Source organism: Paraburkholderia piptadeniae, assembly GCF_900007165.1.
GTDB lineage: Bacteria > Pseudomonadota > Gammaproteobacteria > Burkholderiales > Burkholderiaceae > Paraburkholderia > Paraburkholderia piptadeniae.
Window position 1 is genome coordinate 1 of sequence record NZ_CYGY02000013.1, and the last position, 96,250, is coordinate 96,250.

General features: G+C 63.4%; 91 protein-coding genes and 1 tRNA gene. 27 read left to right on the forward strand and 65 right to left on the reverse strand.

The features are described from left to right. Positions 1-220 precede the first annotated feature (220 nt). Positions 221-1,354, reverse strand: a complete 1,134-nt coding sequence (locus BN2476_RS06025) for an AI-2E family transporter (RefSeq protein ID WP_087733258.1) — start codon at positions 1,352-1,354, stop codon at positions 221-223. Between the two features lie 260 nt (positions 1,355-1,614). Between BN2476_RS06025 and BN2476_RS06030 the strand changes: the two genes are divergently transcribed. The 4 genes from BN2476_RS06030 to BN2476_RS06045 all read left to right on the forward strand — a co-directional run bounded on the left by BN2476_RS06030 (position 1,615) and on the right by BN2476_RS06045 (position 5,576). Beyond that, positions 1,615-2,829 (forward strand): DUF2863 family protein, encoded by a 1,215-nt coding sequence (locus tag BN2476_RS06030; protein WP_087733259.1) that lies wholly within the window; start codon positions 1,615-1,617, stop codon positions 2,827-2,829. A 198-nt stretch (positions 2,830-3,027) separates the two neighbouring features. Continuing rightward, the gene (locus tag BN2476_RS06035) at positions 3,028-3,912 is read left to right on the forward strand and encodes a response regulator transcription factor (RefSeq protein ID WP_087733334.1); all 885 of its coding nucleotides are present in this window, start codon (positions 3,028-3,030) and stop codon (positions 3,910-3,912) included. 92 nt (positions 3,913-4,004) lie between these two features. Continuing rightward, complete coding sequence (locus BN2476_RS06040) at positions 4,005-4,679, forward strand: energy-coupling factor ABC transporter permease (RefSeq protein ID WP_087733260.1); 675 nt, start codon at positions 4,005-4,007, stop codon at positions 4,677-4,679. A gap of 204 nt (positions 4,680-4,883) precedes the next feature. Continuing rightward, positions 4,884-5,576 (forward strand): BspC domain-containing protein, encoded by a 693-nt coding sequence (locus BN2476_RS06045; RefSeq protein ID WP_087733261.1) that lies wholly within the window; start codon positions 4,884-4,886, stop codon positions 5,574-5,576. Positions 5,577-5,711: 135 nt separating this feature from the next. Here BN2476_RS06045 and BN2476_RS06050 read toward each other — a convergent pair whose 3' ends face one another. Together BN2476_RS06050 and yaaA are read right to left on the reverse strand one after the other, a co-directional pair. After that, positions 5,712-6,878, reverse strand: coding sequence for a M14 family metallopeptidase (locus BN2476_RS06050; protein WP_087733262.1), 1,167 nt, complete (start codon positions 6,876-6,878; stop codon positions 5,712-5,714). Between the two features lie 29 nt (positions 6,879-6,907). Then, on the reverse strand, positions 6,908-7,690 hold the full coding sequence (yaaA, locus tag BN2476_RS06055) for a peroxide stress protein YaaA (protein ID WP_087733263.1): 783 nt from the start codon (positions 7,688-7,690) through the stop codon (positions 6,908-6,910). 57 nt (positions 7,691-7,747) lie between these two features. Between yaaA and BN2476_RS06060 the strand changes: the two genes are divergently transcribed. Together BN2476_RS06060 and BN2476_RS06065 are read left to right on the forward strand one after the other, a co-directional pair. Further along, on the forward strand, positions 7,748-8,263 hold the full coding sequence (locus BN2476_RS06060; RefSeq protein WP_087733264.1) for a putative toxin-antitoxin system toxin component, PIN family: 516 nt from the start codon (positions 7,748-7,750) through the stop codon (positions 8,261-8,263). 159 nt (positions 8,264-8,422) lie between these two features. Then, positions 8,423-9,613 carry a pyridoxal phosphate-dependent aminotransferase gene (locus BN2476_RS06065; protein WP_087733265.1) on the forward strand — a complete coding sequence of 397 codons (1,191 nt, stop codon included), beginning with the start codon at positions 8,423-8,425 and terminating at the stop codon, positions 9,611-9,613. Between the two features lie 76 nt (positions 9,614-9,689). Here the strand turns inward: BN2476_RS06065 and BN2476_RS06070 are convergent, their stop codons facing one another. After that, positions 9,690-10,337 (reverse strand): glutathione S-transferase family protein, encoded by a 648-nt coding sequence (locus tag BN2476_RS06070; protein WP_087733266.1) that lies wholly within the window; start codon positions 10,335-10,337, stop codon positions 9,690-9,692. A 172-nt stretch (positions 10,338-10,509) separates the two neighbouring features. Here BN2476_RS06070 and BN2476_RS06075 point away from each other — a divergent pair, with 172 nt between their 5' ends. The 6 genes from BN2476_RS06075 (at position 10,510) to BN2476_RS06100 (ending at position 17,260) form a co-directional block, all read left to right on the forward strand. Next, entirely contained in the window at positions 10,510-12,078 is a 1,569-nt protein-coding gene (locus BN2476_RS06075; RefSeq protein WP_087733267.1) for a 3-hydroxyacyl-CoA dehydrogenase, read from the forward strand. Further along, positions 12,078-12,866 carry an oxepin-CoA hydrolase, alternative type gene (locus BN2476_RS06080; RefSeq protein ID WP_087733268.1) on the forward strand — a complete coding sequence of 263 codons (789 nt, stop codon included), beginning with the start codon at positions 12,078-12,080 and terminating at the stop codon, positions 12,864-12,866. Before BN2476_RS06075 ends, BN2476_RS06080 begins: the two co-directional genes overlap by 1 nt. Continuing rightward, positions 12,863-13,597, forward strand: a complete 735-nt coding sequence (locus BN2476_RS06085; protein ID WP_087733269.1) for a histidine phosphatase family protein — start codon at positions 12,863-12,865, stop codon at positions 13,595-13,597. The genes BN2476_RS06080 and BN2476_RS06085 overlap by 4 nt, the downstream gene beginning before the upstream one ends. Positions 13,598-13,627: 30 nt before the next feature. Beyond that, positions 13,628-14,734 carry a phosphotransferase gene (locus tag BN2476_RS06090; RefSeq protein ID WP_087733270.1) on the forward strand — a complete coding sequence of 369 codons (1,107 nt, stop codon included), beginning with the start codon at positions 13,628-13,630 and terminating at the stop codon, positions 14,732-14,734. Positions 14,735-14,799: 65 nt separating this feature from the next. After that, positions 14,800-16,050: an acyl-CoA dehydrogenase family protein gene (locus BN2476_RS06095; RefSeq protein WP_087733271.1), complete on the forward strand. Its 1,251-nt coding sequence runs from the start codon at positions 14,800-14,802 to the stop codon at positions 16,048-16,050. A gap of 508 nt (positions 16,051-16,558) precedes the next feature. Next, positions 16,559-17,260, forward strand: coding sequence for a glutathione binding-like protein (locus BN2476_RS06100; RefSeq protein ID WP_087733272.1), 702 nt, complete (start codon positions 16,559-16,561; stop codon positions 17,258-17,260). Between the two features lie 70 nt (positions 17,261-17,330). Here the strand turns inward: BN2476_RS06100 and BN2476_RS06105 are convergent, their stop codons facing one another. The 28 genes from BN2476_RS06105 to BN2476_RS06240 form a co-directional block, all read right to left on the reverse strand. Then, positions 17,331-17,795: a MaoC family dehydratase gene (locus tag BN2476_RS06105; RefSeq protein WP_087733273.1), complete on the reverse strand. Its 465-nt coding sequence runs from the start codon at positions 17,793-17,795 to the stop codon at positions 17,331-17,333. After that, complete coding sequence (locus BN2476_RS06110) at positions 17,792-18,250, reverse strand: MaoC family dehydratase (protein ID WP_087733274.1); 459 nt, start codon at positions 18,248-18,250, stop codon at positions 17,792-17,794. Before BN2476_RS06110 ends, BN2476_RS06105 begins: the two co-directional genes overlap by 4 nt. A gap of 33 nt (positions 18,251-18,283) precedes the next feature. Further along, positions 18,284-19,423, reverse strand: coding sequence for an acyl-CoA dehydrogenase family protein (locus tag BN2476_RS06115; RefSeq protein WP_087733275.1), 1,140 nt, complete (start codon positions 19,421-19,423; stop codon positions 18,284-18,286). 10 nt (positions 19,424-19,433) lie between these two features. Further along, positions 19,434-20,630, reverse strand: a complete 1,197-nt coding sequence (locus BN2476_RS06120; RefSeq protein WP_087733335.1) for an acyl-CoA dehydrogenase family protein — start codon at positions 20,628-20,630, stop codon at positions 19,434-19,436. A 54-nt stretch (positions 20,631-20,684) separates the two neighbouring features. After that, positions 20,685-21,119, reverse strand: coding sequence for a DUF1178 family protein (locus BN2476_RS06125; protein ID WP_087733276.1), 435 nt, complete (start codon positions 21,117-21,119; stop codon positions 20,685-20,687). 279 nt (positions 21,120-21,398) lie between these two features. Next, positions 21,399-21,989, reverse strand: coding sequence for an NUDIX domain-containing protein (locus BN2476_RS06130; RefSeq protein WP_087733277.1), 591 nt, complete (start codon positions 21,987-21,989; stop codon positions 21,399-21,401). Between the two features lie 40 nt (positions 21,990-22,029). Further along, positions 22,030-22,326 carry a DUF2818 family protein gene (locus BN2476_RS06135; RefSeq protein ID WP_087733278.1) on the reverse strand — a complete coding sequence of 99 codons (297 nt, stop codon included), beginning with the start codon at positions 22,324-22,326 and terminating at the stop codon, positions 22,030-22,032. Beyond that, positions 22,326-23,804: an NADH-quinone oxidoreductase subunit NuoN gene (gene nuoN / locus BN2476_RS06140; RefSeq protein ID WP_087733279.1), complete on the reverse strand. Its 1,479-nt coding sequence runs from the start codon at positions 23,802-23,804 to the stop codon at positions 22,326-22,328. Before nuoN ends, BN2476_RS06135 begins: the two co-directional genes overlap by 1 nt. A 26-nt stretch (positions 23,805-23,830) precedes the next feature. Beyond that, a complete protein-coding gene (locus tag BN2476_RS06145) occupies positions 23,831-25,324 on the reverse strand; it encodes an NADH-quinone oxidoreductase subunit M (RefSeq protein WP_087733280.1) in 1,494 nt (497 codons plus the stop codon). 22 nt (positions 25,325-25,346) lie between these two features. Continuing rightward, complete coding sequence (gene nuoL / locus BN2476_RS06150; protein ID WP_087733281.1) at positions 25,347-27,401, reverse strand: NADH-quinone oxidoreductase subunit L; 2,055 nt, start codon at positions 27,399-27,401, stop codon at positions 25,347-25,349. A gap of 18 nt (positions 27,402-27,419) precedes the next feature. Next, the gene (gene nuoK / locus BN2476_RS06155; RefSeq protein WP_087733282.1) at positions 27,420-27,725 is read right to left on the reverse strand and encodes an NADH-quinone oxidoreductase subunit NuoK; all 306 of its coding nucleotides are present in this window, start codon (positions 27,723-27,725) and stop codon (positions 27,420-27,422) included. Between the two features lie 16 nt (positions 27,726-27,741). After that, positions 27,742-28,410 (reverse strand): NADH-quinone oxidoreductase subunit J, encoded by a 669-nt coding sequence (locus BN2476_RS06160; RefSeq protein WP_087733283.1) that lies wholly within the window; start codon positions 28,408-28,410, stop codon positions 27,742-27,744. Positions 28,411-28,569: 159 nt separating this feature from the next. After that, on the reverse strand, positions 28,570-29,058 hold the full coding sequence (gene nuoI, locus BN2476_RS06165) for an NADH-quinone oxidoreductase subunit NuoI (RefSeq protein WP_063495298.1): 489 nt from the start codon (positions 29,056-29,058) through the stop codon (positions 28,570-28,572). 15 nt (positions 29,059-29,073) lie between these two features. Beyond that, positions 29,074-30,138, reverse strand: coding sequence for an NADH-quinone oxidoreductase subunit NuoH (gene nuoH / locus BN2476_RS06170; RefSeq protein WP_087733284.1), 1,065 nt, complete (start codon positions 30,136-30,138; stop codon positions 29,074-29,076). Further along, on the reverse strand, positions 30,139-32,472 hold the full coding sequence (gene nuoG / locus BN2476_RS06175) for an NADH-quinone oxidoreductase subunit NuoG (RefSeq protein WP_087733285.1): 2,334 nt from the start codon (positions 32,470-32,472) through the stop codon (positions 30,139-30,141). A gap of 102 nt (positions 32,473-32,574) precedes the next feature. Continuing rightward, positions 32,575-33,903, reverse strand: coding sequence for an NADH-quinone oxidoreductase subunit NuoF (gene nuoF / locus BN2476_RS06180; RefSeq protein WP_087733286.1), 1,329 nt, complete (start codon positions 33,901-33,903; stop codon positions 32,575-32,577). Beyond that, complete coding sequence (gene nuoE, locus BN2476_RS06185; RefSeq protein ID WP_087733287.1) at positions 33,900-34,385, reverse strand: NADH-quinone oxidoreductase subunit NuoE; 486 nt, start codon at positions 34,383-34,385, stop codon at positions 33,900-33,902. Before nuoE ends, nuoF begins: the two co-directional genes overlap by 4 nt. Before the next feature lie 158 nt (positions 34,386-34,543). Next, on the reverse strand, positions 34,544-35,797 hold the full coding sequence (locus BN2476_RS06190) for an NADH-quinone oxidoreductase subunit D (protein WP_087733288.1): 1,254 nt from the start codon (positions 35,795-35,797) through the stop codon (positions 34,544-34,546). Between the two features lie 9 nt (positions 35,798-35,806). Beyond that, positions 35,807-36,409 (reverse strand): NADH-quinone oxidoreductase subunit C, encoded by a 603-nt coding sequence (locus BN2476_RS06195; RefSeq protein WP_087733289.1) that lies wholly within the window; start codon positions 36,407-36,409, stop codon positions 35,807-35,809. A 20-nt stretch (positions 36,410-36,429) separates the two neighbouring features. After that, on the reverse strand, positions 36,430-36,909 hold the full coding sequence (locus BN2476_RS06200) for a NuoB/complex I 20 kDa subunit family protein (RefSeq protein WP_006052903.1): 480 nt from the start codon (positions 36,907-36,909) through the stop codon (positions 36,430-36,432). A 62-nt stretch (positions 36,910-36,971) separates the two neighbouring features. After that, the gene (locus BN2476_RS06205) at positions 36,972-37,331 is read right to left on the reverse strand and encodes an NADH-quinone oxidoreductase subunit A (protein WP_007588164.1); all 360 of its coding nucleotides are present in this window, start codon (positions 37,329-37,331) and stop codon (positions 36,972-36,974) included. 172 nt (positions 37,332-37,503) lie between these two features. Next, a tRNA-Leu gene (locus tag BN2476_RS06210) sits at positions 37,504-37,588 on the reverse strand. Between the two features lie 112 nt (positions 37,589-37,700). Beyond that, positions 37,701-38,075, reverse strand: a complete 375-nt coding sequence (gene secG / locus BN2476_RS06215) for a preprotein translocase subunit SecG (RefSeq protein ID WP_087733290.1) — start codon at positions 38,073-38,075, stop codon at positions 37,701-37,703. A gap of 88 nt (positions 38,076-38,163) precedes the next feature. Next, on the reverse strand, positions 38,164-38,943 hold the full coding sequence (gene tpiA / locus BN2476_RS06220) for a triose-phosphate isomerase (protein WP_087733291.1): 780 nt from the start codon (positions 38,941-38,943) through the stop codon (positions 38,164-38,166). A gap of 167 nt (positions 38,944-39,110) precedes the next feature. Then, on the reverse strand, positions 39,111-40,127 hold the full coding sequence (locus BN2476_RS06225; protein ID WP_087733336.1) for an NAD(P)H-quinone oxidoreductase: 1,017 nt from the start codon (positions 40,125-40,127) through the stop codon (positions 39,111-39,113). A gap of 129 nt (positions 40,128-40,256) precedes the next feature. Continuing rightward, entirely contained in the window at positions 40,257-42,395 is a 2,139-nt protein-coding gene (pnp, locus tag BN2476_RS06230; RefSeq protein WP_087733292.1) for a polyribonucleotide nucleotidyltransferase, read from the reverse strand. A gap of 328 nt (positions 42,396-42,723) precedes the next feature. Further along, a complete protein-coding gene (gene rpsO, locus BN2476_RS06235) occupies positions 42,724-42,993 on the reverse strand; it encodes a 30S ribosomal protein S15 (protein WP_087733293.1) in 270 nt (89 codons plus the stop codon). A 195-nt stretch (positions 42,994-43,188) separates the two neighbouring features. Next, positions 43,189-44,481, reverse strand: a complete 1,293-nt coding sequence (locus BN2476_RS06240; protein ID WP_087733294.1) for a branched-chain amino acid ABC transporter substrate-binding protein — start codon at positions 44,479-44,481, stop codon at positions 43,189-43,191. Between the two features lie 225 nt (positions 44,482-44,706). On the opposite strand from BN2476_RS06240, the gene BN2476_RS06245 reads away from it, so the two are divergent. Then, positions 44,707-45,258, forward strand: coding sequence for a hypothetical protein (locus tag BN2476_RS06245; protein WP_087733295.1), 552 nt, complete (start codon positions 44,707-44,709; stop codon positions 45,256-45,258). Between the two features lie 127 nt (positions 45,259-45,385). Here BN2476_RS06245 and BN2476_RS06250 read toward each other — a convergent pair whose 3' ends face one another. The 6 genes from BN2476_RS06250 to BN2476_RS06275 all read right to left on the reverse strand — a co-directional run bounded on the left by BN2476_RS06250 (position 45,386) and on the right by BN2476_RS06275 (position 52,519). Then, entirely contained in the window at positions 45,386-46,936 is a 1,551-nt protein-coding gene (locus tag BN2476_RS06250; RefSeq protein WP_087733296.1) for a 2-isopropylmalate synthase, read from the reverse strand. Positions 46,937-47,358: 422 nt separating this feature from the next. Next, positions 47,359-48,234, reverse strand: coding sequence for a CDP-diacylglycerol--serine O-phosphatidyltransferase (gene pssA / locus BN2476_RS06255; RefSeq protein WP_087733297.1), 876 nt, complete (start codon positions 48,232-48,234; stop codon positions 47,359-47,361). A 19-nt stretch (positions 48,235-48,253) separates the two neighbouring features. Next, on the reverse strand, positions 48,254-48,892 hold the full coding sequence (locus BN2476_RS06260) for a phosphatidylserine decarboxylase (RefSeq protein ID WP_087733298.1): 639 nt from the start codon (positions 48,890-48,892) through the stop codon (positions 48,254-48,256). A 122-nt stretch (positions 48,893-49,014) separates the two neighbouring features. Continuing rightward, positions 49,015-50,031, reverse strand: coding sequence for a ketol-acid reductoisomerase (gene ilvC / locus BN2476_RS06265; protein ID WP_087733299.1), 1,017 nt, complete (start codon positions 50,029-50,031; stop codon positions 49,015-49,017). A 112-nt stretch (positions 50,032-50,143) separates the two neighbouring features. Beyond that, positions 50,144-50,635: an acetolactate synthase small subunit gene (ilvN, locus tag BN2476_RS06270; RefSeq protein ID WP_007588180.1), complete on the reverse strand. Its 492-nt coding sequence runs from the start codon at positions 50,633-50,635 to the stop codon at positions 50,144-50,146. Between the two features lie 120 nt (positions 50,636-50,755). After that, positions 50,756-52,519 carry an acetolactate synthase 3 catalytic subunit gene (locus tag BN2476_RS06275; RefSeq protein WP_087733300.1) on the reverse strand — a complete coding sequence of 588 codons (1,764 nt, stop codon included), beginning with the start codon at positions 52,517-52,519 and terminating at the stop codon, positions 50,756-50,758. A 397-nt stretch (positions 52,520-52,916) separates the two neighbouring features. Between BN2476_RS06275 and BN2476_RS06280 the strand changes: the two genes are divergently transcribed. Genes BN2476_RS06280 through BN2476_RS06295 form a run of 4 tightly spaced genes read left to right on the forward strand, consistent with a single transcriptional unit; the run spans position 52,917 to position 55,282 of the window. Then, positions 52,917-53,480 carry an RNA polymerase sigma factor gene (locus BN2476_RS06280; protein ID WP_087733301.1) on the forward strand — a complete coding sequence of 188 codons (564 nt, stop codon included), beginning with the start codon at positions 52,917-52,919 and terminating at the stop codon, positions 53,478-53,480. Then, complete coding sequence (locus tag BN2476_RS06285) at positions 53,477-53,905, forward strand: DUF3619 family protein (protein WP_087733302.1); 429 nt, start codon at positions 53,477-53,479, stop codon at positions 53,903-53,905. Before BN2476_RS06280 ends, BN2476_RS06285 begins: the two co-directional genes overlap by 4 nt. A gap of 17 nt (positions 53,906-53,922) precedes the next feature. Beyond that, entirely contained in the window at positions 53,923-54,696 is a 774-nt protein-coding gene (locus tag BN2476_RS06290; protein WP_087733303.1) for a DUF3106 domain-containing protein, read from the forward strand. A 52-nt stretch (positions 54,697-54,748) separates the two neighbouring features. Next, positions 54,749-55,282: an RDD family protein gene (locus tag BN2476_RS06295; RefSeq protein WP_087733304.1), complete on the forward strand. Its 534-nt coding sequence runs from the start codon at positions 54,749-54,751 to the stop codon at positions 55,280-55,282. A 156-nt stretch (positions 55,283-55,438) separates the two neighbouring features. Here the strand turns inward: BN2476_RS06295 and BN2476_RS06300 are convergent, their stop codons facing one another. From BN2476_RS06300 to BN2476_RS06315, 4 genes are all read right to left on the reverse strand, one after another. After that, positions 55,439-56,791 (reverse strand): ABC transporter permease, encoded by a 1,353-nt coding sequence (locus tag BN2476_RS06300; protein ID WP_087733305.1) that lies wholly within the window; start codon positions 56,789-56,791, stop codon positions 55,439-55,441. Positions 56,792-56,810: 19 nt separating this feature from the next. Then, a complete protein-coding gene (locus tag BN2476_RS06305) occupies positions 56,811-58,385 on the reverse strand; it encodes a sugar ABC transporter ATP-binding protein (RefSeq protein ID WP_235850731.1) in 1,575 nt (524 codons plus the stop codon). Between the two features lie 97 nt (positions 58,386-58,482). Beyond that, on the reverse strand, positions 58,483-59,439 hold the full coding sequence (locus BN2476_RS06310) for a substrate-binding domain-containing protein (RefSeq protein WP_087733306.1): 957 nt from the start codon (positions 59,437-59,439) through the stop codon (positions 58,483-58,485). A 180-nt stretch (positions 59,440-59,619) separates the two neighbouring features. Further along, positions 59,620-60,675 carry a LacI family DNA-binding transcriptional regulator gene (locus BN2476_RS06315; protein WP_087733307.1) on the reverse strand — a complete coding sequence of 352 codons (1,056 nt, stop codon included), beginning with the start codon at positions 60,673-60,675 and terminating at the stop codon, positions 59,620-59,622. A 290-nt stretch (positions 60,676-60,965) separates the two neighbouring features. Here BN2476_RS06315 and BN2476_RS06320 point away from each other — a divergent pair, with 290 nt between their 5' ends. From BN2476_RS06320 to BN2476_RS06345, 6 genes are all read left to right on the forward strand, one after another. Further along, a complete protein-coding gene (locus BN2476_RS06320) occupies positions 60,966-61,907 on the forward strand; it encodes a UDP-2,3-diacylglucosamine diphosphatase (RefSeq protein WP_087733308.1) in 942 nt (313 codons plus the stop codon). 35 nt (positions 61,908-61,942) lie between these two features. Continuing rightward, positions 61,943-62,974: a glycosyltransferase family 4 protein gene (locus BN2476_RS06325; RefSeq protein WP_087733309.1), complete on the forward strand. Its 1,032-nt coding sequence runs from the start codon at positions 61,943-61,945 to the stop codon at positions 62,972-62,974. A gap of 271 nt (positions 62,975-63,245) precedes the next feature. Beyond that, positions 63,246-63,827, forward strand: a complete 582-nt coding sequence (locus BN2476_RS06330) for a diacylglycerol kinase (RefSeq protein ID WP_087733338.1) — start codon at positions 63,246-63,248, stop codon at positions 63,825-63,827. Positions 63,828-64,066: 239 nt separating this feature from the next. Continuing rightward, a complete protein-coding gene (locus BN2476_RS06335) occupies positions 64,067-64,783 on the forward strand; it encodes a TetR/AcrR family transcriptional regulator (RefSeq protein WP_087733310.1) in 717 nt (238 codons plus the stop codon). Positions 64,784-64,785: 2 nt separating this feature from the next. Continuing rightward, a complete protein-coding gene (locus BN2476_RS06340) occupies positions 64,786-65,370 on the forward strand; it encodes an LOG family protein (protein WP_087733311.1) in 585 nt (194 codons plus the stop codon). Between the two features lie 76 nt (positions 65,371-65,446). Continuing rightward, positions 65,447-66,190 carry an SDR family oxidoreductase gene (locus BN2476_RS06345; RefSeq protein ID WP_087733312.1) on the forward strand — a complete coding sequence of 248 codons (744 nt, stop codon included), beginning with the start codon at positions 65,447-65,449 and terminating at the stop codon, positions 66,188-66,190. A gap of 70 nt (positions 66,191-66,260) precedes the next feature. Here BN2476_RS06345 and BN2476_RS06350 read toward each other — a convergent pair whose 3' ends face one another. From BN2476_RS06350 to BN2476_RS06380, 7 genes are all read right to left on the reverse strand, one after another. Then, complete coding sequence (locus BN2476_RS06350) at positions 66,261-67,343, reverse strand: zinc-dependent alcohol dehydrogenase family protein (protein ID WP_160111679.1); 1,083 nt, start codon at positions 67,341-67,343, stop codon at positions 66,261-66,263. Then, a complete protein-coding gene (locus BN2476_RS06355) occupies positions 67,340-68,686 on the reverse strand; it encodes an aminotransferase class I/II-fold pyridoxal phosphate-dependent enzyme (RefSeq protein ID WP_160111680.1) in 1,347 nt (448 codons plus the stop codon). Before BN2476_RS06355 ends, BN2476_RS06350 begins: the two co-directional genes overlap by 4 nt. 55 nt (positions 68,687-68,741) lie before the next feature. Then, positions 68,742-75,110: a type I polyketide synthase gene (locus BN2476_RS06360; protein ID WP_087733315.1), complete on the reverse strand. Its 6,369-nt coding sequence runs from the start codon at positions 75,108-75,110 to the stop codon at positions 68,742-68,744. 74 nt (positions 75,111-75,184) lie between these two features. After that, complete coding sequence (locus BN2476_RS06365; RefSeq protein WP_235850732.1) at positions 75,185-76,600, reverse strand: hypothetical protein; 1,416 nt, start codon at positions 76,598-76,600, stop codon at positions 75,185-75,187. After that, positions 76,597-77,373, reverse strand: coding sequence for an outer membrane lipoprotein-sorting protein (locus BN2476_RS06370; protein WP_087733316.1), 777 nt, complete (start codon positions 77,371-77,373; stop codon positions 76,597-76,599). The genes BN2476_RS06365 and BN2476_RS06370 overlap by 4 nt, the downstream gene beginning before the upstream one ends. Positions 77,374-77,407: 34 nt before the next feature. After that, positions 77,408-78,814, reverse strand: coding sequence for an ABC transporter permease (locus tag BN2476_RS06375; protein WP_087733317.1), 1,407 nt, complete (start codon positions 78,812-78,814; stop codon positions 77,408-77,410). Continuing rightward, the gene (locus tag BN2476_RS06380; protein WP_087733318.1) at positions 78,811-79,524 is read right to left on the reverse strand and encodes an ABC transporter ATP-binding protein; all 714 of its coding nucleotides are present in this window, start codon (positions 79,522-79,524) and stop codon (positions 78,811-78,813) included. Before BN2476_RS06380 ends, BN2476_RS06375 begins: the two co-directional genes overlap by 4 nt. Positions 79,525-79,758: 234 nt before the next feature. Here BN2476_RS06380 and BN2476_RS06385 point away from each other — a divergent pair, with 234 nt between their 5' ends. Then, positions 79,759-80,667 carry a DUF1571 domain-containing protein gene (locus tag BN2476_RS06385; protein WP_438942862.1) on the forward strand — a complete coding sequence of 303 codons (909 nt, stop codon included), beginning with the start codon at positions 79,759-79,761 and terminating at the stop codon, positions 80,665-80,667. 41 nt (positions 80,668-80,708) lie between these two features. Here BN2476_RS06385 and BN2476_RS06390 read toward each other — a convergent pair whose 3' ends face one another. After that, entirely contained in the window at positions 80,709-81,344 is a 636-nt protein-coding gene (locus BN2476_RS06390; RefSeq protein ID WP_087733320.1) for a DUF924 family protein, read from the reverse strand. Continuing rightward, on the reverse strand, positions 81,341-82,072 hold the full coding sequence (locus BN2476_RS06395) for an alanyl-tRNA editing protein (RefSeq protein ID WP_087733321.1): 732 nt from the start codon (positions 82,070-82,072) through the stop codon (positions 81,341-81,343). The genes BN2476_RS06390 and BN2476_RS06395 overlap by 4 nt, the downstream gene beginning before the upstream one ends. A 581-nt stretch (positions 82,073-82,653) precedes the next feature. On the opposite strand from BN2476_RS06395, the gene BN2476_RS06400 reads away from it, so the two are divergent. The 3 genes from BN2476_RS06400 (at position 82,654) to BN2476_RS06410 (ending at position 84,423) form a co-directional block, all read left to right on the forward strand. Then, the gene (locus BN2476_RS06400; protein WP_087733322.1) at positions 82,654-83,277 is read left to right on the forward strand and encodes a cation diffusion facilitator family transporter; all 624 of its coding nucleotides are present in this window, start codon (positions 82,654-82,656) and stop codon (positions 83,275-83,277) included. 120 nt (positions 83,278-83,397) lie between these two features. Further along, entirely contained in the window at positions 83,398-83,919 is a 522-nt protein-coding gene (locus BN2476_RS06405; protein WP_087733340.1) for a hypothetical protein, read from the forward strand. A gap of 39 nt (positions 83,920-83,958) precedes the next feature. Further along, positions 83,959-84,423 (forward strand): c-type cytochrome, encoded by a 465-nt coding sequence (locus tag BN2476_RS06410; protein WP_160111681.1) that lies wholly within the window; start codon positions 83,959-83,961, stop codon positions 84,421-84,423. A 37-nt stretch (positions 84,424-84,460) separates the two neighbouring features. On the opposite strand, the gene BN2476_RS06415 is transcribed toward BN2476_RS06410, so the two are convergent. From BN2476_RS06415 to BN2476_RS47660, 14 genes are all read right to left on the reverse strand, one after another. Further along, positions 84,461-84,778: a P-II family nitrogen regulator gene (locus BN2476_RS06415; RefSeq protein ID WP_087733324.1), complete on the reverse strand. Its 318-nt coding sequence runs from the start codon at positions 84,776-84,778 to the stop codon at positions 84,461-84,463. 40 nt (positions 84,779-84,818) lie between these two features. After that, entirely contained in the window at positions 84,819-85,370 is a 552-nt protein-coding gene (locus BN2476_RS48020; protein WP_235850733.1) for a PCYCGC motif-containing (lipo)protein, read from the reverse strand. Continuing rightward, positions 85,367-85,555 carry a hypothetical protein gene (locus BN2476_RS06425; protein ID WP_143810912.1) on the reverse strand — a complete coding sequence of 63 codons (189 nt, stop codon included), beginning with the start codon at positions 85,553-85,555 and terminating at the stop codon, positions 85,367-85,369. The genes BN2476_RS48020 and BN2476_RS06425 overlap by 4 nt, the downstream gene beginning before the upstream one ends. Positions 85,556-85,628: 73 nt before the next feature. Then, positions 85,629-85,910 carry a DUF2933 domain-containing protein gene (locus BN2476_RS06430; protein WP_235850734.1) on the reverse strand — a complete coding sequence of 94 codons (282 nt, stop codon included), beginning with the start codon at positions 85,908-85,910 and terminating at the stop codon, positions 85,629-85,631. Positions 85,911-85,922: 12 nt separating this feature from the next. Further along, on the reverse strand, positions 85,923-86,228 hold the full coding sequence (locus BN2476_RS06435) for a hypothetical protein (RefSeq protein ID WP_087733326.1): 306 nt from the start codon (positions 86,226-86,228) through the stop codon (positions 85,923-85,925). A 127-nt stretch (positions 86,229-86,355) separates the two neighbouring features. Next, positions 86,356-86,727 (reverse strand): hypothetical protein, encoded by a 372-nt coding sequence (locus tag BN2476_RS06440; protein ID WP_087733327.1) that lies wholly within the window; start codon positions 86,725-86,727, stop codon positions 86,356-86,358. A gap of 69 nt (positions 86,728-86,796) precedes the next feature. Continuing rightward, a complete protein-coding gene (gene dsbD, locus BN2476_RS06445; RefSeq protein WP_235850735.1) occupies positions 86,797-88,623 on the reverse strand; it encodes a protein-disulfide reductase DsbD in 1,827 nt (608 codons plus the stop codon). 119 nt (positions 88,624-88,742) lie between these two features. Then, positions 88,743-89,093 carry a copper-binding protein gene (locus BN2476_RS06450; RefSeq protein ID WP_087733329.1) on the reverse strand — a complete coding sequence of 117 codons (351 nt, stop codon included), beginning with the start codon at positions 89,091-89,093 and terminating at the stop codon, positions 88,743-88,745. Then, positions 89,090-92,299, reverse strand: a complete 3,210-nt coding sequence (locus tag BN2476_RS06455; RefSeq protein ID WP_087733330.1) for an efflux RND transporter permease subunit — start codon at positions 92,297-92,299, stop codon at positions 89,090-89,092. The genes BN2476_RS06450 and BN2476_RS06455 overlap by 4 nt, the downstream gene beginning before the upstream one ends. Next, positions 92,296-93,855, reverse strand: coding sequence for an efflux RND transporter periplasmic adaptor subunit (locus tag BN2476_RS06460; protein ID WP_087733331.1), 1,560 nt, complete (start codon positions 93,853-93,855; stop codon positions 92,296-92,298). Before BN2476_RS06460 ends, BN2476_RS06455 begins: the two co-directional genes overlap by 4 nt. 11 nt (positions 93,856-93,866) lie before the next feature. After that, the gene (locus tag BN2476_RS06465) at positions 93,867-95,162 is read right to left on the reverse strand and encodes a TolC family protein (protein ID WP_087733332.1); all 1,296 of its coding nucleotides are present in this window, start codon (positions 95,160-95,162) and stop codon (positions 93,867-93,869) included. A gap of 92 nt (positions 95,163-95,254) precedes the next feature. Continuing rightward, positions 95,255-95,611: a hypothetical protein gene (locus BN2476_RS06470; protein WP_087733333.1), complete on the reverse strand. Its 357-nt coding sequence runs from the start codon at positions 95,609-95,611 to the stop codon at positions 95,255-95,257. 24 nt (positions 95,612-95,635) lie between these two features. Continuing rightward, positions 95,636-95,875, reverse strand: a complete 240-nt coding sequence (locus BN2476_RS47570) for a cupredoxin domain-containing protein (RefSeq protein WP_175607932.1) — start codon at positions 95,873-95,875, stop codon at positions 95,636-95,638. A 142-nt stretch (positions 95,876-96,017) separates the two neighbouring features. After that, the coding region (locus BN2476_RS47660) for a hypothetical protein (RefSeq protein WP_218274502.1) at positions 96,018-96,250 on the reverse strand (233 nt) is incomplete at its 5' end.

The window sequence follows — 96,250 nt, forward strand, 5'->3', positions numbered from 1 at the left end:
TGCATCAGCAGCAGAGAAATGAGATTATGAAGAACCTTCCGGCTTCCGTCAACAGGTTTTTTGCATCATCGCTTAAAACCCTGCCGGTCCCACCACCGCGCCGTTTCTGTCGCGGCCTCCGCTGCGTTGCGCCGCAAACGGCGCGCCCCAACGAAGGACGCGAATCTTAGGCCATCCACGGCCCAATGACAAGAGCGTGGCGGAAGTTTTTTATCCGCAGCTATTTGCTCGACGCACCTGGCGCCTTCTCCACTTGCGTCACTGCGTCGACAGGTTGGCTGCCTGTTCTCGCCGCCAGCTCGCGAGCATCGGGTGAACCGATCGTCCAGTCGTGTAGCACCGTATAAGCCACGGCAAGAAGCGTCGGTCCGATAAACACGCCGAGGAAACCAAACGCAAACGCGCCGCCCAGAATTCCGAGCATCACGAGGATCAGCGGCATGTCACTGCTCTTGCCGATCAGGATAGGCTTGATGACGTTATCGGACATGCCGACGACCAGCACGCCCCAAACCACGAGAAAGATCGCCCAGCCCGTTTCGCCGCCGTGATAAAGCCAGATCGCGGCGGGCAGCCATACCACGACGGGGCCGCCGGGAATCACCGACAGGAAGAAAGTCGCGAGCCCAAGCAGCGCCGGCGCCGGAACGCCCGCGATCCAGCAGCCGAAACCGGCCAGCACCCCCTGCACCAGAGCCGTCCCGAGGATGCCGTACACCACGCCCTTTACCGTGCTGCCCGCCAAAGTCAGCAGATAGTCGGCGCGCTCGCCCGCGATGCGCCGCATGCCCGCGTTGAGCCACGCGGCAGCGCCCTCGCCGCCCGTATAGAAGAAGAAAGTGAGGATGATGCTGAGCGCCAGCATTCCGAGACCATGCGTGACGGCGAGCGCCGCAGCGAGTATCCACTTGCCGGCCGGCGCGGCCAGCACGCGCAACTGCGCGACCATTTCCGAATTGCTGCTCGTCACGCGCTCCCAGAACGACTCGATGTTCGAGCCGACAAGCGGAATGCGCGCGACCCAATCCGGCAGATCCGGCAGACCCGAATTCATCAGACGCTCGACGAACGCGGTGATGTCCTTCGCGTGCGCGCCCAGCGCAAAGCCCGCATAGACGAATGGCCCCAGCACGACGACCAGAATGATGAGCACAATGAGCGTCGCCGCCCATTTACGCCGCCCGCCGAGAGTCGCGGACAATTTGCGAAAGAACCCCCACGAGCTGTAGCTGAGAATCGCGCCCCACAGCAGCGCCGTCGTGAACGGCGCCAGCACCAGCAGCGAGCCGCCGACCAACAGCAGCAGCGCGAACACGGCTGCGAGCCGCTCGATCAGTTGGTCCGATTTCACCATGCGCCCCTCCCGATTGCCATTCCGGCCAGACCGCGGCGACCGACCTGCAGACGCCCAAACGTCTGCAAAAAAGTATAGGAAAGCACTAACGAAAGCACTGATCGGCGGCAACGACGCTTACAGAACGCGCCGTCACCCGCCTTCTCTCGGCCGCGGGACGCCCGCACGACAGGCCAACGACTGCCAGCAATGCGTGTCGATAATATGTCGACGCAGAAAGGACTAGAATATATGGTTCTCTGCACACAACCTCCGGATTTATGCGCTCGCGAATCGCCAAACGTCTCCCTCCCGATGCCGACAAGCTGGTCGGTCTTTCGCTCGCGCTTTTCGCGTCGGGCAGCCGCACCGAGGATCGCTTCTGGGAAGCCAAGCTGGACGCGCTGCTCGCAAAAATAGTCCGCAACGGCAACCAGACGACCCTCGACGCCGCGCTCGACCATCTTCAGCAGAATCATCCGGACGCCTATGGCGCCCTCGCTGACATGGCCGAAACGCATAGCGAATCGCTGACCGTCGAGCACGACGGCGTCGAGTACGAAGCGTTGCTGATCGCCGCGCCCGTGCTGGCGTGGACGCGCTATGTGATTCCGTCGGGCTCGCTCAAAGGCGATGCCGCCGACGCGCTGCGCGCGCATCTGCAGGCGCATGTGCTGGCCGATGGCACCCGCGTCGCAATGGCGCCGTTCATGTATAGCATCGACCAGTTGCCGCGTCACCACGTCGAAACGTGGCGTCTCGCGCAGCAACTCGCGCAGGCGGCCGTCGGCGGCGGCAACGCGAAGATCAACTTCGGCGAGTTGCCGGAAACATCGCCCATTCTTGCCGATCCACGCTTCCTGCTAGCCGTGGTGGCAGCGCCCGTCGGCGCACCCGTGTTCCGCTGGCAGGAAGAAGAGCACGGCTCGCGCATCGAGCGCGGCCAGTGTCTCGAGCAATGGGCCACACAAGGCGGCGCCAACCTGGCCGTCGTGTTGCCGGGCTGCGAATTCGAATGCCTGTTGCCCGACGCGTACTATTCGGCCTGCCGCGACGCCGACGAACGCGTGCGCCCGCACACCGTGCGCACGGCGGTGCGCTATCTGTTCGACACGATCGGCGCGACGCCCGACGAATTGCGCGCGGTCGTCGCGGGCTTCGGCGAGCGGCGCATCGACGAATACCGCATCGGCTTCACGCGCCGCGGCAGCAATGATGTCATCTACGGCGTCGTATGGCCGCTGTACGGCCGCGAGAACGGCGACCCGGGCATCGACGAAGAACCGCAAGAAACAATGGCGAGCGACGGCCCGCTCGAAGACATCGTCGCGCTGCTGAAAGAAACGGGCATCACTGAAATTCGCCGTCACGCGGGCCGCTTCGAGCCGGAATATTGTGACGACTGCGGCGTGCCGCTGTATGCAGATCCGCTCGGCGAGATCGTTCACGCCGAAATGCCCGAAGATGCCGAGCCCGCGCAACCGCATTTCCACTGATCACTTCAGAATTTTCTCTGCATCGAATCAAGCCCCGCTGAATGCGGGGCTTTTTTCATGGCACTCGTCCTATGCCACCTGGACAGGCCGCCACGAGACAGGGAATTTGTCATCATCGTTGCGATGGTGCATCGCTGCACGACGACAATTTCGTTGCGTGCAGCGCGCCGCCACGACCGATCGATCAGGAGGCAATGCATGCGATTTTCAGTTCTCAATTCGGACGCCGAACGCAGGGAAGGACTCAAGGCGCTTCTGCGACAAATCGACCGACAGGCACGCTTCGGCGAAGCGCAGGACTGGCCACAGGCCGAGCGCACGTTGCGGCGCCTCGAGCCGGACCTGCTACTAATCGACTGGGAAGACTGGATGTCGCCCACCGACGCACGCGCGCTGCTCGCCAACCATCCGGGCCTGCCCGTCGCAGTGCTGGTCGACGATATATCGCCGGCTCACGTGCGCGCGCTCGTCGAAAAAGGCGTGCTCGGTGTCATTCCGCGTACGACCGATCCACGCGTGATCGTGCGCGCGCTCGAAATGGTCCTGCTCGGCTGTCACTACATCCCGGCCGGCGCGCTTTCACTCGACGCGCCGACGCACGGCGGCAAGCTCACGCGTCCGCGGACGGAAGCGCGCTCGCTCGAACTGATCCCGACACCGCCGAAGCGGCCGCGCTTCGCGGGCGGCCTTTCGCCGCGACAGGAACAGATCATGCGCTGCGTCCATATGGGAAGCACGAATAAAATGATCGCACGCGCATTAGGCATCAGCGAGGGCACTGTGAAAATCCATCTGGCGACGATCTTCCAGCAGCTCGGCGCACCGAACCGCGCAGCCGCCGTCGCCATCTACAACGGCTGGCTCACCGCGCAGTTGGAAGTGCTGCGCAGCGGACACAATCGCATCCCGCGGCCCGCGCGCGTGACGTCGAACGTCGCGCCGCTTCGTCAGCGCAAGCCGCGCACGTTCCGTTATCCGTTGCCGGCCAACGACAACCCGAATGCGCTGCCGATGGCGGCCGAAGCGACGACGCCTTACGGTGCGCGCCGCAAGAGCCGCGCATCCGACGAAGGCGCGATGTAAAGGTCGAAAGGAAGCAACCGTGAATCGACATAAAACGTTGCTGGCACGGAATCCGCTCACACCTTTGGGCCTCCAACGAGTAATATGAAGACATGGGTTTCCTCTATACGCCGCTTCCGTTGTGGGTCGCTGTCGGTGGCTGGATTGCCGCTGTGGCTTTGCTCGCGCTAACGTTCTGGAAGAACCCGTTCAAGCGGTTGCAGGAACCCGTGCTTCAGCACGTGTGGCTTGCGATCATCGTCGCCGTATCGGTGCTGTGGGCGACGAACGCATGGCTCGAAGACGGCACCGTGATTCACCTGCTCGGCGCAACACTCGTCGTCACGCTGTTCGACTGGGGTCTTGCGCTGATCGCGATGGCAGTCGTCACCGGCCTCGCTGCCGTCGTCTTCGATGCACCGTGGCAAGGCATTGCGCTTACGTTCCTCGTATTCGGCGCAGTGCCCGTCGGCGTGTCGACGCTTCTGCAGCGCGCAAGCATCGCGTGGCTGCCGCGCAATCTGTTCATGTTCATCTTCGGGCAGGGCTTCGTCTCGCCTGCCATTGCCGTATCAGTTGCGTCGGCGGTTGCACTGGCAACGCACATCGCGCTTGCCGACGGTTCGATGTCCGTTATCCCGGCCGGCTATGCGTTTAGTGTGTTCCTGCTTGCCTCGGGCGAATCGTGGTTCACGGGCATGTCGACTGCCTTGATCGCCGTCTATCGTCCCGCCTGGGTCACGACTTATGATGTGCGGCGCTATCGTCTTGGTGGCCCACGTACCTGAGCGCTTAGGGAATTAACCGTCGATGTCTGAAACGCATGCGCCTACGTGTCTGCGAGGTTGACACGCGAGCAGCACAGGCTCACCCATCTCTGCTTGAGTTGCCTCACAACGACGCCGCAAAATATTTCTGCCAGGATTGAACTCAACGCCTTCGACGGGCATCTTATGTGCCTGAAGTCTCCACAGCATTTTTTACCCAGATAGATGGAACGCACCAACGCACCGCGCCGATTGCTGCGGTTGGTCGGCCGGTTAGCGGTGTGGGCTGCGAGCACGTCGCTCGTATGCGCTCTGCCCGCCTTCGCCGATCAGCTCGGGCAGCACAACGACCTCGTCAACAAATTCATCAACGAAATGCACGCCGATCCCCTTGTCGCGGATTGCGCCGCGCATGGCAATTTCGTCGCGAGCACATCGACGGCTTTCGATCACGTGGAGTTTCCGCCCAGCTCGTTCGATAGCGCGCACGCGGCCATCACCCCCTGGAACGATTCGTTCGACGAAGGCAAGCAGAAGGTCAAGGTCGACAACATCGTGACCGTCGAAGGTCTCGGCATTCCGCAAGGCGGCGGCGATCCGTCGCAACTCAAGTTTCGCTGCGGCTATGTCGGCCCGCAGATGCTCGCGTTCAGCTGGAACGATCCCGTGCCGCCGTTGCGCGCACGTAGCGCAGCGTCGTCAGGCTCGCACGGCGCGACAGGCAAGCACGCGGCCGGCGGCAAGGGCTCGAAGAAAAAGTCAGGCGGAAAATCGACGAAGGGCGGCGCGGCCGGCATACCGGCTACCAAGAAGTCCAGCAAATCGTCGGGCAAGGCGGTCACGACCAAAAGCAGCGCGACGAAGAGCAGTACCTCAAAGGCAAGCACGAAGAAGTCGGCGGCGAAGAAAAAACAATGACGCTCGCTTGACGGCAGCGTCGAACGTCCGATCAAACGACAAGCAAAAAGCGAGGCCACACATCATGCGTGGCCTCGCTTTTTTGCATACCTTTACTACGCGTCAATTCGATGCACAAAAGCAGCGAAGCGACGCTCAGGCAAACGCCTCCATATGCCAGAGGATCGCCTGCAGCATCGCCGCGCCGAGCGATGCGCTGCGCTCGCCGTTCCAGCCCACGCGCTCGTCGGGCAGATTCGCATTGTCCTTGAACGGCATTTCCAGCGTCAGCGACAGGCAGCCGAACTCGTTGCCGATGTACTTCGACGCAAGCTTCAGCGCATCCTGCCGATACTTGCTCGCTTCGTAACCGTACTTGTCCTGGAAGTCGGGACTCGCGCGCTTGAAGCCTTCGACGAACGCTGTCTGCTCCTGCCGTTGCCGCTCGGTAAATCCCGGCAGCATTTCGGAGCCCGCAACGAACACATACGGCAGCGCTTCGTCACCGTGAATATCGAAGAACAGATCGCAGCCGGTCGCGCGAATCGCGTCGCGCACGAGCAGCACCTCGGGACTGCGCGCGGCGTCCGGCTCCATCCATTCGCGATTCAGGTTCGCGCCCGCCGCATTCGTGCGCAGATTGCCATGCACGCTGCCGTCGGGATTCATGTTCGGCACGATAAAGAAGTCGGCGTAATCGTAGAGCTTGCGCGCAACCGGATCGCCTGACCAGTCACCCCACCCCGCGAGCCGCTTCACCAGCCCTTCGACGAACCATTCGGCCATCGTCTCGCCCGGATGCTGGCGAGCGATGATCCAGATTTTTTTCTTGGGCTTCAGCGTTCCGTCGTCGAGCAGCGTCGGCGTGCCGAGCGTCAGCAGCGACATCGGCCGGCCTTCGACCGTCTTGCCGAGTTCCGTCAGCGCGGCATGCGGCATCTGTTGGACGGCACCGAGAAATTCCGAGTGGCGCTCTTCGCTATACGGCTCGAAGTACGCGTAATAGATGCTGTCGAAATCGGGCGTGTGATCGATGGTGAGCACGCGCCCGTCATACGAGGTCGGCACGCGGAACCAGTTCACGCGGTCGTAGCTCGCGCACGCCTGATAGTTGCGCCAGCCTTCGGCGAACGCGCAGTCGGCGGCATTCTCGAACGTCATCACGCAGCGCTCGCCGCGCGCGCCCGTCAGACGGAAATAGAACCACTGCGCAAAGTCGGCGTGACTGTCGGGACGCACGCGCAAACGGATGTTGTCGGCTTGCTCGCACGACAGGACTTCGATCGCGCCGGCGTCGAAGTTGCTCGTAATGGATAACGTCATGATCTCTTTCCTGCTCTTGTGGCGCGGCGTCAGTCCGCGATGCGCCGGCGAAATACGTAAGTGGAATCGTTCGATGCGTCGGCGTCGAACGCATAGCCTTCGGCATCGAAGCGCTTGAGCTGCTCCGGCGCATCGAGGCGATGCTCCACCGCGAAGCGCGCCATCAGCCCGCGCGCGCGCTTCGCGTGAAAGCTGATGATCTTGTAGCGACCGCCCTTCCAGTCCTCGAACACGGGCGTGACGACGGGCGCGGCGAGCAGCTTCGGCTTGACGGACTTGAAGTATTCCGTCGACGCGCAATTGATCAGCACGCGCGAATCGCCTGCCTTCTTCTCCAGCTGCCGGTTGAGCGCCTGCGTGATGCGCTCGCCCCAGAACGCGTACAGATCCTTGCCGCGTTGGTTCGCAAAGCGAGTGCCCATTTCGAGCCGGTAAGGCTGCAACAGATCGAGCGGACGCAAGAGCCCATACAGGCCTGACAGCACGCGCACATGCTGCTGCGCGTAGTCGAGATCGGATGCGGAGAGCGATTTCGCGTCGAAGCCTTCATACACGTCGCCGTTGAACGCGAGCACGGCTTGCTTCGAATTGGACGCGTCGAATTTCGGCGACCAGTCGGCGTAACGCTGAAAGTTCAGATGCGCAAGCTGATCGGAAATGTCCATCAACGACGCAATGTCTTGCGGCGACAGACGGCGCAGATCGCCGATCAGTTCGGCGGCGTCATCGACAAAATCGGGGATCGTGTGCTTCTTGACGTGCGGCGGGGTGTCGTAGTCGAGCGATTTGGCCGGCGACAGAACGATTATCATAGAGGCTTTCAGGCACGCCGTGCCTGGCGGTCAAAGACGAAAGCCAGATTGTAACGAATGCCCGAAACCCCTGCCTTGCCTCGACAGAACGCCTCCGCAGCCACGCCCGCCGTCGTGCTCGATTCGAACGTGTGGATCGATATTCTCGTGTTCGACGATCCGCACACGCGCCCCATTCTCGCCGCGCTCGAACGCGGCGCGTTGCGCGCGCTGATCGACGCGCGGTGCCTCGCCGAACTGACGCACGTGCTCGACTATCCGCAGTTCGAAAAGCGCGCCGTCGACAAAACCGCCGCGCTCGCGAGGCTCGCGCGGCTGTCGACGCTCGTCGAGCCGCCCGTTCCCGCCGATAACGCCGGCGACGCGCGCCCGCTGCCCAAATGCAAGGACCGCGACGATCAGAAGTTTCTCGAGCTTGCGCACGCGATGCAGGCCGACTGGCTGATTTCGAAGGATCGCGCGGTGCTGAAGCTCGCGAAGCGGATTGCACGCGATTTCGGTTTCCGGATCGCGCAGCCCGCGCCGTTCGTCGCCGAGTGCGCGCTCGCCAGCGACGAGTGCGTCGCGGCCTGAAGCCGTCCTGAAGCCGTCCCGCAGCCGAAGGGCCATGCGCTCCGAGCCCGGCTCGCAGATGCGCTGCGCAGATTTTCCCTACAATCGAGCATCACACCCGACTCCAACCGCATCGACGACCACGGCCCCGGCAACCGGGCGCCGCATTCGGAACGCGAGATGAACGCACCGCACGACATGACGACCACGCCTATGACGACCACGTCCCCTTCGTTCCCCTCCCGCCTGCCGAACGTCGGCACGACGATCTTCACCGTGATGAGCGCGCTTGCCGTCGAAAAGGACGCGGTCAATCTCGGCCAGGGCTTTCCGGATTTCGATTGCGATCCGCGCATTGTCGAGGCGGTGTCGAACGCGATGCGCGACGGTCACAACCAGTATCCGCCGATGGCGGGCGTCGCACCGCTGCGCCAGGCCATCTCCGACAAGATCTCAAGCCTGTACGGCCGCCGCTACGACGCGACGACGGAAATCACCGTGACGGCCGGCGCAACGCAGGCGCTTCTGACGGCCATCCTGTGCGCCGTGCATCCGGGCGATGAAGTGATCGTCGTCGAGCCGACTTACGACAGCTATCTGCCGTCGATCGAGCTCGCGGGCGGCAAGCCCGTATTCGTGACGCTCGAAGCACCCGACTACGCGATTCCGTTCGACAGGCTCGCCGCCGCGATCACGCCGAAAACGCGCATGATCCTGATCAACACGCCGCACAATCCGACGGGCACGGTATGGCGCGCGGACGACATGAAGAAGCTCGAGGAGATCGTGCGCGGCACCAACGTGCTGATTCTGTCCGACGAGGTCTACGAGCACATGGTCTACGACGGCGCGCCGCACGAAAGCGTCGCGCGCTATCCGGAGCTTGCGCAGCGCAGCTTCGTCGTGTCGAGCTTCGGCAAGACGTATCACGTGACGGGCTGGAAGGTCGGCTATGTGGCCGCGCCCGCGCCGTTGACGGCGGAATTCCGCAAGGTGCATCAGTTCAACGTGTTCACCGTCAACACGCCGATGCAACTGGGCCTCGCGCATTACATGCAGGACCCGGGGCCGTATCTGGATCTGCCCGCGTTCTATCAGAAGAAGCGCGACTTCTTCCGCGCCGGTCTGGAAGGCACGCGCTTCAAGCTGCTGCCGTGCACGGGCACGTATTTCCAGTGCGTCGACTATTCGGCCATCAGCGACATGCCCGAAGCCGGGTTCGCGCAATGGCTGACGAGCGAGATCGGCGTCGCGGCGATTCCCGTGTCGGCGTTCTATCGCGAGCCGCACGAATCGGGCGTCGTGCGCTTCTGCTTCGCGAAGAAAGAAGAGACGCTCGCGACCGCGCTCGAACGGCTGGCGCGTCTCTGACATGGCGCGCGCGATGTCGCGAACGAACCGTGGTTCTTCGCCATCGCGCGCGAAGCGGTTCAGCACGCCCGCGTCGTCACTTCTTCCTTTGCACTTCGATGTACGCCTTGCGGTCGTCCGTCACGCGCTGCGCAGCCGGCCGTGCATTGATCGCCTTCACGTACGGCTTCCAGTCGATGCCGACATCGAGCAGAAAATCGCGTCCGTAAATCGCCTGCGTCGCCATGCCGACGAGCGGCAAGCTCGCAAACCCGGCGACGTCCGCGATGCTGAACCGGTCGCCGCGCAGATACGGCGTGAACTTCGCAAGCCGTCTGAAGCCGCTTATGTGATGGATCAGCAGTTTCTCGGTGCGCCCCTTGGTGGCATCGGTGATCGTGCCGCCGAAGAACGCCTGCTTGTACAGATTGCGCGCCGTCAGTTCGAGATGCACGTCGACGAACGTGATCAGTTCGCGCTCTTTCGCGGCTTCCCAAGGATCGGGCGAGAACATCGCCTTTTCGGGGTAGGCGGCGGCCAGATATTCGATGATCGCCTGCGACTCGCACAGGCTGCCATGCTCCGTTTCGATGAACGGCACCTTGCCGAGCGGCGAATGCGCGAGAAACGCCTCGTCCTGGCTCGGCATCACGAGCACTTCTTCGAACGGAATGCCGAATTCGAGCAGCGCAAACTTCACTTTGTTGTAATAGTTGGACAGCGCAAAACCGTGCAGCTTGATCATCCAATGTCTCCCTGCGGATGGTTGTCGAAAGTCGTTTGTCGTTCGTCGCGCCTTGCGCCTCCGCACATTGCGCAGCGCGCCGCTGGAACCGATGCGCACCGCGTCAGGCGACGAATGCGATCGATCTGAAACGAACGTACCATTTTAAAATAACCATGGAGTGAGTCACATCATGTCATCCGTCACCTCTCGCCAGTACAGCATAGACACCGTTGGCATCGTCGGCACGGGCGCGATGGGCCGCGGCATCGCGCAGATCGCCGCGCTCGCCGGTCTCAAGGTCTGCCTCTACGATACCAATTCCACCGCGGTCGGCGCCGCGCGCGATTACCTGTCGGACACATTCGCGAAGCTCGTCGCCAAAGGGAAGCTCGACAACTCGCGCTCGCTCGCCGCCCTCGCCTGCGTGACGGGCGCGGATGCGCTCGAAGAACTCAAGGACTGCGATCTCGTCGTCGAAGCGATCGTCGAAAAGCTCGACGTGAAGCGCGGGCTCTTCAAGGAACTCGAAGGCATTGTCAGCGAGCGCTGCATCCTGGCGTCGAACACGTCGTCGCTGTCGATCACGGCGATTGCGGCCGCATGCGCGGACCCGTCGCGCGTGCTTGGCTATCACTTCTTCAATCCGGTGCCGCTGATGAAGGTCGTCGAAGTGATCGACGGCCTGCGCAGCGATCCCGCTGCCGGCGACGCGCTGATGGATCTGTCGCGCCGCATGGGTCACACGCCCGTGCGCGCTAAGGACATGCCCGGCTTCATCGTCAACCACGCGGGCCGCGGCATGAACACGGAAGGCCTGCGGATCGCGGACGAAGGCATCGCGAGCTTCGTCGACGTCGACCGCATCATGCGCGAGCAGGCGGGCTTCCGGCTCGGGCCGTTCGAGCTGCTCGACCTGACGGCGCTCGATGTATCGCATCCCGTGATGGAATCGATCTATCACCAGTTCTACGAAGAGCCGCGCTTCACGCCGTCGCCGATCACGGGCACGCGGCTCGCGGGCGGCCTGATCGGACGCAAGGCGGGCGAAGGCTTCTACAAGTATGTCGACGGCAAGCAGCAGGTAGCCGCCGAAGCGCCCGCGCCGACGGAATTGCCCAAGCGTGTATGGGTCAGCAGCCGCGTGCCCGCCGCGCGCGATGCGGTGCTCGAACTCGTCGCGAAGGCCGGTGTCGCCGTGGACGACGCCGCGACGCCCACCGCCGATTCGCTGATCGTCGTGACGCCGCTCGGCCTCGATGCGACGACGGCCGCCGTCGATGAAAATCTGGACGCAAGCCGCGTCGTCGCGATCGATACGTTGTTTCCGCTCGTCGGCGCGCAACGCCGCACGCTGATGACGACGCCCGCGACCACGCGCGCCGCGCGCGATGCCGCGCACGCCCTCTTCGCGCACGACGGCGTGCCCGTCACCGTGATCCGCGATTCGACGGGCTTCGTCGCGCAACGCGTGGTCGCGACCATCGTCAACATCGGCTGCGATATCGCGCAACGCAGAATCGCCTCGACGCAGGACATCGATCTCGCCGTGACGCTCGGCCTAGGCTATCCGAGGGGACCGCTTGCGCTCGGCGACACGCTCGGCGCGCAAACCATCCTGACGATCCTGCGCAACATCTTCAGCGTGCTCGGCGATCCGCGCTATCGTCCGTCGCCGTGGCTCGCGCGCCGCGCGCAGCTCGGCATGTCGCTGACGCAGGCCGATGCAGCAGACAACAGCGACGCAAAGGAGCAAGCATAATGGCCGCCGAACTGCTCGCCAGCCGCCCCGCCGAAAGCGAATCGACGCTCGTGCTGACGCTTTCGAATCCGGGCGCGCGCAACGCAATGCACCCGGACATGTACGCAGCCGGCATCGAAGCAATGGATACGGCCGAGCGCGATCCGTCGATCGGCGCGGTGGTCATCACGGGCGCCGACCAGTTCTTCTGCGCGGGCGGCAACCTGAACCGCCTGCTGGAAAATCGCGCGAAAGACCCGTCCGTGCAGGCGCAAAGCATCGATCTGCTCGGCGAATGGATCGCCGCGCTGCAGGCCTCGTCGAAGCCCGTGATCGCGGCCGTCGAAGGCGCGGCGGCGGGCGCGGGCTTTTCGCTCGCGCTCGCATGCGACCTGATCGTCGCCGCCGACGACGCGAAGTTCGTGATGTCGTATGCGCGCGTCGGCCTCACGCCCGACGGCGGCGGCTCGTGGTTCCTCGCGCGCGCGTTGCCGCGCCAGATCGCGACGGAAGTGCTGATCGAAGGCAAGCCGATCGGCGCGGCGCGTCTTCATGAGCTTGGCGTCGTGAACCGGCTCGCGAAGCCGGGCGCCGTGCGCGACGCAGCCATCGCATGGGCCGACGATCTCGGCAAGGTGTCGCCGAACGCGAAGGCGCGCATCAAAGGCCTGCTCGCGGCGGCGGGCATGCAGTCGCTGCCCGATCACCTCGTCGCGGAGCGCGACAGCTTCGTCGCGTCGCTGCATCATCGCGACGGGCTCGAAGGCATCACGGCGTTCATCGAAAAACGCGCGCCCCGCTACAAATGAGCACGCCGACGCAATCGGGCTATCAGCTGCCGAAGCGCCGCCGCATCTATCTGATGCGGCACGGCGACGTCACGTACTTCGACGCGTCGGGCCAAACGATCGACCCGGAACGCGTGCCGCTCAACGAGAACGGCCGCGCTCAGGCCGACGCCGCGGGCCGCGCGTTCGCCGGGCAGAACGTGCGCTTCGATCGCGTGATCGTCAGCGGCTTGCCGCGCACGGTCGAGACGGCGCAGCGCGTGCTCGCGCAAATGAATCGACAAGATCAGCAAATGGAGATCGAGCCCGCGTGGGAAGAGATACGCAGCGGCAAGCCCGGCTCGATTCCCGCTGCCGATCTCGAAGCGGCGTTTCTCGGCGTGTTCGACGGCATCGTGGCGGAAGACACGCGCTTTCTCGGCGGCGAGACGATCGGCGAACTGTTCGACCGCGTGCTGCCCGCCGTGGCCGCGCTGCGTGACGACACATCGTGGGATGTCGCGCTGCTCGTGCTGCATGGCGGCGTCAATCGCGCGATCCTGTCGCACGCGTTGACGGCGGGCGGCCGCATGTTCTTCGGCCATATCTCGCAGGCCACGGGCTGCATCAACGCGCTCGACGTGGGCGACGCGCCGCGCGACTGGGTGGTGCGGCTCATCAATCACTCGCCGCCATCGCCGCTGCATCGAGACGTGCGCAACACGACGATGGAAATGCTTTACGCGCAATTCATTCAAACGAAACGTAGCTAGTCGTCCCAATCGTTCATCAACGGAGGAGACATGCCGCAAGACGCGACACCAGCCGGATCGACGACTCAAACCGACTACTCCGCGTTCGAAGGCACGCGGCCTGTCAGCGAACGGCAGCGCATCGACATCGATGCGCTTTCCGCGTGGCTCGCGCAGCACATCGAAGACTTTGCGGGGCCGCTGACGCTCGAACAGTTCGCGGGCGGCCAGTCGAATCCCACCTTCAAGCTGATCACGCCGGGGCGCTCGTATGTGATGCGCGCGAAGCCCGGCCCTTCCGCGAAACTGCTGCCGTCGGCGCATGCGATCGAACGCGAATACCGCGTGATGGATGCGCTGCGCGACACCGATGTGCCCGTCGCGAAGATGCTCGCGCTGTGCGACGACGAAAGTGTGATCGGCCGCGCGTTCTACGTGATGGAGTTCGTGCAGGGCCGCGTGCTGTGGGATCAGTCGCTGCCCGGCATGACGCCAGCGCAGCGCGGCGCGATCTACGACGAGATGAATCGCGTGATCGCCGCGCTGCACAGCGTCGATGTCGAGGCGGCGGGGCTTGCCGGCTATGGCAAGCCGGGCAACTATTTCGCGCGGCAGATCGGCCGGTGGAGCAAGCAGTATCAGGCATCGGAGACCGAGCCGATCGACGCGATGAATCGCCTGATCGAATGGCTGCCGCAGCACATGCCCGCAGAAACGGGCGAGCGTGCGTCCGTCGTGCATGGCGATTACCGGCTCGACAATCTGATCTTTCATCCGCACGAGCCGCGCGTGCTCGCCGTGCTCGACTGGGAGCTGTCGACATTGGGCGATCCCCTCGCCGACTTCGCGTATCACTGCATGGCGTGGCACGTCGACCCCGCGCAGTTTCGCGGCATCGCGGGACTCGACTGGGCCGCGCTCGGCATTCCCGACGAGGCACAGTACGTGCAACGCTATTGCGAGCGCACGGGCTTCACGATTCACGGCGACTGGAACTTCTATCTCGCGTACAACATGTTCCGCATCGCGGCGATCCTGCAAGGGATCATGAAGCGCGTGGTCGACGGCACGGCAGCCAGCGAACAGGCGCTCGACGCGGGACGCCGCGCGCGCCCGATAGCCGAACTCGCATGGCGCTACGCGCAGAAAGTGCGCTGATTGAACGTCGTCGCCGCCGTTCAGTCAGTCTGTAGAGCGGATTCAACGTCATCCACGAGGGCAAGATGAATTTCGACTACACCCCGAAGGTCCAGGCATTGCGCGAGAAGCTGCTCGCTTTCTTCGACGAATACATTTACCCGAACGAGCAGGCCTATGCTGCCGAGGTCGCGCGCAATCGCGAAGCAGGCAACGCGTGGCTGCCGACCGAGCTGATCGAAGGCCTCAAGCAAAGCGCTCGCGATGCGGGCCTGTGGAATCTCTTCCTGCCCGACTCCGAGCGCGGCGCGGGTCTCACGAATCTCGAGTACGCGCCGCTGTGCGAGATCATGGGCCGCGTGCCGTGGGCGCCCGAAGTCTTCAATTGCAGCGCGCCCGACACGGGCAACATGGAGACCGTCGAACGCTACGGCAGCGACGAGAACAAACGCGAATGGCTGGAACCGTTGCTGCAAGGGCAAATTCGCTCGGCGTTCCTGATGACGGAGCCGGAAGTGGCGTCGTCGGATGCGACCAACATTCAGACGAGCATCGTGCGCGACGGCGATACGTATGTGATCAATGGGCACAAGTGGTGGTCGTCGGGCGCGGGTGATCCGCGCTGCAAACTCTTCATCGTGATGGGCAAGACCGACCCCGAAGCGCCGCGTCATCAGCAACAGTCGATGATTCTCGTGCCCGCCGACGCGACGGGCATCACCGTGCATCGTCCGCTGACGGTGTTCGGCTACGACGACGCGCCGCACGGCCACATGGAGATCACGCTCGACAACGTCCGCGTGCCTGCCGCCAACATGCTGCTGGGCGAAGGACGCGGCTTCGAAATCGCGCAGGGGCGTCTCGGGCCGGGGCGTATCCATCATTGCATGCGCCTGATCGGACTCGCAGAACGCGCGCTCGAGCTGATGTGCAAGCGCACGCTGCAACGCGTCGCGTTCGGCAAGCCGATCGCCGCGCAGACGGTCACGCAGGAGCGCATCGCCGAAGCACGCTGCCTGATCGAGCAGGCGCGCCTGCTGACGCTGAAGACGGCGTACATGATGGACACCGTCGGCAACAAGGGCGCGCGCGGTGAGATCGCGATGATCAAGGTCGTCGCGCCGAACATGGCGTGCCAGGTGATCGACTGGGCGATGCAGGCACACGGCGCGGCGGGCATGTGCGACGACTTTCCGCTCGCGTATGCGTACACGACGGCACGCTGGCTGCGCTTCGCCGATGGTCCCGATGAGGTGCATCGGAATGCGATTGCGAAGATTGAACTGGCGAAGTATGCGGACGCGGGTGCTGGGTCCGCTTCTCACGCTGGAAGTTAGTTCGTAGAAACGCTGCTGTAGTGCCCGGCTGTCTGTCTTTAACACTTGCGGCGCCCTTGTCACGGCGTCAGCGGCCTCAGGCGAACTGTGGTCTAATTTTTTTATCTCTGCGACGGTTTTTGCTGTGGTTTCGCTTGACGTGCCGCGGGCATCCGCGTGTGCTTGGCGGCACTTAATTTCTTTGCCGCCAATGAGTGACATACCGTGACGAGATGCGGTCGAAGTGGACCGTAATAGATCAACCGCCGCTCCAGTTCGTGTACGTACTTTCTTGCGGGCGCTTGCCGGTCGTTACTGAAACCGCGATTAGGACCCTGGAACGTTGAGAGCCCGTGGGTAAAGGTCAAGCACTGGCGGTGTGAGCGGCTTTCTTTTGCCTACTTTTCTTTGCCGCCGCAAAGAAAAGTAGGTGCCGCCCCGCACAGGGGCAACCTTCGCGCCGGTAGGCGCATCGCGGATGCCAGCGCGAAGGCAAAAACCCAAAGACAACCAGACACAAGGAGCCACGATGATCGACGTCTACAGCTGGGCAACCCCGAACGGCCAGAAGATTCACATCATGCTCGAGGAGACGGGCCTCGAATACAACGCGCATCCCATCAACATCGGCGCTGGCGATCAGTTCACGCACGAGTTTCTGGAGATCAGCCCGAACAACAAGATTCCCGCCATCATCGACAGCGACGGACCGAAACGCGCGGACGGCAAGCCGTTTTCGCTGTTCGAGTCCGGCGCGATCCTGATCTACCTCGCCGAGAAGACGGGCAAGTTTCTCCCCATCGATCCCGCCGCGCGTTACGAAACGCTGCAATGGCTGATGTTCCAGATGGGCGGCATCGGCCCGATGCTCGGCCAGACGCACCACTTCCGCGTGTATGCGCCGCAGCCCATCGAATACGCGATCAACCGCTACACGAACGAAGCGAAGCGCCTGTACGGCGTGATGGACACGAAGCTCGGCAAGACGCGTTATCTGGCAGGCAACGACTACACGATCGCGGATATCGCCACGTATCCGTGGACGCGCTCGTGGCAAAACCAGGGCTTGCAGATCGACGAGTTCCCGAACGTGAAGCGCTGGCAGGAAGCGATCGCCGCGCGCCCGGCCGTGCAACGCGGCGTCGAAGTGTTGGCGTCGGAGCGCGTGCCTTTGATGGACGAAAAGGCGAAGGAAGTGCTGTTCGGCGCGACCCAGTACGCGAAGCACTGAGTGTTCTGCGTCGGTGATGCCTGCCGTTGCGATGCGTTGAAGTCCGTCGCAACGGCGCTTGAGGGCATCGCTAGAAATAGTGTCGCGTGATGAACTCCGCGATGCACACGGGGCGCTCGCTGCCCAGCCGTTCGAGCGTCACGTTCCACACGATCTGCACGCCGCCCTCTTCGACATCCGTCACGCCCGACACAGCAAAGCGCGCGCGCAACTGCGAGCCCACGGGCACAGGCGCAGTGAAGCGCACGCGATTGAGCCCGTAATTGACGCCCATGCGCTGCTCGAAGCCGAACGTGCTGACGAGCAGCGCCGGAATCAGCGACAGCGTCAGAAAGCCATGCGCGATCGGACCGCCAAACGGCGACTCGCGCGTGGCGCGCTCGGGGTCGACATGAATCCATTGGTGATCGCCCGTCGCGACAGCAAAGCGGTCGACGCTCGCCTGATCGACTTCGACCCAATGGCTCACGCGCGGCGGCTGCCCGACGAGCGCACGCACGTCGTCGGCATGGCCCAGGGTCAGCTCGGGCGTCATGCGGCCGCCCCGGGATTGCGCAGCCCGAAGATCGCCTTCGAACGCACCGTGATCACGAGTTCGCCGTTCTGATTGATACCCTGCCATTCCGTCGACACAATGCCGCGATCCGGCTTGCTCGCCGATACGCGCCTGTCGAGGATGCTGTTGGTCATGCGGATCGTGTCGCCGACGCGCACGGGCTTGAGCCAGCGCAAGTCATCGATGCCGGGCGAACCCATCGACGTCGAGCCTTGCAGCATGTTGCGCACGAGCATGCCCATCATCACCGAGCACGTGTGCCAGCCGCTCGCGATCAGCGTGCCATACGGCGACGCGGCGGCCCCGGCATCATCGACATGGAACGGCTGCGGATCGTACTGCTCCGCGAAGCGGATGATCTCATCGCGGGTGAACGTGTGCGTGCCGACTTCATACGTCTTGCCGACTTCCATGTCCTCGTAGCTCAAACCCATCTTTCACCTCATTGCATGTGTTGGAGGCAGCGCTCACGCGTCGGCCGTCGCGAATCCCGGCAGCGCGGCAAAGCGCGCAAGATGATGATCGACATCGCCGAGTGTGGTCTCGATGATCGCAAGACGCTTGAACAGATGCGCGGCCGCGACTTCGTTCGTCACGCCCATGCCGCCGTGCAGTTGCACCGCCTGCTGGCCGACGAAGCGCGCGGCCTGGCCCACGCGTACTTTCGCTGCGGACACCGCCCGGCGGCGCTCTTCAGCGTCGTCGCTGCTGTAGCGCACGGCGGCGAGATACGTCGCGGAACGCGCCTGCTCGGTGTGGATCAGCATCTCGACCATCCGATGCTGCAACGCCTGGAATCGCGCGATGGGCACGCCGAATTGCTGACGCGTCTTCGTGTATTCGACGGTCGCGTGATTCAGCGCATCGAGCGCGCCGATCGCCTCCGAGCACAACAGCACGATGCCGTAGTCGGCGACGTGCTCGAACGCGGCGGCGCCCGCATGCCTGCCGTTCAGCTTGCGCGCCGGCGTCGCGTCGAGCGCGAGCGTCGCGGCGCGCTGGCCGTCGATCGTCCGATAGTCGGTGACTTGCGCAGTGGTCTGCGTACTCGCGGCATCGCGTGCGACGACGAACAGGGCCACTTCGCCGTCGAGCCGCGCAGGCACGATCCAATGATCGGCCTGCGCGCCGTGCTGCACGACCGACTTCGTACCGCTCAGCACATAGCCGTCGCCTTGACGCGTCGCCTTCGTTTCGATCGCGAACAGATCGTAGCGCGCGCCGGGCTCATGAAACGCGACGGCGAGCTTGATCTCCCCTTGTGCCGCGCGTTCGAGCAGCGCGGCGTCGTCGCCTTCTCCCGTGCCGGACAGCTTCAGCGCCTCGATGCCGACAGCCGTCGACCAGTACGGCTCGACGACGAGCGCGCGTCCCAGCTCCTGCATCACGACCAGCATGTCGACCGTGCCGCCATTGAAGCCGCCCTGCGCCTCGGGCACGGGCAGCGCGGTCAAGCCGAGCTCGGTGAACGCGGACCAGTGCTCGTCCGATACGCCCGCTTCCGAGCGCACGATCGCCTGACGCGCTTCGAAGCCGTAGTGCCTGTCGAGGTAGCGGCGCAGCGCGTCCGCGAATTGCTGTTGTTCGTCGGTGAAATTGAAGTCCATGCGCCGCTCCTCACAGTCCGAGAATCATCTGCGCGATGATGTTCTTTTGAATTTCGTTCGAGCCGCCGTAGATCGATGTCTTGCGATAGTTGAAGTAGTACGCGGCGAGCGGCGCGGCATCGTCGTCGCCCGCGATGCTGTGCGCGCGTTCGCCTTCGAGGAACGGCACATCGAACGGCGCGGCGAGCGGGCCGACGGCTTCGAACATCAGCTCCGTCAGTCCCTGCTGCACTTCCGTGCCCTTGATCTTCAGCATCGACGCCTCCGGCCCCGGACCGCGCCCGCCCGCTTCGTTCGCCACGACGCGCTGCACCGTGACTTCGAGCGCCATCAGTTCGATTTCGAGGCTCGCGACTTTCGCGGCAAAGAGCGGATCGTGCAGCAGCGGCTTGCCGTTCTTTCTCTGCGTCAGCGCGAGCCGTTTGAGAAACACGAGTTCGCGCTTCGACTGCCCGACGCGCGCGATGCCCGTGCGCTCATGACCGAGCAGATACTTCGCATAGGTCCAGCCGCGATTCTCATCGCCGACGAGATTCTCGACAGGAACCTTCACGTCCTCGAAGAACACTTCGTTGACTTCGTGATCCTCGTCGAGCGTGATGATGGGGCGCACGGTGATGCCCGGCGTCTTCATGTCGATCAGCAGGAACGAGATGCCCTCCTGCTTCTTCGCGGCGCTGTCGGTGCGCACGAGGCAGAACATCATGTCGGCGTGCTGGCCGAGCGTCGTCCAGGTCTTCTGGCCGTTGACGACGTAATGGTCGCCGACGCGCTCGGCACGCGTGCGCAGCGACGCCAGATCGGAGCCCGAGCCCGGCTCCGAATAACCCTGGCACCACCAGTCGATGCCATCCAGAATGCGCGGCAGATAGCGACGCTTTTGCGCTTCGCTGCCGTACTTCATCAGCACGGGCGCGACCATCGACACGCCAAACGGCAACACCGCCGGCGCGCCGATGCGAGCGCACTCTTCGTCCCAGATATGGCGCTGCGTCGCGTTCCAGTTCGGGCCGCCATATTCGACGGGCCACGCGGGCGCCGACCAGCCACGCTTGCCGAGCAGCTTGTGCCAGTTCGCGAAGTCGTCGCGATTCAGACGTTTGTGGTTGAGGACTTTGTCGCGCAGCTCGTCGGGCAGATTCGCTTCGAGCCAAGCGCGGACGTCGGCGCGGAACGCGTCGTCGGCGGGGGAATAGTTCAGATCCATGCGCAGTGTCTCCCGGCCGCGGCCTGTCGCCGCCAGGAGCACTGCAAGCGATGGCTATTGCAGCGGCTCTTTTAGCGCGGCGGGTACGGGCAGCGGCATCACATCGATGCCTTCTTCGACAAGGGCGCGCGCATCTTCGGGCGTCGTGATGCCCCGGATGCTGCGGGCGGGCGCTTCGTTGTAATGAATGCGCCGCGCTTCCTCGGCAAAGCGGTCGCCCACGTTCTCGGTCTTTTCCAGCACCTCGCGCAGCGCGCGCATCACGTGCGCCTGCAATTCGCTAGCGTTCGCGGGAGCCTTGTCGGTCGGGGCGCTCGTCGCCTTCGACAGATTCAGGCGCGGCGCCGACGGCAAACGGCTCACTTCGGTCGCACCGCAAATCGGACATTCGACCAGCTTGCGGGACAACTGCGATTCGAAGTCATCGGCGGAAGCGAACCAGCCTTCGAACCGATGATCGTGCGGACACTGTAGATCGAGGACCTTCATGTGGAATCAGGGCTTGCGTACGAGTTTAGCGCAAAATCAAATTTGTGAACGGTCGTTCGTTAAGATCGCTTCTGCTTGCGCTCTTGCGGGCCGCCCCGCGGTAGCGCAGTGACATACCGCTCGACGTGCAGGCAGAAAGCGGTAGTCAGTCATTCTAGCGCGTTGGTGCACGATGCGCGGAAGCGTCGATGGCCGCGCCACAGCGAACGTCTGAAAAGGAAAACGACAGCGCAAGGGCTGCCGCTTCGCAGATCGTCGCTGAGTCGATGCGGGCGCGTGTCAGCCTGGCTCTGCTGCGTTCGTTGGCCATTCGCCCGACAACAGTTTTTCGAGCCAGAACGTGCCGATGATCGTCTTCACGTCGCTCAGCTGGCCCGTGCGTATCCATTCCGACACGTCCGTCACCTTCGCGATGAATGTTTCCAGGAACTCGCCGTCGTCGAGCTTGCGTTCGCCTGCCGTCAGGCCGCGCGCGACATAGATGTCGATGAACTCCGTCGAGTACGAAATGATCGGGTGAATGCGCGTCAGATAGACGTACTCGCGCGCCGTATAGCCCGTTTCTTCGAGCAGCTCGCGCTTCGCGCAGGTCAGCGAGTCTTCGTCCGGGTCCAGTTTGCCGGCCGGATACTCGTACATCACCTTGCCCATCGCGTAGCGATACTGACTCTCCATCAGCACGCGGCCGTCGTCGAAGAGAGGGATCACCATCACGGCGCCGGGATGCTTGACGTATTCGCGCGTCGCCGTTTTGCCATCGGGCAGGTGCACGGTGTCGCACTTGACCGTCATGAAGGGCCCTTGATAAGCCACTTCGCTTTTGATGCAGGTCTCGATGAGCGCAACGTCGTGATCGGGAAGTTCTGCCATGTGCGGCCTCTTGCGGCGAGAGGCGCGACGGCTGGAACCGTCAGCGCCGTTTGACGAGATATTGAAACGTGAAGCCCGGGAAGGCGAACACGATGAACAGGCTGAATGTGATCGCGTAGAACTGCCAGCCCTGTTCGAAGCGGTTGCCGGCGCGCGCTTCGAGCAGGAAGCCGAGCGCGCCGACAATGAAATACAGCACGATCAGTTCGCCGATCCTGATCCACGCGCTTTTCTTCGCGGCCCTCAAGGGCACGACACCGAAAAGGCGTTGGTTCAGAAACGGCAAGTTGGCGCCCGCGAGCGCCAACAACACGATGAACCACCCCGCTGCCGACATTACAGCGGCAGCGTGTGCGAAATCGCGTTCAGGCAGATCGACATCAGCGGACCGGGAACGATGCCGAGCACCAGCACGGCCACGCCGTTCAGTGCCAGCAGCGTGCGCTTGCAGGCGTCGCCCGCGAGCGGCGTCGTGTCGACGGGGTCGTCGAAGTACATCAGCTTGACGATGCGCAGGTAGTAGAACGCGCCGAACAGCGACGTGATCACGGCGAGCACGGCGAGCCACGTGAGACCCGCGTTCATCGTCGCTTCGAGAACCGCGAGCTTCGCGTAGAAGCCGACCGTCGGCGGAATGCCGGCGAGCGAGAACATCATCACCATCATCACGAACGCGAAGACGGGGCTACGCTGGTTGAGGCCCTTGAAGTCCTCGAGCGTTTCGGCTTCGAACTCGCGGCGCGCGAGCAGCATCACGACACCGAACGAGCCGAGCGTCGTCAGCAGATAGATGATGCTGTAGAACATCGCCGAGCCGTATGCGCTCGCTGCCGAGCCCGTTTTGCCGTCGACCACGCCCGCCAGCAGACCGAGCAGCACGAAGCCCATGTTCGAGATCGCCGAGTAAGCCAGCATCCGCTTGACGTTGCGCTGGACGATACCCGTGATGTTGCCGACGATCAGCGACAGCGCGGCGAGGATGACCAGCATCTCCTGCCAGTCGACGGCGAGCGGCAGCAAGCCCATCACCAGGAAGCGCAGGCCCCACGCGAACGCCGCGACCTTCGGGCCGCCGCCGACGATCAGCGTCATCGCGGTCGGCGCGCCCTGATAGACGTCGGGCACCCACATGTGGAACGGCACGGCGCCCATCTTGAACGCGACACCCGCGACGATGAAGATCACGCCGAACAGCAGCACGACATCGTTGATGCGGCCCGACGCAACAGCCTTCAGCACTTCGTTCAGTTCGAGCGAGCCCGTTGCGCCATAGAGCATCGAAATGCCGTACAGAAGGAAGCCCGAAGCCAGCGCGCCCAGCACGTAGTACTTCATCGCGGCTTCGTTCGACGGGGCGGCATCGCGGCGCAGCGCGATCACCGCGTACAGCGACAGCGACATCAGCTCCAGACCGAGGTACAGCGTCAGGAAGTTGTTGCCCGAGATCATGATCAGCTGGCCCAGCAGCGAGAACATGCCGAGCAGGAAGAAGTTGCCCTCGTACAGGCCGCGGTCTTCCAAGTACTTGCGCGAGTAGATGATCGTCAGCGCGAAGCCAAGCGACACGACCGCCTTCATCACGCTGGCGAACGGATCGACCACGTACATGCGCGAGAAGAAGTACTGCGGCCCGGCGCCCGGCGCGAAGGCTTCGATGGCAAACCAGATGCCGGCCACCACCGACGAAACGAGCGCGATGAAATACGTCGTCTTTCGGCTGTTGGGCCCGGCAAAGGTGTCGTTGAGCCACGCGACGACGATGGCGGCCATCACCAGCGCGTCAGGCAACAAGGCGGTCATAGGAGCGTTTTGCATGATCTTTTAAATTCCTCCGCTCTGCATTACTGCGGTAGCGGCAGCTTCGACTGCGCGACGTGGGAGAGGAGGTTTTCCACCGACACGTGCATCACTTCGGTAAAGGGCTTCGGATAGATGCCCATATACAGCGTCAACGCGGCGAGCACCGCCAGCATGACGAACTCGCGACGGTTGATGTCGACGAGGCTCTTCACGTGGTCGTTCACAACCGCGCCGAAGTACACGCGCTTGTACATCCACAACGTATAGGCCGCGCCGAGAATCAGCGTCACGGCCGCGCCGAACGCGATCCAGAAGTTGTACTGGACAGCGGCCAGAATCACCATGAACTCGCCGACGAAACCGGACGTGCCCGGCAGGCCGCAGTTCGCCATCGAGAACAGCATCACGAGCGCGGCGAACTTCGGCATCGTGTTGACGACACCGCCGTAGTCGGCGATCTGACGCGAGTGCATGCGGTCGTACAGCACGCCGATGCAAAGGAACATCGCGCCCGACACGAAGCCGTGTGAGATCATCTGCACGATCGCGCCTTCCGTACCGAGCTGGTTGAAGATGAAGAAGCCGAGCGTGACGAAGCCCATGTGAGCGATCGACGAATATGCGACCAGCTTCTTCATGTCCGCCTGCACCATCGCGACGAAGCCGATGTAGATCACGGCGATCAGCGACAGCGTGATCACGACGGGTGCGAGGAAATGGCTTGCGTCCGGCGCGATCGGCAGTGAGAAGCGCAGGAAACCGTACGCGCCCAGCTTCAGCATGATCGCGGCCAGCACGACCGAGCCGCCCGTCGGCGCTTCCACGTGCGCGTCAGGCAGCCACGTGTGGACGGGCCACATCGGCACCTTGACGGCGAACGCGAGGAAGAACGCGATGAAGAGCAGCACCTGCGGCGTCATCGACAGCTTCGCGGCTTGCCACGTCGCCAGATCGAACGTGCCCGTCTGCGTGTACAGGTACAGCAGGCCGACCAGCATCAGCAGCGAGCCCATCAGCGTATAGAGGAAGAACTTGAACGCCGCGTACACGCGGTTCGCCCCGCCCCACACGCCGATGATGATGTACATCGGGATCAGCGTCGCTTCGAAGAACACGTAGAACAGTAGGCCGTCCGCCGCGCAGAACACGCCGACCATGATGCCCGACAGGATCAGGAACGCCGCCATGTACTGCGCGACGTTCTTCGTGATCACTTCCCACGCGCTGATCACGACGATCACCGTGATCAGCGCCGTCAGCACGACGAACCACATCGCGATACCGTCGATGCCGAGGTGGTACGTGATGTTGAAGCGCTCGATCCAGTTGGCCTTCTCTTCGAACTGCAATGCTGCCGTGCTCGCGTCGAAGTCCGTGATCAGCGGAATCGTCACGATGAAACTCAGGACAGACCCGATCAGCGAAATCCAGCGCGCAGGACCGGGATTACGATCTGAACCGATGGCCAGAACCACCAGGCCGAAAATAATCGGCATCCAGATCGCGATACTTAGAATCGGAAACGTCGTGTGCATGTGAAGTGTCTCCAGCCTGTTCTTATTTGCCGCCGAGCGTTACAAACAGGGTCAAGAGCCCCAGCATGCCGATGATCATGGCAAACGCGTAATGGTAGATGTAACCCGATTGCAGGAAACGGATCACGCTCGCGAACCAGCCGATAAAGCGCGCGCTTCCGTTGACAATGCCGTCAATGACCACGACGTCGCCTTCCTTCCACAGGCCACGGCCGATTGCCACGGCGCCGCGCGCGAACACGACTTCGTTGATCTTGTCCATGTAGTACTTGTTATCCAGCAGCGTATAGATCGGACCGAACGCGCGGCGCAGCGAAGCAGGCAGATCCGGTCGCTGCAGGTACAGGAACCACGCCACCACGACACCCGCGAGCGCCAGCCACACGGGCAGGCCCGATGCGGCGTGCAGGCCCATCGAGGCCCAGCCCTGGAATTCTTCCGCCATCTCGTGCAGCGCCGGATGGTTTTCGCCGATGAAGATGACCTTCTCGAACGCCACACCGTGCTGGAAGAAATCGCCGTACAGCATCGGACCGACGCCGATTGCACCGATCACGATCGACGGAATCGCGAGCAGGACCAGCGGCACCCACACCACCCACGGCGTTTCGTGCGGCTCGTGAGCGTGGTCGTCGTGACCGTGACCGTGATCGCCATGTCCGTGCGCAGCGGCTTCGGCGCCCATCGGCGAGTCGGGATGCTTCGGACCGCGGAAGCGCTCTTCGCCGTGGAACACCATGAAGTACATGCGGAACGAGTACAGCGCCGTCACGAACACGCTCGCGACAACAGCGAAGTATGCGAAGCCCGAACCCGGCAGATGCGACAGCTTCACCGCATCGATGATCGAGTCCTTCGAATAGAAGCCCGAGAAGAACGGCGTGCCGATCAGCGCGAGCGAGCCGACAAGTGATGTGATCCACGTGATCGGCATGTACTTGCGCAGGCCGCCCATGTTGCGCATGTCCTGGTCGTGGTGCATGCCGATGATGACCGAGCCCGCGCCGAGGAACAGCAGCGCCTTGAAGAACGCGTGCGTCATCAGGTGGAACACGGCGACGGGATACGCCGACACGCCGAGTGCGACCGTCATGTAACCGAGTTGCGACAGCGTCGAGTAAGCGACGACACGCTTGATGTCGTTCTGCACGATGCCGAGGAAGCCCATGAACAGCGCCGTGATCGCGCCGATCACCGTGATGAACGACAGCGCCGAATCCGACAGTTCGAACAGCGGCGACATGCGCGTCACCATGAAGATACCCGCCGTCACCATGGTTGCCGCGTGAATCAGCGCGGAGATCGGCGTCGGGCCTTCCATCGAGTCCGGCAGCCACACGTGCAGCGGGAACTGCGCCGACTTACCCATCGCGCCGATGAAGAGGCAAATGCACGCGACCGTCAGCAGGCCCCAGTCGGTGCCCGGGAACGTCAACGAGGCCAGTTCGTGGCTCTTCGCGAACACTTCGCCGTAGTTCATCGAGCCGCCGTACGCGAGGATCAGACCGATGCCCAGGATGAAGCCAAAGTCGCCCACGCGGTTGACGAGGAACGCCTTCATGTTCGCGTAGATCGCGCTTTCACGCTTGAAGTAGAAGCCGATCAGCAGGTACGACACGAGACCCACTGCTTCCCAGCCGAAGAACAGCTGCAGGAAGTTGTTGCTCATCACGAGCATCAGCATCGAGAACGTGAACAGCGAGATGTACGAGAAGAAACGCTCGTAGCCCGTCTCTTCGTCGGCCATGTAGCCGATCGTGTAGATGTGCACCATCAGCGACACGAAGGTCACGACGCACATCATCATGGCCGTCAGCGTGTCGACGAGGAAGCCGATTTCGAACTTCACCTTGCCGGCCGTCATCCATTCGTACACGGTCGCGTTGAAGCTCGCGCCGTTGAGCACGTCGAGAAAAACGATGCACGAAAGAACGAACGAAATCGCGACGCCGAGGATCGTGACCGAGTGCGCCCCCGCACGCCCGACCGTCTTGCCGAACAGCCCTGCGATCAGCGAGCCGGCCAGCGGTGCGAGCGCCACCGCCAGCAACAGGTTTTCATTGAGTGTCGTTGACATAAGAGCCTGTGCCTGAAATTAACCTTTGAGCTGATCGAGATCCTCGACGTTGATCGTGTCGAGGCTACGGAACAGGGTCACCAGAATCGCGAGGCCGATCGCGGCTTCGGCTGCCGCGACGGTCAGCACGAAGAAGACGAAAATCTGGCCATGCACGTCGCCGAGGTAATGCGAGAACGCGACGAAATTCGTGTTGACCGCCAGCAGCATCAGTTCGATCGCCATCAGGATGATGATGACGTTGCGACGGTTCAGGAATATGCCGACGACGCTGATCGCGAACAGGATCGCGCCGAGCACGAGGTAATGGGCAAGTGACAACATTTTTCTCTCCTCTGCGTCAGCTGTTCTTGCCGGCGCCAGCGTCGCCGGTAATGGCTTCAGGTTCAGCCAGACGTTCCTTCTCTGCTGCCATCTTGACCACGCGTACGCGGTCTTCGCGGCGCACCTTCACCTGCTCCGATACGCGCTGGCGCTTGCTGTCCTTGCCGTGACGCGCGGTCAGCGCCATCGCCGCGATGATCGCAACCAGCAGCACGAGGCCGGCCACTTCGAACGCGAAGATGTAATCCGTGTAGATGACCTTGCCGATCAGGCGCGTGTTCGACCAGTCGGCGGCGCCCGCGACGGAGGCCGTCGTGTCGCGCACGGGTTGAACCGTCGCGCCGTAGCCGTGCCACAGGATCAGCGCCGTTTCGACCACGATGATGGCGCCCACCACCGTCGCCATCGGCACGAAGCGTTTGAAGTCGCGCCGCAGCACGTCGAGATTGATGTCCAGCATCATCACGACGAACAGGAACAGCACCATCACCGCGCCGACGTACACCAGCACCAGCAGGATCGCGAGGAATTCCGCCTGCAGCAGCATCCAGATCGCGGCCGCGTTGAAGAACGCGAGCACGAGGAACAACGCGGACGCCACCGGGTTGCGCGAAGTGATCACCTTCAGCCCTGACACCGTCAGGAGTAGCGCGAAGATGTAGAACAGTACGGTCGTGAATTCCATGATTACCGATTCATCGTTAGGCCATCGTCAGGCTTGGTGCTTCGGCGCGCGTCTTCTGATACATCGCTTTGTCTGACGCGACACCCAAGCGGTCTGGCAGCGCCACACGGTTTTGCGCCTGGTAAGCCGTGCGGCGTCGAAGTGCTATATCAACCCAAATCAACGATAGGGTGCGTCGGCCGCCTTGTTCGCAGCGATTTCCGCTTCGTAACGGTCGCCGACTGCCAGCAGCATGTCCTTCGTGAAGTACAGGTCGCCGCGCTTTTCGCCGTGATATTCGAGGATGTGCGTTTCGACGATCGAATCGACCGGGCAGCTCTCCTCGCAGAAACCGCAGAAGATGCACTTGGTCAGGTCGATGTCGTAGCGCGTCGTGCGGCGTGTGTTGTCCGCGCGCGTTTCCGATTCGATCGTGATGGCGAGCGCCGGGCACACCGCTTCGCACAGCTTGCATGCGATGCAGCGCTCTTCGCCGTTTTCATAGCGGCGCAGCGCGTGCAGCCCGCGGAAACGCGGCGAAATCGGAGTCTTCTCTTCGGGGAACTGCACCGTGATCTTGCGCTGGAACGCATAGCGTCCCGTCAGCGCGAGGCCTTTCAGCAGTTCGGTCAGAAAGAAGGTCTTGAAGAAGTTTTGGATTGCGGTCATGGTTCGTCCGCCTCCTTAATTCCAGATATTCAACGGCGACATGATCCAGAGGCCAACCACGATCACCCAGATCACGGTAACCGGCAGGAACACCTTCCAGCCCAGACGCATGATCTGGTCATAGCGGTAGCGCGGGAACGTCGCACGCGCCCAGATGAATACCGACAACAGGAAGAATACTTTCAGCAGCAGCCAGAAAATGCCGGGGATGAACGACAGGAACTCGAACGGTGCGCTCCAGCCGCCCAGGAACAGGACGGAAGCCAGCGCCGAGATCACGATCATGTTGATGTACTCGGCGAGGAAGAACAGCGCGAACGCCATACCCGAGTAATCAATCATGTGGCCCGCGACGATTTCCGACTCGCCTTCCACTACGTCGAACGGGTGGCGGTTCGTTTCCGCGATGCCCGAAATGAAGTACACGACGAAGGCCGGCAGCAGCGGCAGCCAGTTCCACGACAGGAACGTCACGCCGTGGCTCGCGAAGATGCCGCGCATCTGCGATCCGACGATGTCCGACAGGTTCATTGTGCCTGCCGTCATCATCACGACGACGAGCGCGAAGCCCATCGAGATTTCGTACGACACCATCTGCGCCGCCGCGCGCATCGCGCCGAGGAACGCGTACTTCGAGTTCGACGCCCAGCCCGCGAGAATCACGCCATACACGCCCATCGACGAAATCGAGATCGCGTACAGCAGGCCCGCGTTGATGTCGCCGAGCACGGCACCCGCCTGGAACGGGATCACCGCCCACACCGCGAACGCGGGGACCACCACCATGATCGGCGCGATCAGGTAGATCCAGCGGCTGGCTTGCGTCGGCTGAATGACTTCCTTCAGGAGCAGCTTCAGCACGTCGGCGATCGGCTGCAGGAGACCCGCCGGGCCGACGCGGTTCGGGCCGAGACGCACGTGCATCCAGCCGATCAGCTTACGCTCCCACAGGATCAGGTAAGCCACGCACAGGAGGATCGCGACGGACACCACGAGGATGCGCACGAGTGCCCACACCGTAGGCCAGGCCACGCCGAGAAGCTGGCTGCCGCCCGCGTTGATCGTATCGAACAAGGTCATTTACGCCTTCTCCACCACCAGTTCACCGAACAGGCTGCCCAGCGCTGCACCGGCAGGCGTAGCCGCCGATACGCGGACGACCGTCTCCGCAAGATTCGCATCACGCGCGGCCGGAACCTGCACCGAGCGATCGCCCTGACGAACGCGCACCGCGTCGCCTTCCTTCAATCCCAGCTTGTCGAACAGCGTCGCCGGCAAACCGACCGTGTGAGCGGCACGCGCGGCCGCCGTCAGCTGCAACGACTCGGCGCGGCGCACGAGCGGATCGGCGTGATAGATCGGCACATCGGCGATGCGCTCGAACGTGCCATCCGCCCCCTTCGCCGCGCTGCTGCGCGCGATGGCCGTCGCCGTCCTGTTCGACAGGCGCGGCGTCAGATCGCCATCGCCCAACGCGGCGACGCGCACTTCTTCAGCCGTGTCGTATTCGAAGCCCGGCACGCCGAGCAGGCTGCCCAGCACGCGCAGAACCTTCCATGCGGGACGCGTATCGCCCAGCGGACGCACCACGCCGTTGAACATCTGCACCGTGCCTTCCGCGTTGATGAACGTGCCGGCCGTTTCCGTGAACGGCGCGATCGGCAGCAGAACGTCCGCGTATTCGGCTCCCGTCTGAAACGGCGACATCACGACGACCATTTCCGCCTGGTTCAGCGCGGCAAGCGCCTGCGCCGGGTTGGCGGTATCGAATTCCGGCTCGAGGTTCAGCAGAAGATAACCCTTGCGCGGCTGCTCGAAGACTTCGCGAGCGTTCAGACCGCCCTCGCCCGGCAATGCGCCGACGAGATGCGCGCCGACCGTGTTCGCCGCTTCCGTCAGGAAGCCGAGCGATGCGCCCGTTGCATCAGCGATCCATTGAGCCGCTGCGTGAATGCGCGCGAACTCCGGATGCTGGACAGCGCCATTGCCGAGCAGCACGACACGCAGCTCACCCGTGGCGAGCGATGCCGCCGTCTGCTTCGCGACATCCGACGCCTTCGTACCTGCGAACGCCTCCGGCAACGCGACGCCCTTCGCTTCCGACACGGCGGCAGCGATGCCAGCCAGCTCATTAAGCCATGCCGACGGTGCGGCGGCGATGCGTGTCGCTTGCGGGATCAGCGCGTCGTCGCGCGTGGCTTGCAGCAGTGTGATCTTCGCGCCGCCCTTGGCAGCCTGACGCAGACGCGCTGCGAACAGCGGATGGTCGCGACGCAGCGACGAGCCGATCACCAATGCCGAGTCGAGCGTCGACAGATTCGCGATAGCCGTACCCAGCCACGGCGTGCCGTTTGCGCCTACCGGGAAGTCCGTCTGACGCAGACGGAAATCGACGTTCGGCGTGCCGATCGCTTCCGCGATCTTCTTCAGCAGGAACAGTTCTTCGACCGTGCTGTGCGCGCTGCCGAGCGCGGCAAACGCGTCCGCGCCGTGATCCGCCTTGATGCCCTTCAGACCCTTGACGACGTATTCAAGCGCCGTCTGCCAGTCCGTCTCGATCCACTGACCGCCCTGCTTGAGCATCGGGCGCGTCAGACGTTCGGGGCTGTTCAGGCCTTCGTACGAGAAACGGTCCTTGTCCGAAATCCAGCACTCGTTGATCGCTTCGTTTTCGAACGGTAGCACGCGCATCACGCGGTTGTTCTTCACCTGCACGACGAGGTTCGCACCGACGGAATCGTGCGGGCTCACCGACTTGCGGCGCGACAGTTCCCACGTACGGGCGCTGTAGCGGAACGGCTTGCTCGTCAGCGCGCCGACGGGGCACAGGTCGATCATGTTGCCCGACAGTTCGGAGTCGACCGTCTTGCCGACGAACGACGTGATTTCCGAGTGCTCCCCGCGGCCCAGCATGCCGAGCTCCATCACGCCGGCGATTTCTTCACCGAAGCGGACGCAGCGCGTGCAGTGAATGCAGCGCGTCATTTCTTCCATCGAGATCAACGGGCCGACGTTCTTGTGGAACACGACGCGTTTCTCTTCGCTATAACGCGACGACGATTTGCCGTAGCCGACAGCCAGATCCTGCAGCTGGCATTCGCCGCCCTGATCGCAGATCGGGCAATCGAGCGGGTGATTGATCAGCAGGAACTCCATCACGGATTGCTGTCCCTTCACCGCCTTTTCCGACTTCGTGCGCACGATCATGCCCGCCGACACCGGCGTCGCGCATGCAGGCACGGCCTTCGGCATCTTCTCGACATCGACGAGACACATCCGGCAGTTGGCCGCAATCGACAGCTTTTTGTGATAGCAGAAGTGAGGAATGTAGGTATCGACCTTATGCGCAGCCTGAATGATCATGCTGCCTTCGGCCACCTCTACTTTCTTGCCGTCTATTTCAAGTTCAACCATGATGGTCAATCTTCCTTAACCTGTTACCGCTCAATCGTTCGCCCGCTCGCCGCTGCGCTTTTGCGCGAAGCGGCGGCTCCCGCGCTTGCCTTTGCTCCGGCTTTATGCGGCGACCGTTTCCGATGCCGCCGGTGCGCCAGCATGACCGCCGACGAGGCAACGCTTGTTGGCGACGTGATACTCGAATTCGTCCCAGTAGTGCTTGAGCATGCCGCGCACGGGCATGGCAGCCGCATCGCCGAGCGCGCAGATCGTACGGCCCATGATGTTCTCGGCAACCGAGTTCAGCAGGTCGAGATCTTCCTGGCGGCCGAGGCCGTGTTCGATGCGATGCACGACGCGATACAGCCAGCCCGTGCCTTCGCGGCACGGCGTGCACTGTCCGCACGACTCTTCGTAATAGAAGTACGACAGGCGCAACAGCGAGCGGACCATGCAGCGCGTCTCGTCCATCACGATGACGGCGCCCGAACCCAGCATCGAACCCGCCTTCGCGATCGAATCGTAATCCATGTCGGTTTGCATCATGATGTCGCCCGGAACCACGGGTGCCGACGAACCGCCGGGAATCACGGCCTTGAGCTTCTTGCCGCCGCGCATGCCGCCCGCGAGTTCCATCAGCGTCGAGAACGGCGTGCCGAGCGGGATTTCATAGTTGCCCGGACGCTCGACGTCACCCGACACCGAGAAGATCTTCGTGCCGCCGTTGTTCGGCTTGCCCATTTCGAGGTAGGCCTGCGGACCGACTTCCAGCAGAAACGGCACGGCTGCGAACGTTTCCGTGTTGTTGATTGTGGTCGGCTTGCCGTACACGCCGAAGCTCGCCGGGAACGGCGGCTTGAAGCGCGGCTGGCCCTTCTTGCCTTCCAGCGATTCGAGCAGCGCGGTTTCTTCGCCGCAGATGTAGGCGCCGTAACCGTGGTGCGCATGCAGCTGGAACGAGAAGCCCGAGCCCATGATGTTGTCGCCGAGGAAACCGGCTGCGCGCGCTTCCTCCAGCGCCTCTTCGAAGCGCTTGTAGACTTCGAAGATTTCGCCGTGGATGTAGTTGTAGCCGACCGTAATGCCCATCGCGTACGCGCCGATGGCCATGCCTTCGATCAGCGAATGCGGATTCCAGCGCAGGATGTCGCGGTCCTTGAACGTGCCCGGCTCGCCCTCGTCAGAGTTGCAGACGAGATACTTCTGCCCCGGAAACTGGCGCGGCATGAAGCTCCACTTCAGGCCTGTCGGGAAGCCTGCACCGCCGCGGCCGCGCAGACCTGAAGCCTTCACGTCGGCGATCACCTGCTCCGGCGGAATCTTCTCTTCGAGGATACGGCGCAACTGCTTGTAGCCGCCGCGCGCCACGTAGTCTTGAAGATGCCAGTTGTCGCCATTCAGGCCGGCGAGAATCAGCGGTTTGATGTGACGATCGTGCAAAGACGTCATTTCGAAAGTTCCTCGAGCAGCTGGTCGATCTTCTCGCGGCTCATGAAGCTGCACATGCGATGGTTGTTCACGAGCAGCACGGGAGCGTCACCGCACGAACCCATGCACTCACCCTCTTTCAGGGTGAACTTGCCGTCCGGGGTGGTTTCGCCGAAGTCGATGCCGAGCTTCTGCTTCAGATATTCGGCGGCGCTGTCCGAACCGCCATCAGGACCGAGCTGGCACGGCAGGTTCGTGCAGAGCGTGATCTTGTGTTTGCCGACGGGCGACGTCTCGAACATCGTGTAGAAGGTCGCGACCTCCTGCACGGCGACGGCCGGCATGCCGAGATAGTCCGCGACGAACTGCATCAGTTCGGGCGACAGCCAGCCATGCTCCTGCTGACCGACGGCCAGCGCCGCCATCACGGCGGACTGTTTCTGATCGGCGGGGTACTTCGTGATCGCACGATCGATTTCTTTCAGGCCTTCAGCTGAGATCATTTTCAGACACGACTCTTTCAATTCCTACCGAACGAAAACCTGTCGCGCACTGCGTGTTGCGACAGACCCGGCGTTCCTTTGCTTGACGCGCGCCCCGCTTCTCATGCGTTATCGGCTACGTGAGCGCGCGCCTTGATGAATACTGCTAGTGAATTCGCCTAGCGATCGACTTCACCGAACACGATGTCTTGCGTGCCGATGATCGTCACGGCGTCGGCGATCATGTGACCCCGCGCCATTTCGTCGAGCGCGGACAGGTGTGCATAACCCGGCGCGCGAATCTTCAGGCGATACGGCTTGTTCGCGCCATCCGACACGAGATAGATGCCGAACTCGCCCTTCGGATGCTCGACGGCCGCGTACGCTTCGCCTTCCGGCACGTGGAAGCCTTCCGTGAAGAGCTTGAAGTGGTGAATCAGCTCTTCCATGTTCGACTTCATGCCGACGCGCGACGGCGGCGCGACCTTGTGATTGTCCGTCATCACAGGGCCGGGATTCTTGCGCAGCCATTCAATGCACTGTTTCGCGATACGCGTGGATTGACGCATTTCTTCGACGCGCACCAGATAGCGGTCGTAGCAATCGCCGTTCACGCCCACGGGGATGTCGAAGTCCAGCTGGTCATACACTTCGTACGGCTGCTTCTTGCGCAGATCCCACTCGATGCCCGAGCCGCGCAGCATCGCGCCCGTCAGGCCCAGTTGCAGCGCGCGCTCCGGGCTCACGACACCGATGCCGACCAGACGCTGCTTCCAGATGCGGTTGTCGGTGAGCAGCGTTTCATACTCGTCGACGTACTTCGGGAAGCGGTTGAAGAAGTCTTCGATGAAATCGAGCAACGAGCCCTGGCGGTTCTCGTTCAGCTTCGACAATGCCTTCGCATTTCGAATCTTCGATGCCTTGTATTGCGGCATCGCGTCCGGCAGATCGCGATAGACACCGCCCGGACGATAGTACGCTGCGTGCAGCCGTGCGCCGGACACCGCCTCATACACGTCCATCAGGTCTTCGCGCTCGCGGAACGCGTAGAGGAACACCGCCATCGCGCCGACGTCGAGCGCATGCGCACCGATCCACATCAGGTGGTTCAGCACGCGCGTGACTTCGTCGAACAGCACGCGGATGTACTTTGCGCGAATCGGCACGTCGATGCCGAGCAGCTTTTCGATCGCGAGCACATAGCCGTGCTCGTTGACCATCATCGACACGTAGTCGAGACGATCCATGTACGGCACCGACTGGATGAACGTCTTGCTCTCCGCGAGCTTTTCCGTCGCGCGGTGCAGGAGGCCGATGTGCGGATCCGCGCGCTGGATCACTTCGCCGTCGAGTTCGAGCACGAGGCGCAGCACGCCGTGCGCTGCGGGGTGCTGAGGGCCGAAGTTGAGCGTGTAGTTCTTGATCTCTGCCATGACGTTCTCTTAGTGTTTCAGTCCGCCATAGTGATCCTCGCGGATCACGCGCGGCGTGATTTCCCGAGGCTCGATCGTCACCGGCTGATAGACGACGCGCTTCTCTTCCGGGTCGTAGCGCATTTCGACGTAGCCGGAAACCGGGAAATCCTTGCGGAACGGATGACCGATGAAACCGTAATCGGTCAGGATGCGGCGCAGGTCCGGATGACCTTCGAAGACGATGCCGTACAGGTCGAACGCTTCGCGCTCGTACCAGTTGGCGGAATTCCAGATCTCGACGACCGACGGAACCAGAGGCACATCGTCGTCCGGCGCGAACACGCGCACGCGCAGGCGCCAGTTGTTCGAGATGGAAAGCAGATGCAGGACAGCGGCAAAACGCGGGCCTTCGTAAGCGCCTTCACCGTAAGTTTGATAGTCGACACCACACAGGTCGATCAGTTGCTCGAAGTGCAGCGTCGCGTCATCGCGCAGACGCTTTGCTACTTCGAGGTAATCGCCCGCTTTCACGACGATGGTCAGCTCACCGACAGATTCGGTGATGCTCGTCAGGCGGCCGCCAAAGGCCGCCTCGAGGTTCGCTTTGAGGGTCTCGAGTTTGCTTGCCATATTGTGGGGAGGCTCTGGCCTTATTGACGGGCGATGGTATTGGTGCGGCGGATCTTCGCCTGCAGCTGGATCACGCCGTACACCAGCGCTTCGGCCGTGGGCGGGCAGCCCGGCACATACACATCGACGGGGACGATACGGTCGCAGCCACGCACCACCGAATACGAGTAGTGATAGTAGCCACCGCCATTCGCGCACGAACCCATCGAGATCACCCAGCGCGGCTCGGCCATCTGGTCGTAGACCTTGCGCAGCGCGGGCGCCATCTTGTTGCACAGCGTGCCGGCGACGATCATCACATCCGACTGTCGCGGACTTGGACGGAACACCACACCGAAACGGTCGAGGTCATAACGGGCGGCGCCCGCATGCATCATCTCGACAGCACAACACGCGAGACCGAACGTCATCGGCCACAGTGAACCGGTACGCGTCCAGTTGATCAGCTTGTCAGCCGTGGTGGTGACAAACCCTTCCTTCAAGACCCCTTCGATACTCATTTGCTTTCCACTCCAGACGGGCGGCGAGCCATCGCCACCCCTACATACCGGCGATTAACCCGTCATTCCCAATCAAGGCCACCTTTCTTCCAGATATAGGCAAAGCCCAACAGGAATTCGAGCAGAAAAATCATCATCGAGATGAAGCCCGGCCAGCCGATGTCGCGCAGGGCCACACCCCACGGGAACAGGAACGCCGTTTCAAGGTCGAAAATGATGAAGAGAATGGCAACCAGGTAGTAGCGCACATCGAATTTCATGCGCGCATCTTCGAACGCTTCGAAGCCGCACTCGTACGGTGCGTTTTTTTCGGTATCCGGCCGATTCGGACCGAGGATCTTGCCGATACTGACCAGTGCTACGCCTAAACCGGTGCCCACGAGGAGGAACAACAAAACGGGGAAATAGGCTGCGAGGTTCAAAGCTATCCTCAATCGGTTGGTTCTGAGTGACGTCAGGAGACGTGGACTACCTTGAACAACCCCTGACGCGAAACACTTCGGGATGCTTGATGCCGAAAGCCCACAGCAAACACAACCCCAGAAGTGAAAATGCCAGCCGAAGCTGAAGCAAGCGGCTGGCATTAGATAACATTGGTGCCGACGGCGAGACTCGAACTCGCACAGCTTTCGCCACTACCCCCTCAAGATAGCGTGTCTACCAATTTCACCACGTCGGCACTGTCTGCAATCCGGGAAAACAACTTGTAAAACCCGCGAATCGCTTCAAGACTTGAATTGTAACCCGTTTAAGCAGTTTGTTCAACGCACAAACTTTTTTTCTTCGAAAATTTATTTCGGCACATCCTGGCCTGGCGCAGAAGCTGCAGATGCAGCAACTGCAGCCGATGCATTGCCCGGTACAGACGCAGCAGGCGCAGGAGCCGATACGGGAGCGCTACCCAGCACGCCTGCCGAAGGTTTCGAATGATACGCGCCGATGTATGTCAGTGCCAACGTGGTGGCGAAGAACACTGCTGCCAGTATCGCAGTCGTACGTGACAGAAAATTAGCAGAGCCCGTCGCGCCGAAGAGACTGCCCGATGCGCCGCTACCGAAGGCCGCGCCCATGTCGGCGCCCTTGCCGTGTTGCAACAGCACGAGGCCGATGACGCCAAGCGCCGACAGCAATTGCACGACAATGATCAACGTTTTCAAATACAGCATCACACTCACCTGAGTCTTTATTTAACCGCGCAACAACACATGCTGCGCGCAATGGGTCATCCTCGCCCGGGCACTCTGTCTTGTCGTGTCAGCGCGCGGCGGTCGCCGCAACGGCTGCACTGCAGATTGCCAGGAAATCCTTGTCTTTCAGCGACGCGCCGCCGATCAAACCGCCGTCGATATCCGGCTGACTGAACAACTCTTCCGCGTTCTCCGGCTTCACGCTGCCACCGTACAACAGCGGCACGCTTTCCACGTCGTCGCCCTTCGTTGCGAGACGCGCGCGCAAGAACGCATGAACGTCCTGCGCCTGCTGCGCAGTCGCGCTCTTGCCGGTGCCGATGGCCCACACGGGCTCATATGCAACGACGATGCGAGCCGAATCTTCCACCGACAGCTTCGCGAGCACCGCGTCGAGTTGCGCGCCCACGATCTGCTCTGTCTTACCCGACTCGCGCTCGTCGAGCGTTTCGCCGACGCAGACAATCGGCGTCAAGCCTGCTTCGAGCGCGCGCTGCGCTTTCACGGCGACCGTCTCGCCGCTTTCACGGTGATACGCACGACGCTCAGAGTGTCCGACGATCGCAAACGACGCGCCAAATTCCGCGGCCATTTCGGCAGCGACTTCGCCGGTATAGGCGCCCTGCGTATGCGCGGAGACATCCTGCACGCCCCACGCGACGCAGCCGCCTTCCAGCAGCGACTGCGCTTGCGGCAGATAAGGACACGGCACGCATACGCCGACTCGCACATCGTCCGGAAGATCGTTCGCGCCATGTGATACGGCTTGCAGCAGCACGCGGTTGTCGGCAAGCCGACCGTGCATCTTCCAGTTACCGACTACCAGTTTTGCTCGTTGTTTCGCCATCGTCTCGCTCGTTTTATCGTGGTGCGGGTCCTGGACGCCTCCGCTTCGTCAGCGCCCCCAGCTCTCTGGTGCCCGCGGTCCGCCTGCAAAATTCATGCAGAACGCGCAAAACACACGATTTTACTGTGTGCTGACAGACCGGGTCAAACTCAATTAAATGGGCGCTGTCAAGCACCCGCGCCCCAATTCAGCACGATCTTGCCGACGTGCAGGCTGCTTTCCATCAGCTCGTGCGCCTGCGCCGCCTGCGCAGCCGGGAACACCTTGTAGATCACCGGCTTGATCGTGCCGTCTTCGAGATGCGGCCACACGCGCTCCTTCAGTTGCGCCGCGATCTTTGCCTTGAATTCGACTGGACGGGGACGCAGCGTCGAACCCGTCACCGTCAGTCGACGGCGCAGAATGTCGTTCAGATTCACTTCGGCCTTCGCGCCACCGAGCAGCGCGATGATCACGAGACGGCCGCCGTCGGCGAGCGCCTTCAGTTCGCGCGGCACGTAGCTGCCCGCCACCATGTCGAGGATCACGTCGACGCCGCGGTCATTCGTGAGCGACTTGATCACTTCGACGAAATCTTCCGTCTTGTAGTTGATCGCACGTTCCGCGCCAAGCGCCTCGCACGCACGGCATTTTTCGTCCGTGCCGGCCGTTGCGAACACGCGATAGCCGAGTGCATGCGCGATCTGGATTGCCGTCACGCCGATACCGCTCGAACCGCCCTGCACGAGGAACGTCTCGTTCTCGCCGCCCTCGCCTTTGCCGAGCAACGCACGGTCAAAAACATTGCTCCAGACAGTGAAGAAGGTCTCGGGCAAAGCCGCCGCTTCGACATCGGAAAACCCCTTCGGCACGGGCAGGCACTGCAACAGCGGCACGGTCGCGTATTCCGCGTAGCCGCCGCCCGCCATCAGCGCGCACACGCGATCGCCGATCTTCAGACCGAACGGATTGCGCTTCTCGTCGATATTTCCGCCGACGATTTCGCCCGCCACTTCCAGCCCCGGCAGATCCGACGCGCCAGGCGGCGGCGCATAGCCGCCCTTGCGCTGAAACACGTCCGGACGATTCACGCCGGACGCGGACACTTTGATCAGCACTTCGCCCGCTTTCGGCTCAGGCATCGGCCGCTCGGCGAGCTTCAAGACTTCCGGCGCACCGAATTCGGTGATTTCGATTGCGTTCATCGTCGTCTCTCCCAAGGTCTGGATAGCGCTGCAAATCGGCCACGAAAAACCGGTTCGCACTGCAATCCACCCTACATGAAAAACGGCCGGCGCGCTTTTGCGCTACCGGCCGTCCTGCTTTTCACTGCATTACTGCTGCGGCGTCGGTTCCGTCTGTGCCGCTTCGTTCAGGAGTGCCTTCGCCGACAGACGCACACGACCCTTCTCGTCCGTCTGGATGACCTTGACCTTCACTTGCTGGCCTTCCTTCAGGTAGTCGTTGATGTCCTTGATGCGCTCGTTGGCGATTTCGGAGATGTGCAGCAGACCGTCCTTGCCCGGCAGCAGGTTCACAATCGCGCCGAAGTCCAGCAGCTTGAGCACCGTGCCTTCGTAGATCTGGCCCACTTCGACTTCAGCCGTGATGTTCTCGATGCGCTTCTTCGCTTCGGCCATGCCTTCGCTGCTCGTGCTCGCGATCGTGACGACGCCGTCGTCCGAAATATCGATCGTCGTGCCCGTTTCTTCCGTCAGGGCACGGATCACCGAACCGCCCTTGCCGATCACGTCGCGGATCTTTTCCGGATTGATCTTGATGGTGATCATGCGCGGCGCGAATTCGGACAGTTGCGTGTTCGCACCCGAGACGGCCGCCGTCATCTTGCCGAGGATATGCATGCGGCCTTCCTTCGCCTGCGCGAGCGCGACCTGCATGATTTCCTTCGTGATGCCCTGGATCTTGATGTCCATCTGCAGTGCCGTCACGCCGTCAGCCGTGCCCGCCACCTTGAAGTCCATGTCGCCGAGGTGATCTTCGTCGCCGAGAATGTCCGTCAGCACAGCAAACTTGTTGCCTTCGAGGATCAGGCCCATCGCGATGCCCGCGACGTGTGCCTTCATCGGCACGCCGGCGTCCATCAGCGCGAGGCAGCCGCCGCACACCGATGCCATCGACGACGATCCGTTCGACTCGGTAATCTCCGACACGACGCGGATCGAGTAGCCGAACTCGTCCGCGGTCGGCAGGCATGCGACCAGCGCGCGCTTCGCGAGACGGCCGTGGCCGATTTCACGGCGCTTCGGCGAGCCGACGCGGCCCGTTTCGCCAGTCGCGAACGGCGGCATGTTGTAGTGGAGCATGAAGCGATCGCGGTACTCCCCTTCGAGCGCGTCAATGATCTGCTCATCGCCCTTCGTGCCGAGCGTCGCGACGACAAGCGCCTGCGTCTCGCCACGCGTGAAGAGCGCCGAACCGTGCGTACGCGGCAGAACACCCGTGCGGATTTCGATCGGGCGAACGGTGCGGGTATCGCGGCCGTCGATACGCGGCTCGCCGTTCAGGATCTGCGAACGGACGATCTTCGCTTCGATGTCGAACAGCACGTTGCCGACGGCTGCCTTGTCGGCTGCCACGGTGCCCGCCGCTGCCGCTTCTTCTTCCAGCTTTGCCTGCGTCGCTGCGTAGATTTCCTTCAGGCGAGTCGAGCGAGCCTGCTTGTCGCGCGTCTGGTAAGCCGCAGCCAGATCGGCATAGGCGATTTCGTTGACGCGCGAGATCAGCACTTCGTTCTTCGGCGCCGGCTGCCAGTCCCACTCAGGTTTGCCGCCTTCACGAACGAGTTCGTGGATCGCGTCGATGGCCGTTTGCATCTGCTCGTGACCGAACACGACCGCGCCCAGCATCACGTCTTCCGGCAGTTGATCCGCTTCCGATTCGACCATCAACACCGCGCGCTCCGTACCGGCGACGACGAGGTCGAGGCGCGATTCCTTGCTTTGCGTGCGGGTCGGGTTCAGCACGTACTCGTTGTTGACGTACGCGACGCGCGCAGCACCGACGGGACCGTTGAACGGCAGGCCCGACACGGCGAGCGCAGCCGACGCGCCGATCAGCGCGGGGATGTCGGCCGGGACTTCCGGGTTGATCGACATCACGTGCACGACGACCTGCACTTCGTTGTAGAAGCCTTCCGGGAACAGCGGGCGCAGCGGCCGGTCGATCAGGCGCGAAATCAGCGTTTCGCCTTCCGACGGACGGCCTTCGCGGCGGAAGAAGCCGCCCGGAATCTTGCCTGCCGAGTAGGTCTTTTCGATGTAGTCGACGGTCAGCGGGAAGAAGTCCTGGCCCGGCTTCGCCGTCTTCGCGCCGACGACGGTCGCCAGCACGACGGTATCTTCGATGTCGACGAGCACGGCACCGCCCGCCTGGCGGGCAATCTCACCCGTTTCCATGCGAACCGTGTGCTGGCCCCACTTGAACTCTTTGACGACCTTGTTAAACATAGACATTTGTCCTCCTTGATCTTTTAGTCATGCCGCGCAACCCCGTTGAACTGTGGCCGCGCGGCACCGTCAGGACCGAAGCCTTTCGGGTAGAGGAGTGTTATGCCATTCCAGAGAATCGCGTGGACGCCTCCACTTGCACGCGAACCGCTGGAATGACACAGCGCCCTACCCTGAAGCCCGGTTTTGTTTCGTTTTGCCCGCGACGCAACCAGCGCGCCAGACGGGTGATTCGATGGTAAACCTCACACGAAGCGTACCGTCGAAAAACAAAATGCCTGTATCAGCGGAACTGACACAGGCATCTTGCTGACAGAAAGTCCGATGCGTCCGATTACTTACGCAGGCCCAGCTTCTCGATCAGAGCGCGGTAACGGTCAGCGTCCTTGCCCTTCAGGTAGTCGAGCAGCTTGCGACGACGGCTCACCATGCGCAGCAGACCGCGGCGGCTGTGGTGATCCTTCGTATGGGCCTTGAAGTGAACCGTCAGTTCGTTGATGCGCGTCGTGAGCAGCGCGACTTGAACTTCGGGGGAGCCGGTGTCGTTTGTGCCACGTGCGAATTGCGCGACGACGTCGGATTTCTTGATTTCAGCTACGGACATGTTGATTTCCTTTGAATCAAACAGGCGGTCACGGAAGAAAGGCCGTGCCGTGGGGTTACATCAAAACGAGTCGCGTATTGTATCACAGCCGGATCATCCGGCGAAGCCCGCCGTTTAGGGCTGTGCTTCCGGCGGGTCCGAGCGCCGTTTTGCGGTCGGTTTTGGGCTCATCCACACGGGCTCACGCGGACTCGTTCAGGGCCGCTTCATCCGGCACGTCGTAACCGGAACGGTGCGCTCGGGCGGCAGCGCCAGCACGGTCCGGAAGCCGTAATGCGAGCCCTCGTTGTCGAAATGGACGCCCGGCGTGCCGGCCTTGTCCATCTCCATCACGTAAAGGGGCTGGATCAGCTGATGATCGTCGGCGCGCATCCACGACGCGTGAAAGCCGTTGTCGTACTTCATGCCTTCCAGCATCTTCGCGACCTTGTCGGGCTGAGCGCTGCCGGCGCGGCTCATCGCCGCGGCCAACATTTCGATCATCAGCGGCATGCGCAGCACCGGGTAGTCGTCCTGCGCAGCCGGGAAACGCTGGCGAAACGACGCGTACCACGCATCCGATGCCGCGCCGCCCGCGTTCGGGTGCCAGTCGGCGACGGCGATGACGCGCTTCACGCCCGCATCGCCGAGCGCGGCCGGCGCGCCGAGGCTGTTGCCATAGAACGTGTAGAACTTCGTGTCGACGCCCTGCTCGCGCGCCGCCTTGACGAGCAGCGTCAGATCGTTGCCCCAGTTGCCCGTGATCACGGCGTCGGCGCCGCTCCCGCGGATTTTCGCGATGTACGGCGCGAAATCCTTCACGCGGCCGATGGGATGAAACTCGTCGCCGACCACGGCGACATCCGGCCGCTTCGATGCAAGCGCCGCGCGCGCCAGCGTGCTCACGTCATGGCCGAAGCTGTAATCCTGATTCAGCAGATAGACCTTCTTCACCGACTTGTCGCGCTGGATCACATCGGCGAGCGCGTCCATCCGCATGCCTGCGTGCGCGTCGAAGCGAAAGTGCCAGAAGCTGCAGTTCGCGTTGGTGAGCGCCGGATCATCGGCCGAATAGTTGAGGAACAGTTCGCGATTGTCCGGCTCGCGCGTGTTCTGCTTGTCGATCGCGGACAGAAGCGCGGCGGCCACGGCCGAGCTGTTGCCTTGCGCGATGAAGCCGATGTGCCTGTCGGCGGCCGCGCGCAATTGCACGAGCGCCTCTTCCGCGCTGCCCTTGCTGTCGAGCACGACGAGTTCGAGAGGATGCGCGCCGTCCGCGAGCTTCACGCCGCCGCGCGCGTTGACCGTCTCGACTCCAAAACGCAAATTGCGCTCGACGGCCGCGCCCGCGTTCGCAAACGGACCGGACATGCCTTCGATCATCGCGATGCGGATCGGCGCTCCCGGCGGCACGTTCTGCGCATGCACGTTTGCCGCCGGCAACGCTGTGATCGCGGCCACGGCAAGCGTCATCGCTGCCACTGCCGCCCTGGTCGATTTTGTTTTCATCGGCGCGTCTCATCTGTCGATCGAAGCGCGGATCATAGGACGGCGCGTCGCCCACGAGCAAGCGAATACGCGTCTCGCCGAACGCAAGGCCCGAAAATCTTTTGGCCCGACGCGTGTCAAAATATCTGTTCGCAATGAACTTGCATGGGACGGGAGAACCGCGAGAGCGTCAACTCCTGTCGACAGCACAATAACAATCAACCATCGAACGCCATCGGAGGTGTCATGTTCAACCGCCTTTCATCCGTCGCGCCGACGATGCCAGGCTTGCGTACGGCGCGCGGCGCGCTGACCGTTCTCGTTTGCGCGGGTGTCGTCACGCTTGCCGGGTGCGCGCAGCCCTGGCAGAACTATCAGGAAGGCGCGGACGCGTCGACGATCGTCGCGCGCCTCGGACCGCCGCGCGAAGTCTACGATCTGCCGAACGGCGGCAAGCGCCTGATGTGGCCGACACAGCCGATGGGCGAAACGACGACGGCCGCCGACGTCGACGCGTCCGGCAAGATCGTGAACGTGCGGCAGGTGCTGCAGCCGAACGAGTTCTATCGCGCGGAAATCGGCAAATGGACGCGCGACGACGTGCTGGTCAACTTCGGGCGCCCCGTCGAAACGAACTATTTCCCGCTGATGAAGCGCGAGGTGTGGACGTATCGCTATCAGGAAGACAACGTCTGGTACATGATGTACAGCTTCTATTTCGACAACCAGGGCATCCTGCGCCTGACGCAGAAGACACCCGATCCGCTGCACGATCCGGATCGGCGCAACTTCTTCTGAAGCCACCTCCTCTCCGAGCCAACAACGAAAAGCCGCCCTTCGAGGCGGCTTTTTCATGGAACGGAGCCAATAAAAAACCCCGCCGCAGCGGGGTTTTTCGATGCGATCTATCGCAACGAACGCGCGGTCAGATTTCCGCGCGCTGCGGATTCAGCTTGTCCTGGCCCGCGTACAAACGGTTGAGCGCCGAGATATACGCCTTCGCCGATGCAGCGACGATATCCGGGTCCGTACCCACGCCGTTCACGATGCGCCCCGCCTTCGACAGACGCACGGTCACTTCGCCTTGCGCCTGCGTGCCCGTCGTGATCGCGTTGACGGAGTACAGCAGCAGTTCCGAGCCGCTGCCCACTTCGGTTTCGATCGCGTTCAGCGTCGCGTCGACGGGACCGTTGCCGTTCGCCTCGCCGACCACTTCCTTGCCTGCAACCGAGAACACGATGCGCGCATGCGGCCGCTCGCCCGTTTCCGAATGCTGCGACAGCGACACGAACTTGTAATGCTCCTTCTCCTGCGCTTCCGCCGACTCTTCCGCGACGATCGCGATGATGTCCTCGTCGAAGATTTCTGCCTTGCGGTCCGCCAGTTCCTTGAAGCGCTGGAACGCGAGGTTCAGTTCGCTTTCGCTGTCGAGCGTGATGCCGAGTTCCTGCAGACGCTGCTTGAACGCGTTGCGCCCCGACAGCTTGCCAAGCACGATCTTGTTCGCCGTCCAGCCCACGTCTTCGGCGCGCATGATTTCGTAGGTGTCGCGCGCCTTCAGCACGCCGTCCTGATGGATGCCCGACGCGTGCGCAAATGCGTTCGCGCCGACCACGGCCTTGTTCGGCTGCACCACGAAACCCGTGATCTGCGACACGAGCTTCGACGCCGGCACGATCTGCGTCGTGTCGATGCCGAGATCGAGGCCGAAGTAGTCCTTGCGGGTCTTCACAGCCATCACGATTTCTTCGAGCGACGTGTTGCCCGCGCGCTCGCCGAGACCGTTGACCGTGCACTCCACCTGACGCGCGCCGCCGATCTGCACGCCCGCGAGCGAGTTCGCCACGGCCATGCCGAGGTCGTTGTGACAGTGCACCGAAAAGATCGCCTTATCCGAATTCGGAATGCGCTCGCGCAGCGTCTTCACGAGATTGCCGTACAGCTCCGGCACGCCATAGCCAACGGTATCCGCGATGTTGATCGTCGTTGCGCCTTCCGCGATCACGGCTTCGAGCACGCGGCACAGGAAGTCCATGTCCGAGCGGCTGCCGTCTTCCGGCGAGAACTCGACGTCGTTCGTGAACTTGCGCGCGAAGCGCACGGCCAGCTTCGCCTGTTCGAGCACCTGCTCGGGCGACATGCGCAGCTTCTTCTCCATGTGCAGCGCGGACGTCGCGATGAACGTGTGGATGCGGAAGTGATCGGCGGGCTTGAGCGCGTCGGCGGCACGCTGGATGTCCTTGTCGTTCGCGCGCGCGAGCGAGCAGACCGTGCTGTCCTTGATCATGCCGGCGATCGTGTGGATCGCGTCGAAATCGCCGTTCGAGCTGGCGGCGAAGCCCGCTTCGATGACGTCGACTTTCATCCGTTCCAGTTGCTTCGCGATGCGGATTTTTTCTTCCTTCGTCATCGACGCACCGGGCGATTGCTCGCCGTCGCGCAACGTCGTGTCGAAAATGATGAGCTTGTCTGCCATCTCAGGTCTCCAGGGGGATTCGGTTGGTTTGAATCAGGAAAACGGAATTCGAGTGTTTGCGCCACCACCGCAGGCGACGCTAAACAACGAACGAGGCAAACGGAGGGCGAAAACGATCAGCGCGGCAGGCGCGCTAGAGCTAGCGAGCTTAGTAGCTTGCCGGCTTGAAGAGACAGGAAGGGGAACTTGAAAAGTGCCATGCCAGCGACTATAGCGGCAATCCCGAAAACGCGCAATTGAGGCTAACCAGGGCGGCCATAGGATTTGCCATGCCCGGCGATCGCCACAATCCCGTTCACGTCGCGAGGTGAACCGGCGATACAAACGGGCAGACGAATCAGCGGCCACGAACCGACAAGAAAAAACGGCAGCCCGAAGGCTGCCGTTCCGTTTCCATTTCACTGCGCCGCGCGTGAGCGCCGTCAGTTCGGACGCTGCGACGAGCGTGCCGGATTGCCCATTCCGCGCATCGCGCGGTACGCCCAGAACACGTACCCGGAAAAACCGTACAGCACGAAGAGGCCGAACAGCATCAACGGCGGGTCCGACGATACCAGCACGAACGCGACCACCACCAGCAGGATCGCCGCGAAAGGCACGCGATGGCGCACGTCGAGCGCCTTGCCGCTGTAGAACGGCGCGTTCGACACCATCGTGACGCCCGCGTAGATGGTCAGCGCGAACGCGACCCACGGCAGCCACACGAGCTTGAGCGGCACGCGGTTGTCGGTGGCTAGCCACACGAAGCCCGCGATCAGCGCGGCTGCTGCCGGGCTCGGCATGCCCTGGAAGAAGCGCTTGTCGACGACGCCGATGTTCGTGTTGAAGCGCGCGAGACGCAGCGCCGCGCCCGAGCAGTAGACGAACGCCGCAAGCCAGCCCCAGCGGCCGAGATCCTTGAGAATCCACTCGTACATCACGAGCGCCGGCGCGACGCCGAACGACACCATGTCCGACAGGCTGTCGAACTGCTCGCCAAATGCGCTCTGGGTATGCGTCATGCGCGCGACGCGGCCGTCCATGCCGTCGAGCACCATCGCGACGAAAATCGCGATCGCCGCGACTTCGAAGCGTACGTTCATTGCCTGCACGACAGCGAAGAAGCCGCAAAAGAGCGCGGCCGTCGTGAACGCGTTCGGCAGCAGATAGATGCCGCGCTTGCGCAGGAATTGCTGGCGCGCGGCGCGCCGGCTGTCGATCACGGCTGATTCCGCGACGACAGGCGGCTTGTTGCGCCGGAACGGACGCGGCTGCGGCGTACCGCTGCTGCGAGGACGACGCGATTTGAATGCGGCCATCGAACCCTCCCTGTGCCGCTTATAGCTCAGCCAGAATCGTGGACGACGCCGACACCTTCTCGCCGATCGACACACGCGGACGGCTGCCCATGGGCAAATACACGTCGACGCGCGAACCGAAGCGGATGAAGCCATAGCGCTGACCGCGCGTCAGCGGCTCGCCCGCTCTCACGTAGCAAAGAATGCGCCGCGCGATCAGACCGGCGATCTGCACGGAGGTCACGGTCGCGCCGCTCGCGGTTTCGATGACAATCGCGTTACGTTCGTTTTCCGTCGACGCCTTGTCGACAGCCGCATTCAGATACGCGCCCGGAAAGTACTCGACCTTCGAGATCGCGCCATCGACGGGCGAGCGCTGCGAGTGCACGTTGAACACGTTCATGAACACGCTGATCTTCAGCGCTTCGCGGTTTGCATACGGATCATGCGCGGTTTCGACGGCGACGATGCGGCCATCGGCCGGGCACAGCACCGCGTTCGCCTGGGTCGGAATGGGACGGGCAGGATCGCGGAAAAACTGCACGATGAAGATGACCAACAGCCAGAAAATCCAGGCAATGCCGAACCCTGCGACGAAGTGGATCAACAACGCAACGACGACCGCGACGGCGATGAACGGCCAGCCTTCGCGCGCGATGATCGGATGGGGGTAATTCATAAGTGGGTTCAGTCTTTTGGAAAACCGTAGGATAGCAAAAGCCGTCCAGGGTTCAGCACACCTGGACGGCTTTTTGATGCTTCCGGCGCATTTCGTGCGCCGGAGTGCGAAAAACAGGCAGATTAGTTCTTCGACTGATCGACCAGCTTGTTCTTCGCGATCCACGGCATCATCGCGCGCAGCTTCGAACCGACCTGCTCGATCTGGTGCTCGGCCGTGATGCGGCGACGCGACTGCAGCGTCGGCGCGCCGGCGCGGTTTTCGATGATGAAGCTCTTCGCGTACTCGCCCGTCTGGATATCCTTCAGGACTTCCTTCATCACCTTCTTCGTTTCAGCCGTGATGATGCGCGGACCCGTCACGTACTCACCGTACTCGGCGTTGTTCGAGATCGAGTAGTTCATGTTCGCGATGCCGCCTTCGTAGATCAGGTCGACGATCAGCTTCAGTTCGTGCAGGCACTCGAAGTACGCCATTTCCGGCGCATAGCCCGCTTCGACCAGCGTTTCGAAGCCGGCCTTGATCAGGTCGACAGTACCGCCGCACAGCACGGCCTGCTCGCCGAACAGGTCGGTTTCCGTCTCTTCGCGGAAGTTCGTTTCGATGATGCCGGCACGGCCGCCGCCGTTCGCCGCTGCGTACGACAGCGCGATGTCGCGCGCCGCGCCCGACTTGTCCTGCGCGACCGCGATCAGGTGCGGCACGCCGCCGCCGTTCTGGTACGTGTTGCGCACCGTGTGACCCGGCGCCTTCGGCGCGATCATGATGACGTCGAGATCCGCGCGCGGGATCACCTGGCCGTAGTGCACGTTGAAACCGTGCGCGAACGCGAGCGCCGCGCCCTGCTTGATGTTCGCGGCGACTTCCTTCGCGTACACCTCGGCGATCTGCTCGTCGGGCAGCAGCATCATCACGACGTCCGCGCCCTTCACGGCTTCCGCCACTTCCTTCACCGCGAGGCCAGCGTTCTCAGCCTTGCTCCACGATGCGCCGCCCTTGCGCAGACCCACCGTGACGTTCACGCCGCTTTCCTTCAGGTTCAGCGCGTGAGCATGGCCTTGCGAGCCATAGCCGATGATGGTGACCTGCTTGCCTTTGATGAGGGAGAGGTCGGCGTCCTTGTCGTAGAAAACTTTCATGTCTGTTCCTTGGCGAAATTCAGAAAAATTCAAAGCTGCGTGTGTGTGCTGCCTGGGCCCGGCGGATGACGCGACGCCAGGCCCGGATCGAACCGGCTTTTGTGGCTCGTCATCAAACCTTCAGGATACGCTCGCCGCGTCCGATGCCCGAACCGCCCGTGCGGACCGTTTCGAGAATCGCGGTGGCGTCGAGCCCTTCGATGAACGCGTCGAGCTTCTCGCTCGCGCCCGTCAGCTCGATCGTGTAGGTCTTCTCGGTGACGTCGATGATGCGGCCGCGGAAAATATCCGACATACGCTTCATCTCCTCACGTTCCTTGCCGACCGCCCTTACCTTGATCAGCATCAGCTCGCGCTCGATGTGGGCGCCCTCGGTCAGGTCGACCACTTTCACCACCTCGATCAGGCGGTTCAGATGCTTCGTGATCTGTTCGATCACGTCGTCCGAGCCAATGGAGACGATGGTCATGCGCGACAGCGAGCGGTCTTCCGTCGGTGCCACCGTCAAGGTTTCGATGTTGTAGCCGCGTGCGGAGAACAGGCCGACAACGCGCGACAGCGCGCCCGGTTCGTTTTCCAGCAGGACGGAAATGATGTGTCTCATGTTCGCTTCTTCCAGATGTCGATGCAGGCGATGCGCGCCCTTATGCGATTTGCCGCCGCTCCATCCGCTCCCGCCTTTTGTGAAGACGCGCATGACGAAGCCGGCGCACAAACGCGCTCGTTATAGATCTTCCGACCCGAGGAGCATCTCCGTGATGCCCTTGCCGGCCTGAACCATCGGCCAGACGTTTTCGGTCGGATCGGTCTGGAAGTCGAGAAACACCGTGCGATCTTTCAGGCGCAGCGCTTCCTTCAGCGCCGGCTCGACATCCGCGGTCTTTTCGATGCGCATGCCGACGTGCCCGTACGCTTCGGCGAGCTTCACGAAATCGGGCAGCGCATCCATGTACGAATGCGAATAGCGCTTGCTGTATTCGATCTGCTGCCACTGGCGCACCATGCCCAGATAGCGGTTGTTGAGCGAAACGATCTTGACGGGCGTGTCGTACTGCTTGCAGGTTGACAGCTCCTGGATGCACATCTGGATCGAGCCTTCGCCCGTGATGCAGACGACGTCGTCGTCCGGATGCGCCATCTTGACGCCCATCGCCGCCGGCAGGCCGAAGCCCATTGTGCCGAGGCCACCCGAGTTGATCCAGCGGCGCGGCTTGTTGAAGCGGTAGAACTGCGCGGCCCACATCTGATGCTGGCCCACGTCCGAGCACACGAACGCGTTGCCGTCCGTCAGCTCCCACAGCTTTTCGACCACGTACTGCGGCTTGATGATTTCGCTTGCGCGGTCGTACTTCAGGCAGTCTTTCGAGCGCCAGCCTTCGATGTCCTTCCACCACGCGGCGAGCGCTTCCGTGTCCGGGCCATGCTCGGCCGTCTGCAACTGCTCGATCAGCTCCTTCAGCACTTCCTTCACGTCGCCGACGATCGGAATGTCGACCTTCACGCGCTTCGAAATCGACGACGGATCGATGTCGATGTGAATGATCTTGCGCGGACGCGACGCGAAGTGAGCGGGATCGCCGATCACGCGGTCGTCGAAGCGCGCGCCGATCGCGATCAGCACGTCGCAGTGCTGCATCGCCATGTTGGCTTCGTATGTGCCGTGCATGCCGAGCATGCCGAGGAATTTCTTGTCCGAGGCGCGATAGCCGCCGAGACCCATCAGCGTGTTCGTGACGGGATAGCCGAGCAGATCGGCGAACTGGTTCAGCTCACGCGACGCGTCCGCGAGAATGATGCCGCCGCCCGTGTAGATGTATGGGCGCTTCGCGGACAGCAAGAGCGCGACGGCCTTGCGGATCTGGCCCGAGTGGCCCTTCGTGACGGGGTTGTACGAGCGCAGCGATACGCTCTTCAGCGGCTCGTACTGGCAAGGCGCCTTCGACACGTCCTTCGGAATGTCGATCAGCACGGGGCCGGGCCGGCCGGTACGGGCGATATAGAAAGCTTTCTTGACGGTGGCGGCGAGATCGCGCACGTCCTTCACGAGGAAGTTGTGCTTCACGCACGGACGCGTGATGCCGACCGTATCGCACTCCTGAAACGCATCCTGGCCGATCGCGGCAGTCGGCACCTGGCCGCTGATGATCACCATCGGGATCGAGTCCATATAGGCCGTCGCGATGCCCGTCACCGCATTGGTGACGCCGGGGCCGGAGGTCACGAGGCACACGCCGACCTTGCCGGTCGAGCGCGAGTAGGCGTCGGCGGCATGAACCGCGGCCTGCTCGTGGCGCACGAGGATGTGCTGGAACTTGTCCTGCTTGTACAGCTCGTCGTAGATGTAGAGTACCGAGCCGCCGGGATAGCCCCAGACAAACTCGACGTCTTCGTCGGCCAGTGCCTTCATGAGCACGGTGGCGCCGATCGAGTCAGCTTCGTGAGGGGGTGTGGTATCCGACGTGGAGAATTCCGCGCTGGGCATATTCATCGTTCACCTTTCGAATTTTCGGCAAAAAATTGATCGGGTGCTCTCTGCCGGGCTTGTGGCTCGGGTTCAAGCGGCGCGTCCAGTTTGACAGGCGAGCTTCTTGGGCTCGACTCAAATGAGACAAGTCACTTATGTTGCGAACCGTAGACAATATCTACGATGCGTCCAATGGTCAAGCAAATATTTCCATGATTGACGGCGACTGCCCTTCCGTCGTCCACTTCTGACCGCTTTGCCCAAGCTCATGAAGGATGGATAAAGCTCGACCGAAGGCTGGATGCAAGCCGCACGGTTGCCGCGTTTTTTCCCGATTCGCGCGAAAGTTTGTTAGCATCCGCGAGTTTTACGACATTTTTCGACCGATTCCGCGCACACTCGCTGCGCCGACCCCCAACGGATGGCATCAGACAAGGAACTCGCCGATTTTCTGGCGGGCGTCGAAAGGCGCGCGTTCAAGCAGACGGTCTACGCCGTGCGGGACGATGACGCGTCGCTCGACATCGTGCAGGACGCGATGATCAAGCTCGCCGAAAAATACGGCGACCGCCCTGCCGCCGAACTGCCACTTTTATTTCAGCGTATTCTCCAGAATGCGATGCACGACTATTTCCGTCGGCAAAAGGTGCGCAACACCTGGGTGACGCTGTTCTCGTCGTTAGGCAATGCCGAAGACGAGGACTTCGACCCGCTGGAGACGTTCGAAAGCCAGGACGGCGCAACGGGCGCGGAAAGCGGCGAGCAGCAGCTCGAGCGCGAGCAGGTGCTGCAGTTGATCGACGACGAGATCCAAAAATTACCGGCACGTCAACGGGAAGCGTTTCTGATGCGTTACTGGGAAGATATGGATGTCGCTGAGACTGCTGCCGCGATGGGCTGCTCGGAAGGCAGTGTCAAAACCCACTGCTCGCGAGCCACGCACACGCTGGCGCATGCGCTCAAGGCCAAAGGAATCACGCTATGAGCTCCGCTCTCGAAATAAAAGAAATCGAGTTTGCGCGGCAGCTTCGCCGTGCGCTCGACGAAAACGCTGCCCGCATTCCGACCGCCACTACCGACCGGCTCGCCGCCGCGCGCCATGCCGCGCTCGCCCGCAAGAAGCCCGAAGCCGTGCATGCGCCCGCCTTCGTGCCTGTCTTCGTCGGCGCCGGCACGCTGGCGGGCATGCCGCAACCGGAAGCGTCGCGCCGCCTGCCGCGCCTGCGCAAGCTCGCGCTCGCGTGGCCGCTGCTTGCGCTCGTCGTCGGCCTCGCGGGCATCGCGTGGTGGGAAGACCACCAGCGCACGGCCGAACTCGCCGATATCGACGCCGCCATGCTGAGCGACGACCTGCCGCTCAATGCCTATCTCGACCACGGGTTCAACGCGTATCTGACGCGCAACCACTGACCGCGGAGATTTGACGGGTGAGTTACAAGCGCGGCCTCGCCGTTGTGTCCGGATGCGTGATCGCAGCCCTAGTGTCATTCGCCGCCACCTTTCCGCGCTTCTATCCGACACCCACGCCGGCCGCGGCGCCCGCCGCCGCCGGCGCGCCCGCGAAGCCAGCGGCCGCCCCCGCGCTGACCGTCGAACTGCCTGCTCTGCCGACGTCGAGCAGCCCGCTTGCGTGGGCGAAGCTGACCAGTTCCGAGCACGTGGCACTCGCGCCTTTCGCGTCGCAGTGGGACGGCTTCAGCGAAGAACGCAAACGCAAGTGGCTGAAAATCGCGTCGCGCTACCCGAAGATGACACCCGAAGCGCAAAAGCGGCTCCACGAGCGGATGACGGAATGGGTGCGCATGACACCCGAGCAGCGGCGTGTCGCGCGCGAGAACTACCAGGTGTCGAAGGAACTGCCGCGCGAGGCGCGTCAGAACGCGTGGAAGGCGTATCAGCAACTCTCCGAAGAACAGAAGCAGAAGCTCGCCGCGAGCGAGCACAAGCGGCGCCCCACTGTCGTCAGCGCGCCGCCTTCCGGCAAGTCCGAGATCAAGGACATCAACCGTCTCGTCAACGGCAAGGACAAGCTCGCGAGCGTGCCCCTGCCGCCGGCAGCGGGTGCATCGGCGGGCGCGGCGGGGGGCATGGCGCCCGCGCCGGGCGCGCCTGCCGTTCCCGCCGCCGGCAGCAGCTTCGTTCCGGCGTCGCCGACGCCCGTCTCGCCTTCCGACGCGCCGTCGATCTTCAACGGCTCATAATCTCCCGCGAGCCCGCGCCGCGGGCTCTTCAACGGCAACCGAGGCCCCGCCCGTGTCCACTTCCGTCGACTCCGCAGCCCTGCCGCCCAAGCCCGACTCCCCCGAAGTCGCCGCGCCCACCGTGCGCAGGCGTCTTGCGACGCTGATGTACGAAGGCGTGCTGCTGTTCGGCGTGGTGTTCTTCGCGGGTTATCTGTTCAGCACGCTCACGCAGCAGCGCAACGGGCTCGTGCATCACAACTGGCTCGCGGCGTGGGTCGCTCTGGTGGTCGGCGTGTATTTCGTCTGGTTCTGGACGCACGGCGGACAGACATTGCCGATGAAGACGTGGCGGCTGCGCGTCGTCTGCGCGAGGGATGGCGAGCGCCTGTCGGTGCCGCGCGCCGTTCTCCGCTATGTGTTCGCGTGGCTGTGGTTCATGCCGCCGCTCGCGCTGCATCCGCTGCTCGGGCTCGCCGTGCCGCAAACGTTGATCGTGGCCGCCGTGTGGTTCGTCCTGTACGCGGCCATAGGCCGGCTCGGCGCGAGCCGGCAGTTCCTGCACGACCGCCTGGCCGGCACGCAGATCGTTTCATTGTCGCGCTGACGCGTTGGGCTGCGATCAAAGGTCTTCGCCGCTGCCCACCCTCCTGCTTTAGCGCACGCTTACGCTCGCCTCACGCGCGCGGCGTCCACGACCGCGCCTTCTCACTTCGATGCACACCGCCCAGGCGCGCGCACATGCAAGCGCTGCCGCCAACACTCACGGCCGCGCCTTCTCCTCGCGCCCCGGCGCATTCATGACCACGCGCCGGCCGCGCAGGCGCGCGAGCATCGTTTGCGGATTCAGCCGCGTCTGCTGCAGGAACACCGCGACGACGATGATGAGCCCCTTCAGCACCAGCTGCGTATTGCTGTCGATGTTGTTGAGCAGCAGGATGTTGCCGAGAAAGCCGAAGATCAGCACACCCGCCACCGTCCCCGCGATCCGTCCGACGCCGCCCATCAGGCTCGTTCCGCCGATCACCACGGCCGCGATCGCATCGAGTTCCCAGCCGACGCCCGCATCCGCCTTCCCTTGCCGGTACTGCGCCGCGTACAGCACGCCCACCAGCGCCGCGAGCATGCCAGAAATCGCATACGCGGCGATCTTGTGGCGATCGACCTTGAGCCCCGAGATGCGCGCGCACTTCTCGTTGCCGCCGATCGCATACAGGTACTTGCCGAACACCGTGCGATTGAGCACGAAGTCCGCGATCAGCGCGATCACGATGAAAAAGAGCGCGGGCACGGGCACGATACCGAACAGCAGCGCGCGCAGATTTTCGATGTCGGTGGTCGCGTTGCTGCCGCTGTAGATCGAATAAACGGCCGTATCCTGTCCTGCGACGAGCCGCGCGACGCCCATCACGCCGACCATCGCCGCGAGCGTCACGATGAACGGCTGCATGCGTCCGCGCGTGATCATGAAGCCATTGAGCGCGCCGATCGCGAGGCCCGCGAGCGGCACCATCCAGAGCACGGTCAGCAGCGACACCTTCTGCGGCAACTGATGCCACGCGTAGCCGCACGCGATCAACGCGACGAGCGCGGCGACACCCGCGCGAACGGCGCGATGCCGCTCGCCTCGCGGTCCGCCTACATGAACGCCAGCATGAGCGCCTGCATGCGCGCCGCCCGCATGCAATCCCGCACGCATGCGCCGCACGAACATGCCGCCCGCCATATAGACGACGGCGAACACGCTCGCGGCATCGAGTGCGAGCGACGTCCACGAAGCCGCGTTGCTGCCGGGCGTGGTGAGCAGGATCGCGGTGAGCACACTGCCAAAGCCCATCACCGAGCCGACGGACAGATCGATGCCCGCCGTGATGATCACGAGCGTCATGCCGACCGACATCACGCCGACGTTCGCCACCTGCCGAAACACATCGGAGAAATTCGCCGACGACAGAAAGATATTGCTGCCGTCCGCGGCATGCGGCGAAGTCAGCGCGCCGAGCGCGAGCAGCACGATCAGCCCGAGGTAGTACTTCACGTTCGTCAGCCACGCGCGCAGACGCTGCTGCCGCGTGTCGGACACTGCGTTCATCGGATGTTCATTGGTCTTCAGCATGTTCGGGGCTCCATCGGCATCAGGGCGATGCCAGCTTCACGAGTTCATCGGCGGAAAACGCTTCGCGTTCGAGCACGCCTCGCGCGCGCCCTTCGCAGAGCACGAGGATGCGGTCGCACATCAGCATCAGTTCGTCGATCTCCGAACTCGCGACCACCACCGTCAGTCCGCTGCGCGCCGCCTGCAGGATCTGGCTATAGATTTCGGCCTTCGCGGCCACGTCGACGCCGCGCGTCGGCTCGTCGAGCAGCAGAATCGCGGGCTGCGTCATCAGCCACTTGCCGATGATGAGCTTCTGCTGATTGCCGCCCGAGAGCGTCGCGACGGGCTCCGACGCGCCGCCGTGCTTCACGTTCGACGCTTTCGCCTGCGCGGCCACGCATCGCGCGACCGCGCGAGGCCGATAGAACGGAAAGCCTTCGATATGCGCGAGACTCGGCAGCATGAAGTTCGCCTCGACCGACTGATCGACGACCAGCCCGTCCTTCTTGCGATCCTCGGTGACGAACGCAACGCCCGCCTCCACGGCTTCCGCCGGCGTTCTGAACACACGCTTGCCGGCACCGATCGCGATTGCACCCGATATGCGATACGGGGACACGCCATACAGCGTTTCGAGTATCTCCGTCTTGCCCGCGCCGAGCAGGCCCGACAAACCGAACACCTCGCCGCGCCGCACCTCGAACGACACGCCGTCGACGACGGGCCGATGCTCGCCAGAGAGCGTGAGATCGCGCACGGCAACCATCGTGTCGGCAGCCGCGCGCACTTCGCCGGACTCGCGATGCGGCGCGACGAAGTTCTTGCCGATCATCATCGACACCAGCTGTTCCGCCGATTCGACGCGGCTCATCGGCAGCGTCGCGATATGGCGGCCGTCGCGCAGCACGGTCACGCGGTCGGCGAGATCGAACACTTCGTGCAGGCGATGGCTGATCAGCACGATGCCCATGCCGCGCTCCCGCAACGCGCGCACGAGCACGGCGAGCGCATGCGTTTCGGTGTCGGAGAGCGCGGAGGTCGGCTCGTCCATGATGAGCACGCGCGCGTCGGCGAGCAGTGCCTTCGCGATCTCGATCAACTGCTTTTCGCCGATCCGCAACGCGCCGACGAGCGCATCCGGCGACGGCCTGAATTGCAGTTGCGCGAGCACGTCGCGCGCTTTGGCCCGCATCGCGCGATGATCGGGAAAGCCGAAGCGCGTCGTGATTTCCTTGCCGAGAAAGAGGTTGTCGACGACGGAGAGGCTATCCACCAGATTCAGCTCCTGGTGGATGATCGCGATTCCGGCATCCATCGCATCGGCCGTGGTTCTAAAATCGGTGCGCACACCGGCTACATCGATAGAGCCAGCATCGGGCAGATACAGGCCGCCCAGTATCTTCATCAGGCTCGACTTGCCCGCGCCGTTCTCGCCGACGAGCGCATGCACTTCGCCCGCCATGATGTCGAAATCGACGTCGGTGAGCGCGGGACTGCCGTTGAACGCGATCGAGATGCGCGTCGCGGCGACAAGCGGCGTCGCGCTCGCTGGAGCGCGCTGCTGCGCGACAGGTGGATCGAGACTGGTTGCCGTCGGCGTCATGAATTCCATCCGCTGCATCTTCGTGGGTGGTGTGAAGTGGTATGAAGCACGCGCAACGTTCGTGGCGACCGTTGCGCGCGCTTCACGTCGACTCGTGTGCGCCGGCTCAGCTCGCGACGAACTGCTTGGCGTTGTCGGCGAAGATGCCTTGCGTCGGCATGATCACCTTCTTCGGGACCTTTTCGCCGCCGAGCATCTTCAGCGCCTGGCGAAGCGCTTCGCCGCCCGGCGTCGGATAGACGAACGTGGCCGTGAGAATGCCCTTTTCGACCCATACGGCGCCTTCGTTCGGCAGCCCGTCCGCGCCGACGAACTTGATCTTCTTCTCGACCCCTGCGTCCTTCGCGGCGAGATACGCGCCATACGCCATCGGATCGTTGTGCGCGAACACGAGGTCGACCTGCGGATTCACGCGCAGCACCGTCTTCATGTAATCGTAGGCCTTGTCCTGCTTCCAGTCGCAGTCGACGCGCTGCCCGACGATCTTCAGCCCCGACTCCTTGCCGACGAACGACATCATGCCGTCGTGCCGGTCATGCGAAGCCTGCGTGCCGAAGCCGCCCCACACCTCGACGATGTTGCCTTTCGCCTTGCCCGCGCCGCCTTGCGTCTTGACGATGAACTCGCCGGCGCCCTTGCCGATCAGCACGTTGTCGCCGCCGACGAACTGCGTGTACTGGTCGCCGTTCACCTCGCGGTCGAGCACGAACACGGGGATGCCCGCCTTGAACGCCTTCTCGACGACGCCCGTGAGCCCCGCCGACTCCTTCGGCGAGATGAAGATCACATCCATCTTCTGCGCGATGAAGTTCTCCATGTCGGCGTTCTGCTTGTCGGTGCGGTCGTTCGCATCGGCAATGACGAGCTCGACGTTCGGATGCTTGGCGGCCTCGGCCTTCATGTCCTTGTTGAACTGGACGCGCCACGGCTCGACGGTCGTCACCTGCGAAAAGCCGAAGCGGTACTTCTTGCCCTGCGCGTGCACATAGCCGGCTTTGATCATCAGCCCGGCGAAAGGCGCCGATACGAGCGCGCCAGTAATCAGACGGCGATTGCGGTTCATCTTTGTGTCTCCTGTCGATCCAGAGTCCGGCGCTTTCGCGCCTTGCACTGGTCCCATGCAAGGTAGTTGCTGTCATTGCGCATTGCGTGATGCGCGGTTTGTGCTTCTCCTGCTCCGCTGCCCTGCTGCTGTTACTGCTGCTGTTACTGTTTTGGCCTGCTCTACCGCGATTGAAACGTTTTAATTACTTCTGGTCTCCTCGAATTCCGACTGCTCGACGGGCACGGGCGCCGTGCTTTCGCGCACCAGCAGTTCGGCCTTGAAGCTCAGATGCACAGGCGCATTGCGCTCGCCGTTCAGCAGCTTGAGCATCAGCTGCCAGATCGCATGGCCGATCGCCTCGACCGGCTGACGGATCGAGCTCAGATACGGACGCAGCACCGACATCCAGGGCGCGTCGTCGAACGACAGCAGCGAGATGTCCTCGGGCAGGCGCAGATCGGCATCGCGGATCGCGCGCAACGCGCCGAGCGTCGTCACGTTGCCGCCCGCGAAGAGCGCCGTCGGGCGCACGGCATTCGACAGCACTTCGAGCGTCGATGCATGGATCTCCGCCGCCGTCATTCCGCATTCGACGACGCGTATATGAGCGTCGAGCCCAGCGCGCTTCATCGCGTCGATATAGCCGTCCGCGCGCTCGCGCGAGTTCACGAGTTCGAGCGTGTTGACGAGAAACGCGATGCGCTTGTGGCCGAGCGCGATCAGATGCTCGGTGCCGTCGAACGACGCCGCGTGGCTGTCCGTCGTCACGGTATCGGCGGGAAAGGAATCGTCGACGCGGTCGGCCATCACGAGCGGCACGTTGCACTCGCGCACTTCTTCGATCGCGTGTTCGTAGCCGCGGCACGGAATGATGATCATGCCCGCCACCTGGCGCGACATCACGAAGCGGATGCGCTCCATTTCGCGCTCGGGGTCTTCGTCGGCGTGCGCCATGATCAGGCGGTAGCCGTGCTCGAGCGCGCGGTTCTCCAGCGCGCGCGCAATGTCGACGAAGAACTGGTTGGTGAGGTCGGGCAGCACGAAGCCGATCGAACTTGGCCTGCCGCGCCGCAAGTCGGCGGCGATGCCGTTGCGGCGATAGCCGAGCCGGCGCGCCGCGTCCCACACGCGCTGCGCGCGCGCTTCGCTCACGCCCGGCACGCCCGACAACACCTTCGACGCCGTGCCCACCGAGACTTCGGCGGCATTGGCCACGTCGCGCAGTGTCGGCAAAAGCCGCTCGGATACGCCCATGTTTCGTCAGCCCCTTTATCGCTGTCCGGTTCGTCGAACCGTTGGTCTTTTGTTCTGATCGTGCGCAGAGATTGAAACGTTTCAGAGGATATGCAATCGCATACATCAGCACAAGACACTCGCGGCCAGGGCTTTCCCGAAGCCCGATCGCGCCCGCAACATTCGCGCATGGCCTGTCGCGTTGCATCGAGCCGACACATCGCGATACGTAATAAGAACTTCTCGTGAATGTCACGGCTTCGTCATCCGGCGATGGCGGAATGCGGGTACTGCAACTCGACGCGTGAGCCATGGACAACAACACGTCCGCGACTTCCCTCTTCCGCCAGACTGGCCCGAGCGTCGATCCCGTCGCTTTCGGCCCCCGCTCTCCCTCAGCTACCCTGCCGCCGATTCCGCATCTGCCGACGCCGCCGTCGCCCTCCGAAAGCCATCACGATGACGATCACGAAAACTCGCATCGCTATCGCACGATCTGGCTTTCCGACATTCACCTCGGTTCGGGCGGATGCCAGGCGACGTATCTGCTCGATTTCTTGCGGCACAACGAATCGGAGTATCTGTACCTCGTCGGCGACATCATCGACGGCTGGCAACTGAAAAAGGGCTGGTACTGGCCGCAGGCGCACAACGACGTCGTGCAGAAGGTGCTGCGCAAGGCGCGCAAGGGCACGCAGGTGGTCTACATCCCCGGCAATCACGACGAAGGGGCGCGCCAGTTCTGCGATCTCGCGTTCGGCGACATCCACGTGCGCGGCGAAGCGTTTCACACGACGCTCACGGGCAAGCGGCTGTGGATCGTGCACGGCGATCTGTTCGACGGTGTGATCCAGCACGCGAAGTGGCTCGCGTATCTCGGCGACACGCTCTATACGCTGATCCTCGTGCTGAACCGCTGGTTCAACCGCATCCGCAGCAAGCTCGGCTTCCAGTACTGGTCGCTGTCGCAATACCTGAAGCATCAGGTGAAGAACGCCGTCAACTTCATCTCGTCGTTCGAGCGCGTGATGACCGACGAAGCGCGCCGCCGCGGCTGCGACGGCGTCGTCTGCGGGCACATCCACAAGGCCGAGATCCGCGAGATCGACGGCGTGCTGTACTGCAACGACGGCGACTGGGTCGAGAGCCTGTCGGCGCTCGTCGAGACATACGAGGGCGAGCTGAAGGTGATCTACTGGACCGTGATCCGCTCGCCGCAAGCGAGCGCGTCGAAGGCCCGCGCGACGGCATGACCGCACACGAACACCACTACGAGAGGGCCAACTGCATGAAGATCATGATCGTCACCGATGCGTGGGAGCCGCAGGTCAACGGCGTCGTCCGCACGCTGAAGAACACGACGCGCGAGTTGACGGAGCTCGGCCACAAGGTCGATCTGCTGACGCCGCTCGAGTTCAAGACGATTCCGTGCCCGACGTACCCCGAGATCCGCCTCTCGCTGCTGCCGAAGCGCCATCTGCGGGAGCGGATCGACGAATTCCAGCCGGACGCGTTGCACATCGCGACGGAAGGCCCGCTCGGACTCGCCGCGCGCGCCTATGCGATCGAGCACAAGCTGCCGTTCACGACCGCGTATCACACGCGCTTTCCCGAGTACGTGCAGGCGCGCTTCGGCATCCCGCTTGCGTGGACGTATCGCTTCCTGCACTGGTTCCACAAGCCGTCGCTCTCCGTGATGGCGCCGACGCCCGTCGTGAAGGCGGACCTCGAAAAATACGGCTTCACGAACGTCGTGCTGTGGACGCGCGGCGTCGATCTCGACATCTTCCACATGATGGACTCGAAGGTGCTGAACACCGCGCGGCCGATCTTTCTTTACGTGGGACGCGTCGCCGTCGAGAAGAACGTCGAAGCATTCCTCAAGCTCGATCTGCCCGGCTCGAAGTGGGTCGCGGGCGAAGGCCCGGCGCTCGCCGAACTCAAGTCGCGCTATCCGGGCGTCAACTATCTCGGCGTGCTGACGCAAGCCGAGCTCGCGAAGGTCTACGCGGCCGCCGATGTATTCGTGTTCCCGAGCCGCACCGACACGTTCGGCCTCGTGCTGCTCGAAGCGCTCGCGTGCGGCACGCCCGTCGCCGCGTATCCGGTGACGGGCCCTATCGACGTGCTCGGCGACGGCGGCGCGGGCGCGATGCACGAAGACCTGCGCGAGGCGTGTCTCGAAGCGCTGAAGATCGACCGCAGCCGCGCGCGCGAGTGGGCCGAGCGCTTCTCGTGGACGGCCGCCTCCGAACAGTTCGCCGCGCATCTGAAGCCCTTGCCGCGCGCCGCCTACAGCGAGGAAAACGCCGCCGCATAACGCGTATCCGAAGCGCGTGTCCGAAAGCGCACTGCCCGACGCGCGAGCGCCCTTACTTCCCGCCACGCCCATGCAAACGAGACAATCGAACGCATTGCGCGCCCCGCAGGAATCGCTGCGCGACGCCGAAACCATCGCGTCTGAAGCCGGTCCGGCTGTCGAGCCGGACGGCGAACCTTTCGGCGATGTGCACGAACGGCATGACGACGGCGCGCCGCAGTCGCGCTATGCTGGACGCACTCAACCTCGTCCAGCACGCAAACCATCTCCCATGCCATCCACCACGCGCAAGCCGATATCGCGCGATTCCGCGCCATCCGAAGAGGACACGCTGATCGAGACCGACATCGAAGCCGAAGCCGAAGCCGGCGCCGACGTCCGCCGCGACACCCGCACCGAGCCGCATGACCCGCACGAGCCGCTCGGCCCCGACGATCCGCTCGCGTTGCCGTTCAACCCGTACAAGGGCAATCGCGGCATCACGCGCGCATGGCACGCGATGAAGAACTCGTTCGCGGGCTTTCGTGTCGCGATCCGCGAGGAAAGTGCGTTTCGCCAGGAACTGACCCTCGCGGCCATTCTTGTGCCGTGCGGCATCGTCGTGCCCGTCGAGCCCGTGTCGCGCGTGCTGCTGCTCGGCTCCGTGTTCCTTGTGCTGATCGTCGAGCTGCTCAATTCGAGCGTCGAAGCGGCCATCGACCGCATCTCGCTCGAGCGCCACGAGTTGTCGCGGCGCGCAAAGGATCTCGGCAGCGCGGCCGTGATGGTCGCGCTCTTCATGTGCGTGATGACGTGGGCGCTGATCGTCGGGCCGCTCGTGGTCCATTGGGTCGGCGGGTGGTTCGGCGGGTGATCCGGCGGTTCGTTCGGACTCAGGCGCTAGCCGCCGCGCGCGAGCACCGAGCCCACGTCACGAGTATTCAAGAGCCCGTCATTGGCGCCGCATCCACGCCATACAGAAGCGCGCGTTCTGGGTATAGAACGGTCGGTTTATAATCGTTCGATAGTCTCAAAAACAGCCAACCAGACCGGGCGGAGGAGCATGCCGTAGCACGCGGCATCGCGAACGCCCGTAAACCAGGGCCGGACGATATGGAAGCCAAACCTCCCCGCCGCACGCGCGAACGGATTCTCGAACTATCGTTGAAGCTCTTCAACGAGATCGGCGAGCCGAACGTCACGACGACGACGATCGCCGAGGAAATGGAAATCAGTCCAGGCAACCTGTACTACCACTTCCGCAACAAGGACGACATCATCAACAGCATCTTCAGCCAGTTCGAGCAGGAGATCGAGAAGCGTCTGCGTTTTCCGGAAGACCACCGCGCGACCATCGACGAAATGTGGTCGTATCTGCAGTACATGGTCGATTTCACGTGGCGCTACCGCTTTCTGTATCGCGACCTGAACGATCTGCTCGCGCGCAACCGCACGCTGGAAACGCACTTCAAGCAGATCATCAGCCACAAGGTGCGCTTCGCGAGCCAGTTCTGCGAGCAGCTCGTCGCCGACGGCGAAATGGTCGCGACGCCCGACGAGATCAAGGTGATCGCGACCAACATCGGCGTGATCGCGACGTACTGGCTGTCGTATCAGTTCGTGATGAACCCGCGCAAGTACAACGAGCAGGAAGCGATCCGCGCTGAGCTTCATCAGGTGAGCGTGCAGATCGTGTCATTGATGGCGCCGTATCTGCGTGGCCGCTCGCGCGAGCTGTTCGACGATCTGGTGTCGGGCAAGCATCCGCAGCGTGAGTTCTACGACTATCTGCCGCCGCGCGAACCTCGCAACGAATCGAAGGAAAGTTGAAGATGAAGGCAGTCTGTGTGTATTGCGGCTCGTCTGACGGAGCCAAACCGCTGTACCGCGACGCCGCGAAGGCGTTCGGCCGCGCGCTCGTCGACGCGAATCTGTCGCTCGTCTACGGCGGCGGCAAGGTCGGCCTGATGGGCGTGATCGCCGATGAAGTGATGGCGGCGGGCGGCCGCGCGATCGGCGTGATCCCCGAGCTGCTGGTCAACAAGGAAGTCGGCCATGACGGCCTGTCGGAACTGCACGTCGTGCCCGACATGCATCAGCGCAAGAAGATGATGGCCGACCTGTCGGATGCGTTCGTCGCGCTGCCGGGCGGCGCGGGCACGCTCGAAGAGCTGTTCGAGGTCTACACGTGGGCGCAGCTCGGCTATCACCAGAAGGCCGTCGCCGTGCTGAACATCGACGGCTTCTACGATCCGCTGATCTCGCTGCTGGAGCACACGGTGCAGGAAGGCTTCATGCGTCGGACCTACTTCGACATCCTGCAAATCGACAGCGACCCCGCCGCGCTGATCGCCAAGCTGCAGCGCTATCAGCCGCCCGCGCGCGACAAGTGGGCGGACCGGCGCGACCGCGTGTGACGCGCGGCGCGATCGCTCTGGTGAGCGGCAGTTTCGTCGCTGGCGGCACACATCAGGCACAGATGAGGCACACACGATGAAAGTGGTTCTGATCACGGGCGCGAGCCGCGGCATCGGCCGCGCAACCGCGCGCCTGCTCGGCGCGCGAGGCTGGTCGGTCGGCATCAACTACGCGGCCAACGAGGCCGCCGCAAAAGAAGCAGCCGCCGAAGTCGGACGCGCGGGCGGCCACGCGCGCGTGATCGCGGGCGATGTCGCCGACGAAGCGCAGGTCGTCGCGATGTTCGATGCGCTCGAAAGCGCGTACGGCCGCATCGATGCGCTCGTGAACAACGCGGGCATCGTCGCGCCTTCGATGCCGCTCGCCGACATGGACGCCGCGCGCCTGAAGCGCATGTTCGACGTCAACGTGTACGGCGCGTATCTGTGTGCGCGCGAAGCGGCTCGGCGCATGGCGAAGGATCGCGGCGGACATGGCGGCGTGATCGTCAATGTGTCGTCGGCGGCGTCGCGGCTCGGGTCGCCCAACGAATACGTCGATTACGCAGGCTCGAAAGGCGCTGTCGATACGATGACGATCGGCCTTGCGAAGGAGCTCGGCCCGCAGGGGGTGCGCGTGAACGCCGTGCGCCCGGGCCTGATCGACACCGATATCCACGCGAGTGGCGGGCGGCCCGACCGCGCCGCCGTGCTAGGCGCGCAAACGCCGCTGGGCCGCCCCGGCACGGCCGAAGAAGTCGCCGAGGCGATCGTCTGGCTGCTGAGCGACGCGGCATCGTATGTGAACGGCGCGCTGCTCGATGTGAGCGCGGGCCGCTGATTTCTTCTCGCTGATTTCTTCTCTTCGGGCCGCCGCTGCGACAGCTTCCGCTTGCCCGATGCGCAGACCGTCAGCCTGGCGCGAGTGCGCCAGCGCCCGTGCGTTCGCGCGATGTCACAGCCGCCTCCGCCGTCTCGCCAGATGGCGCCCCGCATAGCGGCCCCGGCAACGAACCGTTCGGCAGCAAGAACACCTTCCCCCGCCGTCCCGGCTGTTCGGCATGACGCAACGCCTCGCCGATCGCATCGAGCGCGAAGGTGGCCGACACCTGCGTCTGCAACACGCCGCGTTCGAGCAGCTCGACAGCCTCGCCGATCAGTGCGTCGCGTTGCGCGAGCGACATGCGCGATAGCCGCTGCGTCAGCCAGAAGCCCTTGACCGTGATGCCGCCGAAAATCGCGTGCTCGCAGTCGATGCGCATCTGCTGCCCGGACAGCATCCCGTAGTTGACGAGCGTGCCGCCGCGCGCGAGCAGCGCGCCAAGACGCGCCACGCCGTCGCCGCCCACCGCATCGAGCGCGATCGAAAGCGGCGCGCCGTCCGTCGCGCGGCGCACGGCGTCGGCGAGCAGCGGACCGTCTTCGACGGCAGCATCCCCGCCCGCCGCGAGCACCTCGGCAACGGCCTCGGGACGCCGCACGATGTTGAGCGTGCGCACGCCGTCGTGCCGCGCAATCTGCATCACCGCGCGGCCGACGCTCGACAGCGGCGCCGTCTGCACGATCCAGTCGCCGCGCGCAAGCGGCGCCGCGCGCCGCACCAGTTCGAGCGCCGTACACGCGCTCACTTTCAGCGCCGCGAGCTGCAGCACGTCGAGATGCGCGGGCACCTTCTGGAGCATCGCGGCAGGCAGACGTCTGCGCTGACACCAGTTGTCGTTGCCGACGACGATCACGCGATCGCCGACGGCCAGCGTCTTCACCGACGAGCCGCGCGCCGTCACGTGTCCCACGCCTTCGAGCCCGGGCGTCGCGGGCAGCGTCGGCAGTTCGCCGTAGCGCCCGGCGAGCCGCGCGAGGTCAGCGGGCGTAATCGTGCACGCGTCGATGTCGACAAGCACTTCCCACGCGGCTGGCGGACCGGGATCGGCGATCTCATGGCATCGCGCGACCAGCGCGGGCGGGCCGAACGTATCGAAACGGATCTGCTTCAAAAGAGCCCCTTCGCCGGTGGCGCGCTTGCCTTGAGTTGCGCGAGCAACGCAATCGTCCTGTCGACGTGCCCGCGCGTGTGCGCCGTGTTGAGGAAGAATCGCAGCCGCGCGGCGTTGCGCGGCACCACGGGAAAGATCATCGGAAACGCAAACACCCCGTTGTCGAAGAGGCGCGCCGCGAGCCACAACGCCGTCTCCGACTCCGCGATCATCACGGGCACAACGGCTGAAGCATGGCTCGGTCCGATGTCGAGGCCCGCCGCCTGCGCGCGCTCGCGGAAGTAGTCGGCAATCGCGACCACATTGCGCGCGCGCTCGGGCTCCGCGCGCATGATGCGCAATGCCTCGAGCGCCGCTGCCGCGTTGGCCGGGTTCGGCGAGGCGATATAGAGACCGATGCCCGGCGCGTAGTGCTTGAGCATCGTCACCAGTTCGTTGCGCCCTGCCACGTAGCCGCCGATCGTCGCGAACGACTTCGACAGTGTTGAGAAGTGAATGTCGATGTCCGCGCCGTTCAGGCCGAAATGATCGACGACGCCGAGGCCTCGCGGACCGATCACGCCCATCGAATGCGCCTCGTCGACCATCAGCAGCGCCTTGTGACGCCTCTTGATGTCGATCAGCCGCGGCACGTCGGGGATGTCGCCGTCCATGCTGAACACGCCTTCCGTGAGAATCAGCACGCGTTCGTACTGGCCGCGATGCTCGCTCAGCAAACGATCGAGCGCGTCGCAGTCGTTGTGGGCAAACGCAAAGCGCCGCGCGCCGCTGATCTTCGCGCCCGTCAACATGCTGTTATGCACCAGCTCGTCGTACAGGATCAGGTCCTGCTTGCGCGCGAGATAGCCGATCGCACCCGCATTCGTGCCCCAGCCGCTCACGCCCATCACGGCGGCTTCGACGCCGAGCACATCGGCAAGCTCGCGCTCGAACTCGCCGAAAAGCGGTATCTCGCCGACGATGATGCGCCCCGACCCCGTCGACGTGCCGTAGTCGTCGATGGCTCTTTTCGCGGCCTCTTTCACGCGCGGATCGCCCGCAAGATCGAGATAGTTGTACGACGAAAAATTGATCATGCGCCGTCCGTCGATCTCGACTTCGGCGCTCGTCACGCCCACGTGCTCGCGGAACATGTTCCATTCGAAGCCCTGGTTGTCGTAGTACCAGCGCGTGTTCGCGTACTCACGCATCTCGGGAAAGTGCGCGAAGTCGTAATGCTCCGGCCTGACGGTCACGCGCCTGTCCACGGCGGGTGGCGCGTCCGCATCGGCGTCCGCGCGCGGCGCGCCCGTCTTGCCGAGCAGCCGCGCGCGCAGCCGCTCGATATGCGATCCCGTCGTCATCGATGTGTCTCCCCAATGTGTCGCATGTTGCCGATCGTGTTGCGAGGCCGCCCGCTCATGCCGGCTCCTCTGCCAGCGCAGGCGTCGCTTCATCCGCATCGCCCCAGCCGAACGACGCGAGCGTCTTGTCGACGATCGCGCGGATCGTCAGGTCGTCGAGAATTTCGAGCACCGATACGCTGATGCCCAGATCGCGGTCGAGCACCAGCTGGATTTCGGTGGCCATCAGCGAATCGACGCCGAGGTCGAGAATCGGCCGGTCGATCGGAATGCCTGCCGCCGACGTTTCCAGTTCGTCGGCGATCAGCGACGCGACCAGTCCCGCGAGCACCGTGAAGCGCTCGGAGCCGGGCAGCGCGGCAAGCTCCGCCTTCAGCACGTCGCGCGCGCCGGCATCGCGGTTCGTGTCGGCGGCGATCAGGTCCGCGAAGCGCGGCGACTGGCTGCCCAGCGTTTCGTAACGGCCCCAGTCGGCCCAGTTCGTGATCAGCGTCACGCCGAGTTGCGGCACGCCGCGCCGCATCGCGCGCTCGAGCCAGCCGAGCGCCTCCGCCGATTCCATCCCGCGCAGCCCCATGTAGCGCATGAACGCTTCGAGCTTTTCATCGCGCGTAACGACGCCGACGTCGGCGATCGCCCCCCAGTTGATGCTGGTCGCGGGCAGGCCGAGCGAATGACGATGCCACGCAAGCCCGTCGAGATAGCCGTTCGCGCTCGCATAGCTCGCCTGCCGGCTGTTGCCGACCAGATTCGCAATCGACGAGAACAGCACGAAGTGATCGAGCTGCATGCCGCGCGTGTGCTCGTGCAGCAGGCGCGCACTTTCGGCCTTGTTGCGCATCACGGCGACGAGGTTCTGCGGATTCAGTTCGACGATCGGCTCGTCGACGATGACGGCAGCCGAGTGGAACACGCCGCGCAACGGCTTCCCGGCGCGCGCAATGACGCCGAACAGATCGCGCATCTGCGCGGCGTCGGACACGTCGCACGGCACGCAGAGCACCTGCACGCCGCGCGCCGCCAGGCCGTCGACGAAGGCGCGGCGCTCTGCCGTATCCGCGCCGCTGCGCGACGCGAGCACGAGATGACGCGCGCCATGATCGACGAGCCAGCGCGCCGTTTTCTGGCCGAAGCCGCCGAGTCCCCCCGTCACGAGATACGTCGCGTCGGGATCGAACGCGACGGTCTCGTGCACCTGCACGGGCAATGGCGTCGCCGCATCGTCGAAGCGCACGATCAGCGAGACCTCGCTGTCCGGCATCGCGAGCTTGCGGGTCGCGAGATCGGCGAGCGACACCGACAGGCTGTCGGCTCTCGCAAGCTCGCCGCGTTCGGCGCGCGCGACGGCACGCTGCAATGCAGATGCAAATCGCCCGGCGCGCTGCGTCAGGACGGTCAGATCCGCGCGCACGACCGACGACGAAGCGCGCGGCATCGTCACGGGACGGGCGCGCGCGGCCGTGTCGATCAGCACGCCGCCCGCCGCGAGCGCGCGCCAGCCGAAGCGCTCGGCCCAGTCGCACAGCGGCGCGACGATCGCATCGAAGCCACGGCCTTGCGTGCGTTCGACGCACGCGCGCTCGATCGCGTCGTGCGTCGCGGCGAGCGCGCCTTCCTGCGCAGCCGCCGGGTCGGTCGCGACCAGCGTCACGTCGACGCCCTGCGCGCGCAGCGCCGCCGCCACCGCGAGACCCGTTTCGTCGGCCAGCACCAGCGCGTGCGAATGCGCGCCGAGATCGGCCTGTTCGACCACACGCGTCGCTACGGCTGCGCGGCTGGCGGCAACCAGCACCGACGCGGGCGTCGCATGATCGGACAACGGCGTCAGATGGAACGCGGCGCGCGGGCCACGGATATGCGTCGCGAAATCGGCGGGCGCGAGTCCGTACACGCGTTGCCCCTCGCGCAGATCCGTCACGTTCGAACCGATGCCGCTCACCGTCGCCACCACGTCGACGAAATCGTCGTCGAAGCGGTCGCCAGTCGACGCGCGCAGCGCGCGGCTCGTCAGCGCCACCGCTTCGATCTTCAGCTCCAGGCCGTCATCGGCAAGCGGCTCGTGCGCCACTTCGATCAACTTCACGCTGCCCGCGCCCCCGTCGTCCTCCTGGCGCTCGCCCAGCGCGCGCACGAGCAGCTTGCGGCCACCCTCGGGCGCGACGGTCTCGACGAGCGGCTGCGTGAGCCACGGATTCGCCGTCAAGCGGCTGAACAGGCGCTGCCCGCGCCGGATCGCGACTTCGTCTTCCGGCGCGTCGCACAGCAATTCGAGGATCGCGGCATCGATGTCGTCGGCGCTCGCTGCCGGCGGCAGATCGATGCTCGAAAAACGCATGCCTTCGATCTCATTGAACGCGACGCGCGCAAAGCCGTTGAGCGCTGTCTGTGCCGGCTCGACGTGCGCGCCCTGTTGTGTCGTGTCGAAGGCTGCGCGCGTGACCACGTAAGCGCGCGGACGCTGCGGCGCGGGCGACGCGGCCAGATGCTTCGTGACGGCATGCATCAGCAGCAGCGCGGCCGTCGCCGTCGGATCGTCGCTCTCGCCGGATGCATTCAGACCGTGCAGGAAAACGGCGCCGTCGAACGGGCCCGCTTCGTCGAGCACGGCGCCGATCGCGGCGCTCGCGTCGGCACGCAGCGCGCGCCGGGCGTTGCGCATCTCGACGTACGCCGCAACGTTCAGGCGCGCGCACATCGGCACGCCGAACGCTTCGAAGCCGGCCGCGATCGTGTCGGCGGTTTGCCGCGCGGCATCGTCTTCGACGATCAGCCAGTGGCCGAGCCGCTTCGGCTCGGGCAGGCGCGCGCCGTCCGACCATTCGTAGCGCAGCATCTGCAGCTTCACGGGATCGCCCCATGCATCCGTGCGTTCGAGCTTCGCTGACGACGCCGTCACGCGCATCCCGCGAATCACGGCCAGCACGCGGCCACTGTCGTCGGCGATCGTGAGATCGGCGTCGACGTGCCGCGGCGTCGCGTTCACGCGCACCGCCTCGCACCAGTACGCCATCGGCAGCGAAGGCGCGAGCACGCGCATCTCGCTGAAGCCTGTCGGCAGCCAGGTCGAGTCGCTGTCGTCCAGAATACCGACCAGCGCCTGAAAGCACGCATCGAGCATCGACGGATGCGCGCGGTAGCCGTCGCGCGGCAGATGTGCCGGACATTCGATGCGCACGAGCACACGGCCGCCGGGCGCCGCCTTGTGCAGCGAGCGGATCGACTGGAACGCGGGACCGTATTGCAGCCCCATGCGCGCGAGTTCGCGATAGAAGGCTTGCGCATCGACAGGACGGTCGAGCGAAGTCTTCAGCGCCTCGATATCGACACGCGTGGCATCGGCGGCCTTCAACGCCGCGACCGTGCCCGTCAGATGCAGCGTGCCCTCGCCGATCCTGCCGCCTTCGATGCTGCGGATCGCGACGCCGCGTGTGCCGCGCTCGTACGCGCACACGTAGTCGATCGCGCGATCGCCCGCCATGACGAGCGGCGCGTGAATCGCGACGTCGGAGACCGTCCAGCCGGGCGCGTCGGGATGCAGCGTGGCCGCCGCTTCGAGCAGCGTCTCGATGTAGCCGGCAGCCGGCATGATGGGCGTGCCCGATACGACGTGGTCCTTCAGCCACGCAAGGTTCTGATGCTCTAGATCGTTGGTCCAGACATCGTGCGCGGGATAGTGCTCGTTGCCGAGCAGCGGCCGGTCGGTCGGCCCGATGCGCTGATACGCGGCCCGGTCGGATTCGAGCCACAGGCGCTCGCGCTGCCACGGATAACCCGGCAGCGCGGCGAATCGACCATTGCCGTTGAGCGGCGTCCAGTCGATCGTGGACCCGCTCGCGAAGACCTGCGCGACGGCGCGGTGCACGCGCGCGCATTCGGGCTCGTGGTTGGCCTCGTTACGGCGCAGCGTTTCGACGAGGCGGATTTCGTTCGCGCGCACCTTCGCGCAATCCCGCAGCGCCGACGACAGCACCGGGTGCGGACCCACTTCGACGAACGTGACGAAGCCTTCGTCGAGCAAGGTCTGCACGGCCTGCATGAACGAGACGGACTCGCGCACGTTCCGCGCCCAGTAGTCGGCGCCGAACGCCGGGCCTTCGAAGCGCTTGCCGGTGACGGTCGACACGACGGGAATCGACGGCTCGCGCGCGACGATCGATTGCAGCCGCTGCGTCAACTCGCCGAGAATCGGCTCCATCAGATAGCTGTGATACGGCACCTCGACGTTCAGCACGCGATTGAAGATCTCGCGCTGCGACAGGTCCGCAGCGAGCCGCTTGATCGCGGCCGTTTCGCCCGCCAGCGTGATCGTGTTCGGTCCGTTGACGGCGGCGATTTCGATGCGCCCTTCGTACTGCTTCAGCGTGTCCGTCAGCGCCTGCGGCCCGACGCCCACGGCGAGCATGCTGCCCGTGCCCGCCGTGCGCGCCTGCAGGCGGCTGCGCTCGTAAGCGACGCGCAGCGCGTCTTCGAGACTGAGCGCGCCGCTCACGGCGGCCGCCGTCACTTCGCCGACGCTGTGGCCCACCACCGCGCCCGGCGTCACGCCCGCCGCGCGCAGCATCGCGACGATGCCCCATTGCACGAGGAAGTTGGCGGGCTGCGCATACACGGTGCGCGTGATCTGCGACTCTCGCTCGTCCTTCAGCATCTCGACGAGCACCGAGAAGCCAGCGATACGCTTGAAGATGCCGTCCGCCTCGTCGACGGCCGCGCGATACACGGCGTCTTCGCGATAGAGCTGCTGGCCCATCGCCCACCATTGCGGGCCCATTCCCGTGAACACCCACACGGGCAGCGCCTTGCCTTGCGGCGCCTGCTGGCCCGTCACGACACGCTCGCTCTTTTCGCCCAGCACAAGCGCGTCGAGCGCGGCGACGATCGTCGCACGGTCGGCGCCCAGCACGACGGCGCGTTCGCTGAGATGCGCACGGCGCAGCGCGGCGGAGTACAGCACGTCGTCGAGCTTCGTCGCCGGCTGTGCGAGTCGCTCGCGATAGCGCCGCGCCAGCGCCTTCAGCGCTTCCGGGTGTCGTGCAGAGAGCGGCAGCATCGACGGAAAGCCCGCCGGGCGAAGTGTTGCGTTGGCCTGTTCATGCGCGTTGCGCGATCCGTCGAAGTTCGACGCCGAGCGCAGCACCACGTGCGCGTTCGTGCCGCCATAGCCGAACGAATTGACCGCGACGAGGAACGGCTCGCCGTCTAGCTCGTCATCCTGTGCGAGCCTGATCGGCGCATCGGCGAGACGCACGCCGAGCTTCTCGAAGTCGATGCCCGGATGCGGCGTTTGCAGATTGCCGAGCGGGAATGCCTCGCGATGCATCAGCGTCAGCACGGCCTTGATGATGCCCGCGACGCCCGCGCCCGACTCCAGATGCCCGATGTTGCTCTTGATCGAGCCGAGCACGACGCGCGCATCGCCCTCGCGGCCCGTGCCGTACACGGAGCCGATCGACTCGGCCTCGATCGGGTCGCCCACCGCCGTCCCCGTGCCGTGACACTCGACATAGCGAACCTTCGACACGTCGATCGCAAAGCGCTCGCACACGTCGCGGATCAGCGCGCTCTGCGCGTCGGCGCTCGGCATCGAGATGCCCGGCGTGCGGCCATCGGAATTGACGCCCGCGCCCGCGACGGTCGCGAGTATCGTGTCGCCGTCGGCAAGCGCGCGCTCGAGCGTCTTCAGTACGACGACGCCGCCGCCTTCGCCGCGGCCATAACCGTCGCCGCGCGCATCGAACGATTTGCACTGGCCGTCGCGCGACAGGAACTGCCCCTTGCACATGCCGATCGGGTACTCGGGACGCGTCATCACGTTTGCGCCGCCGACCACGGCCATCTCGCAGTCGCCGTTCCAGATGTCGCGGCACGCGTAGCTGAACGCGACCAGCGACGACGAGCACGCGGTGTCGATCGACAGGCTCGGCCCGCGCAGATCGAATGCATGCGAAAGCCGGTTGGACAGCATCGTCATCATCATGCCGGCTGCCGTATTCGCGTTGTGGCGCGCGCGGTTGGCCGGCTGCATCAGCGTGATCATATGGTCCAGCATGAAGCCGCCGACATACACGCCGACCTTCTTGCCCGCATGCGCGGTCAGATCGAGGCCCGCGTTCTCGAACGCCTCCCAGATCAGTTCGAGCAACAGGCGCTGCATCGGATCGAGATTTTCGGCGACGCGCGGCGGCAAATCGAAGAAGCCCGCGTCAATCGCGCGAATGTCCTGCTTCAGGAAGTTGGCCTTGTCGACATAGGCCTTGCCCTTTGCGCTTTCGTCAGCGGCGTAATAGCGTGCCGCGTCCCAGCGGTCGGCGGGCACCGGGCCGGCCGTCACCGTGCGCTGGCGGAGCGCCGCCAGCAAGGCGTCGAGATCGTCGAGACCCGCTGGGAAACGGCAAGCCATGCCTACTATCGCGATATCGCGCATGATCAGTTTTCCTGTCCCGTTGAGTGTGGTTCTTGAGTTGTGTTCGCTGCGCCGGCACGCCGCGCGCGTAGTTTTTATTCGTAGAAGGTCGCGAGCATCTGCACGCTGCGCGACTCGGGCATCGCGCCGTAGCGGTTCCACGATGGCCCGCCCTGGCGCTGCAACTGCAACGCGACGTCGAAGCGGTCGTAGTGGCGCCGCAGTTCCAGCCAGGCGTGACGGCCGCCGCCCTGATCGGCCTGCACGAACGCGGACAAATCGAGCCGGCGAATGCCGACGTTGCGCCAGATCGCCATCACGAACGCGCCGTGACGCGTCGGCAGATCCTGCGAAGCGACGCCCGTTTGCACGGCGCGGCCCCAGGCGCGCGGATCATTCGACTGCAACGCGCGCCATTGCGAAGGCGTCGCGCCCGCGCCGTTGCTCTGCAACTCGGCTGTGATCGACAGATCGAGCGGCGTCGTCCATGTCACGCCGATGGCCGAGTTCGTGCGAAACGCGCGATCGTCGACGCCCGTCGAACGGCCGATCAGCGACGCGCGGCGCCCGCCCGTCCATTCCGCGTACGCAACGACGGAGTTCGCCGGCACGACGCTCAGGTTCAGGCCCACCTGCGGCGCTTGTCCCTGCTCGCCGTACACGAGCAGTTGCGGCTGCACCGACGCCGACACACGCTGGCTGCCGACGAAGAGCCACCGGTTCACGCCGTTCGTGCGCTGCAGATCGGATGACGCAAACGGATTACCGGGCGCGCTGTAGCTCGCGAGCCGCGGAGAAAAGAGAAACTGCGCCGAGCCGCCGTCCCACAGATGCTGCGCGCGCACGCCTACCGTGCCGAGGCGGTTCGTGCGGCGGCTTTCCGGGTCCGGCGATACGTCGAGGTTGACGGCGCCCGCCTTGAAGAAATCGGTCGGGTTGTAGCCGACGGCCGCGCCGAGGCGCTCGTTGATGCGCCCCGCGTCGACGCCCGTGAGCGGCGTCACGTTCCATGACGCGAATGCTTCGCGGATCGTGCTTTCGCTCCGGTGCGGCGCCGCCGACGACGACAGCGGATCGAAGCGATCGAAACGCGCCGAGAAGTTCACGCTCACCGAAGGCACGATGGCCTGCTGATACAGCAGATCGAACGAAAGCTGATTGCGCAGCGACGACGGCGCATCGCGATAGCCGCTCTCGCGCACCGCGTCCTGCACGAAGAACTTCCACGGATGTGCGGCAGGGGACGGCGCAGAGGCAGCCGGCACGGCGTCGGCGAGATTCAGCGCGGCGGCATCGGCGGCCGCCGATGCATTCGCTGCGTCTGCTGCATCTGCCGTATCGGAGGACGCGGCCGGCAAGACCGGCGCCTCGTCCGCGGCATCATTCGGCGCCGCCGCCTCGCCGTCTTCTCCCGCTGCTGCCGCCGAGGCCGCATCCGGCAACCACGAGACGAACGCGACGAACGACGCGAGCGCAATCGACGTCAGCGCGCGTGAACCCGTCAGGCTCATTGCGGCTTGAAGCGCGGCAGATAATCGCGCTGCAACCACGCATCGGGAATCTCGTGCCATGCGTAGTTCGAGAAACGCAGCACCGTCACCCAGCCGGAATCGAGCCCGTCGATGATGACGATCTCGGTCGGCCGCTCGGCGCCAAGCTGCGGCGCGTAGCTGCGATAGAACGCCGTCTTCAGCAGCCGGCCGCTTTCGGAATAGAACTTCGCCTTCACGGGCCGGCTGGATTGCGCATCGAGCCACATGTCGATGCGCCTGTACGTCAGCCCGGACACGTTGCCCGTCAGCGAAAGCCAGTTGCAGCGGCGCGTCTGCCGGTCGCCGTCCATCACGTCTTCCGTGCCCTTGAGCGTCGCCGTGTAGTCGTGCGCGAAATTGGTCGTGACGACATCGCCGTTCGATTCCTGTCCGAGCAGCCGCTGATCGGGCGAAATGCGCACGCTTGCCTGGCTCGCGGGATCGTAGAACCACAGATCGTTGCCGTTCTTCAGCATCAGCTTGCCGGCGTCGCGCGCGGGCGCCTCGAAGCGCACCAGCGTGCGGTACGTGCCACCGCCGTCGTCGGGTTTCGACCAGATCGACAGCACATTTGAATCCACCTGCTTGCCCGCGCGGTATTCCGTCAGCGCGGCATTCAGCACGAAGGGGCTCGACGGCGAACGGATCGCGTCGCTTGCCGCGAGCATCCGCTGTGCATCCGGCGCGGCCTGGGCAAATGCCCCCGAAATCAGGACACCGGACAACAATCCGGCAAAAAACAGACGACGCACGAACCGACTCCCGACAGAACAGAAAAAGGACAATTCAGACATGACGCAGCGCATCGACGATCGACAGCCGCGCCGCGCGCCGCGCGGGCCACCATGCGGACAGCACCGCGACGCACGCGAGCGTCGCGAATGTCAGCGCGATCGGCCGCCATTCGCCCCAGACGCGCACGGTCAGCGCGATCGAGTCGACGCGCGCGGGCGGCGTCCACGTGAGGCCGCTGCGATTGATCAGGGCCGCGAGCAGCAGCGCGACGGCGACGCCCGCCGCCGTGCCGAACACGCCGAGCAGCAGCCCTTCGCAGACGAAGATCCGCTGGATGTCGCTGCGGCGATTGCCCATTGCGCGCAGCGTGCCGATTTCGACGGTGCGCTCGACGACCACCGTGCTCATCGTGTTCGTGATGACGAACAGCACGATTGCGCTGATCAGCACGAACACGAAGCCGAAGATCACGTCGAACATCGAGTTCGTCTGCCCGTAGAACGGATTGAGCGTGGCGAAGTCGAGCACTTCCATCGGCTGATCGGGAAACTGCGCGGCGAGCAGCTGTTCGATGCGGCGCTGCGCGGCGGGCAACTGCCCGGTGTGCTTAAGTTGCACTTCGATTGCCGTCACGCGCGGCTCGTCTGCGCCGTAGACGAGGCGCTGCGCGCCCGCCAGATGCAGCGCGAGATAGATGTCGTCGAGTTCCTTGACGCCCTGCTGCTCGGCCTTCACGACGGTAAAGCCGCCGACGTTCGGCGCGCCGTGCACGCTCGTCGCGAGCATGTCGATGCGGGCCGCCGACGGCGCCTTCGTTGCGCTCGCCGCTTCGGCCGCCGCGAGCGCAAGTAGGTCGGCGGGCGCGGCATCCGTCTCGCGCTGCTTGCGGTCGTCGAGCAGCGCCTGCGGCATCGCGCAATCCTTCACGTGCAGCGGCGCGCAGAGTTGCAGCACGCGCGCGAGCCCTTCGCCGACGACGGCAGCATCGTCGGCCGTGCCTTGCAGCGGCGACGCTTCGCGATCGAGCGGGAAACCGTAGTCGTTCCACGCTTCCATGCGCGTCTGATCGGCGGGAACCGTGCCTTCCGCGTACACGGTGCGCGACACGCCCGCGTCGAAGTTGCCCGCGACGCCGCCCAGCTGCAGCGTCGGCGTGACGACGAGCGTCATCGGACGCAGCACCGGATCGTTGCGCAATACCTCGATGACCTTCGAGTAGTCGCGTATGCCGTAGGCCGTCGGGTTGCCGATGCCGTACGCGAAATAGCCGCGCCGCTGCACCTGCAGATGGCCGCTGTGCCGGACGATGTCCGTCTGCATGCCGAGCGTGATGTCCTTGCTGAAGCCGCCGAACAGCAGAATCGCGCACACGCCGACGACGATCGCGAGCAGCGTCGTGACCGAGCGGCGGCGGTTGCGCTGCAGATTGCGCAGCGCGAGGGTCAGTGCCTGCTTCATACGGCGACGCCCTCCATTGCGCGCAGCACGCGCTCGTGATGCACGATGCGGCCATCGCGGATCTGCACGAGTTCGTCGGCGGCCGCCTGGACCTGCGGATCGTGCGACGACACGACGAACGACACGCGGCGCTGCCGCTGCATCTGTCGCATCAGATCAATGATCGCCGCGCCTGTGTGGCTGTCGAGATTTGCGGTCGGTTCGTCGGCGAGCACGAGCGTCGGCTCGACGGCAAGCGCGCGCGCAATCGCGACGCGCTGACGCTCGCCGCCCGACAGCTGCCCTGGCCGCCGCCGCGCCTTGTCCGCGAGCCCGACGGCGTCCAGCAGCTCCGCGACGCGCCGCGTCCGCTCGCGCGCCGGCAGACGCGCCATCAGCAATGGATATTCGACGTTTTCATACGCGGACAGCACGGGCAGCAGATTGAAGTTCTGGAACACGTAGCCGATCTGGCGCGCGCGGAAGTCGGACAGCGCATCGTCGGAGAGTTCGCTCGTGTCCTGCCCGTCGATCACGACGTGGCCGCTGTCGGGCCGGTCAATGCAACCCATCATGTTGAGCAGCGTAGTCTTGCCGCTGCCCGACGGACCGCTCAGCACGGTGAGCGCATTCGATGCGATCAGGACGGAGACATCGGCAAGCCCGACGACTTGCACGCTGTCGAGCCGATAGGACTTGCAGAGCCGTTCAATCTGTATCGCGGTAGTCATTATTGCGGACAAGTTTGGAATCCGAATTCTTTAGGCGGCGAACGATACAAATCTTCGTCGACCGCTTATATACGAATAGTCCTAAATCTTAGTTTTTCATTTGATATCCGAAATATTCCTACAACCCCTTATTCGAAGATCGGCGAGACTAGCGGCTTTGCAAACGGGCGCAACGGCGCGAAGCGAGTCGTCATGGAGAAATTCATCGTGCAAAACACTGGGTCTGCCAAACGGATTCGCCGTGTGGACGGACGACGCTCACAGCACGTGAAGCGATGGCTGGCGAACGCCGCGCTCGCCGCGATTGCGTCGTGCGCTGTCCATCCGGCGCTGGCGAAAGCCGCGGACACGCGAACGGCCGACGCGGCGCCCACGCTCGTTGGCAAGCTCGCCGTCGACCAGCAGGTGCGCTGGCTGCGTCAAACCGCGCAAACGGGGGCGCTCGCAAAGCTCGACGACGCGCAACTGGTTGCGCTCTTCGAAGCGCTCGATCCGCAGACGGTGCCACGCTACGTGAAGGAAGGACCGAACGGCTATCCGTCGTATGAGTTCACGATGCGTCGTCAGGAGCGCATCAAGGGCGAATGGACGGCGCGGCCCGATCACATGCTCGTGAAGATGGCGCGCGAGCCGCTGCGCATCTACATGACGTGGCTGCCCGACGGCCCGCACGCGGGACAGGAAGCGATCTACGACGAGACGAAGCGCAGCGACGCGATGTATGGGCATCTCGGCGGCATGTTGAACATCATGCCCATCTGGACGTCGATCGACGGCTCGCTGGCGCGAGCGCAGTCGAATCATTCGGTGCGCGATCTCGGCACTGAGTTCATCGCGACGCAGTTCGTCAGTGAAGCGGCAAGATACGCGGATGCTGGCGCCCTGCGGCCGCAGAGCGTCGAGGTGCGATCGATTGACGGCGTGCGCGTGATCGCGCTCACCTATGAGGTCAAAAGCGGTACGTCCGGGTTCTACGCGAAGAAGAAGACGCTCGGGCTCGATCTGCGCTGGCCTTACTTTCGCACGGTCGAGGCATACGACGACGACGAGCAGTTGTTCGAGAAAATCGTGCTGGAAAGCGTGACGCCGAAGACGTTCGATGCGTCGACTTTCGACCCGAAGAATCCTGCATACCGGTTCTGAGCGGCTTTACCGGCCGCTCGCCGGCCATCTGTCCGTAACGCTCAGAACGACGACCCCGGCTCGCGCAGGAACGCGATTTCTTCATCGGTGGAAGGACGGCCGAGCAGCGAATTGCGATGCGGAAATCGCCCGAAGCGCTCGACGATCTTCGCATGCCGCACGGCCGAGCGCGCATACGATGGGTCCAGCCCTTGCGTTTCGAGCAGCGCGTACAGGCGCACGCCTTCGCGCTGGCCTTCCAGCGTTTCGTCGTGCTCGAACGGGATATACGCGAACGCGCGGTGATAGACGGTCGGCAGCAACAGGTCGCTGCCCTCTTCGACCATCCGGCGCGCGATGCCGACCGCCTGCGCATCACCGTCATACATACGCGCCGTATGCCGATGACAGTTGCGCGTGAACTGATCGAGCACGATCACGAGCGCGAGCGAGCCGAGCGGCGTATCGAGCCACGCGTCGAGTTCATGCGCGAGCGCCGCTTCGATCAGCGCGCCGAAGCGCTCGCGCAGCATCGCGTCGAACGCGTCGCTGCGCCTGAACCAGCACTTGCGGTCGGTGCCGTATTCGTGCGAGCCGGGCGCGCCGAACCAGCAGTCGAGCACATCGCGCGCACGCGCATCGAGCGATGCGTAGTCGCCTCGCGCCGAATACGCGGCCGCGTCGAACCGCGCGCTCATGCGAACTCCAGCACCAGTCGCCGCGTGCGCGCACTCTTCTTTTCCAGCTTTGCGATGCGCAGCGCGCCGATCTCCTGCGTATTGCGCACATGCGTGCCGCCGCACGGCTGCAGATCGACGCCTTCGATGCGCAGCAACCGCACGCGTCCGAGCCCCATCGGCGGCTTCACGCTCATCGTGCGCACGAGTTCGGGGCGCGCGACCATTTCGTCGTCGGTGATCCATTGCGTCGCGACGGCATGCGCGCCGCCCACCAGCTCGGCGAGCCGCGCTTCGACCTGCTCGCGCCCGATCGGCTCGACGGTCGCGAAGTCGAGCCGCGCGTAGGCGGACGTGATGCTGCAGCCGTCGACGGGATACGGCAGCACCGCGCACATCAGGTGACTCGCCGTGTGCAGCCGCATGTGCCGATAGCGGCGCTCCCAGTCGATCTGCGCCGACACCCGCTGCCCGACGGCAAGCTGCGCGAGCAGCGCTTCCTGGCCGGGCGCGGGAACGTGGACGGCATCGTCGGGCGTCGCGCCTTCGAATGCCGCCTTGCGCGTATCGGCGATCTCGATGCGCGTGCCGTCGGCCAGCGTCAGTACGCCCGCATCGCCCGCCTGGCCGCCGCCGAGCGGATAGAACACCGTCTGGTCGAGATGGATGCCCTGCTCGTCGATTGCGGTGATGGCCGCGTCGCAGTGGGTCAGATAGGCGTCGTCGCGAAAGAGCGCGCGGGTCGTCATCGAGTGTCTCCTGATTCTTTGTACGTGTCGGACATTATGCCGGGATCGCAAATGTCCGCCGCGTTCACATCGAGGCGCGAGCGGCGGAACTGTACCGGGCGTTTGCGCGTGTCGCTTCGCGAAGCATCCCGCACGTCCGCTTCATCATCGCGACTGCACGACGGCACCCCTTCGCAACCGCGTCAGCACCCGGCTGGCATCCCGCCTGGCCGCGCCGCTCCCGACACCACTGCGCATCCCGGCCCATCAATCGCCATAGCCGCAAAGCCTCCAGCCGCATTGGGGCATTCCGCGGTTTCCTCCATCGGGTTTATTCGACGCCTGCCGACATGCGCGGAGGCATGCACATTCCTGCGGCCGATGGCAGGCATCGAATAAACCTTAACGATCCCGGTCTGACATAGTGCCCTCGCCGTTGTCGCCCCGCTCATCGGCCGCGTCAGGCGGCAGTCGACCCGTTGCTGCCGGTCGAGCAGGTGCGGTTCTAAGGACAGGCATCTGAGTGGAACGGCCATTCAGTTGGTATGAGGTGGCCTATCGGAGAGGGGCGTAGAATTTGACTGACGATAGGACACCGACCGATGACTTGCGATTGCCTTCAGCAGAAGGCTGACACAGAGAACGAACGCAGCACCATGCGAATCGCGCTCGCCCTCAATGCGACGATGTTTGTCGTAGGGATGGCAGCAGGCCTATGGGCGCAGTCAACCGGTTTGATGGCCGATGCCTTGGACATGCTCACTGATGCAGCCGCGTACGCACTAAGCCTGATGGCTATTACGCGTGGTGCCCAGTTCAAGCGGTACTCGGCCAGGTGGACGAGCGCAACGCTGCTCTTTCTCAGCGTCGGCATATCCGTCGATGTTGTTCGACGGTTTATGTTTGGTAGCGAGCCACTCGGCGGTGCCATGATTGCTTTCTCGTTGCTCTCGCTTGCGGTGAACGTGACGGTATTGCGGATGCTCTCGAGGTATCGTGAAGGCGAAGTGCATCTGCGCGCAAGCTGGATTTGCACACGAGCCGACGTCATTGCCAACTTCGGCGTGTTGGCTTCCGGCCTTCTGGTGCTTGCAACAGGCTGGCGATATGCAGACCTGTTGGCCGGAATCGGCATTGCAACCTACGTGGCAAAGGAAGCACTCGAAATCTGGCGGCAGGCAAGCGAGCCCGGCGAAGGCCGCCGCTCTCTCCAGGCGGACCATTGAGCACCAAGCCTCCGGGGTTCACAAGCCCTTGATTCAGGTCAAAGGCGAACCGGACCTTGCGCGTAGGCTAACTGTAGGGAACACCCGAAACTAGCTGTGCTCCAGTCCGCCGGAGGCGTTGTGAAAACACTTATGCTCGCCATGGCTATCAGCCTGGCCATGTCATCCCCGCTGCTCCACGCGGCACCAAAAGACGCGGCTGCCGCACAAAGCAGTTCCAAGGCTACAAGCCCAGATACCGCTGCGTTCGATAAGAGCCTGGCTCAGTTTCAGGAGCAGATGAAAACGATGCAGGCGCAGATGGACCAGATTCGTAAGACGCAAGACCCACAGGAGCGTCAGAAACTGCTCCAGCAACACTGGGCCACGATGCAAAGCGCGATGAGCACCATGCACGGCATGTGGGGACCCGGGATGATGGGTTACGGAGGAATGGGCCCCGGAATGATGGGCGGTGCGGGTCCCGGATGTTGCGGAGGTGGATGGGGACACATGGGTGGCTACTACTCGCGCCTGACACCCGAACAACTGCGACAGCGGCAGTACATGACCGACCAGTATCTCCGCATGCAGCAGGAAATGATGAACAACATGATGTGGCAACAGCAATACTGGATGGCCCCTCCCGCCAGTACGCAATAGCGAGCGATAATCTGATGAGAGACGGAAGGAGGGATGGCCATGAAACGGTCCTTCGCTCGATTTGCGGCGCTAGGCGGCCTCTGTTTCTCGTTGCCTGGATATGCCCAAATGGGGATGATGGGGCCCGGGCACATGATGATGGGCATGTCCATGGTTCGTCACCACTTCGTGATGGCGAACGGTATCGACCCTCAGTACGCTTCGGCGGAAAATCCCCTGCAGCCGTCCCAACCAAATCTCCTGAGCGGCAAAAGACTGTTTGAACAGAACTGCGCCCGATGCCATGGCCCGAGGGGACTAGGCGACGGTCCGGACGGTAAGAACCTGACTCCGCGTCCCGCAAACATTGCCGCCGTCAGCAAGATGCCGATGGCGTCCGACGGTTATCTTCTTTGGACCATATCAGAGGGTGGCGTCCCGGTCGGAAGCGCCATGCCGCCATTCAAGGGCGCGCTCAGGGAAGAAGATATCTGGAAAATCATCACATACGTCCGCTCGCTTTAGACTGACCACCCAGCGCAGGCCCTCATCCTGCGCAACGCTAAGGCTGCGCCTCGGATTTGCTGCGAACCCGAAAAAACTTCTCGACCGGAAGCACTGCCACCACTCCGTCACCGACGGCGCCGACGTGCGCGATATCCATGATTGTCGTGACCAGCGCATCGACGTTGTCCGCCTCGGTGAATACTTCGATTTTGATGTGTTCGGTCGTCCAGTCGTCAGCGAACACATTGGGATGTGCGCCGAACCCTCGTACCCGGGTCACAGTCATGCCGTGCACATGAATCGCTCCGAGCCGTCTTTCCAGCACCTCCGGAACGTCAGGCCTCACAACGGCGACAACGCATTTCAGGTCCATGTTCGCCTCCTTCAATCGATTGATGGGACACGGAGGACCGCTAACCCTTCGGCCCCCACCTTGCGTCGACGGCAGCCTGAATCTTGCCAGCGTCCTGAACCCCGGCCTGCGTCATTTGCCAGGCGATTCTCGCTGTGCCAAGGCATACCTCGCACGTGACTGCCATATTGTCTTCGAAGCATTGAAGATTGGAACGGTGTATGCCTCGATTTTCGCAGCCGCACCAGCAGTAGAGCTTGTTGAGTACAGCGGGAATTTGCGTCGCTACCCAGTAGGCGTGCCTGACGTCCTTGTCCACAAACTGATTGGGATTGAGAACGTGAGAGGCGTCCGAGCGGCCGCTCGGGATGATGCGTAGTCCATCCGGACGCAGCATGCCCACATGCCAGCCAGCGGCCTGGGCACTGTGAGCGGACGAGGCTGCCTTCTGCGGAGCGACTCTGGTCGGGTTACGTTGCATGAGCAACGGCCCGGACACGAGCGCTCCTACAACGGCAAGAATCAACGCCACGATGGCCAGCAGATACCAGCTGACCACCGGCTTACGTTCACTTTGCCGAGTTGCCTTCCGTCGCGGTGTTTGACTCTTCATCTCACGTCTCCCGACCCGCCTCCCCGGCCGTCCTGCCAGAGCTGCATTGCATGCCCACACGACTGGAACCCGTGCATCATGCTGAAATGTGCCGCCGTCATGCCCGCCGCACCAAGCACCGTAACGAGCCCGATGACAGCAAAGATTGCGACAAGGATGTTCAGTATTCGATTGCCGTTAAACATGACTTGCTCCTGCAAAAGCCTTGGGGCAGCCCGGCAAACCGCAATGACGGACCGCCCCTGCTGGTTGATGTGCTTACGAGCTAGAGCCGGATTGTGGCTTTCTCTCCTCGATTCCCTGGCTTGGAGCCGGCTCACGGTCCACATTCGAATGCATGCCTCTCATCATCAGCAGCATCGACAGCGGACAAGCCAGTGCGGAGACCGCAACGGCGAGCGTCGTCAGCGACCCTCGCAATTGAGGTAGCGCCCAGTACGCAACGCCGAGCGCAAGAGCAAGCGCAATAGCGGCCATCGTCTTCGTGTTGCACTTCATCATTCGTTCCCTTTGGAAGTCAGACTGGATGTTGATGCTCAAGCGCAGCACGCGTTACTTTGACGGCGTTGTTCCCGCCTGCTCGGCGTACTTGAGCATGATGTCGCCCATTGCACGCATCATTTCTCCATGCATGCGCATCGCAGTCTTCGGGTCCATGCCTGCCGTCCCGCCCATCATCGGGCAGCTTCCCATCATTCCGTTCATTCCCATCATGCCGCCCATCATCGAACCGTGTTCATACTCGCGGCCCTGCTGGGTTGCATTCGATGAACTGGCGGTGCCCGCTGCCAGGGCGACGGTACCTGTCGCGGCCAAAACCACGGAAGCAATGACGACTCGAATCAATTTCGCGTTCATACATGTATCTCCAGCTTCGAATATATCCAGATAAAACGTTGGTCGCGCACGGCCCCGCGCATTGCATGCGCGTCGGACGTGCGTGAAGCCACGGTGTCAAACCGCAAAAATCTAGTCGTTGAGCGAACTACAGCGAGCGGGGAGGAGGCGCCGGCAGTTCAGGAATGAACTGCTTCGCGAAGGGACTGGCGACAGCCCGGTAGACGGGTGAGGAAGGAACAACCTTAACCGTGTGGGTCATGGGTATGGCGGGCATTCCACAGAGGACGCCGCCAATGCTGCCATTACAGGACGGGTTGGTATTGACCGCGTGGTGATTGGCCACCTGCCCACACGCAGTCACTTCGGATACGTGTGCAGTATGCGTTTGCCGCTGCGCGCCCGGCATCGACGCGGTCATCGACTCCATTTGGGGGCAAAGCGACATCTGCGCCGGATAGCCGAGCAGCGGCAACCACGCAATCAGGAAGCAAGCGACCAGTTTGACCCAGAGCTTCATGGATTCAGTATATGCCTTGACACAAGAGGCTGTCACGGCGCGCAGCTACATTGGCATTTCGTATCAACGCTACTTCCCCCATTGCCTCAGGTGAGCCGCGAACGCGTCGGCACCGATGAATCCGACGAGTTGCGCACCAGGTTGCTGCCGGCCAGTTCTGTCGTAGAAGATGAGTGCTGGCGGCCCGAATAACCCGAAGCGACGGAGCATCGCGGTGTCCTCCGGCGTGTTCTTTGTCACGTCGATGCGCAACAGCTTCCAGTGAGCGAATTCAATGACGACCTGAGGGTCCGTGAACGTAAATCGCTCAAGCTCCTTGCAACTGATGCACCAGTCAGCGTAGAAATCGACCATGACCGGCTGACCATTCGCCGCCTTGAGCGCCTGGTCCAGTTCGGCGTTCGACCGTATTGCTTCGAACCGTGTGTTCGAGTTCCCTTCCGCCTTCGCGCGTGGTGTCGAGGACGTGCGCATCACACCGCCGAGCGGCTCCAGGATGTCGAAGTTGCCTGACACGACTCCAATGAACTCCGCGACGCCTGCGACCAGGAGCAGCACACCGACCGCTTTCCCCAGGCGGAAAATGCCAGGTGCTTCGGCCGGCAATGGGTCGATGGCCCGGAGCATCATGCCGCAGCTCACGAGCAACGCCGCGACGAGCACCATCAGCAGCCAGTCCGGCAACAGCGAATAAACAAACCACAGGGCGGCTGAGAGCAGCAGAAAGCCCAATGCATTCTGTACCGCTACCATCCATCGGCCAGCTCTCGGGAGTACCTGGGCACCAAACGTCCCGACCGCCAGCAGCGGAATCCCCAGTCCTAACGCCAACACGTACAGAGCAAGGGCGCCACCGAGCACATCGTGACTGTTCGCGATATACAGCAGCGCGCCCGCAAGCACAGGCGTTGAGCATGGTCCGACAATCAGGGCAGACAACATGCCCATTACGAACACCGCCCCAACACGGCCGCCGGGCAGCCGGTTAGTCCATGCCGAGGCTCTTGTTTGCAAACTGGCCGGCAACTGAAAACGGAACACGCCGAACATGGCAAGCGCCAGGAATACCATCAGCGCACCAAACGCTGCGAGCACCCATGACCGCTGGGTAACCGCGACGAGCGGAATTCCAGCCAACGCGGCAAGCGTTCCCGCAACAGCGTAGGTGAGCGCGAGGCCCTGCACGTAGGCGAATGAAAGTCTAAAGCCTCTATAAAGTGTTGGCCTCTCCCGGCCACCACCTATGACAGCCGTCACGATGGGAACCAGTGGATACATGCAAACCGTTCCGGCCATCAGCAGGCCCGCGAGCAGGAATCCAAGCAATTCGGGTACTGAAATGCCATCTGCGGGTCGCAGGTTGATACCGAATACCGTGAGCGAAGGATTCACGCCGGTGTCGGGGAATCCGGCTGCGCTGGCCGTGGTGTTGTTCCCGGCCGCGACGGAAGTGACGACTCCGTTGGCCGCGATTCGATAGGTGCGCGTCTGCGGTGGGTAGCAGACACCGAGGTCCGCGCATCCCTGGGAAGTGACGGATAGAACCACGCTGGTCGAGACTGGACGAGGCAACGCAAGCCGGATTTGCACCGGCCGGTGGTAGACCGTGACCATGCCGAACGTCGGGTCGTTCTTCACTTCTCCGGGTGGCATCTGGTCCGGCTTGATGGGTGCGCCGTCGACTGCGAAGTCGAACCGGTCCCGATACAGGTAATACCCAGTGTGCGTCCTGAAATCGAGGGTGACCTGCTGAGGCGCACTGAGCTTAACCGTCAACGGGAATGCCTGGTCAGGTGGCAGCAGGTCGGTCTCGCTTACGGCATGTGCAGCCAGAGACGTCAGCGCGACGAACAGGATAAGTGCGACGTGCAACACCCGACTGAACGCGTCGTTCACACGGCAACTCCATTGCCCGACGTTGATTGATACGTCCCGCATCTCTCGCTCCCTCCAAGCAAACCGGTCCGCAGGCCAACGGGTAACGTTCAGCCTGCGGTTACCGTGTCAGCAGCGCATCACGACTGTTTTTCCATCTTCACGATGGTCAGCGTACCGTTGACGTTTTCAACGCGCACCTTGACCTTGTCGCCTTCGTGAACCTGCCTGGCCATCGCTGCATCCTTCGCCTTGAACGCCATGGTCATCGGCGGCATGCCGACGTTCTCCAGTGCGCCGTGTTTCAGCGTGACCATGCCCGTGGCGGTATCGACGTTCTTGACCTCGGCATCAGTCAGGGCTGCGCTGGCTGATGCCTTCATTGCCGAAGGTTTCCCGGACATGCTCATGCCGGCCATGTCGTCACCTGCGAACGAGGGTGTAGCCACAATGGCTGCGATAGCTGAAAACGCAACAATCATCTTCTTCATTGAATCTCTCCAGTTTCGGTTGATGGCACTTTCGCGCCGGAAGGTACTGCATGAGAAAACCGCGTGTCCTTGCTTCGCGCAACTCGACGGCGCTGTAACAGGAACCAGGCTGCGGGGATGACGAACATCGAGAGAATGGGCGCGGTCACCATTCCGCCCACCATTGGGGCGGCGATGCGCTGCATGACTTCGGAGCCAGCGCCATGGCCGACCATGATGGGAATAAGGCCGGCCAGTACGACGGCAACTGTCATCGCTTTCGGCCGCACGCGCAGCACGGCGCCTTCGCGAATCGCGTCGAGCAGCGTCGCCTCGTCAAGAGGCTCACCGAGTTCGAGTCGCCGGTTGAGAGCGCCCTTCAAGTAAAGCAGCATGACGACGCCGAACTCAGCCGCTACACCGGCGAGCGCGATGAATCCCACGGATGTCGCGACCGATACCGCATGACCCAGAATCCATATGAACCAGAATCCACCGACCAGCGCGAATGGCACCGTCGACATCAGGAGGAGCGCGTCGGCAGCCGAGTTGAACGTCAGAAACAGCAGGACGAAGATGACTACGAGCGTCACGGGAACGACGGTTCGCAACTTTGCCTCCGCGCGCTCGAGGTACTCGAACTGGCCCGACCAGCTAATCGAGTACCCAGGCGGAAGCGTGACCTTTTTCGCCACGGCCTGCTGCATCGCTTTCACCGCTGACTGCAGGTCCACGTTCCGGATATCGACGTAGACATAGCCTGAAAGCCGTGCGTTTTCGCTGCGAATCGACGGCGGGCCGTCGGCAATCCCGATGTCGGCCACATCGCCGAGCTGGATTTGCGCGCCCCGGTCCGTGACCACTGGCAACTGGCGCAGCTTCTCGAGCGAGTCGCGTACCTCGCGCGGATAGCGGATATTGATGGGAAAGCGCTCCCGCCCCGCAATCACTTCGCCGACGTTTTCACCCCCGACGGCCGACGATACGACGGACTGGATATCGCTGACGGAAAGGCCGTAACGTGCGGCGGCCTGGCGGTTGATGTCGACGTCGATGTACCTGCCACCATTCAACCGCTCTGCAAGGGCTGATGTGACGCCTGGCACGTTCTTCACTGTGGCCTCGACCTGCGCGGCCACCTTGTCGATTTGATTGAGGTCCGGCCCGGAAATCTTCACGCCGACTGGCGACTTGATACCCGTCGACAGCATGTCCAGCCGGTTACGAATGGGCGGGACCCAGAGGTTTGACAGCCCTGGCACTTTCACGGTCCGGTCGAGTTCGTCCATGAGCTTCTCCGGCGTCATGCCGGGGCGCCACTGGCTTCTTGGTTTGAACTGAATCGTCGTCTCGAACATTTCGAGCCCTGGCGCCGGGTCCGTGGCAGTCTCAGCGCGGCCTGACTTGCCGAACACCGTTGCCACTTCGGGCACCGTCTTGATGAGCCGGTCGGTCTGCTGCAACAGCTCGGCCGCTTTCTCGGTCGAAATGCTGGGGAGCGCCGTCGGCATGTAAAGCAGGTCACCCTCGTCGAGCGGCGGCAGGAACTCTCCCCCCAACTTCGTTAGGGGAATCGCGGTGAGCACGAGCGCGACGACCGCCAGTCCGATGGTGAACCAGGGTCGCCGTAGCGTGGCTTCCAGCAACGGCCGGTACAGGCGCACCAGCACGCGATTGATGGGATTGGACGTCTCATGCGGGATGCGCCCGCGAATCAGGTATCCCATCAGCACTGGCACCAGGGTCACCGACAAACCGGCAGCCGCAGCAATCGTGTACGTCTTCGTGAACGCTAGCGGCGAGAAGAGCCTGCCCTCCTGTCCCTCCAGCGAAAACACCGGAATGAACGACAGCGTAATGATGAGCAGCGAGAAGAAGAGCGCCGGCCCCACCTCCGCCGCTGATGTCGCAATCAGCTCCCATCGCTGCGTCGCCGTTATCGGCTCATCGGGATGCTCGTGCTCGAACGCCTCCAGGTGCTTGTGGGCGTTTTCAATCATCACGATGGCAGCATCAATCATCGCGCCGATGGCAATCGCGATGCCGCCCAGCGACATGATGTTCGCATTGACGCCCTGATAGCGCATCACGATGAAGGCAGCGAGCACACCAAGCGGTAACGACAGGACGGCCACGAACGCGCTACGCAGATGGAACAGGAACACGGCGCAGACAATCCCGACGACGATGAACTCCTCGATGAGCTTGTCCTTCAGGTTGTCCACTGCGTTTTCGATGAGCTGTGAGCGGTCGTAGGTCGTCACGACCTCGACGCCGGCCGGTAACGAACGCTTCAGGTCAGCGAGCTTTGACTTCACCGCCTCGATGGTAGTCAGCGCATTCTTGCCGGAACGCATCACGACGACACCACCGGCCACTTCTCCTTCACCGTTGAATTCGGCAATGCCCCGACGCGGCTCGGGCCCAATCTGGATACGCGCAACATCGCCGAGCAGCACGGGAGTGCCCGCATCATTGGTCCGAAGGACGACATTACGGAAATCATCCAGCGAGTGCAGATAGCCTGATGAGCGAACCACGTATTCCGATTCGGCGAGTTCGAGGACCGAGCCACCGGACTCCTGGTTGGCCTTGCCGAGCGCGTCGGCGACCATCGTCTGCGTGATGCCGTATGCACGAAGCTTGTCCGGGTCGAGCACCACCTGGTACTGGCGCACCATCCCGCCAATGCTCGCCACTTCCGAGACGTCAGGAACGGCCTTGAGTTCGAACTTCAGGAACCAGTCATTGAGCGCTCTGAGTTGCCCAAGGTCATGCTTCCCGGTTTTGTCGACCAGCGCGTATTCATACACCCAGCCCACGCCCGTTGCGTCAGGACCCAGCGAAACCGTCGCGCCCTGAGGAAGGCGGCTTTGCACCTGGTTCAGGTATTCGAGCACGCGCGAGCGGGCCCAGTACGGGTCAGTTTTGTCATCGAACAGCACGTAGACGAACGCATCGCCGAACGAGGAATACGCACGGATGGTCTTCGCTCCGGGAACACCCAGGAGGGTCGTCGTGAGCGGATAGGTCACCTGGTCCTCGATGACCTGTGGCGCCTTGCCCGGATACGACGCCTTGATGATGACCTGCGTATCAGACAGGTCCGGCAGCGCATCCAGTGGCGTGTGCGTCACCGAGTACACACCCCACCCCGTGACGAGCACGGTCGCAAGCAGCACGAGGAAGCGGTTATGGATGGACCAGCGGATGAGGCGCGCAATCATTTCGGGCCTCCTGCCGGTTCAACCTTCGTCACCTGGTAACCGTCATCCGACTGTTTGAAGACGAAGTGGACGGTCTGGCCAGGCTTCACGTCCGGGAATGCATCGGATGCCGGCTTGCTGAACGTCATCGTCATCGCGGGCCAGCCGAGCGCCGGCACGGGCTGATGCGAGAAAGTGATGTCCTTACCCGTGACGTGTTCGACCTTGCCCGTTGTGTCGTAGGTCGCGGCCGCACTCGCAGTCGCAGCTGCAGTGGGCGCGGACGCCGCTGCCTCAGGAGCTGCCCCTGCGCCCGTACTGCCTTCGAGCCGTGGCAGCACCGATTTCAGACTGGCTTCTGAATCGATGAGGAACTGGCCGGACGCGACGACCGTCTCGCCATCGTTCAGGCCGCTGAGCGCCTCGGTTTCATTGCCGACCTCGTTGCCGACCGTAACCGCCACGGGTTGCAGGCGGCCATCCGCGTTCTTCACGATGACCACCGAGCGCTTGCCCGTCGTGATGACCGCCTCCGAGGGCACCAGCAGCCGCGAAACCGACTTCTCGCCGCCGACACGCACACGCATCAACATGCCGGGCGTCAGCTTCAGCGCAGCGTTGTCGATTTCAAGACGCGCCTGAAGCGTACGGCTCGTGGTGCGGATGCCCGGCAGCATTTCGCGAATCTTCCCGCTGAAGTGCCGCGTCGGGTCGCCGGAGAACGTGGCATCCACCGTCATGCCGGGCTGCACGCTTAGCGCGAGCGCTTCGGGAATTTCGACGATGAGCCAGAGCTTCGAGAGACCCGCGACCTTCGCAAGCGTCTGACCGGGCGTAACCTGCGCTCCTTCTCGCACATTCAGTTCGCTCACGACGCCGGTTTCGGGCGACGAGAGAACGACGTGTGTTTGAACCTTTCCTGTCCGGTCAAGGCTGGCGATGAGCCCGTCAGGAATCGAGAGCGCCCGCATCCGCGCGCGTGATGCCTCGAGCAGGCCCATGTCCATCCCGCCGCGCTTGAGCGACAGGTACTCTTCCTGCGGCGCGAGCCAGTCGGGCACGAAAAGGGACGCTATCGGCGCGCCCTTGCTTATCCGCTGCATCGGGGCGCTGGCGTACAGATGGTCGATATAACCGGTGACACGCGACTGCACGACGTCAGCCCGTGACTCATCGAACTGTGTAGTGCCCACCGCGTCGAATCCGTCCGAGGTGTCCTGCCGGTGCACGGTCGCATAGCGGATGCCGAGGTTTTGCTGCAAACCCGGGTCAATCTTGACGCCCGCCGTGCCACCGCCTTCATCCGCGTAGACGGGCTCCAGCTGCATATCCATAAAGGGCGACTTGCCGGGCTTGTCGAAATGCTGCGCAGGCACCATCGGGTCGTGCCAGTAGAGCACTTTCTTGCCAGTTTTCGGGTCCACCTTGTCGCCAGTTGAAGCTGTCGCAGCACCATTCACGGCTACGCCCATTCCATTTGTCGCGGCGTGACGTGTGCCCGCGAAGTAGCCTGCGCCAAGCAGGGCCGCGCCGGCGAATACCATTAGAACCGCGCGGACCAGTGGTTTATTCATCATCGTTCTCTCCTTCACTGGCCAGCAGCCATCGTCGATGGCACAACCTGGTACTCGAGCTGGGCCCAGGTCTGGGAAACATCACGTTTGAGGTCGAGCACCTGAAGCTGCGCATCAAGCTGCGCGCGACGTGCCGCGAACGTATCGGCAAGCGAGCCTGTCCCTGAACGGTAGGCAGCGTTCGCAAGTTGTACGCGCTGGTCCGCTGCAGGCAGCAGCGACTGGCTGAGATTGGCGATGCGTTCGCGGCCGCTGGCGAGATTGGCTGACTGGGCCTGGATATCCGCTTCAACCTGACGCTGTGTGTCCTCGTACAGCAGGCGCGCCTTGGTGGCGAGTTCTGCCTTCTCGGCGGCGTCGCGGTTCTGGCGGTCTTTGCGGTTGATGGGTAGCGGAATGCTCACGCCAACCGACACCATGTTCGAGTACGCACCACCGCGTTGCTGGTACGCAACTTCCCACGTCCAGTTGGGACTGCGCTCGCTGTTCGCGACCGCCGTGTCAGCGTCGGCGACAGCGATGTCGTCGGCTGCGGCTACCAGCGTGGGCTGGACCTGCTTCAGTTCCTCGGGGGGCAGCGACGACACGAACGACGCCGGCGCGGGCGGTTCACCTGTGACGTCGGAAACGGGCGTCGCGGTCCAGCGCGAAAGCGCGATGAGGGCAGTCTTGTACGTTTGCCCGGCCTTGAGCACCTGGTCCTGCGTCTGCGCGAGCATCGCCTGACCCTGCACGACATCTGCGGCCGTCGCCTTTGCGCCGCGGTACGAGGCTTTCGTCGCGGCGAGTTCGTGGTTCATGTGGTCCAACAGTTCCTGCTGCAGCGACACGGCTTTCTTTGCATAGATGGCGTTCAGCCATGCACCTGCCGTCTGCTGCCGGACGTTGGCGAGTTGCAGCAGATAGCCATCGTGTTCACGACCGACCATCTGGTTGGCCAATGTTGAGCGCAGTTGTCGCTTCTCACCCGAGACCCACTCCTGTTCGATGCCGATGCGGCGCATCGTCATGAAGTCCTGGCCGATGGTGAATTTCTGTGGCCCGGTGACCGGCAGGTTGTCGATACCAGCCTTGAGCGTCGGGTCTGGTAACTGGCCGGCCTTGACAGCGACTTCCGAGCTCGCGCGTTCCGATGCCTGCGCTGCCTGCATCGCAGCAGAGCGGTCGGTTGCGGACTGCAAGGCGGCCTCAAGCGTGAAGGATGCGTTCTGGGCGTGCGCGGCGGCGCTCGCGAGTATCAGCGCGACGACGGGCAGGCGCGCGCGCAGTGGTGCACGCCGGCGCGGCGTGCTGACAATTTGTGGTTGCATGTTCTAACCCCAACGGCGGAGACCCATAGGGAATCCACGTCCTGGACGCAGGACGACCTCACCGCAGACGCGGTGAACCAGTCAGCAAGGGATTAGATTGCTCGAGGAGGTCGCCACAGCCCGCCCGGTTCCCGGACGGTGAGCGACTGTGCATAGTGGAAGACGACGCGACTTCCCACCGACGTGGGGTGGCTGACGGTCGCGGTTACAGCGGGATAGTACAGACTGCCGAACTGGCACTGGGCGGTTATCTTGCAAAAACCGCCTTTTGCCTTGTCGGTCGAGGACGACTTCATCGAATCGCACCCGGGCATGGCGGCGGACATGTCATCGTCCATCGACATTGTCTGTTGCATCGGACATTCCCCGGCCATACCGCTGGCTGCCAGCCCACTGATGGGCAGCATCGCGCAAAGCAGCAGGATGAAGAGGGTCCTTAAAAAATTCATAGCGAGACTGGTAGCGACGCCATTTTAGCCAACTTCCTGAGATTGTGTCTGTGCGGTTGATGTCAGCAACGGTTCGGATAGGGTGCTTGCGATCGGACTTTGATATGTGTTGGAGATAATGCGCTTCGAGCCGCCGACGTCGGCGTGCTCCTTCAGTTCCTGCTTCGCGCCCCGCGTCATCTCGTGGCGCACCTTGCCGGCGCCCTTGACGACGAAGTGGATCGTCCCTCCTTTCGTGACGACGATCGATGCGTGCGATGCCAAATATGACGCCTCACAACACCAACGGCGTGGCGGTCGAGCCTGGGCAGACCGGTGATCGGGTGTGGCAATTTACGCGTGCCGGCACCTTCGATTTCGCCTTCCTACAACCCGGGCGGAAGTGCCGAGCGTCCGCAATGGGCTGTCACTCGACGAGGTCGAACGGCAGGTACCAAAGCTGCAGCGGACACTGGAATGTCTGAGTCGAGCCACCGACCAATGTCCGTAAGTGGCCCGAACCCGGAAGTTCGCTAACCACGCGGTGACCGCTGACAGTGGCGTCGTGCGAGCTTCCGGTCTCGTTAAGGTTTATTCGATGCCTGCCATCGGCCGCAGGAATGTGCATGCCTCCGCGCATGTCGGCAGGCGTCGAATAAA

What these genes read in the sequence shown, in the direction of transcription:
- BN2476_RS06315 (WP_087733307.1), bottom strand. Translation starts at nt 60,675, where the DNA reads ATGGGCGTATCCGAGCGGCTTTTGCCGACACTGCGCGACGTGGCCAAT.
- BN2476_RS06275 (WP_087733300.1), bottom strand. Translation starts at nt 52,519, where the DNA reads ATGAATATGCCCAGCGCGGAATTCTCCACGTCGGATACCACACCCCCT.
- BN2476_RS06135 (WP_087733278.1), bottom strand. Translation starts at nt 22,326, where the DNA reads ATGTCGGCAGCGGGGTGGTTCATCGTGTTGTTGGCGCTCGCGGGCGCC.
- BN2476_RS06105 (WP_087733273.1), bottom strand. Translation starts at nt 17,795, where the DNA reads ATGACGCCCGAGCTGACCCTGGGCCATGCCGACGACGTGCGTGCGCTC.
- BN2476_RS06130 (WP_087733277.1), bottom strand. Translation starts at nt 21,989, where the DNA reads ATGGCAGAACTTCCCGATCACGACGTTGCGCTCATCGAGACCTGCATC.
- ilvN (WP_007588180.1), bottom strand. Translation starts at nt 50,635, where the DNA reads ATGAGACACATCATTTCCGTCCTGCTGGAAAACGAACCGGGCGCGCTG.
- BN2476_RS06190 (WP_087733288.1), bottom strand. Translation starts at nt 35,797, where the DNA reads ATGGCAGAGATCAAGAACTACACGCTCAACTTCGGCCCTCAGCACCCC.
- BN2476_RS06115 (WP_087733275.1), bottom strand. Translation starts at nt 19,423, where the DNA reads ATGGACTTCAATTTCACCGACGAACAACAGCAATTCGCGGACGCGCTG.
- BN2476_RS06320 (WP_087733308.1), top strand. Translation starts at nt 60,966, where the DNA reads ATGGACAACAACACGTCCGCGACTTCCCTCTTCCGCCAGACTGGCCCG.
- BN2476_RS06195 (WP_087733289.1), bottom strand. Translation starts at nt 36,409, where the DNA reads ATGGCAAGCAAACTCGAGACCCTCAAAGCGAACCTCGAGGCGGCCTTT.
- BN2476_RS06070 (WP_087733266.1), bottom strand. Translation starts at nt 10,337, where the DNA reads ATGATCAAGCTGCACGGTTTTGCGCTGTCCAACTATTACAACAAAGTG.
- BN2476_RS06355 (WP_160111680.1), bottom strand. Translation starts at nt 68,686, where the DNA reads ATGACGACGGGATCGCATATCGAGCGGCTGCGCGCGCGGCTGCTCGGC.
- BN2476_RS48020 (WP_235850733.1), bottom strand. Translation starts at nt 85,370, where the DNA reads ATGAAGAGTCAAACACCGCGACGGAAGGCAACTCGGCAAAGTGAACGT.
- BN2476_RS06455 (WP_087733330.1), bottom strand. Translation starts at nt 92,299, where the DNA reads ATGATTGCGCGCCTCATCCGCTGGTCCATCCATAACCGCTTCCTCGTG.
- BN2476_RS06310 (WP_087733306.1), bottom strand. Translation starts at nt 59,439, where the DNA reads ATGAACCGCAATCGCCGTCTGATTACTGGCGCGCTCGTATCGGCGCCT.
- BN2476_RS06060 (WP_087733264.1), top strand. Translation starts at nt 7,748, where the DNA reads ATGCCCGAAACCCCTGCCTTGCCTCGACAGAACGCCTCCGCAGCCACG.
- BN2476_RS06225 (WP_087733336.1), bottom strand. Translation starts at nt 40,127, where the DNA reads ATGAACGCAATCGAAATCACCGAATTCGGTGCGCCGGAAGTCTTGAAG.
- nuoK (WP_087733282.1), bottom strand. Translation starts at nt 27,725, where the DNA reads ATGTTGTCACTTGCCCATTACCTCGTGCTCGGCGCGATCCTGTTCGCG.
- secG (WP_087733290.1), bottom strand. Translation starts at nt 38,075, where the DNA reads ATGCTGTATTTGAAAACGTTGATCATTGTCGTGCAATTGCTGTCGGCG.
- BN2476_RS06380 (WP_087733318.1), bottom strand. Translation starts at nt 79,524, where the DNA reads ATGACTACCGCGATACAGATTGAACGGCTCTGCAAGTCCTATCGGCTC.
- nuoL (WP_087733281.1), bottom strand. Translation starts at nt 27,401, where the DNA reads ATGTCAACGACACTCAATGAAAACCTGTTGCTGGCGGTGGCGCTCGCA.
- BN2476_RS06345 (WP_087733312.1), top strand. Translation starts at nt 65,447, where the DNA reads ATGAAAGTGGTTCTGATCACGGGCGCGAGCCGCGGCATCGGCCGCGCA.
- BN2476_RS06080 (WP_087733268.1), top strand. Translation starts at nt 12,078, where the DNA reads ATGGCCGCCGAACTGCTCGCCAGCCGCCCCGCCGAAAGCGAATCGACG.
- BN2476_RS06300 (WP_087733305.1), bottom strand. Translation starts at nt 56,791, where the DNA reads ATGCTGAAGACCAATGAACATCCGATGAACGCAGTGTCCGACACGCGG.
- BN2476_RS06460 (WP_087733331.1), bottom strand. Translation starts at nt 93,855, where the DNA reads ATGATGAATAAACCACTGGTCCGCGCGGTTCTAATGGTATTCGCCGGC.
- BN2476_RS06090 (WP_087733270.1), top strand. Translation starts at nt 13,628, where the DNA reads ATGCCGCAAGACGCGACACCAGCCGGATCGACGACTCAAACCGACTAC.
- pnp (WP_087733292.1), bottom strand. Translation starts at nt 42,395, where the DNA reads ATGTCTATGTTTAACAAGGTCGTCAAAGAGTTCAAGTGGGGCCAGCAC.
- nuoF (WP_087733286.1), bottom strand. Translation starts at nt 33,903, where the DNA reads ATGACGTCTTTGCACGATCGTCACATCAAACCGCTGATTCTCGCCGGC.
- pssA (WP_087733297.1), bottom strand. Translation starts at nt 48,234, where the DNA reads ATGGCCGCATTCAAATCGCGTCGTCCTCGCAGCAGCGGTACGCCGCAG.
- BN2476_RS06425 (WP_143810912.1), bottom strand. Translation starts at nt 85,555, where the DNA reads ATGTTTAACGGCAATCGAATACTGAACATCCTTGTCGCAATCTTTGCT.
- BN2476_RS06125 (WP_087733276.1), bottom strand. Translation starts at nt 21,119, where the DNA reads ATGAAGGTCCTCGATCTACAGTGTCCGCACGATCATCGGTTCGAAGGC.
- BN2476_RS06360 (WP_087733315.1), bottom strand. Translation starts at nt 75,110, where the DNA reads ATGCGCGATATCGCGATAGTAGGCATGGCTTGCCGTTTCCCAGCGGGT.
- BN2476_RS06395 (WP_087733321.1), bottom strand. Translation starts at nt 82,072, where the DNA reads ATGACGACCCGCGCGCTCTTTCGCGACGACGCCTATCTGACCCACTGC.
- BN2476_RS06285 (WP_087733302.1), top strand. Translation starts at nt 53,477, where the DNA reads ATGAGCTCCGCTCTCGAAATAAAAGAAATCGAGTTTGCGCGGCAGCTT.
- BN2476_RS06470 (WP_087733333.1), bottom strand. Translation starts at nt 95,611, where the DNA reads ATGAATTTTTTAAGGACCCTCTTCATCCTGCTGCTTTGCGCGATGCTG.
- nuoE (WP_087733287.1), bottom strand. Translation starts at nt 34,385, where the DNA reads ATGATCTCAGCTGAAGGCCTGAAAGAAATCGATCGTGCGATCACGAAG.
- nuoH (WP_087733284.1), bottom strand. Translation starts at nt 30,138, where the DNA reads ATGACCTTGTTCGATACGATCAACGCGGGCGGCAGCCAGCTTCTCGGC.
- BN2476_RS06410 (WP_160111681.1), top strand. Translation starts at nt 83,959, where the DNA reads ATGAAACGGTCCTTCGCTCGATTTGCGGCGCTAGGCGGCCTCTGTTTC.
- BN2476_RS06030 (WP_087733259.1), top strand. Translation starts at nt 1,615, where the DNA reads ATGCGCTCGCGAATCGCCAAACGTCTCCCTCCCGATGCCGACAAGCTG.
- BN2476_RS06035 (WP_087733334.1), top strand. Translation starts at nt 3,028, where the DNA reads ATGCGATTTTCAGTTCTCAATTCGGACGCCGAACGCAGGGAAGGACTC.
- BN2476_RS06100 (WP_087733272.1), top strand. Translation starts at nt 16,559, where the DNA reads ATGATCGACGTCTACAGCTGGGCAACCCCGAACGGCCAGAAGATTCAC.
- BN2476_RS06435 (WP_087733326.1), bottom strand. Translation starts at nt 86,228, where the DNA reads ATGAACGCGAAATTGATTCGAGTCGTCATTGCTTCCGTGGTTTTGGCC.
- nuoG (WP_087733285.1), bottom strand. Translation starts at nt 32,472, where the DNA reads ATGGTTGAACTTGAAATAGACGGCAAGAAAGTAGAGGTGGCCGAAGGC.
- BN2476_RS06450 (WP_087733329.1), bottom strand. Translation starts at nt 89,093, where the DNA reads ATGAAGAAGATGATTGTTGCGTTTTCAGCTATCGCAGCCATTGTGGCT.
- nuoN (WP_087733279.1), bottom strand. Translation starts at nt 23,804, where the DNA reads ATGCAAAACGCTCCTATGACCGCCTTGTTGCCTGACGCGCTGGTGATG.
- BN2476_RS06110 (WP_087733274.1), bottom strand. Translation starts at nt 18,250, where the DNA reads ATGGGTTTGAGCTACGAGGACATGGAAGTCGGCAAGACGTATGAAGTC.
- BN2476_RS06045 (WP_087733261.1), top strand. Translation starts at nt 4,884, where the DNA reads ATGGAACGCACCAACGCACCGCGCCGATTGCTGCGGTTGGTCGGCCGG.
- BN2476_RS06415 (WP_087733324.1), bottom strand. Translation starts at nt 84,778, where the DNA reads ATGGACCTGAAATGCGTTGTCGCCGTTGTGAGGCCTGACGTTCCGGAG.
- BN2476_RS06335 (WP_087733310.1), top strand. Translation starts at nt 64,067, where the DNA reads ATGGAAGCCAAACCTCCCCGCCGCACGCGCGAACGGATTCTCGAACTA.
- BN2476_RS06050 (WP_087733262.1), bottom strand. Translation starts at nt 6,878, where the DNA reads ATGACGTTATCCATTACGAGCAACTTCGACGCCGGCGCGATCGAAGTC.
- yaaA (WP_087733263.1), bottom strand. Translation starts at nt 7,690, where the DNA reads ATGATAATCGTTCTGTCGCCGGCCAAATCGCTCGACTACGACACCCCG.
- BN2476_RS06145 (WP_087733280.1), bottom strand. Translation starts at nt 25,324, where the DNA reads ATGCACACGACGTTTCCGATTCTAAGTATCGCGATCTGGATGCCGATT.
- rpsO (WP_087733293.1), bottom strand. Translation starts at nt 42,993, where the DNA reads ATGTCCGTAGCTGAAATCAAGAAATCCGACGTCGTCGCGCAATTCGCA.
- BN2476_RS06240 (WP_087733294.1), bottom strand. Translation starts at nt 44,481, where the DNA reads ATGAAAACAAAATCGACCAGGGCGGCAGTGGCAGCGATGACGCTTGCC.
- BN2476_RS06375 (WP_087733317.1), bottom strand. Translation starts at nt 78,814, where the DNA reads ATGAAGCAGGCACTGACCCTCGCGCTGCGCAATCTGCAGCGCAACCGC.
- BN2476_RS06160 (WP_087733283.1), bottom strand. Translation starts at nt 28,410, where the DNA reads ATGGAATTCACGACCGTACTGTTCTACATCTTCGCGCTACTCCTGACG.
- BN2476_RS06390 (WP_087733320.1), bottom strand. Translation starts at nt 81,344, where the DNA reads ATGAGCGCGCGGTTCGACGCGGCCGCGTATTCGGCGCGAGGCGACTAC.
- BN2476_RS06440 (WP_087733327.1), bottom strand. Translation starts at nt 86,727, where the DNA reads ATGAAGCTCTGGGTCAAACTGGTCGCTTGCTTCCTGATTGCGTGGTTG.
- BN2476_RS06095 (WP_087733271.1), top strand. Translation starts at nt 14,800, where the DNA reads ATGAATTTCGACTACACCCCGAAGGTCCAGGCATTGCGCGAGAAGCTG.
- BN2476_RS06465 (WP_087733332.1), bottom strand. Translation starts at nt 95,162, where the DNA reads ATGCAACCACAAATTGTCAGCACGCCGCGCCGGCGTGCACCACTGCGC.
- BN2476_RS06085 (WP_087733269.1), top strand. Translation starts at nt 12,863, where the DNA reads ATGAGCACGCCGACGCAATCGGGCTATCAGCTGCCGAAGCGCCGCCGC.
- BN2476_RS06065 (WP_087733265.1), top strand. Translation starts at nt 8,423, where the DNA reads ATGAACGCACCGCACGACATGACGACCACGCCTATGACGACCACGTCC.
- BN2476_RS06330 (WP_087733338.1), top strand. Translation starts at nt 63,246, where the DNA reads ATGCCATCCACCACGCGCAAGCCGATATCGCGCGATTCCGCGCCATCC.
- BN2476_RS06025 (WP_087733258.1), bottom strand. Translation starts at nt 1,354, where the DNA reads ATGGTGAAATCGGACCAACTGATCGAGCGGCTCGCAGCCGTGTTCGCG.
- BN2476_RS06245 (WP_087733295.1), top strand. Translation starts at nt 44,707, where the DNA reads ATGTTCAACCGCCTTTCATCCGTCGCGCCGACGATGCCAGGCTTGCGT.
- BN2476_RS06040 (WP_087733260.1), top strand. Translation starts at nt 4,005, where the DNA reads ATGGGTTTCCTCTATACGCCGCTTCCGTTGTGGGTCGCTGTCGGTGGC.
- nuoI (WP_063495298.1), bottom strand. Translation starts at nt 29,058, where the DNA reads ATGACCGCAATCCAAAACTTCTTCAAGACCTTCTTTCTGACCGAACTG.
- BN2476_RS06200 (WP_006052903.1), bottom strand. Translation starts at nt 36,909, where the DNA reads ATGAGTATCGAAGGGGTCTTGAAGGAAGGGTTTGTCACCACCACGGCT.
- ilvC (WP_087733299.1), bottom strand. Translation starts at nt 50,031, where the DNA reads ATGAAAGTTTTCTACGACAAGGACGCCGACCTCTCCCTCATCAAAGGC.
- BN2476_RS06250 (WP_087733296.1), bottom strand. Translation starts at nt 46,936, where the DNA reads ATGGCAGACAAGCTCATCATTTTCGACACGACGTTGCGCGACGGCGAG.
- BN2476_RS06075 (WP_087733267.1), top strand. Translation starts at nt 10,510, where the DNA reads ATGTCATCCGTCACCTCTCGCCAGTACAGCATAGACACCGTTGGCATC.
- BN2476_RS06340 (WP_087733311.1), top strand. Translation starts at nt 64,786, where the DNA reads ATGAAGGCAGTCTGTGTGTATTGCGGCTCGTCTGACGGAGCCAAACCG.
- BN2476_RS06120 (WP_087733335.1), bottom strand. Translation starts at nt 20,630, where the DNA reads ATGGATCTGAACTATTCCCCCGCCGACGACGCGTTCCGCGCCGACGTC.
- BN2476_RS06365 (WP_235850732.1), bottom strand. Translation starts at nt 76,600, where the DNA reads ATGAGCCTGACGGGTTCACGCGCGCTGACGTCGATTGCGCTCGCGTCG.
- BN2476_RS06260 (WP_087733298.1), bottom strand. Translation starts at nt 48,892, where the DNA reads ATGAATTACCCCCATCCGATCATCGCGCGCGAAGGCTGGCCGTTCATC.
- BN2476_RS06305 (WP_235850731.1), bottom strand. Translation starts at nt 58,385, where the DNA reads ATGGAATTCATGACGCCGACGGCAACCAGTCTCGATCCACCTGTCGCG.
- tpiA (WP_087733291.1), bottom strand. Translation starts at nt 38,943, where the DNA reads ATGGCGAAACAACGAGCAAAACTGGTAGTCGGTAACTGGAAGATGCAC.
- BN2476_RS06400 (WP_087733322.1), top strand. Translation starts at nt 82,654, where the DNA reads ATGACTTGCGATTGCCTTCAGCAGAAGGCTGACACAGAGAACGAACGC.
- BN2476_RS06280 (WP_087733301.1), top strand. Translation starts at nt 52,917, where the DNA reads ATGGCATCAGACAAGGAACTCGCCGATTTTCTGGCGGGCGTCGAAAGG.
- BN2476_RS06325 (WP_087733309.1), top strand. Translation starts at nt 61,943, where the DNA reads ATGAAGATCATGATCGTCACCGATGCGTGGGAGCCGCAGGTCAACGGC.